Below are 110,901 nucleotides of genomic sequence, written 5' to 3'. Positions count from 1 at the left end.
CAGGACCAGCGCGCCCTCACGCGAGATCGGCGCAAACAATCCGCCGGCGGCAAGCTTCGGCGCACGGAAGGCGAAGAGCGACAGCGCACCGCCGATGAAGAGGAGGAGAATGCAGAGAATGAAGATGCCCCGCGTCGGGTCGCTGGCAAAGGAATGAACCGAGGTCAACACGCCGGAACGCACGAGGAAAGTGCCGAGCAGCGACAGGGAGAAGGTCAGGATCGCCAACAAGACTGTCCAGATCTTCAGCGCATCGCGCTTTTCCATGACCAGTGCGGAATGCAGCAGCGCCGTGCCGGCAAGCCAGGGCATGAAGGAGGCATTCTCCACCGGATCCCAGAACCACCAGCCGCCCCAGCCGAGCTCGTAATAGGCCCAATAGGAGCCCATGGCGATGCCGAGCGTCAGGAAGCTCCAGGCAGCCAGTGTCCAGGGCCGGACCCAGCGCGCCCAGGCGGCATCGATGCGGCCCTCCAGCAGGGCTGCAACGGCGAAGGAGAAACAGACGGAAAAGCCGACATAGCCGAGATAGAGCAACGGCGGATGGATCGCGAGACCGATATCCTGCAGGACGGGGTTGAGGTCCTTGCCCTCGGCCGGCGCCGGATCAAGCCGGATGAAAGGATTGGAGGTGAGCAGGATGAAGATCAGGAAGGCCGACGAGATCCAGGATTGCACGGCAAGGACATTGGCGCGCAGCACATCGGGCAGATTGCGGCCGAACAATGCGACGAGTGCGCTGAACAGCGACAGGATCAACAGCCAGAGCATCATCGATCCCTCGTGATTGCCCCACACCCCGGAGATCTTGAAAATCAGCGGCATCAGCGAATGGGAATTGGCCCAGACGTTCAGCACGGAGAAATCGGAAGCCACATAGGCGTAGGTCAGGACGCCGAAGGAAAAAGCAACGAGCACGAACGTGACGACGGAACCGACCGGCGCGATATCCATCATCGACACATCGCCGCGCCGCGCGCCGATCACCGGCAGGATGGAGACGATGAGCGCAGTCGCCAGCGCCAGCACCAGGGCATAATGTCCGAGCTCGATGATCATTGGGTCGCCTCCTCGCCTTTCCAGACGCCATCCGCCTTCAGCTTGTCGGCAACCTGTTTGGGCATGTAACGCTCATCATGCTTGGCCAGCACGCTGTCCGCAACGAAGACGTCGCTGCCCGGCTCGAATTTGCCCTCGGTCACGACACCCTGTCCCTCGCGGAAGAGATCCGGCAGGAGGCCGTCATATCTAACCTTGATCGTATCAGTGCCGTCGGTCACGGAGAATTGCACCTGCGTGCCCTGGCCGCGCTGGACGGAACCTTGGCCGACGAGGCCGCCCAGGCGGATCAGCGTTCCGGCGTTGACCGGGGTCTTGGCGAGATCCCCCGGCATGTAGAAATAGGCGACCGACTGACTGAAGGCGAAGAGGACGAGAAGTACGGCAGCGGCGATGAACCCCATGCCGCCGGCGATGACAGCCAGCCGTTTCTGTTTGCGGGTCATTGCTGCGTCCCCTCCGTCGGCAGTCCCAATTCTTTTGCCAGCGCCAGGAGCTGTTGCCCCTCCCCGCCATCCGCAGGGAACGCTGTAAGGCCGCGCTTCAGCGCATCCAAGGCACGATCCCGGTCGTTCAGCACGACATAGGAGCGGATCAATCGTATCCAGCCTTCGAAATTCTTCGGATCTTCCTTGAGCTTGGCATCGAGGCTGTCGACCATGCCGCGGATCATCTGCTGGCGATCACCGCTGTTCAAGGTGTTCGCCGCGGCGACCTCCTCGGCTGTCGGGTTACCAGGCGCATCGGCGTTTGCAGACGCCACCGGCTGGCCGCCGTTCTTGACGATATGCTGGTCGACGGCCGCAAGCCACGGCGCATCCGGCGGCGATTGTTTCGCCAGAGCCTCGAAGGCGGTTTTCGCGTCCGCCGCCTTGCCTTCCTGCTCCAATGCCAGCGCCAGATAGAAGAGCGTTCGTGGATTGGCGGCATCGAGCGCCCGCGATTGCTGCAGCACGCTGCGCGCATCCGCGGTCACGACGCCATCAGCCTTGACCACCAATACCTCGCCCAGATCGCCGAGCCGCGCGGCGGTCGGCCCCAGCAGGCGGATGGTGTTGCGATAGGCGAGCTCGGCATCGCCGATGCGGTTGGTCTTGAAGTAGATCGGCGCCAAGACCTCCCAGCCCTTGCCGTCATCCGGGTTCCTGGCGAGATGCTGCTCGATCTTGACGATCGAGATGGCAAGATCGTTTCCTGGTTTTTCGAGCCGCGCTTCCAGCGGCTGCGACGGCAGCCCGGGATCGCCATTGGCAAGATAAAGACAGAGCCCGACGACGGGAAGCATGACGACGATGAAGGCCTGGGAAAAGCGATAGCTGCCACGCTGAGACGATTTGGCTTCACTCGCCTCCTCCTTGGAAGCGGCGATGAGGCGTCGGCCGATTTCCGCGCGGGCGTAGCCGGCCTCTTCCGCGGAGATCAGCCCGCCGGCAAGATCGCGATCCAGTTCACGAAGCTGATCGCGGTAGACCTCGGCCTCTCCCGAACGACGGTCACTAGCCTCCTTTGCACCACGCAGAAGAGGGTGAAGCAACACAGCGCCGACAACAGCCGTCAGAACGGCCACGAGAATCCAGAACAGCATAGACGCCCAATACTTTAACGGGGCGCTTATTCCAACCGCGAAAGCCCCGTTGACGAAGATTTGAGGCGTTTGGCCGCGCTTATTATACTTTCGCCCCAGCGGGGAAAGGTGCCCGAAGGGCGAATGAGGGGGTAAGGAGCGAAGCGACGAGGCCAATCCCAACCGGTACAACGCCGTCTCACCCGGCGCTTTGGCGCCACCCTCTCCCCCATGGGGCGAGGGTTAAGAATATCTCAGTTGAGTGGCGACCAGGTACCATCGTCATTGCGACAAGCGGCGCCCCTTGCCAGGGTCGGCTTGCCGTCGACCGTGACCGTGTGCGTGTATTGCCGGCAATTCTGCGAGCCAACCTGATAGGGCGCGGCAGCCACCACTTCACCACTGGCATCCCTGCCCTTCCAGACCACGGACTGGCCGAGCGGCGAGCTTTCCAGAGCCCGATATTCCGCCTCCAGCGCCCGCTGTCTGTCACTGTCGCTGAGCTTGATGCCGGTTCGTCCGACAATGCCGCCTTCAAGCGCGGTAATAAACGTCGCCGAGGCCGGCGGCTTGGCAGAGGAAAACAGACTCACACCGCTGCCCTTGCTGCTCGTGGTCGAGCAACCAGAAAGCGCAATTGCTGCGAGGAGGGAGGGAACAATCAAGAAAAAGGTACGAAGCTTCATACAACCGAACCAGTATCAACAAGCAAACCATAGGTACTGCGATGCGGTATCATCATGACCCACAACTTCTTTCTGTCATCATGCCGTGCATCACGCAACATCCTTCGTCAGGCCAGGCAGAATTAGGCTGGCGCGAAGGCCACCCCAGGCACCGCGAGAGAGCTCCAGCCGCCCCTGATATTCGTTGGTGATCTCGCTGACGATTGATAGCCCGAGACCGGTGCCCGGCTTGCTCTCGTCCAGCCTGCGCCCACGCTTCATCGCCTCGCGGATCTGATCCGGCTCGAGGCCGGGTCCATCGTCCTCGACCACCAGTTCCACCCAATGACGCCGCACAGGATCGATGCCCTTGATTTCCGGCGGCGCCTCGCTCGCGGAAAGACGCACCTTGTGCTCGGCAAAGCGGGCAGCATTTTCCAGAAGGTTGCCGACCGTCTCCTCCAGATCCTGCTGCTCCATGGCAAGGGCAAGATTGGGAGCAACTGACAGTTCGAACTCCTTGTCCGCATTAAGCCGCCGCATGACACGGACAAGCCGCTCCAGCGCCGGTTCCGCCTCGGTTCGGGCGAGCACGGATTCGCGCTGCGCCGCGATACGGGCACGGTTGAGATAGGATTGCACCTGCACCTGCATAGCCTCGGCCTGGTTCTTCACCAGATCGCCGTGCGAGCGCTCCAGCACGCGGGATTCGTTGAGCAGGACCGCGATCGGCGTCTTCAGCGAATGGGCGAGATTGCCGACCTGCATGCGGGCACGCTCGACGATGCGCCTGTTGCTTTCGATCAGCGCGTTGACTTCGTTGGCGAGCGGCAGGATCTCGCGCGGGAAATCGCCCTGCAATCGCTCGCTTTCGCCGGCACGGATGCGCTCCAGCGCCGCGCGGGCCTTATCGAGCGGCTTCAAGCCGTAGAGAATGGCGAGCGCGTTGACGATGAGGCTGCCGACGCCGAAGCCGACGAGCGCAAAATAGAGGCTGTGGGAGAAATTGCGGACATCGTCCTCCACCACGGCGACATTGCCGGTAACCCGGAAGCGCGCGGCGCGGCCGTCCGTATCGAGCACCACCTCCGTTTCGGCCACCTGCACGCGGTTTCCGAAGGCATCGGTGACGATGTAATAACGCTCGTAGTTCTTGTCGAAAGGCGCCTCTAGCACCGATAGCACCGGCAGGTTCGACGCACCGAGCGACGGCGAGACCAACGGCGTCGCCGTATAGGTGCCGAGAGGCTCGACCATCCAGTACCAACCCGTCTTCGGCTGGGCGAAACGAAGGTCGCCGAGCTGCGGGCTGCCGCTCAGCGCACCCTGGTCGCCGATCGTCACGGAGTTGATGACGTTATAGAGCTGCGCTCGCAACAGATCCTGGAAGCCGCGCTCGGCGCTCTTGCGGTAGATGTTGGATATGACAAGGCCGATCACCACCAGCGCCACGGCGGACCAGAGTGTGGTCAACAGCAGGACGCGAGCGGTGAGTGACTTAATTCGCATTGGTCGGCGCTTGGATGCGGTAACCGAGGCCGCGGACCGTCTCGATCAGGTCAACACCCATCTTCTTGCGCAGGCGGCCAACGAAAACCTCGATCGTATTGGAATCGCGATCGAAATCCTGATCGTACATATGCTCGACCAGCTCGGTGCGCGAGACGACTTCGCCCTTGTGATGCATGAGATAGGCAAGCAACCGGTATTCATGGGAGGTGAGCTTGAGCGGCTTGCCGTCCACCGTCGCCTTCGAGCTCTTGGTGTCAAGCCGCACCGGACCGCAGATGATCTCCGAAGAGGCATGGCCGGCGGCGCGGCGGATCAAGGCGCGGATGCGGGCGAGCACTTCCTCGACATGGAAGGGCTTGGCGACATAATCGTCGGCGCCGGCATCGATGCCGGCCACCTTGTCGCTCCAGCGGTCGCGTGCGGTCAGGATGAGCACGGGCGTGGCCCGCCCGGCGCCACGCCATTTCTCCAGCACGGTGATGCCATCCACCTCCGGCAAACCAATGTCGAGAATGATGGCGTCATAGGGTTCGGTCTCGCCCAGGAAATGGCCTTCCTCACCGTCAAAGGCCGTATCGACCACGTAGCCTGCCTCTTTCAAGGCCTCGGCGAGCTGGCGATTCAGGTTGATATCGTCTTCGACTATGAGAATGCGCATGTTGGACCCAATTTCCCCGGTTCGAGAAACAGTACTGTAAATCGAGCTACAGTGGAATCATGGAAACGATAAGATTTTGCGTGAGATTCAAGGCTTTAGAACGTCCGCTGCGCGTTATGACCCAAGATGCTCATGCTTCACATCGGCACCTTCATCGTCACCTTGCGCGGACGCTGCCCGTTGCCCTGCACGAGAACGGTGATGACACAGCTATCGCCAGACGGCTGCGCGGAAAGGAGCTGCCCACCCGTCTTTTCAACGACAGCGGCCGCAGCCTCGCTGCAATCGCTGTTGGCGCGGGCCACCAGGGTCGACGTCGGCGCCGGCAAAACAGCCGAGCCGGCCAAGACGACCGCCGCTGCTGCTATGCTTAAAAATGAGGCCATGCTTCAGACTTCCCACAGGGACATTAACTTGAGCAAATATGTACCCAAACACGTCTGAATGGCAAATGAATGGGCGGTAATTTTCCGCTCGCAGGACGTGCAGCAGGCTCAAAGTTGAATTTAACTATTTGAATTTATTATGTACGAAATGCCAAAGCGGCGGCGAAGGCAGTCTATCGAACGCTATCGATGCCAATTTCCTATCTATGTTCGTCATGCCGCATGTATTCCGTTCGCGGCAGCATGCATAAACCGAAGACTCAGGCATTTTTAATCATTCTTGATTATCATTGACTCATAAGCGCGTCATGATCGATCGCGCATGCTTGGCCAATCCAATCGGCCCTCAAGTGTTTTACGAACGTAAAACACCAAGTCTTCCTTGAGTCTTTTGAATCACTTGAGGGCGCTTCTTCTGAAGTCGAGTCCGGAACCTCAGACGTTGATTCAAGGATCTCTCGCAATGAATCCGCTCGTCGACACTCCGATTCCGTTCGAGCGCTCAATCGCTTGAAATGACTGGCGATGGAAGCTCTCGCCAGAGCTTCATCTAGAACGGCTCGCGGACCGCAACCGTCGTCTCGTAATCGGCAGCAATCCGCATCTCCCGCAGCGGGCGAACGCGATCGATGGAGCGCTGATAATTCGGATGCGCCTTGTAGGCGGCGAGCGCGGCCTCGTCATCGAACTCGCCATAGACGACGATATCGACGTCGGTGCCGAGCTGATCGGTTTTTACATTCGTGCCGATCTCCAGCAGGCGCGCATGCGGGATGGCGGTCAGGATCGACAGGCCGGAGCGAACGTCCTCAAGATTGGCGCGATCGGGAACGGTGAAGAAGACGATATGACGGATCACGCGACGGCTCCCTGTGCATGTGCGAAGGCACCGCGCGATATCATGCGCGCGGAATCAATTCAATGAATCGGCCGCTCACCCATGAGACCGTTTCGTCGCAGGCAACCATTTTCCGCATTGCAGCCAGGCGTGATATTGTTGCCCCCATGACAGACGAGGATCTCATTGCCCTTGCTCTCGGGCTGCCGGAGGCGGCGGAAGGCTCGCATTTCGGAATCCGTGACTTTCGGGTACGGAGCAAGATCTTCATGACTCTTCCAGGCCCCGATTTCTGCGTGGTCAAGCTGACGCCCGATCAGCAGCAGATGGCGCTGGCCACCTTGCCACAGCATGTCGCGGCCGTGCCTGGTGGCTGGGGGCTCAAGGGATCGACGCGGCTTCTCCACCATGGCGCAGATCGCGAGACGATAGAGGCGCTCGTGCGGCAGGCATGGCGAAACGTGGCGCCGAAATCTATGGTTTTGCCGGAGGGTTAGGCTCCATGTGGTCTTCCACGGTCAACGGCCAGTCGACGACATAATCCTCGAAATCGTCGAGCTCGACATCGTTCTCGCTGATCGTGCGTCCCCGCGCGGAGACGCCGGCGATATGAACCGTTTCCGGATCGCCCGATATCAACGGGTGCCACCAATAGAGGTCACGGCCTTCATCGACGAGACGATAGGCGCAGGTGGGCGGCAGCCATGCCAGCTCCGGTACCTTTTCCGGCGTCAGCTGCACGCAATCGGGCACGAAATCCCAGCGGTTCGGATAGCTGGTGCATTGACAGCTTTCGCCATCCATCAGCTTGCAGCGGACCGACGTGAAGTAGACGTCGCCGCTATCCCAGTCCTCCAGCTTGTTGAGACAACAGAGGCCGCAGCCGTCGCAAAGGCTTTCCCATTCCGGCGTGCTCATCTCCGCCAGCGCCTTGCTTTTCCAGAAAGGTATCTCGTCCATCCTCATCATCCTCGCCGCCCAGGCAGGAAATACGGGCCGCGGCATGCGTGTCTCTTGTTCTTTTCTCTAAATCAACCAATTATTCAATTCGCCATTCTATGAGATAATGGGCTTTGCGTGTGCCACAAGGAGACACGCAGCAGTATTGTGGTCGGGAAGTAGCGCGTGGAAGACCCATCCAATCCAGAAAACGGGCCGAAGACGGAGCCCGGGACGCAACAGGAGAGCGGAGCCGAAAGGCCACCGCGCCGGAAGCGCTATTTCTTTCTGCGTATCGATTCATGGATCGACTCCACCTTGTGGAATGCCGGTTTCCGCCTTGCCGAAGCCTGGGAAGATATCACGATTTTCTTCCGACGCTTCCGCGTGCGCGGCTGGAAGCGCATCGTTTTCGAACTGCTCGGCGAAGGCCTGACGCTCGGCGCGGCCGGCTCCGTCGTCATGCTGATGCTCGCCATGCCGGCTTTCGACGCCACGCAGGGCGACTGGCGCAACCGCGGCAACTTCGCCGTCACCTTCCTCGACCGCTACGGCAACGTCATCGGCCATCGCGGCATCATTCACGAGAATTCCGTTCCCGTAGACCAGCTGCCGGACTATTTCATCAAGGCGGTGCTTGCGACGGAGGACCGGCGTTTCTTCGACCATTTCGGCATCGACGTGATCGGCCTGTTCCGCGCGGTGACCGTCAATGCGCAGGCCGGCGGCGTCGTCCAGGGCGGCTCGACGCTGACGCAGCAGCTTGCCAAGAACATCTTCCTCAACAACGAGCGCTCCATCGACCGCAAGATCAAGGAGGCCTTTTTGGCGATCTGGCTGGAAGCCAATCTCTCCAAGAAGGAGATCCTCAGCCTCTATCTCGACCGCACTTATATGGGCGGCGGCACTTTCGGCGCGGCAGCGGCAGCGCAATTCTATTTCGGCAAGAGCATCACTGACGTCAATCTGGCGGAGGCCGCGATGCTCGCTGGCCTGTTCAAGGCACCGGCGAAATATGCGCCGCACGTCAATCTACCGGCCGCGCGCGCCCGTGCCAACGATGTGCTGTCCAACCTTGTGCAGAGCGGATTGATGACCGAGGGCCAGGTGATCGCCGCACGGCGCAATCCCGCCTCCATCGTCGACCGCGCCCAGATCGACTCTCCGGACTATTTCCTCGACTGGTCCTTCGATGAAGTGCAGCGGCTTGCCACGCGTTTTCCGGAACGCTCGCTGATCGTCCGCACGACTATCGACATGGGGCTGCAGAAGGCGGCGGAGGATTCGATCCAGTCCAGCCTGATGGAATATGGCGAGCGCTACCATGCCAAGCAGGGCGCCAGCGTTCTCATCGAAAGCGGCGGCGCGGTCCGCGCCATGGTCGGCGGCAGCGACTACGGCGAAAGCCAGTTCAACCGCGCGACCAGGGCGCTGCGCCAGCCAGGCTCCTCGTTCAAGATCTACACCTACTCCGTGGCGATGGAGAACGGCATGACGCCGACATCCACCATCGTCGACGCACCGATCACCTGGGGCAACTGGAGCCCGCACAACTACGAGAACCGCTATGAAGGCAAGGTGACGCTGACGCAGGCGATCACGCAGTCGATCAACACGGTTCCGGTGCGTTTGGCCAAGGAGAAGTTCGGCATTCAGCCCATTCGCGACATGGCCAAGGCCTTGGGCGTGGAGACGCCGATCCGCAACGACAAGACCATTCCGATCGGCACATCGGAAGTGACCGTGCTCGACCAGGCCACGGCCTATGCGGTTTTCCCGGCCGATGGCATGCAGTCGCGGCGTCACGGCATCGAACAGATCACCGGCTATGACGGCAAGGTGATTTATGATTTCAGTCGCGACGAGCCGCCCGCCAAGCGCGTCCTCAGCGAAAAAGCCACCTCCTACATGAACCAGATGCTGACACAGGTTCCGGTGATCGGCACCGGCCGCAAGGCAGCGCTGGACAACGGCATCGTCATCGGCGGCAAGACCGGCACAACTCAAGCCTATCGCGACGCCTGGTTCATCGGCTTTACCGGCAACTATACCTGCGCCGTCTGGTTCGGCAACGACGACTATACCTCGACCAACAACATGACGGGCGGCACGCTGCCGGCCATGACCTTCAAGAAGATCATGGACTATGCGAACCAGGGTGTCGTGCTGAAACCAATTCCAGGCATCAGCAATCCGTTCCCGGCGCAGAAGCCGCAGACGGTGGCGGCTAAGAAGCCGGCGAGCACGACGGATGGCGGCCTGCCGCCACTCATTAGACCACGCTCGCTGTCGGTGGATTCCACGAAGATCCTTCGCGATATCGGTGAAAGGCTGAAGACGGCGCCGGCGCTCGAAGCGCAGAAGTTGGCCGCCGCGGAATAGCGACGTCGGGAGAAAGGGTAACGAGGCCCGCGATCGGCCTCCGCTCTTTTGGGCTTTCCACCGAAAAGATACAGGAAAACATCTGAACTCGACATCCCAGCTGCGGGAGCAAGCAACCCCGGCAGATGCTCGCATTCACGAGGCTCCTTCCCGCATTTTTGCCCATCCGTGATATCGACCCAACGCCGCCCGACGACGCCCGCCCTTCCCCCTACCGTCAGAATCAGGAATAAATCGACACTGATTTGTCACGAGGACGATCCCAGGGTGTTCCGAGTTCCCCTTCTTGTTGCGCTTTCACTGCTGATCGCCTTCGGCGGCGGGATCGTGTTCACGCTTTTTGCGCTGGATGTGACCTCCGGTTTCGGTGCGATCAAGCTAGGCGTCTGGCAGGCGTTTCCGGAAATGCAAACGGCCGATGCCGATCCCTATGCCAAGTCACATCGCGCCCGCGCGGGCCGATTGCTCTATGGCACGGCGGAGGGGTTGGTGTTCACCGCTTCCGACGATAGTGCAGGCGGGCGGCTGACGACAAGTTGCAGCTATCGTATCAGCGGCCAGACGCCGCCGGCGCGGCTCTGGACGCTTTTCATCGCGGGCAATGACGGCGAACCGCTGGCCGGGCCTGCGGGACGACCGTCGACGATCAATTCCTGGGTCGTGCTGCGCAATCCGGATTCAAGCTTCGACATTACCATTTCGCCCGATGCCCATGCAGGCAACTGGCTCGCGCTACCCGCCGCCGGCAATTTTCGGCTGGTGTGGACGCTGCTGGATTCGCCTGCGGCCAGCAATTCCGGGCTGATCGATCTGACCATGCCGAAACTCGAAAAGATCGGATGCGGCCATGTTTAGGTTCGTTTTCGCTGTTCTGACCGGCCTATTCGGCGCAGCGCTGCTGCATCTCGTCATCATTCTGTCGCTGCCGCATTTCTCCGATCGCGACGCCTATACCCGCGTCTCCGACGAGGGCGACGAGAACCATTTCTACATGCTCGACGACAAGGATGACGATGCGGGGCTTTCCAATACCGACCCCTATATCCGGACCGCGGTTTGCGCATTCGACATCGAAGACAAGCCGGTACACCTGACCGCCAAAGGCAAGGTACCCTTCTGGTCGCTAGCCGTCTACGACGCGGCATCCAACGAGGTGTTCAGCATGAGTGACCGCACGTCCGTCGGCGGTACGCTCGATTTGCTTTTGGCATCTCCCATACAGCTCACGGGTATCCGAAAGGCCCTGCCGCCGTCTCTTGCGCAATCGATCCTCGTGGAAGTGCCGCGCACCGAAGGCTATGCGGTTCTGCATACGATGGCGCCGCAAGCCAGCTTCGACGATGCGGCCCGTGACTTCCTGTCGGAAGCCGGCTGTGACGAATTCAATGACAACTGAGAATGGGCCAGAACAAAGTTTGAGCCCAAGGCTCGCGGGACAATCGCTGCGATCTGCGGGCTGCGTACCGCAGCGAAAATGTGTTGTCGCGATGCCGATGCCACCGCGACGGTCCATGTGATGGGCAGCTACTTGCTTTTTGCCCGCTTGCCCCCCGCCCCCGGGCGGTCGGTTGCGGTGTCCAGATGCTCGTAGCGAACACCGGTAAACAGCAATATTTTTGCTTCCACCGGCTCCTTTTGAGCGCGTGGCGGCATTCGCGATCGCCGCTCCGAAAGAGATATGATCTTTGCCATTCTCGTCTCCATTTGCGTCTCGAGACGGATGAACTTGCGACTGATTTCACCCTGCCCGTCCTCAAAACGGGCTAGCGCTTCCTCCGATCCCAGCCCCATGCTTTGGGCCAAGACGAAGACATTCACGCCTTCTCACGGTATTTACTGGACACCGTGGCATGGGCACCGATTGCGGCTCCCATGCTAACTTTATTGACGACCGCATTCTGCAAATCACTGCTTTTGGCCGAATTCAGACATGGCGCGGTTAACAGAATGCTAATCATCGTCGCACTTCACCCTTGGCACGAGCCGTCATGCCCTAATAACGCTGTGAAGGCAGGATTAGTTTCACCAGCCGACGAAAAATCACCGGAATCGATTTGGCTATGAAGCCCTGTAATATCATATTCTTAAGTGAATGATTGGCGCCGCCCGCGAATAGACAATCGACCATCGCGTTGCAAAAAAGCGTCACACAAATATTATTTGCGCTCACAAAAAATTAACGTATTGTCAAAGCGAAAACTGAGGGCGATGCAATGCATGCGACGGGCAATTCCGTCTTCTTACCTGAGGATGTCATGGTCCTGCGCGGTGCGCTCGATACATGGTGCACGGAGAAGCGGATCGATATCACAAGTGCTGAAGCCCAGCTCGCGGCCTCCGCTGCCATTGGACTATTTCAGTCCGGCTACAATACCTCCGAAAAGCTGCTCGCCGCGCTGCGTGAGCAGAGAGGCATCTAGGCACCTTCTCCCCAACTAGACTGTCTTCCCAACTAGACTGTGATCGAAGCGAAACGCGCGGCTTCAGGCAAGCCTGCAATGCTTTATGGCGACATGCCAAGCCAAACCCCTATAGGTTGAGCCGTCACATCAATGCCTCGCTGCGAATGCGTTTCGCAGCAGGCTGATCGCCCTTGGCTGCGGCTTATCCGGCATAAATCCCGCCGATATCCTCGCGCAAGCTTAACGCGCAATTTTTATTGGCATTTTAATAAAGTTTTCATCAACCATTAACCCTGCCGGCCTTAGTCTTCTGTGAAAGCCAGACAAGGACGACCGTGTCCACACCCGTTTCGACAATCGCCGCCAAAGCCGTTCCCAACGGTAAAAGGGCGATCCGGCACGACCGGAAAGAGGCGCGGTGGGGTACAGGTCCGACAATCCGGCTCCCAGCGTTTTTGTTCTGCGTATCAGTATGGGTGTTGGCGTGCGTGACCGGTTTCGAGACCTTGAAGAGCCTGCGACAGTCCGCAAGAAGGACGTGGTTCTAATGGCGACGATCACCAGCTTCGAAGGCATGAACCATCCGTCGAAATCGGAACTCCGCCAGTTTGCCGAACTCTTCACGCCGGTTTTCCAGGCGTCGTCCGATGAGGCAAAGCGCCAGGCCGTCGCCGCCCTTTCCCAATGTCCGACAGTGCCTCAGGCCGTTGCCCTGTTCATCGGTTGCCAGCCGATCGCGATCGCCGCTCCGTTCCTCACCAGCTCGCAGGCGATTGATGACGATACGCTGATCACCATCGCCCGCACGCAAGGGGCAGCGCATGCGCGGGCAATCGTCCGCCGTCCGTCCCTATCTCCCAAGGTCATCGACGCGCTTGTCGGCCTGCACCAGGCCGAGCCCGATCGCGGCATGACGACAGCGGACGCCCCGGCAAGGGAAGCATCGCCGAAGACCGGCCCGACGGAATCCGAACGGCTGTCGCGCGAAGAAGCATTGCGCCAGCAAATCAAGCAGGCCGCGCGTCATCTGGCCCGCGACGATCAGGATCGCCTCGGTTTGCGCAGCCTCAGCGAAACGCAGGAAGCCCTGCTCGTGCGCTTCGCGCGAGAACGCGATGCACTGCAATTTGCCGCCACATTGGCCGATGCGCTCTCCTCCAGCCATTGGCTCACCGAGCGCATCTTGATCGATACATCAGGCCAGCAGCTGGCGGTGACGCTGGTCAGCCTCGGCATGGGCCTCGCCGACGCAGTCTATTCGCTTGAGCGCTTCTACCCGCATCTTGCGGAGCGGCATGGCAGCGTCAGCCGCGCATGGCTGGTTCTGGATGGCATCGATACCGAGGAAAGCCAGGCAAGAGTGGATGCATGGCGCCGCGCCGACAGCTACACCTATCTGCCCCAGGGCAATCCGGCCCCTCGCCCCGCGGAACCGCTCATCGGCGCCAGGTCCGGTGCGATCCGGGAGCTGCGCGTGGTCGGCCGGCGATAGCGGCCATCAATCCAGAGGATTGGGACGTTGGTCAACGAGCGGGACGATATCGGCGATATCGTCGGTCTCCAGCTCGATGATCCATAGATCCGGATCGAATTTCAGTTCGCGCTCGAGGGTCTGGCGAATCTCGGCGGCTTCCTTGCGTTCGATGCGGATCTCGAACAGGCGGGAGCCGCTCTCCTCATCGTCAAAGAAGCTCTGCGGTGCCGGGGCATAGAGGGTCTCCGATCCGTCGCGGAACCGTTGGCGGATGAAGATCGCTCCGGCCTGCTCCTCGCCCTTCCGCTCGACGGCGGCAAAATCGCCCCGGGCGAACAGACGCCGGGTCAAGGCGGACACAAAGATGTCGCTGCGCAATCTCATGGCCGAGCTATAACGAGGAGCGGCCGGCGAAGCAATTGAACCCGCGGACTAAAGCGCGCCAATATCCTGCAGCTTCTTCAGGACGGCCACGTTCGGCTCGCCGGTTTCCGGCAGGCGATAATGCTTCTGGAACCGGCGGATGGCCGCCTTGGTCTGCTCGCCGGCGACGCCATCGATGCTGACATTGCTGTAGGCGATGTTGCTCAGACCCTTCTGGATCTGCATCACCATGTTGACCTTGTCGACCGCATCGCTCGGCGCGACCTTTGCAGCGACTGCTCCGGTCTTCATGTTCTTCTCGGCGTTCTGGATGGCGGCGGCAACCGGGTCGATGGCTTGCGCGGTGGCGGACACGTTGACGGGGCGATCCGCAGGAACAGCGGCAACGCTCGTCTTGCTAGCAGGCACCGTTCCGGCATTGCTCGCCTTCAGCGCGGCCAGGAGCTCAGGTGTGGGCGCGCCCGTCTGAGCCATGCCGGACGCCTCCTGGAAGAACAGAATGGCTGCTGTCGTGCGTGATCCGGTAACGCCGTCGGCTGCGCCATCATAGAGACCATGACGGATGAGTTCGGCCTGGACGTCGGCAACCAGCTTCGATGGGGCGGCGGCCGGCGCTTGCCCGGCGGCCGGGCTCGCCGCCTGACCGGCTGCGGCAGAAGGCGTGGAACCGGTTGTGGAACCCTGTCGCTCGATGCGGAACGTCGTGACATTACCGGCATCAGCCTGCTGCGCATGCAGGAACGACTTGCGGCCGGGGATCTGATAGGGAGCGCCAGGATCGCGCGTACGCAGCAAGGGCGACGGATGCGCGCCTGGCTGATACCAAAGCGCATTGGCGGTTACAAAGCCGAAAACCCCGAGGAAAAGAGCAACGCCGCCGACGATTGCTGGATGCTTGCCGACCGCGCCGCCGACAAGGCCGGCGAGAGCGCCCGCGCCGCGCAGCCCAAGGCCGCCCAACGCGGCACCGCCGCGCAGGCCGAGGCTGCCCACGGCAACCGCTCCACGAGAAGCGAAGCCGGGCTGCTTGCGCTTGCCCTTGCCTCTTCCCTTAGGCGATTTTCGCTTTTGCGGGGCCATTCATCTCTTCCTCGTTTCGCCTTTCACTCATCTCCATACTATGTTTCAGGCGCGGCGGAAAATCGACAGGGCGATTGGCATCCACAGACTGTTGTGCCGTCAAGGTGCCCGAACCGTCGAACGGAATAAGGATCGTGATCACCGTGCCCTCGCCTGGTGCGCTGGCGATCGAGAAACTTCCGCCGTGCAACGCCACCAGCCCCTTGACCAGCGACAGGCCGAGACCGGTGCCGGCATAGCGGCGCGTATAGTCGTTCTGGATCTGCACGAAGGGCTGTCCGAGCGAAGCCAACCGCTCGTTTGCGATGCCGATACCGGTATCGCCGACCGAGAGCTTCAGCATCCCGTCAGCCAATGCCGCATCGACGGTGACGGCGCCGCCCGCATCGGTGAACTTGATCGCATTGCCGACGAGATTGATGAGGATCTGCTGGAGAGCACGCTGGTCGGCAACGATCTCGCCGAGGCCGCGCTGAACGCGGCTCGTCAAGGTCAGCCCCTTTTCCTTCGCCTGCAGCGCCAACATGGCTTCGCATGCGGCAATGGAGTCCTCGATCGGGAAGGACTCGAGCAGAAGCTCATAGCGCCCGGCCTCGATCTTGCTCATGTCGAGCATGGTATTGACCACGGACAACAAGTGCGCGCCGGACTGGCGGATCAGGCCGACATATTCCCGCTGGCGATTGTTCTCCAGCTTGCCGAAATATTCGCCGCCGAGAATATCGGAAAAGCCGAGGATCGCATTGAGCGGCGTGCGCAGCTCGTGGCTGACGGCAGCAAGGAAGCTCGACTTGGCGTCATTGGCCGATTGCGCCTCCGCGGTCTTGCGCGCGGCATCCTCGCGAAGCTGCTGGTCCTGCGAGATATCCCGCAGCTGACCAACGATCGCCGTCAATCGGCCTTCGCCGTCGCGTCGTGCCGTCAGCTCCATGCGGACATGGACGAACTGCTCATCCCCACCCATGACGGTCGAGCGTTCCAGACGCAGGTCCACGCCGAATGCATCACGACCCTGACGCAGCACATCGACCGCCTGCAGAAAGAGGATCCGGTCTGAGACATGGATCTGCTCGATGAAGCCGCGACCGGTCGGGTCTCGCATCCAGCTCAGGAATTCCGCGCGATCGCGGCCGCCAAGGGTGGTCACGTTGCCTTGTGGATCCAGCAGAAGCACGAGGCCGAAAGCGGCTTCCAGCATTAAGTCATGATGCTCGACGATGACGGCCTCGGTGGTTTGGGGATCAGGTCTCTGGCGCGACAGCGCGATGCTGCCGACGGCCGAAAACAGGAAAGCGGCGCAAACGGTGGCGACGCCGGCGGGCAGTGCCACGGCCGGGCTGGTGACAAATGAAAGCCCGATGGGAACCGCAAAGAGTGCCACGGATGAGGCAAGCGCAAGCCGGCGCAGGATCGCCAGTTCCTGCCCACGGACTTCGCCATTCCCGCTCGTCCGGGAGAGCCAGCTTCCGCCCACCCGGTCTACGAAGGCTCCAGCCCCGACAGTCATGTTACTCAATACGCGCACACTACAACCCGTCAAAACGGTCACTTATTGGACCTCACAATAGGCTCTGGCGACTTAAGGAAAGAATAAAGGAAAGCCCCGCCGACCGGCCGAAAAAGCGCCAAGATCCCGTTTTGACGCAGAATGCGGGACCTTTGTTTTTTGTGGTTAACAGCGGGTAAGCAACGGATTTTATTTAGATTTCCGCCGCGCGTTAACTTTTGCGGCAGGGCCTGTGCCCGCAAAGCCCTGCATATCAGGCGGATAGGGCGAGACATGCTTAACAGCAATCGCTACAATTTGATCTAAATGCGGTTCGAATTTAGAAAGCTAAAATTTGAATCAAATTAGCCGAAAATGCCGCTGAGTTTTGAAAAGTGATGTTGTCCTCTGCCGGATAGGTTCGAACCACATCGGACAGACAAGTCCGAATCGGCGACCGAGCCGGATGACAGAGAAGGTGGGCAAGGAAATGTGGTTTCTGATTAGAACAGGGTTCTGGTTCTCGCTGGTTCTCATGTTCCTGCCGATCTTTGCGAAGCCCGAAGGCGACCCCCGCCCGGCGGGAGAGCCGACCGTGCAGGTCTCCGACGCGCTTTCGGCCGCCACCGGCGTCGTCCAATATGTCGGCGCGATGTGCTCCGAGAAGCCGGAAGTCTGCATGAAGGGCGGCGAGACGCTGACGGCGCTCGGCTATCAGGCTCGCGATGGCGCACGCGTCGCCTACGATCTGCTCGGCCGTCACTTCAAGGATCAGGCCTCGGGGACGCCTGCCGACAATACGGCAGCGCGCGCAGGCCAGGAACAGGCCGCCGCCATCACACAGCCGATGCCCGTCAAGCGCGTCATCGGCACCGAAACCGCCGACGTCTTGATCACCGGCACCGTCAAGCTGCCCTCTTCCGTGCCACTGCCGATGCCGCGTCCGCGAACCTGACACCTTTTCTTTGGCCCACCTTGCGCGCCGCAGGCCTCGACAGGCCAGCGGCGTTCTTTTTATCCGCGGGTTCAAATCACCCGTCGTTTCGCCTATATCCAAAGTCGATGGATAAATTGGATCGATATGATGGCAACGCTTGACAAGATCATCGAGGACTTTTCCTTCCTGGACGACTGGGAGGATCGCTACCGCTACGTGATCGAGCTCGGCAAGGCGCTGCCCGATCTACCGGAGGATAAACGGACGCTGGAAAACAAGGTGCAGGGCTGCGCCAGCCAAGTCTGGCTCGTCACGCATGCGTCCGGCGATCCTGAAAATCCGATCCTGACGTTCGAAGGAGATTCCGACGCACATATCGTGCGCGGACTGGTGGCGATCGTGCTTGCAACCTATTCCGGCAAACCGGCGTCCGAAATCGCCGCGCTCGATGCGCTCGATGTCTTCGGCAAGATCGACCTCGTCGAGCATCTCTCCTCGCAGCGCGCTAATGGACTGCGCTCCATGATCAAGCGCATCCGCGAAGAAGCCCGCGTGAGAGCCGCAGCATAGGCTCGGCTAGCGTCACGATGATAGACAAAACCCGGCTCGCAAGCCGGGTTTTTCTGTAGACCAGCTAGGGCGGTTACGCGTCTCACGGAATCGCCTAACCGCTCTATGTTATTGTTCTTGCGCAATTCCGGACGGAAAACCACTACGCACTTTTCCTGAAATCGCTCCCGGGCGCTTAACGAGTGCCGCGCTTGCGACGCTGGCCGAGACCCATTTCCTTCGCAAGCCGTGAACGTGCTTCCGCGTAGGCTGGCGCCACCATCGGGTAGTCTGCCGCCAGATCCCATTTCTCGCGATATTCTTCAGGCGAGAGACCATGATGGGTCATCAGGTGACGCTTCAGCGACTTGAAGCTGCCGCCGCATTCCAAACAAGTGATTTGATCATCCTGTACAGATTTGCGAACGGATACGGCCGGCTTCTGCTTTTCAACCACGGTAACGGCAGGAGCCGGAGCCGAGGTGCTGCTCAAGGCGGAATGTACGTCGGAAATCAGATTCGGAAGGTCGCTGACCGGGACGACATGGTTGCTGACATAAGCCGCGACTATATCGGCTGTCAGCTCAACCAGTAACTCGTGCCCATTGCCAAGGGCCGTATCTGTCATTTTGTTCTCCTGTTCATCGGCTTGCCTGCTGGCCGCGCCTCCATTGAGCGCGCAAGGCACAGCATTGCTGTATGATCCGCGCGGAGCCCCGGAAATCATGTCGATTCCAAGTCTCGTTGCGCCGGGCAATCCGCGCAAACGTATTGCCCGCATTCGTAGCAGCCTCCAGCAAAAAGCGGTGCTTTACGCCACGTTTCTTATCGCGTGAAATCCACCCCTAGACCTCATGCGACGAAAACCGCTTCTATACCGTCTGATGTCAGAATTAGTGATTACGGAAAATGATCCCCAATCGTTAACCGGAAGAAAGCTTTGTTCAGCTTTGCTCCAAAGAAAGATCAAAGCATCGAGAACTTACACCCGGCCGAGACTAACTCAACATCAAAACTCTACTTGAATCTGAATTAGCACTCTTTACCCAAATGTCCAGTTTTTAATCCCATCATTTCTTCTCAAAAATCTCATCTATTAAAAATAGATAACTAAAGAGGCGAACATGTATTGCTTTTCCGACAATCTTTGCGTTTGTTAGCCCCTTGTTTTGGACAGGCGCTTCGGCATTTGTCCCGTCAACAGTTCGTCTCGCACCGAGGGCAACGTCAACCGATGGCCGGCCTTATGTGCCGCGCGTGCAAGAAGATGCGCCGAAATCGGCGCAGTCAGCACGAAGAAGACGAAACCTGCCAAGGCTCGGGCCAATATCGATAAGTCCTGCGAATGAATACCGACTGCAAGTAGTAAAAGACCGGAACCAACAGTTCCGGCCTTCGAAGCGGCATGCATGCGGCTGTAGAGATCGGGTAGACGAACGATGCCGATCGCTGCGACCAGCGAGAATAATGCGCCTGTCAACAGCAGAGCAGCAACAATGACAGCCCAGAACAACTCCACTAGCGCCCTCCCTTCTGCCGCCGACTATTCTTGCGGGTTTTCTTGCCCTGCTGCGCGTTGCCACTGTCCCGCGCCACGTGAGGTTGCTCCGGTGCCTTGGACTGCCCGTGCGTGAGGATGAAACGGGCAAAGGCAACGGTAGCAAGAAAACCGACAAGGCCAAGCGAAATGGCAATATCGATATAGAGCGTGAAGCCGGTCTTGATGGCGATGACGGCGATGAAGCCGATGGCGACCGCCACCAGCATGTCGAGCGCCAGAACCCGATCCGGCAATGTCGGGCCGGCAACCACGCGATAGACGGTCAGCAAAAAGGCGATGCTCAGAATGCCGAGCGCTATCATAGCGGCGGCCGAAACGATGGATGCGGCGATCATCGGAAAGCCTCCATGATCCGACGCTCGAAGCCCTCGGCAATGCTCCGCCTGATGGCGTCCGGATCGGAACAGTCGAGCGCATGCACGTAGAGGATCTTCCGGTCATCGGAAACATCGACGGAAAGGGTGCCCGGTGTCAACGTGATGAGATTGGCAAGCAGCGTGATTTCGAAATCGCGGTCGACGGTTAATGGAAAGGCGAAAATCCCCGGCTTCACATCCATCCTCGGGCTCATGACAGCCACGGCGACGGCCCAGGCGGATTTGGCAAGCTCACACAGGAACAATAGCAACAGCGCGAGTATTCGGCGAACGCGACCGAGGTAAAGGACGCCGCCATAGGATGACCGCACGATCCCAAGCACAACAGCCGCGAGTAGAAAGCCGAACACCAAATTCATGAAGGAGGCGCTGCCGGTGACGGCGGCCCAGACGATGGCAAGCAGCAGGTTGAAGACGAACAGGATCATTGCACGCCCCCCGCAGCAGGAAAGACAGAGTGCAGATAGGCGGATGGCTCTTCAAGGCCTGCCGCGGCGCGCTGCGTCAAATGCAAAAGGCGCTCTGGGAAAAGGCCGAAACCGACGACCAGCGCGGCAAGCGCGAGAAGCGGCAGACCGGCCTGCCATCTGATCGGCTCCACGGCCACAGCGCCTCCCTCACTTCCCGGGCGCCAGTACGCCAGCAGGAAGACCCGGCCGAAGGCGATCGTCGTGAGGAAACCGACCAGCAGGATCGCGGCCGCCAGCCACCAGGCGCCAGTTGCAAGCGCCGCCTTCACCAGGACGACCTTGGGCCAGAAGCCGGAAAAAGGCGGCAGGCCGCTGACGGCGAAGAACAGCACCAGCGAAAGGCCGGCGAACCAACCGCTCCGCCGGTAAAGCCCACCGAGCGAAGTCAGGGAAAAGCTGCCGCCGAGCCGGGCAACCTGGCCTGCCAGCAGGTAGAGTGCCGTCATCAGCACCATCGAGTGCAGCGCGTAGAAGATCGTCCCGCTGAGACCATCGGCGCTGCCGAGTGCCACGCCCGCCAGCATCGTGCCGATGCCCGATATGACCATGTAGCCAAGCATGCGCCGAATATCATTTTCGCCGAGCGCACCCAGCACCCCGACAAGCATCGTCGCGATGGCAACAACGGTGATGACCGGGCCGAGCTCGGCGCGCTCAACCGGCAGCAACATGACGAGAACTCTGATGAGAGCATAGACGCCGACCTTGGTGAGCAGGCCGGCGAACAGCGCCGAAACGGTGATGCGCGGCGTATGATAGGAGGCGGGAAGCCAGAAATTGACGGGGAAGGCAGCCGCCTTCATGCCGAAGGCGAGCAGGAACAGGCCAGCCAGCGTCATCAACGGCGCGGTGTTGTCGCCGGCCCTCGCCTTCATCGCGATGTCGGCCATGTTGAGCGTGCCGAAGATGGCATAGAGATAGCCGACGGACACCAGAAACAGCGTGGTGGCGATGAGGTTCAGGACGGCATATTTCAACGCGCCGTCGATCTGCTCCCGCTCCGAGCCGAGGATCAGCAGGCCGAAAGACGAAATCAGCAGCACCTCGAACCAGACGTAGAGATTGAAGACGTCGCCGGTCAGGAAAGCGCCGCTGACGCCGGCAAGCAGCAGCAGCAGGAATGGGAAAAAGCCGTAGCGGCGCCCGCTGGTGACAATCTCGCCGAGCGAATAGATGCCGCCCGCGAGCGCGACGACCGCCGCCGTCAGGGCCATGATCGCGCCGAGAAGATCGACGCTGAAGGCGATGCCGAACGGCGGCAGCCATCGGCCCATCACCATCGTCACCGGCCCATCGCTGGCGACCCTGTAAAGCAAGGCGGCATCCACCAGCACCAGCAGCACTAGGCCGGGAATGGCGATCCAGGCGTGCCATTCGGTGCGGTTGCGCAACATCAGAAGTATCGCACCAAGGCTGATGCACAGCGCCACCGGCAGGATCACCAGCCAATGCCCGAGCGGCACCGGCGCCGCCACCAGCGCGGCGGAGAGATCGACAGCGGCGTCGGCTGGTCCTGCCATATCGCTAGTACCCCAAAGGCGGCAGCGGCCGCTCGTCCGGTTCGGCCACCAGCATCTCGCCGGTATTGTCCGTCTTGAGGTCCTGATAGGCTCGGTAGGTCAGGACAAGCAGAAAGGCGAGAAACGAAAATGAGATGACGATCGCCGTCAGGATTAGCGCCTGCGGCAGCGGGTTGGCAGCAGCCAGATCGAGCGTAGTCGCACCTCGCGGGATGATGGGCGGCACGTCGGGGGTTACCCGGCCGGCGGTAAAGAGCAAGAGGTTGACGGCATTGCCCAGGATCGCGATGCCGAGCATGATGCGGATCGAGAATTTCGACAGCATCAGATAGATTGCGGCCGCAAAGAACAGGCCGACCAAAGCGGAGAAGACGACCTCCATCAATCCACCTCCCGCTCTTCGAGCGCGAGCGCGATCGAGGTGATGGCACCGACGACGACCAGATAGACGCCAATATCGAAGAGCATGACAGTGGAAAGCGGCACTTCGACGCCGAACAGATGCGGATAGATCCACAGCCCGGTCATGAACGGCACACCGGAGAAGACGGACAGGAAACCGGCGACGGTCGCCGCCAGCAGGCCGAAGCCGGCAATCGCCAGCGGATGAAACATGATCGCGCGCCGCACCGCCGTCACGCCGCAGGCAATGCCATAGATCGCCAGGGCAGAGGCGGCGATCAGGCCGCCGATGAAGCCGCCGCCGGGCTCGTTATGGCCGCGCAGCAGGACAAAAACGGAAAAGAGCAGCATCAGTGCCGTGAGAAACGGCGCGGCGGTGCGGAAGATCAGCGTGTTCATGAACGCCCAGCCTCCAACTTTTCCTCCAGATCAGGATCGTTGGCCGCAAGCTTACGTTCGCCGCCTGCCCGGATGCGGATCAGCGCCAAGATCGCAAGCCCGGTAATGGCCACAACGGCGATCTCGCCGAGCGTGTCCGTGCCGCGGAAATCGACGATGATCACATTGACGACATTGTCGCCATGGGCAATCAGCTTCGAATAATGATTGAAGAAGGCCGTCAGCGTCAGGTCGAAGGGTGTCTGCGTCGCCTTCAGCAACAGGAGGCCGAAGCCGACACCGCAAGCAATCGCAAGCGCGGCATGGGCGACCATTTTCAACGGTGGACGGCGATCGGAGGAAGACAGACGCAACCGCGTCATCACCATGGCAAGGATCACGACGGAAAGGGTCTCGACCATGAACTGCGTGAACGACAGGTCCGGCGCGCCGAACAGCAGGAAGATGACGGCCACGGCAAAACCCTGAATGCCGAGCGAAACGATGGCGGTCAGCCGGTCGCGCGCAAGGACGACAGCAGCAAGCCCGATAACGGCGATGAGGAAGATCGTCGCCTCATGCCACTGCAAATTCGGCCATGCGGGGATTGCCGGCAGTTCGCCATGGATGACGAGCGGGATCAACAGCGTGGCTGCAAGGCAGGCAAAGGTTACGGTGACATAGATTTCCAGGCGGCCGGGCTGCAAGAAGCGAGAGATGACGTGCGACAACCGCACCAGGCCGGAAATGAAGCCATCGAAGCCGCGATCCGGCCCCGGGCCGAGAGCCCGTAAGACGACCGACATGAGAAAGCGGGCGCGATCGAGCTTCCAATAGACAAGGATGCCGAGAAGAACGGTCACGACCGAGAGTGCCAGGGGCAGACCGACATGCGGGATGAGCGAGACCGAGATCTGCAATCCCTTGCCGCTGACGGCACTGGCCATCGGTGACGAGACATAGGCATGCCATAGACCCGAGAGCAGAGCCGAAGCGAGACCGAGCAAGGCAAGCACTACCGGTCCGAGCCAGAGCAATGGAGGTGCTTCATGCGGATGCTGCGGCGTCTCGGTCATCGGTCCCAGGAAGGGCTTCAGCGCCACGGCAAAGGCGATGGCAAACATCAGCGCGTTGCCGGCAACGGCGACGATCGTCAGAATGATCGCGCCCGGCGAAGCTTGCGCCAATGCCGCATAGATCTCCTCCTTGGCGAGGAACCCGAAGGCGGGCGGCAGGCCGCCCATCGAGATGGCGGCGATCAAGGCGGCGGCGAAGGTCAGCGGCATAGCGGAGCGCAGACCGCCCAGGCGCGTGATATCTCGCGTTCCCGTCTCGTGGTCGACGATGCCGGCGATCATGAACAGAGCGCCCTTGAACAGCGAATGCGCCACCAGATAGAGCACGGCGGCTTCGATGGCATAGTCCGTGCCGAAGCCGGTGAGCAATACCAGCAGTCCAAGCGAGGAAACCGTCGTATAGGCGAGCTTCAGCTTCAGATCGGTCTGCCGTATGGCGAGCAAGGTTCCGACCAGCAGCGTCGCAGCGCCGAAAACCGGGAGGATCGTCTGCCAGGCCATCGTCCCACCCATGGCCGGATTGAGCCGCATCAGCAGATAGACGCCCGCCTTCACCATGGTGGCGGAGTGCAGATAGGCCGATACGGGTGTCGGCGCTTCCATGGCGTTCGGCAGCCAGAAATGAAACGGAAACTGCGCCGATTTGGTGAAGGCGCCGCCGAGCACCAGGATCAGGGCTGCAAGATAGAGCGGGCTTGCGCGCAGTGTATCGCCGGCTTTCAGCAGGTCGGACATGGCGGCGATGCCGGTGATCTGCCAGATCAGCAGCAGGCCCGCGAGCAACAGCAGCCCTCCGCCGCCGGTGACCACCAGTGCCTGCAGCGCCGCCCGGCGCGACGCCTCCCGCTGATGGTCGAACCCGATCAGCAGGAAGGAGGTGATGGAGGTCAATTCCCAGAAGACGAACAAGGTGAGGAAACTATCCGAAACGACAAGCCCGAGCATAGAGCCCATGAACAGGAAGATGAAGGAGAAGAAGCGCCCGAGATCAGCATGCCCCTTGAGATAACCACCTGAATAGAGAACGATCAGCGTGCCGATGCCGGTGATGAGCAAGGCGAAGGTCAGCGACAGGCCATCGAGCAGCCATGAAAAGCGCAAACCGAGGCTCGGCACCCAATCGAAACCGTCCCGGATGACCTGTCCTGAGGCAATGTCGGGGAGAAACCTCGTAAAATGAAGAAAGGCCAGCGCAGGAAGCAGCGCCAACGGCCAAGCCGCATGGTGACCAAACCGCCGAACGATGACGGGCGCGATCAGCGCACCGAAAAAGGGCAGACATAGAGCCAGGAATGTCAGGCCCGCGAAACCGGCCATGTCCTCTCCCTGCTGAACACCAATGCGGAATCCGGCAAGGCCGGAGCTAGGTTGCAGGGATAGGCGAAAGGCGAGACCGTCTCAAGTCCTGCGGGAATAAAACCGGGATTAAACCACTGAAATCGGCTTTAGACAGGAACAGCCTATAAGGTTGAGGGATGCGCACCATGTCTCCGATGGCGATCGTTTCACCGCTTCACGACTTAGAAGTCCGGCACAAATGGCTGCAGTGCCGAATAAGCCGCTAAACGTGCATGGCTCGCAATGAAGCCGTAACGAATTTAAGCTAATTTACTCTTATTCTTAGAATCGCTATGGAATTTCTGCTGAAAAATGCGCTATTCTTGATCGGTTTGCAGATCCAGCCTCCCGGAAACCGCAATGCTTGCGCGCCTGACCGCCCTTCTGCTTCTTTCCCCTGCGTCGGCCTTTGCCGCCGACTGGTGGTCCTATGACAATACGGGCTTCGGCTATGCGATCGAGTTGCCGTCGGAATTCCATCTCTCGGCGCCATCAGACGATGCCAACCGCCTTTCCCTGTCGCCGGCGGATCGATCTGCCATGCTGCAGGTTTTCAGCACCATCATCCCCAATGGCGACTTCTCGACGGAAGCGAATGTGCGCGTGGCGCTCGCCAAGGATCAAGGCTGGAAGATTTCCTACTCCAAATCGAACTCGCGCGGCATCAGCTTCTCCGGCACGAAGCAGGGTCGCATCGTCTATGTGCGCGGCGTAGCCCTCTGCAACGGCGGAGCGGCCTTTTTCCAGATGGATTATTCGAAGGCGGACATGCAGCGCTACGACGCCATGGTCATGCGCCTGGCGCGGAGCCTGCACCCCACGAAGAAATGCACGCCGACGGCCCAGGTCGTCAAAAGTTTTCCGGTGACAGGCTGAAGCATGTCAGCACCGCCGAATAGTGCACGGCGGCGGCGGCAATGACAAAGCCATGCCAGATGGCGTTCTGGAAGCGCAGCTTTTCCCAGACGTGAAAGATGACGCCGAGCGAGTAGATCACCCCGCCGATGACGATGAGGAGCATCGAAGGAAACGGGATATAGGTCGAGACCGGCTTGGCCACGATCACGCCGCTCCAGCCCATGGCGAGATAAAGCAGGATCGCCAGCCGATCGTAACGCCCCGGAAAGAAGCATTTCAGCACGATGCCGAAGGCCGCGAAAGCCCAGACTGCGATCAGCATGGCAAGCAGCAGCGGATCCTCCGCGCCGCGTTCGAGAAAGGGTGTATAGGTGGCGGCAATCAGCACATAGATGAAGGAATGATCGAAACGCCGCAGGAACCATTTGGTCCGCGATACGGGCCAGACATTGTAGGCGAAGGACATCCCCAATGTCAGCACGAGGCCGAGGCTATAGATCCAGGCGGCAGCGATCTCACCATGGGAGCTCCAGACGGTCGCGTAGAAGATCAGCACGGTTGCGCCGATCAGCGCAAAGACCACACCGACGCCGTTGACAATGCTGTCGGCGATCACTTCATATCGATCGTAAGCCCAGCGAATGCCTCTATATTCGGCCATCTGTTCGCGTTCCAATTCCGTAACAGCCCGATCCTTGCACCTCACCGAAGTGGAAGCAACCGCACCAAACGGGCATCTCAATAAATCTTCGTGAACGCATGGAGCATCTCGTCAACAGTGAGCGAACGCTCAATCCGCAATTTCTGGCCTTCTGTGAACAATCGAAATCCGCCATATAGGATGGTAAGTACAGTGGGCCAGAGGACATCGAAGAGGCATATCAACCGGCGAAAAATCTCCCGCCCACCGCTGACGGTTTCCTGCCGTCCACGCCGGTTGCCCTTTCCAGAACATCGAGGTTGGAATAACCCATGACCGAAACCGCCCCCTCCTATGCACTGACGCGCCCTGCCTATGTCGGCCAATCGCATCTCGTGGTCACCGACCTGCCGCTGGTGTCGCGTTTCTATCAGGACATGCTCGGCCTGAAGGTGATCGAGAAGACGGCGAGTGGCGAAGTCCTGGGTGTTGCCGGCCAACCTCTCCTGACCCTGACCACGGATCGCGCCGCCGTGCGCGCGCCGCAAACGGCGGCTGGCCTGTTTCACACCGCCTTCCTGATGCCCAGCCGTGCCGAACTCGCCCGCTGGCTTCGTCATGCCGCGCACAACAACGTCGTGCTCGAAGGCGCGTCCGACCACATCGTCAGCGAAGCCATCTATCTGTCGGACCCGGAAGGCAACGGCATAGAGATCTATGCCGATCGGCCGCACGAGCAGTGGACGTTCCACAGCGACGGCACGGTCGAAATGGCAACACTCCGGCTCGACTTGCAGCAGCTCTATGAAAGCGCTCCACAGGACCGCTGGGATGGTATGGCGGCAGGTTCCGCCATCGGCCACATCCACCTGCAGGTCGGCGACGTCGCGGAGGCGAACGCCTTCTATCGCGACGTTCTCGGCATGAAGGTCATGGCCGCGCGCTATCCCGGTGCGACCTTCCTTGCGACCGGCGGCTACCACCATCATCTCGGCGCCAACACCTGGAACAGCCGCGGCGCGGGCGTTCGCTCCGAACATATGACCGGCCTTTCGGACTACACCCTGCGCTTCAACGACAAGGCCTCGCTCGATAAGGCTGTCGCCGCTCTCGACCAGCACGAGATCAAGACCGAGAAACGCGACGGCGGCGTTTCGCTTCGGGATCCCTGGGGCATCGGGCTGAACTTGGTCGCGTAATTTGCCCGGCTCACCAAGCACGACAAGGCCCGTTCCGGAACCGGAGCGGGCCTTTCGCGTTTGAGTGGTAAGGCGATCGTGCCTACGGGGATTTGATGGGATGGAGATCGATAAAATCGCCGGCAGGCAGGCAGGCGGAGCGGCGGCGCAGGAAAGCGGCTCCGGCGCGGGGCGCGACCCATCCCAGGGATATGGCAACGAAGCCGACGCTGCCGAACTGGTGGATTATCCAACAAATGGCAAACTTCATGTCGCCGCCTCATGGGCGACCATAGGCATCTTCCTCATCCTGGCGCTCGCAGGCGTCTATATGATGTCGATGATCCTCATTCCGGTGACGCTCGCCGTCGTGGTCGGCATGATCCTTGGTCTCGCGGCGGAGAAACTGAGCAGGCTCGGCGTGCCCCGTGTCCTCAACGCAGTTCTCCTGTCGTCGGCGGTGGCGCTGGCCATCGTCCTCGTCGTCAACGCGCTCGCCGGGCCGCTGGCAACGCTGGCTCAGGAGGCCCCCGATTTCTTTCAGCGAACCTCCGATAGGCTGATGCCCTATCTCGACCGCTTCAAATGGCTGCATATTTCTCCGGAGACCTTTCAGAGCGGTCCGATGTCCATCAGCACGCTGCTGGAAAACAGCGGCAATGTCCTGCATCTTCTCTCCAGCAATCTCACACCGGCCATCGTTCAAATACTGATCTTCTTTGCTGCGCTCCTGTTGTTTCTCGCCGGCCGGGTCACCCTGCGCAAAACGATCATCATGACCTTTTCCAACAGGGCGTCGAGGCTGACGGCAATCCGCATCATCAATGCGGTGGAGCGGGTGCTCGGCTATTATTTCGCCACGGCCTCGCTGATCTATGCCGGCATCGGTGTTGCCATGACTATTATCGCCTATGTCGGCGGCATGAGCGTGCCGGTGCTCTGGGGCGTGTTTGCCTTCCTGTCGAGTTTCATCCCTTTCCTCGGCGTCACGACGATGACGATTGCGCTGGCGATCGCCGGCATCATCACGCAATCGGACATCATCTTCGCTCTTGCGCCGGCGGTTGCCTTCTTCGCCGTGCATCTTGCGGTGGAGAACCTGGTGTTTCCCGCGGTCATGGGCCGCCAATGGGAGCTCAACCCCTTTGTCGTCTTCCTCGCCATTATCTTCTGGACATGGATGTGGGGGGCCATCGGCGCCATGCTGGCGCTGCCGCTATCGTTGATCGTCATGACCGTCGTCGACGAACTCTTCATCGAGGAAAAGTCCCAGCCGCAATTGCCAGGCTGAGACAAACCGAGGCTTACGCCATCAGTTCGTCGTGCCGTCGTCACCCTTTTCGGGGATATCCTGCAGGCGGACGAACTGCACGCCCTTGGCCTTCAGCGCCAGGATGCTTGCCGCCACGCCCTCTCCCGCCGCATGCGTCGGCTGGTTGATGTGGGAAATGATGACATCGCCATCCTTGGCGGAGGCATATTGCTTTTCCACCATCTTGGCCGGCAGCAGCGAGCCGCTGTCACCGTTCACGGAATATCCGGCGATGCGATAGCCCATGCCGCGAATCTCCATGATGGCCGTAGGTGTGTATTTCGCGGTCGCGCCGCGGAACCAGTGCGGCTGCTGAATGCCGGCCGTAATCATGGCGTCGGCTCCGCCCTTCACTTCCTGCGCCACCGCCTGCGGCGAACCGGCAGCGGGGATGCCGTAGACCTTGGTCGGAACATCGACGGCCGGAATATGGTTCTGCCCGTGATTTTCCAGCTCGAAAAGATCGGGATGGGCCAGGAAGACGGCAAGCGAATCGGGGTTGGTGCGCAGCCAGCGCGCGGTGACGAAGATGGTCGCCGGAATATGCTGGTCGACCAGGGTGCTGAGAATGCGCGGATCGGTCTTGCCCATGCAGGCATCGAACGTCAGCGCGATGCGCGGCGCGCCCTTGCCTGCTCGATTGACGTGCAGATGCGGCTCGACGAGCTTGACATTCGAGGCAGGAGCCTTGGGCGGTAGCTCAGGCCAGCCGGCGGGCTGTTGCGTCGGCTGAGCAGCCAAGGCCATCGGAGCGACGGTGACAAGGAATGCGGACGTCAACAAAAAACGGTTCATTGGGCAGCCACCGAGCGGATCGAGCAAATGAAATCTGGCGGAAGAGGCATGTGATTGCCATAGGTTTTCCGCCGTGACGTTCGCCTTCATCCGGCAACACGCCGGAAATATGGCAAGCGGACGGCAAACGTGCCCACTTCGCATCACAAATGCCGTGACCTGCAAAGCATCGAGGTCCGGGCTTCAACCTGGCCGCGTCTATGCTACGATTGATATGAGGCCGCTGCAGCATTATCTGCGTATTTTTCCGTGCTCCCAAAGAGAGACATGCATGAGTCGCGATCCCTATGAAGTTCTGGGCGTAAAACGGGACGCCCCGCAAAAGGATATTCAAAGCGCCTATCGCAAGCTTGCCAAGAAGCTGCACCCCGACCTCAACCCCGGCGACAAACAAGCCGAGGACAAGTTCAAGGAGGTCTCGGCAGCCTATGGCATTGTCGGCGATGAGGAGAAGCGCGCGCGTTTCGACCGCGGCGAGATCGACAGCAGCGGTGCCGAGAAGCCGCCGCGCAGCTATTACCGCGACTATGCTGCCAATGAAGGCCAGCGCGGTCCCTATCAAAATGCCAGCGGATTTGCCGATTTCGGCGATGCCGACGACATGTTTTCCAACTTCTTCTCGCGGCGCAGCCGAGGCCAATCCCAAATGCAGGGTCAAGATCGTCACTATTCCATGGAGGTCGACTTTCTTGATGCCATCAACGGCGCGAAGAAGCAGATCAGCTTGCCCGAGGGGCCGGCCCTCGACGTCCAGATACCGCCGGGCACCCGCGACGGACAGACGCTGCGCCTGAAGGGCAAGGGCGATCCCGGCTTTAACGGCGGCAAGCCTGGAGATGCGCTGATTGCGGTGCATGTGCGCCCGCACCGGTTCTACACCCGCGACGGAGACGACATCCGGCTGGAACTGCCGATTTCGCTGACCGAGGCGGTGCTCGGCGGCAAGATCCGGGTCCCCACGCCGGCTGGCGCCGTCACCGTGACGCTGCAGCCGAACTCCAATACCGGCAAGGTGCTGCGGCTGAAAGGCAAGGGCGCACCGGTACGCGGCAAGGAGAACGGCGACGCCTATGTCTCCTTGAAGGTCGTCCTTCCGGATGCGTCAGATTCCGAGCTCACGCGTTTCGTCTCCGAATGGGAGGCCGGCAAGACGCAAGATCCCAGAAAGAACATGGGAGAATAAGCGATGAAAGAGAACGAGTTTCGACTGCACCTCGAAATCGAGACCACGGTGCTGGAAGTCTGGATCTCGCAAGGTTGGCTGGTACCGGAAATCACGGATCAGGGCCGGAATTTCCGCGAGGCCGACATCGCGCGCGGCCAGCTTATTCTCGACCTAAGCAATGCCATGGGCCTCAACGAACCCGGTGTCGATGTCGTCATGGATCTGGTGGATCAGCTTCACAGCCTCCGGGCAACGCTGCGCGACCTGACGGATGCCGTCCGTCGCCAGCCTTCCGATGTGCAGGAGCACATCCTGTCGGAGCTCACGCGCGTGGAAGTGCAAAAGCGGAGATAGAGCCTTTCCAAGCACGTCATGGAAAGGCTGCAGGCGCCTAGTCGTAAAGATAGTGCTGCTGCCAGCTGTCGCGCGGCACCTTATCGCCGATCTGGTAGCTCAGGTCCCGAACATGAATGTGCTGCGGGCCGGTGACGCAGTTATACGAGAGATGATACCAGTCGCCCTTGCTGCGGAAGACAGCTCCGGGCGCATTCATCGAATCCGGGTTCATGGCGGGATCACCGAACGTGTAGGCGATCACCTTGTCCGGCTTGAAACCCGTCTTTTCCGTGCCAATCCGCTTCATGGCCTCCGCGTCGCATGCCTGCTCCATCCGCTCGGAGGGATCAAGCTTTTCCAACTCCTTCTTCATGGTCGCGTCAACAGCGAAGGCAGAGTTAGCGAAAGAAGCCAAAGGAATAAGGATGGCAAAGAGTTTCAGCATGATGACCGGTCCCTTGCATTGTTCTGAATTTGATTGCGTCCGCTCCAGCGGGGAAGGCGGTTCAACCGCCCTTATGTCGACGCATTGTATGCCGACTTCGGTAAAGAATGTGGTCTCATCAAGGCAGCCCCCCAATCGGGTTTCCCACAAGCCACCTGTTCGATAGAGACTAATATCGGCGACTTGCATGAAACTTGAGGGGATACTTGCCTATTGAACCTCATGCAGCCGCCCTCTATTTCTCTCTTCTCCTCGTATCCGACTTTCACACCAGAGAAAGCGCTCCCGTGTCAGTTTTCAAGAACCTCCCCACCCCGCCTGCCGCCCCGAAAAAGCCCATTACGGATACGCGTCATGGCATCAGCCGCAGCGACGACTATGCATGGCTGCGCGCCGACAATTGGCAGGCGATGTTCAAGGATCCCTCGATCCTGGCCCCGGAAATCCGCGCGCATCTCGAAGCAGAAAACGCCTACATGAATGCCGCGATGGCCGACACAAAGGAGCTGCAGAAGGTTCTCTTCGGCGAGATGAAGGGCCGCATCAAGGAGGATGACAGTTCCGTGCCGGTCAAGGACGGTCCCTATTCCTATGGCACGCTCTTCGTCACCGGCGGCGAGCAGCCGCATTATTTCCGCGAGACCCGCGACGGCGGCGACCGCAAGCTTTTGTTGAACGGCGACAAGGAGAATGAAGGAAAGTCCTATTTCCGCCTTTCCGGCCTCGATCACTCTACCGACCATAGCCGCGGCATCTGGGGCTATGACGACAAGGGCTCTGAATATTTCACGCTGAAGGTCCGCGATCTCGAGACCGGCGAGGACCTTGCCGACGTGCTCGAGAACACCGGCGGCGGCGGCGTCTGGGCGCCCGACGGCAAGAGCTTCTTCTACACGCTGCAGGACGAGAACCATCGCCCTTCGAAGATCTTCCATCACATCGTCGGCACGCCGCAATCCGACGACCGGCTCGTCTATGAAGAGGAAGACGCGGGCTTCTTCATGGGCGTCGGCGGCTCTCTGCTCGACGATTACATCTTCATCGACATCCACGACCACGAGACCAGCGAATACCGCATCATCCCGACCTCGGACCTCAACGCAGAGCCGAAGCTGGTGGCGGAGCGCGAGACGGGGATCGAATATGAGATGACGGAAGGCGGAGACGTTTTCTACGTCCTCACCAATGACGGCGATGCCAAGGATTTCAAGATCATGGAGACGCCGGCCGACAGACCGGGCAAGGAAAACTGGCGCGAAGTGGTGGCCCACAAGTCGGGCACGCTGATCCTCAACCACATGGCCTATGCCCGCCATCTCATCTGGCTGGAGCGCAAGGACGGCCTGCCGCGCATCATCATTCGCGACCGCCGCAGCGGCGAGGAACATTCCATCGCCTTCGAGGAGGAAGCCTATTCGCTCGGCCTGCAGGGGGCCGCGGAATACGATACGGATGTCATCCGCTTCTCCTATTCCTCGATGACGACGCCGAGCCAGCTCTACGACTACAACATGGTGACGCGCGAGCGCACCCTGCTGAAGACGCAGGAGGTTCCCTCGGGCCACAATCCGGCCGATTACGTCACCCGCCGCGTCTTCGCGCCCGCCTGGGACGGCGAAACGGTGCCGGTGACACTGCTTTATCGCAAGGATACGCCGCTCGACGGCTCAGCACCCTGCCTGCTCTATGGCTACGGCGCCTATGGCATTGCCATTCCGGCCGGTTTCAACACCAATTGCCTGTCGCTCGCGGATCGTGGCTTCGTCTATGCCATCGCCCATATCCGCGGCGGCAAGGACAAGGGCTTTGCCTGGTACGAAGACGGCAAGATGGCGAAGAAGACCAATACGTTCAAGGATTTCATCGCCGCGGCCGACTATTTGAATGAGCAGAAGTTCACCTCTTACGCGAAGATCATCGCCGAAGGCGGATCGGCCGGCGGCATGCTCATGGGTGCGGTCGCCAACATGGCGCCTGAGAAATTCGCCGGGCTCATCGCCGCCGTCCCCTTCGTCGACGTGCTCAACACCATGCTCGACGACACCTTGCCGTTGACGCCGCCGGAATGGCCCGAATGGGGCAACCCTATCGACAGCAAAGAAGAGTACGAGCAGATTGCCGCCTATAGTCCCTACGACAATGTCGGGGAAAAGCCGTATCCGCCCCTCCTTGCTCTCGGGGGCCTCACCGACCCCCGCGTCACCTATTGGGAGCCGGCAAAGTGGGTCGCCAGGCTGCGCGACAAGACGACGGGCGAAGCGCCGATCCTCTTGAAGACGAACATGGATGCCGGCCACGGCGGCGCCTCCGGCCGTTTCCAGCGCCTGGAGGAAGTGGCGTTCGAATATTCCTTCGCCATCAAGGTCGCCGGCAAGATGTAGGCAGAAGCCCGGGAGGAAAGGATGACCGTCTTTGTCGCCCTGCTGCGTGCCGTCAATGTCGGCGGCACCGGCACATTGTCGATGGTGGACCTGAAGGCGCTGTGCGAAGAAGCCGGCTTTCGGGACGTCAAGACCTATATCCAGAGCGGCAATGTGCTCTTTCGCTCCGAAGACGATGAGGCCAAGGTGCAGGCAAGCCTAGAGGAGGCGCTGGAACGCAAGATGGGCAAATCGCCCGGCGTGATCCTGCGCAGTCGGCAGGCACTGGAGGCCGCTGCAGAAGGTTCGCCCTTCCCGCACGCCAAGCCGAACTATTTGCTCGTCACCTTCCTTCCGGAGACAGCACCGAAGGATGCTCTGGACAAGCTCGTCGCCCCAGGTGGCGAAGAGGTGCAGGTCGCCGGCAAGGAGATCTATGTCCACTACCCCGACGGCTCGGGACGTTCGAAGCTGAAGCTGCCTGCGCTCAAGGCAGGAACATCGAGAAATCTCAACACGGTGAAGAAACTGGCTGACATGGCGCGGGAGCTTGAAGAAGACAAAGGTTGACGACGAGATGGCGTGCGGTCGATTGCGACCAGTGTCTTGCGCCTCCTGCTCCCTGGCCCTACTTTAGAGGTATGAGCTCTCCCCTTTCCGAAATACGGGCACATCAGGCCCTGCCGATTCCGTTCGACAACAGCTATGCGCGCCTGCCGCCACAGTTTTTCGCGGATCAGGCGCCGACACCTGTTGCCGCGCCAAGGCTGATCAAGTTCAACGAGGCGCTGGCACGGGAACTTGGGCTAGACGCGGATGCGCTCGAACGCGATGGCGCGGCGATCTTTTCCGGAAACGAACTTCTGCCGGGGTCGCAGCCGATCGCCATGGCCTATGCCGGCCACCAGTTCGGCAATTTCGTGCCGCAGCTCGGCGACGGCCGCGCGATCCTTCTCGGCGAAGTGAAGGATCGCAACGGCAGACGTCGCGACATTCAGCTCAAGGGTTCTGGCCCGACGCCGTTTTCGCGGCGCGGTGATGGCCGTGCGGCGCTTGGCCCTGTTCTGCGCGAATATATCGTCAGTGAAGCCATGCATGCCCTCGGCATTCCGACGACTCGGGCGCTTGCGGCGGTCACCACGGGAGAGCCGGTCTACCGCGAGGAGGTACTGCCCGGCGCGATCTTCACGCGTATCGCGGCAAGCCATATCCGTGTCGGCACCTTCCAGTTCTTCGCTGCGCGCGGCGATACGGACAGCGTGCGGACACTGGCGGATCATGTCATTGCCCGGCATTATCCGGAGATCAGGGACCGAACGAACCCTTATCTCGCTCTGCTGGAAGCTGTGACCGAGCGGCAGGCGGCACTGATCGCTCGCTGGCTGCATGTCGGCTTCATTCATGGCGTCATGAACACCGACAATATGACCGTTTCAGGCGAGACAATCGATTTCGGCCCATGCGCCTTCATGGATGCCTACGATCCGGCAACCGTCTTTTCCTCGATCGACCGCAACGGCCGCTATGCCTATACCAACCAGCCGGCAATCGGCCAGTGGAACCTCGCACGCCTCGGCGAAACGCTGATCCCGCTGATCGACCCGTCCGTCGATACGGCGATCGACCTGGCGAATACCATTATCAAAGCCTATGGCGAGCGCTTCCAGGCCTATTGGCTCTCCGGCATGCGCGCCAAGATCGGCCTGGCAAACGAGGAAGATGGCGATCTCGAATTGATCCAGTCGCTGCTGGCGACCATGCAACAGCAGAGCGCGGATTTCACGCTCGCTTTCCGCCGCCTTGCGGCCCTTGTCGCGGATGAAGATGTCACGGATTTCGCCGCCACCTTCCAGGATCCGCAATCCATCGCGCCGTGGCTTCAACGCTGGCGAGAGCGGCTCGGCCGCGATCCCCGGACGGCAGCAGCGCGCGGCCAAGCGATGCGAAAGGTCAATCCGGCCTTCATTCCGCGCAACCACCGAATCGAGCAGGCGATCCAGGCGGCGGTTGAGGACGACGATTTCTCCCTGTTCGAAGCGCTGCTGACGGTGCTCGCTAAACCCTATGAGGACCAGCCTGCCTTTGCGCCCTACGCCGAGCCGCCCTTGCCGGCGGAACGGGTGCTGCAGACCTTCTGCGGCACCTGAGAGGCCCGGCGCATAAGCTCCGGACAGGCTTGCGGAGTCATCGTCCCGTCAACCCATAGGGAGATATGACGATGAAAGTGCATCATAGCACCCAGAATTATTTCAGCACCCCGATACGCAGCCAGCAGGATGCGGACTCCGACAGCAGCTCACCCTTTACCTTGCCCGACGATAGCAGCGAGCAGGAAACGCAGGCACCGTCCGTCGCATCCAGCGGCGTCCCCTCCTCCATTTCATCCGGCTTCTGGCTCAGCCAGATCGGTTCGACGACGTCCTCGGCGACCGATGACGCCACCGAGGAAGACAGCGCCGGCACAGCGAGCGACAGCAGCTCGACGTCATCGAGCGATCAATCCAGCCAGGACATTCTGGACGAATTTGCCAAATGGGCGAACATGTCGCCGGCGGACAAGATCCGGGCGCAATATCTGGAAGAGAACAATCTGACGGAAGATTCCTTCAAGGCCCTGCCTTCCGATGAGCAGAAGGCCATCAACGACCAGATCGCCGCCGAGATCAAGCAGAAGCTCGGCACCGACGAGAATGACGCAGACAAGGAAACGGACAGCGCAGCCGCCGCATTGTCCATCGCCTGAACATGTTGCGAAACCACATGAAGACGATAGGATCCTGATTCACATCACGATCGTATCGTCTTGTTTTGTCTGGGGTATTTCCTGCTATTGCCCCACCATTCCGGTGACGATCTTGCCGACGTCGGCGAAGACGGCCTCGATATCCTTCGCAGGCGCAGTCCCCTCGGCGACGAAAGTCGTGACCAGGATCGGGCCGCGATCCGGCGGCCAGATGACGGCGATATCGGCAAAGGAGCCGTTGTTGCCGGTGCCGGTCTTGTCACCGACCTTCCACTCCTTCGGCAAGCCGGCGCGCAGACGATTATCGCCGGTGGTGTTGCCGACCAACCAGTTGATCAATTGATCGCGCGATGTTTCCGACAGCGTATTGCCGAGCGTCAGGAGCCCGATGGTATCCAGCATAGCATCCGGCGTCGTCGTGTCGCGCGGATCGTCCTTGATCGCCTGATTGACATCGGGCTCATTGCGGTCGAGGCGGGTTTCCGTGTCGCCGGTGGTGCGCAGCCAGGATGTCAGCGCCGCGGGACCACCGAAGCTCTGGAGCAGCAGATTGCCGGCGGTGTTGTCGCTCAACATGACGGCGGCGCCGCAGAGTTCGGCGATGGTCATGCCGTCGGTGCCGGCATGCTTTTCGGTTTCCGGCGAATAGGTCACCACGGCGTCCTTGCCGTAGGTGACACGACGGTCGAGCTTTTCGACACCCTGATCGACCCGCGCCAGCACGAAGCCGACGGCAAGCGCCTTGTAGGTGCTGCACAGGGGAAACCGCTCTTCCTCGCGATGGCCGAGGGAAATGTTGGTTTCCGTATCCAGCACGGAGACGCCGAGCCGGCCGCCGGTCTTCTTTTCCAGATCCGCCAGCTGCTTGTCGACATCATCAGTCAGCTGCGAATTGTCCTGCGCCCCGCTGTCACTGTCCATGCCCTGCCCGCTGTCCGGCGTCGCGGGATTGTCCTGAGCGGCGGGCGCCTGTGGCGAGGTGCCGGCATCCTGGGCGAAGAGCACATTCGGACCGAATGTCAGTGCGGGCAGCAACAGCGCCGAGCCTGCCACGAGGCGGCGGCGGGTAAGCAATATGGGCATGCGAAAGCCTCCAGCGGAATCGGGCAGATTTTGGGCTATGCGAGGAATATGGCAAGCCTCTGACCGGCCCGATTGCTACCGGATTCTATGCCGCCTTGTCGACAGTCACTTCGACGGTAACGTGGGAAAGCTCATGAATATCGGCAAGTCGAGCCTTGTAGAAGGCCGGATCGCGCGACACGGGCGTTGCCACCGCGACGATCGCCGCGTGATGTCCAGGCCCAACCTGCCAGACATGAAGATCGGTGATGCGATCCTCGCCCGTTTCGATCGCCTCGCGAATCTCGTCCGGCAGGTCCTCGCCGGCCGGAATGAAATCGAGCAGAATGGCGCCGGATGCGCGCAGCAGGCTCCACGACCATTGCAGGATCACCAGGCCACCGACGATACCCATCAGCGGATCGAGGAAGGTCCAGCCGAACCGGCTGCCGAGTGACAAGGCAATGATGGCCAAAACGGATGTCATCGCATCGGCGATCACATGGATATAGGCCGAGCGCAGATTGTTGTCCTTGCCGCCATGGGCGTGATCGTGGTCGTGATGATGGTCATGGGAGTGGCCATGGTGATGATCGTGATCGTCGCGCAGAAGCCATGCGCTGACGATATTGACAACGAGGCCGACCGCGGCGATGGCGATCGCCTCGCGGAAATTGATGGCCACCGGATTGAAGAGCCGCAGCAGGCTCTCCCAACCCATCAGCAGCGCGATCAGCGCAAGCACGATGGCGCTGGCGAAGCCTGCGAGATCGCCGAGCTTGCCCGTGCCGAAGGTGAAGCGGGCATTATGCGCATGCCGGCGTGCATAGAGATAGGCAAGCGCCGAAATCAGCATGGCGCTGGCATGCGTCGACATATGCCAGCCATCGGCCATCAGCGCCATGGATCCATAGAGGCTGCCCGCAGCGATCTCGACGACCATCATGACGGCCGTCAGCGCGATGACGAGCCAGATGCGACGCTCGTTGCGTTGATGATCCGAGCCGAGAAAGACGTGGCTGTGGCCAGCATCGGAGGAAATACTCATGACATCATTCTCCTGTTGAACGTCCCGAAGCCTCTGATCAGCGCAGATAGGTCTTCAGCACATCGGACATTTCATCGACCGCCTGACGGCGGGCCTGCTCGTTCTCGGCATTGAGCACGTGCTCGTGCAGATGATCTTCCAAAATTTCGCCGGTCAGTCCCGTCAGGGCGCCGCGGATGGAGGCTAGGAGCTGCAGCACCTCCCCGCACGGCCGCTCGGCCTCAAGCGCTCGCTCGACCGCTTCCATCTGCCCCTTGAGGCGGCGAATGCGAGACAGGAGCTTGGCTTGCTGGCGAATGGTATGGGACATCTAGACCTCGATATATAATATAGAGGGGTATACTATTATTAACGCCGCAATGGAAGCCCGCCCCTTGCAAATCTCATGAGTAGCCGCATATATATTGCTCTAGAGACTAGAGGTATCGGAGGGTAAGAAATGTTGTCGATCGGCGACTTGTCCAAGCGTACCGGCGTCAAAGTGCCGACCATCCGCTATTACGAGCAGATGGGATTGATATCGGAACCCGACCGCAGCGAGGGCAACCAGCGGCGCTATTCCAAGGCCGATCTGGAGCGTCTGGCGTTCATTCGCCATGGCCGAGACCTCGGTCTGACGATCGACGCGATCAAGGAGCTGATCTCGCTCAGCCAGCATCCGGACCGCCCCTGCGTGGGTGCCGACCGCATCGCCCGCGAACATCTGGACGATGTGCGCGTCAAGATCGCGCAGCTGAAGAGGCTGGAGCACGAGCTCGAGCGTATCGTGTCGCATTGCGATGGCCACAGCATCGAAGACTGCTATGTGATCCGGGCACTGTCGGACCACGGACTATGCGAAGCGGAGCATTGAGGCGCCCCATTGACAAATACGCTGAACCGGATCATCTATGCGCCCATGATCAAGCACGCGCTCCACAATCGCTCGTATTTTTGGCTGTACCTGTAAAGGGCGGCCAAGACAGATCATTTTGTCAACAAGCCGCCGTCAGGCGGCTTTGTTGTATCGGCAGCGTCCTGACGGCTCATTGAAAAAACAAGGACGCAAATGCCATGCTAGACGATAGCGACATCTCACTTCTACGCCCACCGGTTCTGACCATCCGCAATGCGCACCCACGCGACCTGCCGGAGCTGAACGACATGATCCGGCTGCTGGCAGCCCATCACGGCGACCCTTCCGGCGCGACCCCCGAGCAGCTCGAGCGCGATCTTTTCGGCCCGATGCCGTGGATCACGGCGCTGGTGGCTGAAGGCGAGAACGGGCTGATCGGCTACGCCATCCTCGTGCCGCTCTACAAGGCGCAGGAAGGACAGCGGGGCATGGACCTGCATCATCTCTTCGTGCGTGACGGCCATCGCGGCCATGGGATCGGGCAGCATCTCGTCGACCGCGCCCGTGAAGTGGCCCGCAAGTCCGGCTGCAGCTTCCTTTCTGTGGGAGCCGCGACCGGTAACGTCCAGGCCCATCGCTTCTACGAAAATATGGATTTCAAGGCGCGCCCGGTCACCGGCATGCGCTACCTGCAGGCACTGGCCTGATGCCGGCCTTTACCCGGGATCGCCGTTGAACGCACTGAAATCAGCGATCGATGGCGATCCCGCGCCCGGCAAAGAACCTGTCGAACGTCTCCAGCGGCATTCCCACATTCTCGCGCGTTGCAGCGATATGGCCTGATGGATTGTGGAAGCGGATCAGGTCTCCTTCGAGCGCCGTCACCAGCACGAGATGGCCGCCCTTCGCCGGCGGCACGGTGTCCTGCCAGCGGATGGAATGGTGGACAGAGGCGATGAAGAACTGCGATTGCGTGAGGATATCGCCGATCTCCGCGACCGGAATTCCGGTGACGACCCTGGCATTCAGGCCGAAACGATCCCTGACGAAGGGAACGAACGGCGCATAGATCAGCCCCTTGATCCTGCCGTCCTGCTCCTCGACATAACCGCCGTGATCCTTGCATCCCATGGCCAGATCCATGATCGGGACTGTTTTGCCAGTGCGGGCGGCAAGAACCATCTTCAGGCAGGCCATGCCGCAGAGATTGCCGGCCCAGCGGGCATAGTCCTCGACATTGCGGGCTCCCGAAGACGCCCAAAGTGGGTCTTTCAGCAAGGCCGCTTGCGCGCCTTCAGCCACCACGGCCAGCGTCATATCAGGCGTTTCCCACTGGCTGAAATAGGGAACTTTATGCTTCACCGCTGCGTCCACGATCGCCCAATCCCGTTGCTGCACGCCAAACTCGTTGCGCTGTAAAGTTCAATGAAAATACGCTAGAAAAAAGGCCGTCCGGCTTCGATCTGCAACTGGGGGTACGCCTTGGAACAGCGGTTCACATTCGATGGCGTCGCCAGCTTGTATGGCAGCGCTCGCCCCATCTATCCCGAAGCGCTCTTCGATGGTGTCATCGCCTTCGCGAGTCTCAGCGACACCGATGCGGTCCTTGAAATCGGCTGCGGCACAGGACAGGCAACGCAAGGGTTTGCGCGCCGAGGTCTTTCCGTTCTCGCGCTTGATCCGGGCGAAGAATTGATCGCGGTCGCCAGGAAGAACCTTGAGGGCTTCCCAAAGGTCCGCTTCGCGCAGACTACCTTCGAGGCATGGCCGAGCGAGCCGGGAGCGTTCAAGCTTGTGGCGGCAGCGCAATCGCTCCACTGGGTTTCGCCGGAATTGCGCTTTGCCAAGACGGCCGCCCAACTTGCGCCTGATGGCACGCTCGCTGTTTTCGGCAACGTGCCGATGCCACCAGAGTCACCGCTCGCCGAACAATTTGCTGATATCTACGCCCGTCTTGCACCGCAGCTTTCCGGCCCTCCGGCGGAGGCATGGTATCTGCCGGACGGTCCATTCGCGGAATTGCTGCGCCAATCCGAATATTTCGAAGCGCCGGCACAGCATTGCTATCGCTGGAGCCGGAAGCATACCGCGCAAAGCTATACCGACCTGCTGCGCACGCTGTCAGGCTATCGGCTTTTACCGCCGGAGGAACGGGAAGCGCTTCTTTCCGCCATTGCAGATACCATCAATGCCCATGGCGGCGAATTCGAGTTGCGATACGAAACGCATCTTTATCTCGCCCGGCGCTCGGGCGTGGTCTAACAATCCCTTCGCCTTACCGGGACGGCAACGCCTTCAAATAGGCGGCGATTGCCTCACGATCGGCGGCCGGCAAATGGGCGATGTTCTGCTGGACTTCGGCCATGGAGCCGCCGGCGGAATCATAGTCGGGCGTGAAGCCGGTTTCCAGATAGTTAGCGATATCGCCGGCGCTCCAGCTGCCGATCGCCTTGGAGCCGGGGGTTATGTCCGGAATCCGCCCTTTGCCCTCGGGATTGGGCGCTCCGGCCAGCCATTGACCGCTCACGAAGCCGCCGAGACTATCGCGTGGCGTGTGACATTCGCCGCAATGGCCCGGCCCTTCCACAAGATACTGCCCGCGTTTGATCTTATCATCGGCATTGGCGAGGACGATGCGCGGCTGGTCGTTGAAATAGAGGAATTTCCAACCGCCAAGCGCCAGCCTGATATCGAAGGGAAACGGCAGCTCATGTGGCGGCGCGACATTGTCGCTCTTCGGTAGGGTCTTTAAGAAGCCCCAGAGATCGTTGATGTCCTTGTCGCTCATGCGGGTATAGGAGCCATAGGGAAATGACGGGTAGAGATGCTCGCCGTTCTTGCCGACGCCCCGTTTCATGGCATTGCCGAAATCGGCGAGCGTCCAGCTGCCAAGCCCGGCCTTCTCGTCAGGCGAAATATTCGGCACATGGAAGGTGCCGAAGGGGCTGGTGAGCGCCAGACCACCTGACAGTACCAACTTGGCGTCTCCCTGGGCGCCGGGCGCCGCATGACAGCTCGTGCAGCCGCCGGCCCAGAACACCATCTCGCCGTTCTTGACATCGGGGTCACCGAGATTGGACCAATGGCTTGCCGGCAGGGGCGACGGCGCAGTCACAAAATAGAATGCACCAAAGCCGAGAATGATCACCCCGAAGAGGCAAAGCAGCCACCGGACAAACCGCGCCATCATGTCTACCCCCTTAGCCTGACTCTAAAACTACAGGACTCCGCACCGGCGGCAAGGCCGGTGCGGATGCCAAAACCAATTTTCAGACGAGGCTGACCTACCGCTTAGTCTTTCTTGACGCGGTAGGCCTGATGACAGGCGCCACAGCTGCCGCCCAAGGTCTTCAGCGTTCCGCCGACACCGGCCTGGTCAGCCGGGAGCTGGGCCAGCGCCGTCTCGGCATCGCTGGAAAGCTTGGCGGCCTTGGCCTTGAAGTCATCGAGATTGTCCCAGATCTTCGGGTTGACCTCGGCATCCGTCTTGTCGCTCTGCGGGCCGAACTGATCCGGAAACGCCTTTGCCGTCTCAGCGATCGTCGTCAGCGAGGCCTTGACGATGTCGGCATCATAGGGCTTGTCGCCCTTGGCAATCGCTCCGAGAGCGCCCGCCGCGCCGCCGATCTTCTTCATCATCCCGATGCGGGAATCATGCGTGCCGTCGGCTGCAACGACCGAACCCAGGGCGATGCCGGCCAAAGCCGTTGCCGCCACAATCACTTTCCATTTCATTTCGTTCTCCTACCTCTCCACGGATAATAAAGACCGCATGCGCGGCCGGCGCATTGCGAGTGACATGTTTGCCGGTTTCCGCTCCGGCAATGAAGTCACAAAGTGGTGAGAACCCAGCAAAATCAGTGTCATGTTCCTGACACACTGGCCTTGCCGCTCCCAACGTCAACCCATCCTCAGCCCTTCCCAGACGGCGAATGCCGAGACCGCGACAAGGAGCAACCCGGCGGCGCGGCCGGCAAAGGCGGTCGCGCGGGGATTGGCGACCAGCAGATTACGGCTGCGCCCGGCAGTGACGGCAAGCCCGCCATAGACGGCAAATTGCGTGACTATGGTCATGGCTCCCATGATGACGGCCTGTATCCACATCGGGCCGTAATCCGGCTTCAGAAACTGCGGATACACGGCAAAGATGAAGAGATAGGCCTTCGGATTGATCAGGCAAGTCACCGCTCCCTGGCGGAAAGCCTTCCAGGCGGAGCGGCTGCCGGCCGGCCCTTCATGCCCGACGGTGATGGAACTGCGCATCAGCGTGACCCCGATGAAAGCCATATAGGCGCCGCCGGCAATGAGCAGCGGATTGAAAAGAATGGGCACGAAATGCATCAGCAGGCCGATACCGAGAGCGCCGTTCAGCGAATGCAGCACGCCGCCGAGCATGATGCCGCCGGTGGCAGCCAATCCGCGATTGCTGCCGCCGGTCAATGAGTTGGCAAGGACGAACAGCATGTCCATGCCCGGCACGATGATGATGCCGAAGAGAAGAAGAAAGAAGAGCCAGAGATTTTCAGCGTAACCCATGTCAGTTGCCTATCCTCCTCCGCCCGAATCCGGCAGAGGAAATTGTTGATTTTCAATTCGATAGGCAGTCTTATAGATCAGGCCAACTGACGGGGTGTTGTCAGTAGTCTTCAAGTTAAGAGGATGAAATGCGCAAGGCGTCGCGCTTGTTCGAGATCATTCAGATCCTGCGGCTGGCCAAGAGGACGGTGACAGCAGCCGATATTGCGGAACGGCTGGAGGTGACCGTTCGCTCCGTCTATCGCGATATCGCAGCACTGCAGGCGATGCGGGTTCCGATCGAGGGCGAACGCGGCATCGGCTATATCCTGCGTCCCGGCTTCGACCTGCCGCCGCTGATGTTTTCGATCGAGGAAATGGAGGCGATCGTCTTGTCGTTGGCGCTGCTGGAGCGCACCGGCGATGATGAACTGAAGCAGGCGGCCAAGCGTGTCAGTGCCAAGATTGCCGGCGCCGTGCCGCCGCCATTGCGCCAAACCTTCGAAGCCAATGCGCTGCATGCCTGGGGTTTTGCCGCGCCATCAGCCTCGGCCATCGATCTGGCGCTCGTGCGCCGCGCCATTCGTGACGAGGAGAAGCTGGATCTCGCCTATCGCGACGAACTCGGCCGCGCCACCGAGCGCATCATCCGGCCGATCGCGCTGATCTACTATGCCGAAACAGCCAACATCGTCGCCTGGTGCGAGCTGCGCCAGGCGATCCGCAACTTCCGCAGCGATAGGATTGAGAGCTGCGAGGCGACCGGACGATCGTTCAAGGGCGAAGGCGACGGCCTGCGGCAGATGTGGGTGAACGGCTGGCAGGTGAATGCACAAGCCGGCGCCGGCTAGTCCCGCTCGGCATGCATAAGACCCACTGACCGTCCGAGCTGGCGAACCATGAAGTCTGGTGCGACACGGCTCATCAATTTCAGGATGTTGGCAAGGCCGGGGCGAATTTCCAGCCTGTCTTTCTTCAGGCCAGCGATTGCATGGCGGACCAAGGTCTTGAGAGGCATCGGCGTGACACCGCCGGTATCCTGCGCGGTGAAATCGCCGTGAAAGAGCGGCGTTTCCGTACCCGGCGGCGCCAACTCTATGACTTTGATATTGGTGTTCTTCAGCTGCAGGCGCAACGATTGCGTGAAGGAATGGATCGCCGCTTTCGTTGCACTATAGATCGGCGAAATCGGCAGCGGCACGAAAGCGAGCCCTGACGAGACATTGACGATGGCGGCGCTGCTCTTGGTCTTCAGATGCGGCAGGAACTGCATGACCATGCGGATCGATCCGCTGAGGTTGATGTCAATTTCTCTGACAATGTCGGAAAGATCGCTCTCATGGGTCTGGAGATTGATCTTGCGCATGATGCCGGCATTGTTGATCAGCATGTTCAGCTCCGGAAATTCTCCGACGACCTGCTGATAGAGGCTGGCGATTGCCGAGAGATCGCTGACATCGCTCCGTATGGTGTGGACATCGGGCAACTTCTGTCGTGTGGCGTCTAGATTGGCTTGGTCGCGGCCGGTGACGATAACCTTGTTGCCGAGTTTCGAGAGCTCGGCCGCAAGTTCGTAGCCGATGCCGCTGGTGCCGCCGGTGATCAGGACCGTGTTGCCGTGGAGTTTCATAGTCCGCATCCCTGGGTCAAGCAGCCATCGATCAAATTGGAAATCAACAATCAAACCACCATGCCGCCGGAGACCTCGATGCGCTGGCCATTGACCCAGCGATTATCCTCCGACAGCAGCGAGGCGATCATCGGGCCGATGTCATCGGGCACGCCGGCCCGGCCGAGTGCCGTCATGGACGCAACCATCTTGTTGACTTCGGGATTGTCGCGGACGATGCCGCCGCTGAAATCTGTCTGGATCGCACCCGGCGCCACCGTGTTGACGGCGATGCCACGAGAGCCGAGCTCCTTGGCCAGATATCGCGTGAGAACTTCGACCGCTCCCTTCATCGCCGCATAGGCCGACGAGCCCGGGTTGCTGAAGCGGGCAAGGCCGGAGGAGATGTTGACGATGCGGCCGCCATCCTGAATGAGAGGCAGCAGCTTCTGCGTCAGAAAATAGACGCCCTTGAAATGGACGTTGTAGAGCTTGTCGAACTCGGCCTCCGTCGTTTCCGCAAAAGACGCGTGATAGGACGTGCCGGCATTGTTGACGAGAAAATCGAAACGGTCCCGCCCCCAGATCTGGCGCAGCGCTTGGCCGATGGCCGCGATGAAATCATCAAACGTGGCGACGTTTCCGGCATCGAGCCGCAGTGCCACGGCCTTCTGTCCGAGCGCCTCGATCTCGGTCACAGCGCTATCGGCTTCTGCCTTATTTGAGTTGTAGGTCAGGATGACATCGACACCACGGCGGGCGAGATGAATGGCCGTGTTTCGGCCGAGACCGCGGCTGCCGCCTGTGATGATTGCGATCTTTGCCTTTGATTTATCGATATTTTCAGTCGTCATTTGCCGTACTCCAGGGAATGCTTGATGACGGAAGCCTACGCCCGTCGAGCCATTTCCTTGAATGCCGGAACTCTCGAATTTCTTGCCTATTCCTCCAACCACCTTGTCGGGCGGCATCCCCCTGCTATGATGATAGCATGGCACCCTGCCCCGGAGACCGCCGATGTCGTCAGCCCTTAGAGATGCGATCACGCAATTCATCGAAGCCAGCGATCACGGCGACAGCGGGATATTTCCGACCGGCATCGACGGCCTGCACATCATGCGCTCGACAGAGCTGAGAATGCCGCATGCGATGATCTACAGGCCGGCGCTCTGTGTCATCGTCCAGGGTGCCAAGCAATTGATGCTGCACGACAGGGTGATCGACTATTCAGAGATGCAGGCCCTCGTCATCAGCATCGAGCTGCCCGCATCCGGCCGGGTGGTCCAGGCAAGCGTGGAGAAGCCCTATATCGCCATCTCCATCGAATTCGATGTCGGCATGATGCGCGAGGTGATGGAGCAGCTCGACACGCCGCCGAAACCGACGGGCGGTGCCGGTCTCGGCATTTTTGTCGAGGATCTCAGCCAATCGCTTGCCGATTGCCTGGTGCGATTGACCAGGCTACTCGCGACCCCAAAGGCCATCCCGGTGCTCTATCCGGCGATCATGCGGGAAATCTGCTTCTGGCTACTCACCGGCCCCAACGGCGGCGAGGTCTGCAAGCTGGGGCTTCCGGACAGCCAGACGCGCCGCATTGCCGACGCCATCCGCCTGCTGCGTGACAATTTCGCCGAGCCGGTGCGCATCGAGCAGCTTGCCGCCGCGGCGCGCATGAGCCCCTCCTCGTTCCATCAGCATTTCAAGACGCTGACCTCGATGACGCCGCTGCAATATCAGAAGCAGATGCGGCTGCTCGAAGCCCGCCGCCTGATGGTCGCCGGTCACGCCAATGTGGAGAGCGCCGCCTATCGGGTCGGCTACGAAAGCGCATCGCAATTCAGCCGTGAATATACCCGCATGTTCGGCACACCGCCGAAGCGGGATGTGGCAGAGATGCGGATGGCGGCGGAGTGAACGTCAGCTCAACGCCAACCTTCTGTTTGTCTCGCGTCCAAACCCGGCAACATCAAGCCGATCCTCATAAACCGAGACGATCGCATAGGCATTGCTGTCTTCGGTATCGACCATGCCTTTGAAATTGACGAAGTAAGTTCCGTCGACGGCGCCGAAATTGCCGGCGTGATTGTGGCCGTTGAGATAGGCGACGACATGATCGTGTTCGGCAAGCAGCGCCAGCATGCGGTCGCTGTCGAGCGCGTTATGCGAATCGTCCGGGAAGATCGGGTAGTGGTTCATGACGATGACCTTCTCGCCCGCCGTCTTCGCCTCCTGCAGCCTGGCCGCAAGCCAGGCATATTGGGTACTGCCGATGGCGGCATTCCAGCGTTGGCCGTTCGACGCCCCCGAAGTCTCCAGCGCCTTCATCAGCGCCTTCGCCTCATCTCGGCGCGGATCGCCTTCCGGCGGCGCAAAGACGCTGATCTCGTTGCCGTCGAGCGCGATGAAGCGATAGCCCGCATGGCCGAAATCGTAATAGGCCGACGGCATGCCGACGCGCTGGGGAACAGCCTTCAGATGCTCAGGCGCTATGGCGAAATCGTGATTGCCGAGCAGGAAGTGCTTTGGGTGTCGCAAGGTCTCGTAAACGGGCAGAATCGCGTCGAAGCTCTTCCATTCACGATCGATGATATCGCCGAGGGTCACGACGAAGGCGAGCTCGTGTCGGTTGAATTCCTCTATCGCCTCGCGAAGTTTGGCAAGGCTGTTGGACGGATAGCGATTGAGGGTCAGGTTTGGCTCCAGATCGGCATATTGCGGATCTGCGACGACACCGAAGCGGAAGAGCGGTGTGGACGACATGCAGCCTCCTTGGGCCGGCAAAGCGGTACGCGAACAACATCATTATTGACGATCGGCGGATAAGAAAACACCCGGCGCCAAGACGACGCCGGGTGTGAAAGCCAGCCAATATGGCGAAGCTTATTTCGTTGCGGCTTCGTAGCGCTCCAGGACGTAGTCCCAGTTGATCAGGCTGTCGATGAAGGCTTCGAGATACTTCGGGCGCAGGTTGCGGTAGTCGATGTAGTAGGAGTGCTCCCATACGTCGACGCCGAGGATCGGGTTGGCGCCATGAACGAGCGGGTTTTCGCCGTTCGGGGTCTTGGAGATTTCGAGCTTGCCGTTCTTGACGGAAACCCAGGCCCAGCCCGAACCGAACTGCGTGGCGCCGGCAGCGGCGAAATCGGCCTTGAACTTGTCGTAGCCACCGAGATCCGATGCGAAGGCTGCTTCGAGCTTGCCCGGCAGCTTGTTGCCGCCGCCGCCCTTCTTCATCCACTTCCAGAAATGGATGTGGTTGTAGTGCTGGGCAGCATTGTTGAAGAGGCCGGCATTGGCGCCGAAGGACTTCTTCACGATCTCTTCGAGCGAGAGATCCGAAAGGCCGGCTTCAGCGGCGAGCTTGTTGCCGTTATCGACATAGGCCTTGTGGTGCTTGTCGTGGTGATACTCGAGGGTCTCACGCGACATGAAGGGCGAAAGGGCTTCGTAATCATAGGGAAGTTCAGGCAATTCGAAAGCCATGGTCATATCTCCTCTTGGCAAAAAATTGCGTCGGCAGGTGATGCGGAACATAGGAGCCGTCACCTGGAAGAGCAACCGGCGAGATGCCAAAAAAGTTGCATGCTGGAGGAAAATTTACCTGTCTTTCAGTCGTATACCACTTGCGCCGATCAAGCCGGCATGGACGGGTGTCGCATTTAAATGCGGCATTCGACGACCTATTCGCTCTTTCAGCCAAGACTGGTCTTATTTAAGCCTCAATCATCCTGTAGTTGCAACGTATCGTTTTGGGTGGCTTGGCTCTTCGCGGCGTCAGAGTTCTCGACCCGCCGATCTCCTCAACCGTATGGTCTGAATATGGATGGCACAGCTGCCATCATTTGACCATGCCAGGCCCGGGGAGACAGCATGTTCAATGGTATCGTCAAGAATTTCGACCTGGAAAAGGGCTACGGCTTCATTCAGCCGACCGACGGCAGCGTCGCTATTTTCGTTCACGCGAAAACAGTGGTGAAATCCGGCCTGGAGACCCTCAAGAAAGGTCAGAAGCTGATTTTCGAAATCGAGCAGGACGGCATGGGCCGCAGCTCGGTTTCCAAACTCAGATTGGCATGATTTGAACGGAATGCGGCGCTGACCACGGATGTACTGGCAGCCCGCGATCACTCCGTTCAATCAAGCCACGGTGTTCGGCAAGCGGCATCTCCGCCGTCTTGCCGGACATGCATTTCCCGATAGACGACATTCGCGCGAGAGCGCCATGATAACAAGGCCATGCAACAGAGGTGGCCGGAAAGAAGAAGTGTACCGTGCCCATCCACCGTTTCCCCATCGGCCAGATCGTTCGACTCAAGAGCCGGAAAGGCCTTTCCCCGAAAGCGGCGGACATTTACCGGATCACGGCTTTTCTTCCGGCGAGGGACAATTCCCCGCAATACCGGATGCGCAATGACGACGTCGCCCAGGAACGTGTAACGCAGGAAGTCGATATCGAACCGATCGCGCCCGTTGCGGACGCCGAATAGCGCACGCCAAGGCGTCAGGCTGCTCTCAGGTTGAAGCCGCACGGCCATGATCTGCGACATGACACGCGTCGACAACGAGATCGTCAGAGGCTAGCTTCGGCGAATCCCGACCGTGTCGAGTGGCCTCAGCGAGACAAATTCCGTGAAAATAGCCTGCCTGCACACAGCCGACAGCAATATCCCGATCTATGAGGATGCAGCAAGGCAGCTTGGCCTTCCGGCTGGCGCCCTTCATCACCATGTCCGCGCCGATCTCCTCTTGACTGCCGAGCGGCTGGGAGGGCTGACGAGCGATATCGTGATGGAGACGACTGATGTCCTGCAGCGCCTTGCACAGGATGCGGATGCTGTCGTGCTCAATTGCTCCACTCTCGGCCCGGCGGCATCGCAAGCAACTGCAGACGCGGCGGTCCCGATCATCAGAGCCGATGGCGTCCTTGCTGAAGAGGCCGTCAAGGCAGGTGGCAAGGTGATCGTGCTCTGCACTGTCGAGACGACGATCGCTCCAACAACCAACCTGTTCGAGGCGGCGGCCAAGGCGACAGGCGCTGCGATCGAGGTTCGATTGATCCCCGGCGCATGGGCATTGTTCCGGGCGGGTGACCAGCCCGCCTATCTGGCATCTATCGCCAAGGCGGTGGAGGCAGCCCATGACGAAGGCTCCGTCACGGTGGTTTTCGCGCAGGCCTCCATGACCGACGCCGCGCAATTGCTCCCCGAAAATTCCGCCCACCCCATGAGTGGCCCTTCGACCGCTCTGGCGGCAGCCATGTCGAAGGTTGCCGCTGTCTGATCGCGGCTAGACGTTGCGCCCGAAATAGACGTTCACTTCGGCGATCCTGTCGCCGGCAAAGCGGATCAGCTCGACATTGCGAAAACTGTTTCCGTCCATCTTCTCGGCACGATAGCTGACGATCACGTCGTCGCCGTCGGGCACCAGATGTTCGATGTGAATGTCGCGAAACACCTTCTCCTTCGGCCAGCAATGCTCGAAGTACCGTTGCCGGTCGATGTGATCGTCGCGCGGGCTGGAAAAGGTGAAATCGGGGGCCAGCATCGGATCGACGATATCGGGATGCTGCGCCACATAGGCGATGAACAGGCGCCGCACCGTATCGCAGCGGACAGTTTCAAGAGAACTCATGATGCGTCTCCTCTCTAGGGCAGGCGGCCAACCTCGATTCTTGCCGGCCGGTCGAAAACTGATTGCAAAACGCAATCAGTTTATAACATGCGCCAAGCGAACCGACAAGGCACTTTGCGGGCTTGGCATCGTCACCCGTGTGGTCCAAACTTGACGACACCCCCTCATCAGCAGGAAGCCATCGTCGTGTCCGAGGCTCACAATCAGATATTGGAAAAGTTGCGCCGCCTGGCGGCCAAGGACAATCGTCCCGCCGCGATGCCGGTCGGCGCAAACAGCTACTCCACGCTCTTCACCTTCGTCACGCGCGAACGCGAGCGCATTGCCGGCTCAGCCTTTTCCCAGCTCTCGATCGTTGCCATCCTCGAAGGCTCCAAGGAGATCCTGAGCATGGGAAGGCATCGGCGCTTTGCCGCCGGCACGGTGATCGTGCTGCCCGCCGGTTGGAGCGGCGATGTCGTCAACGATCCGGATCCGCAGAGCGGCATCTATCGGGCGATCTTCATCACCTTTCCCGATGAACTCGCGCGCCGCGCCGCCAGGGCCTTTCCGCCCGTCCACGTCGCCTCGCAGATCGACCTGCCACTGGACCCGCTGCTGGCTACTGCCGTCCAGCATGCCGGCGAAGGTATCGCCGCTGGCGGCCTGCCGACCGCCCTGATCGAGCATCGCCTGCTGGAAGTGCTCATGGTGCTCGGCATGCGCGGCGCCCTGCCGGGCTCGCCGGAAACGACCGCTGAGGCGGTGCGTGCGCTGGTGCGCTGGCAGCCGGACCATCCCTGGACGGCAGATCTCATCGCCGCCGAACTCGGCACGAGCAATGCAACACTGCGCCGCCGCCTGTCGCGGGAGGGTGCGTCGCTGCGCGACGTGCTGGCGAGCGAGCGTGTTGCCTTGGCCACGACGCTGCTTGCCGAAGACGGGCTGTCGCTGCGCGAGGCGGCCCTTGCGACAGGCTATCGCTCCCCTCGCCGCTTCGCCGACCGGCTGCGCAGCGCGTGAGCGTTTCTGGCCGCATATTGAGCGTTTTCGTGCGCCAGCGCTCGGGACGGATTTGCTAGACCTTGCCCTCGAAAGCTCGCATGGGCCGAAACGCGAAAGGGCAACACCATGAAAAACAGTCTCACCCTCATCACCGCCATTGTCATCGCGGCAGCCGCCACGCCGGCCCTATCGGCCGATCTCAAGGTGACGATCGAAAAGAGCAACGGCCGGATGTTGTTGCCGGAGAATGCCTCCTGCATTTCGACACCGAACGACAAATCGGCTCCCGGTCCGAACAAGAGCCTTCCCCTGTCATGGTCGAAGGGGCCGAAAGGCACGCGCTCCTATGCCGTGACCATGGTCGATCCGGATGTGCCGACCGACTTCTCGCTGTTCAACAAGGACGACAAGATCATCCCGAAAGACTTCACGCGGATGGAATTCGTCCATTGGGTTCTCGCCGATATTCCCGCCTCCCGCACGGTGCTTGCCGAAGGCGCCGATGGCGACGGTCCCTCGGCGAGCGGCCTGCCGCTCGAGCGCACGGACCATGGGCGGCGCGGCCAGAACGGCGCCGGCGGCGGCAACTTGAAGGACGGGCCGCACGGGGGTTATATGGGCGCATGCCCGCCCTGGAACGACGAGCGTGTGCACAGCTATCATGTCACCGTCTACGCGCTGGATGTCGACCGACTGAACCTTCCTGACCTGTTCACCCGCACCGACCTGCTCGCCGCCGCGAAGGGTCATATCCTGGCGTCAGGCAGCCGGGAACTGTTTTACACATTGAATGCAAAGGCCAAGAAATGACCGAGACGAGATGGGATGCAGCAGCACCTGCTGAGCCGGAAACCGCTCATTGGATGCGGAACCTGATTATCTGCCTCGTCGGCTCCTTCACGACCATCGTGGCGATGACGCTGCTGCTTCCCTTCCTGCCGATCTATGTCGAGGAGCTCGGTATCACCGACAAGGCGGCCATCGTGCAATGGTCCGGCATCGCCTATGGCGCCACCTTCTTCGCGGCCGCCTTCGTCGCGCCGCTCTGGGGGCGTCTCGGCGATATCTATGGCCGCAAGCTGATGCTGGTGCGCGCCAGCCTCGGCATGACAGTCGCTATCTCGCTGATGGGCATGGCGGGCAATGTCTGGCAATTGGTGGCGCTGCGCCTGTTCACCGGCCTTGCCGGCGGCTACGCCTCGGGCTCCATGGTGCTGGTGGCGACCCAGACGCCGAAGCTCCGCTCGGCCTGGGCGCTCGGCATGCTCTCCTCCGGCATCATGGCAGGCAACCTCGTGGGACCGCTGATCGGCGGCGCACTGCCGCCGCTAATCGGCATCCGCGGCACCTTCCTGCTCGCCGGCGGCGTGATCTTCTTCACCTTCCTGGCGACGACCTTCCTCATCAAGGAGGAGAAATCGGCGGCGCGGAAGAAAGCGGCGAAAGCCAGCGGCGGCTGGGCGTCCATTCCGGACAAGCGCCCGGTTATCGCCATGCTGTCGATCGGCCTGCTGCTGATGCTGGCCAACATGTCGATCGAGCCGATCATAACAGTCTATGTCGCGCAGTTCGTCGCCGATGCGAATGTGACAATGGTATCCGGCGTTGTCATGGCCGTCGCGGCGCTGGGCAGCATCCTGTCGGCCTCATGGCTCGGCAAGCTCGCTGACCGCATCGGCCATTGGACCGTGATCATGGCGGCCCTGGCGGTCGCGGCACTGCTGCTGATCCCGCAGGCCTTCGTGACCTCGGCCTGGCAATTGATTGCTCTGCGCTTCCTGATGGGGGTGGCGCTTGGCGGGCTCCTGCCCTGCATCACCGCCGTCATTCGCCACAATGTGCCGGATGCGGCGGCCGGCAGCATCCTCGGCCTAGCCACATCGTCGCAATTCGTCGGCCAGGTGGTAGGTCCCGTCATGGGCGGTTTCGTCGGCGGCCATATCGGAATGCGCGCAGTGTTTCTCGGAACCTGCGTGCTGCTGGCGATCGGGGCAATTTATTGCTGGTGGGTCAGCCCCCGGAAAGAGGCGGAGTAATCCCGTCAGCGAAAATCATTCGCCGTCAGGATGTAGAGACGCCGCCGGGCATAGCCATAGGCTTTCGCTGCGGCCTTCTGGACCACGTCGCGTCCGGCATCGAAGGCAGCGAGATAGCCGGCCTCGGTGCTGGCACCCGGGAAGACATCCGCCTCGACGAGAAACGGGACCTCGAACATGCCGTCATGACCGGTGAAACGGATGCGCCGTGCCGAGGCATCGTAACTGCGGCTGCGGTTGGGAAAGCTCAGGCTCATCGTCGACTACCTCTTAATAACATTGACCCGTCGGCCTTCGGGCCGACGGCTTCGATCGCTTCCGATATCACCAGGTCAATCCGAACAGCGTCGAATAGATGATGAATGCAATCGCCAACACGACACAGAGCTGAAGAAAAACCCTGTAATAGTCGAAGAGATAGACAGACGCAGGAAGAGAGATTTTCATGGCGGCCTCCTTAGTGGTTTTGCCGACCAAGTTCACTTTACCACAATAGCAATCGCTGCGGGATTAATTCTCAATATTTCTTAGATCGCGATTTATTCTTTAGCGCCTTGTCGTCTATGTTTGTTCCGATCCGAAAGCGCATCGATTATTCCTGACGAATGATCCGGCGGAAGGCGGCTCCGCCGAACTCTGCGCTTCACCCAGGCTCAGCGCTTTGTTATCGCACTCATTCTTCGCTGGCGCTGCGTCCGTGCGCCCAATCCATGTAGAGTTCCAGAGCCTTGCGGGCCAAAGGTCCCTGCTGGAATTCGCGATCGTCCAGGCGGTTGACCGAAACGACCTTGGAATAGTTGCCCGTCGTGAAGATCTCGTCGGCGGCCATGAACTGTTCGACGGACAAGGTCTCCTCGCGCACGTCGAAACCCTCCTGGCGCAGCAGGCCGATGACGCGGGCACGGGTGATGCCGGCGAGGAAGGTGCGGTTGGCGACCGGTGTATAGACAACACCGTCCTTGACCATGAACACGTTGGAAGAGGCGGTCTCGGCGACATTGCCGTTCATGTCGCGCACGAGCGCATTGTCGAAGCCGCGCTTCCTTGCTTCTAGGATCATGCGGCCGCTGTTCGGATAGAGCGAGCCCGCCTTGGCGTCGGTCATCGCCGTTTCCGGCGACGGACGACGGAAAGGCGACACCGTTAGCGTGACGCCGCCGCTGCCGCCGAGCGGCGCTTCGAACAGGCAGAGTGCGAAACGGGTCGATTCCGGATCGACGGCGACCACGCTGCCTGCGGAGCCATGCTCGCCCCAATACATCGGCTTGATGTAGATCGGCGTCTTGCCGTCGAATTTCTTGATGCCTTCCCAGGCAAGAGCCTCGATTTCCTCTGATGTCTTGATCGGCTTCAGCCCCATGGCCACAGCCGAGCGGTTGATGCGCTGGCAATGAAGATCGAGATCGGGGGCGATGCCGTCGAACCAGCGTGCGCCATCGAACACGGTCGAGGCAAGCCACATGGCATGCGAGGTCGGCCCGATCAGCGGCGGATTGCCGGTGAGCCATTCTCCTTCGACATGGGTCCAGGTGGTGGTGCGTGGCGATGTATCGACGGCCATGGTGGTTTCCTCTCTAAAGTGCGAAAAGCAAATAGTCGCACAATCCCAGGGTCAAGCAGAAACTGCACGGCAGAATCCATTTGCAACAAAGCGCCTGATACCGCATTCATAGCGCAATTTTCATGCGCCGAAACAACAGCTTGACGAATAGGTTCATCAGGAAAAATGATGGCCTGCATCGACCGTCAGGAAAAGCGAGAACTCCCATGAGAGCCATGTATTACGAGTCCTTCGAGGCGATGCCCGAGATCCGCACCCTGCCGGACCCGACGCCGGGCGAGGACGGCGTCGTGATCGCGGTCGGCGCGAGCGGGCTCTGCCGCAGCGACTGGCATGGCTGGATGGGCCATGATCCGGATATCAGGCTGCCGCATGTGCCGGGGCACGAGCTTGCCGGCAAGGTCGTGGCGACCGGCCGAGGCGTGGTCCGTTTCAAGGTCGGCGATCGTGTTACCGTTCCCTTCGTGTCCGGCTGCGGCCATTGCGCCGAATGCCATTCCGGCAACCAGCAGGTCTGCCCCAACCAGTTCCAGCCCGGCTTCACGCACTGGGGCTCCTTTGCCGAATATGTGGCGATCGACTATGCGGATACCAATCTCGTTCATTTGCCCGAGACGGTGGATGACGCGACAGCGGCGAGCCTTGGCTGCCGTTTCGCCACCTCGTTCCGCGCCGTCGCCGACCAGGCGAAAACCCGTCCCGGCGAATGGATTGCCGTGCACGGCTGCGGCGGCGTCGGCCTCTCCGCGATCATGATCGCCAGCGCGCTCGGTGCAAACGCCATCGCCATCGATATTTCAGACGAGAAATTGGCTTTCGCCCGCGAATGCGGTGCTGTCGCGACGATCAACGCGGCAAGCGTCGCCGATGTCGCGGAAGCGGTGCGCGAGATTACCAAGGGCGGCGCGCATGTGTCGATCGATGCGCTCGGCCACCCAGTAACCTGTTTCAACTCCATCAAGAACCTGCGCCGGCGCGGCCGGCATGTGCAGGTCGGCCTGATGCTCGGCGAGCATGCGACGCCACAGATCCCGATGGCGCAGGTCATCGGTCATGAGCTGGAAATCTACGGCAGCCACGGCATGCAGGCCTGGCGCTACGATGCCATGCTCGACATGCTTGCGGCCGGAAAGATCGCACCGCAAAAGCTGATCGGACGCAGAATAACTCTGGAGGAGGCCGTTCCGGCACTGACGATGCTGGACAAGGCCGAAGGCACGGGGATCAGCGTCATCACACAATTTTAAGCCTCGCTCCGAGGGCAAGACGGACTGCCGTCAACCTTTCAGAGCGGTCGAAACGATGGGCAAAAAAAGCATTTTCGAAAAAATGTCATGCAACTTGGGTAGATTGATCCGCCCAATGCCCTTGCGCAAATGCGATTTCGTGTCCAGATAGCAGGCCATGCCCGATAGCGAGCCTTATAGTTCTTGTCCCAGGAAAGCCGACCCGCTTGGTCTGAGCGATCCGGATAGCGACGGCTGTACTAGCCGCGCTTCAGCATTGGCGCGCGGCATATCATCCGAAAAACTGAAGGAAAGAATTGGCAGGCCCATCATGGCCGGCGCCAAGCTTAGGAATTAATGATCTTCGACTGGCTATCCGACCCATCCGCCTGGATCGGGCTTGCTACCCTGATCGTTCTCGAGATCGTTCTCGGCATCGACAATCTCGTTTTCATCGCCATCCTTGCCGACAAGCTGCCGCCGCACCAGCGCGATGCGGCGCGCATGATCGGTCTGGCGCTGGCTCTTATCATACGCCTGGCGCTGCTCGCCTCCATTGCCTGGGTCGTGACGCTGACGGCGCCGCTGATCTCGGTCTGGGGCTTCGGCCTGTCCGGTCGCGACATCATCCTGATCGTCGGCGGCCTGTTCCTGCTGTTCAAGGGCACGATGGAACTGCACGAGCGGCTGGAAGGGCAAGAGGCGCAGGGGGAAAAGAAGGTCGTTCATGCCGTCTTCTGGCAGGTGATCGTCCAGATTGTCGTGCTCGATGCGATCTTCTCGCTCGACAGCGTCATTACCGCCGTCGGCATGGTGCAGGAACTCTCGGTGATGATGGTTGCCGTGATCGTTGCCGTCGGCGTCATGCTGTTCCTGTCGAAGCCGCTGATGGCCTTCGTCTCGAAACATCCGACCGTGGTCATCCTCTGCCTTGGCTTCCTGATGATGATCGGCTTTTCGCTTGTTGTCGAAGGCTTCGGCTTCCATGTGCCGAAGGGCTATCTCTATGCGGCAATCGGCTTCTCGATCATCATCGAGGCCCTGAACCAGCTCGCCCGGCACAACAAGGAGCGGCTGATCACACCAACCAACATTCGCAACCGCACCGCCGACGCCGTTCTTGGCCTGCTCGGCGCGAAACGGCCGCAGGGCACGCTCGGCGAAGCAAGCGAGCGGACAGCCGAAAAGCTGGTGACCGAGGAAGTGTTCTCGACGGAGGAAAAGGACATGATCCATGGCGTGCTGACGCTTGCAGATCGCTCGGCCCGCTCGATCATGACGCCACGCACCGATATTGTCTGTCTCGACCTCGACAAGCCGCGTGAGGAGCAGCAGCGTCGCGTCATCGAGATCGGCCATTCGCGCTTTCCGGTCGTCCGCGGCAGCTTCGACAATTTTATCGGCATCGCCAGCGCGCGCGACGTCATGCGCGATCTGCTGCAGGACGGCGAGATCGATATTAAGCGCTCCATCCGTCAGCCGCTCGCCGTACATGAAAGCATCAATGTGTTGAAGCTGATGGAGCGGCTGCGCCAGTCCAACCAGGCGATGGCGCTGGTTCTCGACGAGTATGGCGAGATCGAAGGACTGGTGACGACCACCGACCTCTTCGAAGCGATCGCGGGCGAATTCCCCGACGAGGACAACGAGCCGCTGACCATCGACAAGGGCGAGGACGGATCGCTGACCGTCGACGGCTGGATCGACATTCGCCACCTCTCGAAGCTGGTCGGCATCGACCTTATCGACGAGGCCGATCGCTATTCGACGCTTGCCGGTTTCATTCTCTGGGGCCTTGGCCATTTGCCGCACGAGGGCGAGAGCTTCAACTCTGGCCGACTCGCCTTCGAAGTGGTCAAACTCAATGGTCGAAATATCGACAAAGTCCGGATTCAACCGATGGAATATGCAATCTAGGAAGAGGATACGCTCATGGCATGGTCTGCCGGCCAATATGTGAAATTCGAGGATGAACGCACGCGTCCCGCGCGCGATCTCCTGGCGCAGGTGCCTCTGGAGCGCATCGAACGAGCCATCGATCTCGGTTGCGGCCCCGCAAATTCGACGGAATTGATTGTCGAGCGTTACGGAGCCGCCGGTGTCACCGGTCTCGACAGCGATGAGAACATGCTGGAAGCGGCGCGCAAGCGCATGCCCGGCACGACTTTCGTCAAGGCCGATCTCGCGACCTGGCGCCCCGAGACACCCGTCGATTTGCTCTTTGCCAACGCCGTCTTTCAGTGGCTGCCCGATCATCTCGAGATTTTCGATCATCTGATGGACGGGCTGAAGCCCGGTGGCGTGCTTGCCATCCAGATGCCCGATAATCTCACCGAGCTTAGCCATCTGATGATGGAGGAAACCGCAAAGAACGGCCCCTGGAGCGACGCCTTTGCCAAGAAGAGCGTGCGCCGCAATCCCCTTCCCACGCCTTCGGTCTATTATAACAGGCTGATCGGCAAGTCGGCGCGCGTCGATATCTGGCATACCAACTACAATCACGCGCTGGAGAATGCTGCTGCCATCGTCGAGTGGGTCAAGGGCACGGGCCTGCGGCCCTATCTCGATCATGCCGGCGCCGAGCACCGGGATGCCTTCACGGCCGAGTATCTGAAGCACATCGAAAAGGCCTATCCGCCGCTTGTGGACGGCAAGGTGCTGTTGCGCTTCCCGCGGCTGTTTCTGGTGGCGGTGAAAAAGTAGACTTCCAACCTTGCGACTTGAATGCGGTCCGGTGCCGATTATACTGGATCGCACTCGCATCGAGGATCGGACATGCCCAAACAAGCCGTATTTGAGATCAGCCTCGACCCTGAACTTCACGCCGAGTTCCTGGCTGCGGCAGAGTCCGCACACAGGCCAGCGGCAGAGATCGTCAGCGAACTTCTTCGAGATTACGTCGGCAGGCAGCACGACGAGCCTGCATATGAAGCGTTTCTTCGAGAAAAAGTGAAAATCGCTCGAGCATCAATGCGGGCCGGCCAAGGCCGCTCGAATGAAGAGGTAGAAGCCACCTTTTCCACTCTTCGCAACCAGCTCAGAAGCGGATCTCGATGAGGGTCATCTGGACTCCGCAGGCAGAACTGGATCGTCTCGACATTTTTCAATACATCATAAACGATAACCAAGCCGCAGCGTTGCGCATGGATGAATTGTTCAGCCACGCTGGGGAACGGTTGGGCCGAATACCCCAAATGGGCCGTGCGGGCGTAATCGAGGGAACGCGCGAATATGTCGTCCATCGGAATTATCGACTCGTCTACGAAATTGCAGGCGATGAAATCTGGATACTCGCGTTGGTGCACACAGCCCGCCAATGGCCGCCGAAAGACCCTGCTTGATCCCATCGACAACCGACGCCAGCCCGCGCTAGAACAGCGGCAGCCAACGCAAAAACTGCTACAGGTCTGAGGAGATACCCCCATGTCATCCAGAAACCCGATGTTCATCCGCTTGGCCGAGGTACACGCATGAGCACCCCCGACGTCGCACCGGCACCGCCGCTGACCTTCGTGATCTTCGGCGCCGCCGGCGATCTCACCCGGCGGCTGCTCATCCCGACTTTGATCAACATGACCCGCAGCGGCCTCGTCGGAGAGGATCTGCGTATCCTCGGCATCGGCATCGAAGCCGGCGGCGTCGACATGTTGCTGGAGCGGCTGGAATCCTTTCTGAAAACCTCCGGCGACATGGAGGACTCGGAACGGAAGGCGGCATGGCAGAGCCTGCGCAAGCGCATCAGCTATATCTCCGGCGACTTCACCCAGAATGCCGTCTACAAAGAAATCGCAGAGCATCTCGCCCATGCGCCGAGCGCCAATGCAGCCTTCTATTTCGCCGTGCCGCCGCAGTTCTTTGGCGACATCGCCGAAAAGCTTTCCGAAAACGGATTGACCAACGAGGCAACCGGCGCATTCCGCCGCATCGCGATCGAAAAGCCCTTCGGCCATGATCTCGCCTCGGCGCAAGCGCTGAACGCGCGGCTGCTGAACCATGTGGCGGAAAGCCAGATCTATCGCATCGACCATTTCCTCGGCAAGGAAACGGTGCAGAACATCATGACGACGCGCTTCGCGAACATGATGATCGAGGCGCTCTGGAACAACAATTATATCGATCATGTCCAGATCACCGCGGCGGAAGTTGTCGATGTCGGCACGCGCGGCAAATTCTACGACGCGACCGGCGCATTGCGCGACATGGTGCCCAACCATCTCTTCCAGCTTCTGGCGATGGTGGCGATGGAGCCGCCGAACAGCTTCGACGCGGAAGCGATCCGCAACGAAAAAGGCAAGGTCCTGAAGGCTCTACGCCTTTATTCGCATGAGGATGCGGCCAAAAACGGCGTGCGCGGTGCTTATGCCGCCGGTCCGATCGCCGGTAGGGATCTGCCAGCCTTCACAGAGACCGCCGATGTTGCGCCCGACAGCCACACCGAAACCTTCGTGGCGCTGAAGCTCCTGGTCGACACCTGGCGCTGGGCGGGCGTTCCTTTCTACCTGCGCACCGGCAAGGCGATGAAGGCACGCGATACGGAGGTGGTCATCACCTTCCGTCAGGTGCCCTTCGCACAATTCCCCCGCCATGGCTCGCGTCCCGAACTGCCGCCGAACAAGCTGATCATCCAGGTGCAGCCCGACGAAGGGCTGGACATGGAAATCTCGATCAAATCGCCGGGACTTGTCTTGAAAACAGCGCCGGTTTCGCTCGATTTCCGCTATGCCGACCGTTTCGACATCGGCAAGCAGACGGGCTACGAAAGCCTGTTCTACGAGCTTTTCGTCGGCGACCAGACGCTGTTCCAGCGCGCCGATGGCATCGAAGCCGGCTGGGCGGCCGTGCAGCCCTTCCTCGATCTCTGGGCCGAGGGCGGCAAGCCCGATCCCTACGCCCCCGGCAGCATGGGCCCGGCCTGCGCCGATGAACTCATCGGACGCGACGGCCGCTCCTGGCATCAGCCGGACGATAAACCGGGTAGCAAGACGGTTTGAATGTGCACGGGCCGGTATCGATGGATGCCGGCCCGGCCGATCTACTCATTATTCGGCCAAGCCGTATAAAATCCGCTCTGCGCGATGCGATTCCAGCACCGCGGCGAAGAAGCGGTCCTGTTCCGGGTCGTCGGCAAGTGCATTGATCGTGAAGCCCGCTTCATGGCGCGTGGCCTGGCCGCCCATGTATCCGCCACGCTCGATCCAGAGGCTCGGATAGTCCTGGCTTTGCCGGCAGGAATTGGAAGAGCTGACCGCATAGAGATATTGCCTGCCATAGGCCTGCATCAATGCGGGGATGGTGTGCGTCTCGTTCTTGTCGCGGCCTTGTCCATCGGCACAGGCGGAATGAAAGACCAGCTCGACACGTCCCTCATATTCCCGCCAAACCTCGGGATAGCTCCAATCGCGGCAAATGAGGAAGCCGCAGGCAACGCCGTCAATGTCGAGAACGAGCTGCCGACGGCCCAGTTCGAAAGCGCGCAAATCATTGGCCGAGCAACAACGCTTGTCATAGCGGCCGACGAGATTGCCATCGCGATCCACGACATAGACGGAGTTGAATTTCCGCCCGATGGCCTCGTCACGGTGCACGCAGCCGGCCACGATCCAAACGCGATGCGCACGCGCGGCCGATCGGACCGATTCCAGTGCTTCTTGAAGGGCCGCCCAGTCGAAGCCGGTCCAATCAGGCCAATTGGCAGAGCCATAGCCGGACAAAGCGCATTCCGGGAAATGCGCGACATCCGCGCCGGCTTTCGCGGCCGCTTCTATCAGAGACAGAATCTGCGTCGTATTCGCTGCGATATCATGGCTGACGGGGATCTGGCACGTCGCCACCCGCAGCCGCTCCGGCGCCCCGACAGCCGACGGCCGCTTGTGCCAAGTATAGGCGCCATCCCATTTCGCCATGCCAACACCTCCCCGCCTCCGACTCGCTCAGGCTGACAGCTTAGCAGACTGAGGAATGGCAGGGAGCCGAGCACTTGTCTGTTTGGCGCTAGGCTTCGTATCCAAGTTGAACACCGAGCCCGCGACCCATGAAAGGGCGATCGGCCGGACCGCCCTGGCCATGTCCCACGCTCCATTGCGCCGGCCAGACCATATGTTCGAGGCCGGTTGCGGAGGCTCCATGGAACGAGCTCCATCGATGATCGCCGTGCATGCGATAGAGCATGCCGCCCGGTCCCATGCCGGCATGCAAGGCGATGTCGATATCGAAAGGCTGGCCGGGGACAAGATCGGGGCCGAACCAATAATGCGGGCTGCGACCGGGTTTGCGGCCGAGGATCAGGGTCAAGGTCTGATGCGGGCCGCGCAGGCCGAGCCACAATGGGGCGATGGTTTGAGGATCGAAGGCGGAGAAGAGCGTTTGCGCCGGTGCATGCGCCTTGTCCGCCATGAGCCCGGTAGTCCGCAGTTCGACGATGTTGTGTGAGCCTCTGGAGCCACTGAAGCCGGCCACATGCAATCCGGGCGGCAGGTTCCGCCAATATCCGGCTGGTTTGAAAGGCCATTGCAGCTGCTCGCGAACCGCGCCCTCGGTATCCAGCACCTGATAGCGAAACCCGTCCGCATCAAGTGCAGCCTGGATGCAATGCAGATATTCCACGTCCTCCGGCATCCGATGGGCGGTGCCTGCCCCTGCCGTGCAGAGCTGCAGGACGCCGCGATGCACCTGGACGTCGAAGACGAGCATATGGCTGCAGACATAGGCCAGCACATCGGCTTCCACGAGAATATCCCAGAATCGCCCGGCATATTCGGGACCGATTTCGCGTTGGTAGGCACCGGAAAAGCCGTTGACCGGGAAGACCGGATGATGGCCGAGGACGATCTTGTACCTGATGTCGGCATGCTTCCTCAGCGTCGCCTCGAGCCATTCCGTCTCGACATGTCCCTCGCCGCCGAGGCCGGTCCATAGCGTATGGACGAAGACCAGTAGAAGATCGCCGCGGCGGACCCAATAGGACAATCCCTCCTGCCCCGGCGGCCCGTTTTCCGGCAACTGCAGCACCTCGCGGAACACCCGCTCGCTCATGTCGTCATAGGTCGTGTGGTTGCCGGTGGTGTGCCAAAGCGGCGTCGCCTGCCGGTCGAGCCATGCCATTTCATGATCGAGCCAATGCCGCCATTGCGCCCGAAGCACTTCCGGATCGGCCGTCAGTCCGATGATCTCGTCGCCCGGAAACAGAATGAATTCCGGCGGCGGATCGAGCCGGCGCAAGACTGCGTTGACGGCAGCAAAGGTCCCTTCATGCAGGGCGCCCGGAACGCCGGAGCAGGAATCGCCGTACAGGACGAAACGATGACCCGGCCCCCTCGGCAAAAGGGAGGGAATAGCACTGACGGACATGAGGCGACCTCCCCAAAAGCCACGGCCCTCGCCTCACAAGGGATGGCGAAGGCCGGAAGACATGAAGATTAGACTATCGCTTGCTTGCAGCGCCCGCAAAAGTCGAGGCGCACCGCTGGCTGCCGGCCTCTCCGAGCTTTCCGGAAAGGCCTTACCTACCTCAGAGGAACTGGTGCAAGCCCGGAACGGAGTCGACGACCTGGTCGACCACTTCGTCGCCGGCATGCTGGCGGGCGGTTGCGATCGTTTCCTTGGCGAGCGAGGTAATCTCGCCCATGCTGAGGCCGCTGCTCATCAACTGCTGGCCGAGCGCCATGAGGCCGCCACCGCCGCCAACGGCACTAAGGAGGCCACCGAGCAGGCCACCGCCGGACGTTTCTTCGCCGTTATACTGCGCAACGAGATCAGAAGCGCCGGGGATCGATTCGATCATCTTGGTGACGGGGCCATCGGGAGCCTCGCGTTGCAGAAAGCCGAGGATCATGCCAACGGCCTTCTCTGCGAGATCAGGAGCAATGCCGGCTTTGGTTGCGATCTGATCAATAACTTCGTTCACTTTGGCCTCCTGCCTTTTCGACGTTAACGTCAACGTAACTGAACGGGGCAACCGACACAAGCCGCGCCGGACCTCGTTATACTACCAGAAGCATAACCGTGACGCGAATGGTTGTCCCCGTTCAAGTCAGTTCTTATAACAGTGTCAGGACAAATCGATGAACGGCCCTGGCAACCCTTAAACGTTGCTGTGCCGCCGCCCAGAGGGAGACGACACCATGCCGCAGCAGGACGGACAGATTTTCGTCGGCGCCAGCCGCAATCCGGATGAAAGCATCAACAAGGACGAATTTCTGACGCTGAAATTCGGCAATCGCCACGGCCTCGTCACCGGTGCGACAGGCACCGGCAAGACCGTGACGCTGCAGGTGCTGGCGGAAGGATTTTCCAAGGCCGGCGTGCCTGTGTTCTGCGCCGACATCAAGGGCGACCTCTCCGGCATTGCGGTCAAGGGCGAGGCCAAGGATTTCCTGCTGAAGCGAGCCGAGGAGATCGGCCTGTCCCCTTATGAATTCGATCAGTTCCCGGTCATCTTCTGGGATCTCTACGGCGAGAAGGGCCACCGCGTGCGCACGACCATCGCCGAGATGGGTCCACTGCTGCTTGCGCGCCTGATGGACGCTTCGGAGGCGCAGGAGGGCGTGCTCAACATCGCCTTCAAGATCGCCGATGAAAATGGCCTGGCGCTGCTCGACCTCAAGGATTTCCAGGCGCTGCTGAACTACATGGGCGAAAACGCCAGCGAGCTTTCCAGCAAATACGGCCTGATCTCAAAATCGTCAGTCGGCTCGCTCCAGCGATCGCTTCTCGTGCTGGAACAGCAGGGAGCTGAGAACTTCTTCGGCGAACCGGCGCTGAAAATTTCCGACATCATGCGCGTCAGCAACGACGGCTACGGGCAGGTCTCGGTGCTGGCTGCCGACAAGCTGATGATGAACCCGCGCCTCTATGCCACCTTCCTGCTCTGGCTGCTGTCGGAGCTCTTCGAGGAACTGCCTGAGGTCGGCGATCCGGAAAAGCCGAAGCTCGTCTTCTTCTTCGATGAGGCGCATCTGCTCTTCAACGACGCGCCCAAGGTGCTGATCGAGCGTGTCGAGCAGGTGGTGCGCCTGATCCGCTCCAAGGGCGTCGGCGTCTATTTCGTGACGCAGAACCCGCTCGATGTGCCGGAAACGGTGCTGGCGCAGCTCGGCAACCGTGTGCAGCATGCGCTGCGCGCCTATTCGCCGCGTGAGCAGAAAGCCGTGCAGACCGCAGCCTCGACATTCCGGCCCAATCCCGCCTTCGACTGCGCCGAGGTCATCACCATGCTCGGCACGGGCGAAGCGCTGGTTTCGATGCTCGAGGGCAAGGGTGCCCCGTCGATCGTCGAGCGCACGCTGATCCGCCCGCCATCCGGCCGCATCGGCCCGGTGAGCGATGCCGAGCGTCAGGCAATCATCCATGCGAGCCCGGTCGCCGGCCTCTACGACCAGACGATCGATCGCGAATCCGCCTATGAAATCCTGACCGAACGTGCCCGCAAGGCAGCCGTGCCGCAGAGCGATAGCGCAGGCGATGGCTGGACACTCCCCGGCTTCGGCGGAGACAGCAATAAGCCGGCAGGCCGCGGCCGCTCCGGCTATCAGCGCGAGACGATCCTGGAAGCAACGATGAAAAGCATGGCGCGTACGGTCGCGACGCAAGTCGGCCGCGCTCTGGTCCGGGGGATTCTGGGAAGCTTGAAGCGGTAGATCGACACCTCCCCCTTGAGGTGGGAGGTCGCGGCAAAGCCGCGGGTGGGGGTGACATGCCGCAAACTTGGAGATCACCCCACCCCGGCCTTTGGGCCGACCCTCCCCCTCAAGGGGAGGGTAGAGATCACCGTATCGGCGCGACCAGGGAGAAAAACGCTCCCTGCGGGTCGGTGGCCTGGACGATCCAGCTACCGCCGGGAACCTCCATCGGGCCGTTGACGATCACGCCGCCGCCCTCGCTGATACGCGTGATCGCCGCATCGATCGCCGGCACATTGATGTAGAAATTCCAGGCCGGCACCGGCATTTCCGCCGGCTTGGTCATGATGCCGCCGAAGTCCCGATCACCGATCTTGAAGATCTTGTACGTGCCCATCGGGCCCATGTCGAAGTCGGAGCTCGATTCCCAGCCGAACATCTCGCAATAGAAATCGAAGGCCTTCTGGCCGTCGCCGGCATAAAGTTCATGCCAGCCGATATAGCCGGCAGCGGCAGGCTCCGACGGACCCCAATCCTGCCCGGGCAGTGGCGTGAAGATGCAGAAAGCGGCTCCATAGGGATCGGCCACCACGGCGAACCGGCCGATGCCCGGAATATCCGTCGGCTCGCGGTAGACCTTGCCGCCCTTCGCGCTGATGGTCTTGGCGGCCTCATCGACGTTAGGCACGCCGATATAGCCGGTCCAGCAGGGGGGCGTCCCCATGGCCTTCGCCTCTTCAGGCAGCACCATCAATCCGGCGACGGGACCCGCACCGGCGCTGAACAGCGTGTAGGCCATGCCGACATCCGGCATGCCGGCGTCCTCCGCGTCCCAGCCGACAACCTTGCGGTAGAAAGCCTCTGCCGCCGCCATGTCGGTGGTCATCAGTTCGTACCAGACAAAATATCCCTTCTCAGCCATCGAATCTCTCCCAGTTCGTTTGTGGCATTCATCCGGCTCGACTTAAGCCGGTTGTCAGCGCGAGCACATCATCGCCGATGAAAGTGACGGCCGAACGATGAAAGATCAATCGACTCGTTCATTTCCCGGCAAGCAAGCGCTACGTCTTACCTAAGTACAAAACACAATATTTCGAGCCCTGTTCCCATGGAATGAACAAATATCATAGTCCTGGTGTGTTTCAGTGGCAGGAATGCGCCTTGGCGGCATCCTCATATTCGTCGTGACGACGAACGAAATTCATCGTGCTGCTTTCGTTGCGCCCCTTGGGTGCGCGATCAAGGATCATCAGCGTGCCGATCAACTCTTCCGGGCCGCGGGCATAGCTTGAATAGGTATGGAAGATATTACCAACCTCGTCCTTATAGAAAGCGCTGAGACCAGGCAGCTCGTCATTGCCTTCAGCCGAATCCATGGGCGTGAAATTGTAGAAGACCGTGTCGCCGGCGAGCTGCTCCTTCGAGAAGGAGACATGATAATCGAAGTTGAAGTCGTTGGCGAAGGACGACACCCAGGGGAAGTTCCAGCCCATCCGTTTTTTGTAGGCCTCCACCTTGTCGATCGGGGCACGGGAAACGACGACCAATGTAACGTCATGATGGTTGAGATGCGCAAGCGTTCCATCGAGATGATCCGCAAGGAAGGAGCAGCCGGGGCATCCAGCCTCCCAATCCGGGCCGAGCATGAAGTGATAGACGATCAGCTGGCTGCGGCCATCAAAGAGATCGGCAAGCGATTTCCTGCCGGTCGGCGTATCAAAAACATAGTCCTTGTCGACCTTCACCCAAGGCAAGGCCATGCGCTCAGCATTGATGCGATCGCGCAGATGCGTTGCCTCCTTCTCGCTGGCAAGCAATTGACGGCGGGCCTCCAGCCATACGTCTCGGGAAACGACCTGGTTCATTGTTCGCGCCCTCCTCCGGCGTTTTCCAGTTCCAAATCTTGACAAATATATTGATATCAATATTAATGAATCATGTCAAACGCGATCGAAATTCCCTTTGAAACTACCCTGTTGGTGCGTGACACCTGCCTTTGCCTGCATGTCCAGCGTGCGGCGCGAGCTCTGGCGCGACGTTTCGACGAGGCGCTGCGGCCGCTCGGGCTCACCAACGGGCAGTTTTCCCTGATGATGTCCTTGAACAGGCCGGAGCCCGCGCCCATGGGGCCGGTCGCGACACTGCTTGCAATAGATCAGACGACGTTGACGGCGGCCTTGAAGCCGCTGGAGCGGCGCGGATGGGTGAATATCATGCCCAATCCGAGGGATCGCCGCGCCCGCCTGCTCAGCCTCACACCATCAGGCAGGGCGATGCTCGCGGCCGCCGTGCCGATCTGGAAGGTAACGCATGCGGCCTTGGAAGAGCGCCTGCCCGATGGCAATGGCGACCGATTGCGGCGCGACCTGGCGGTGTTGCTCTGAGCCGCTATCCCGCCAGGCGGGGATCGCTGCCAAAATCCTTCCGTTCGAAGCCGATACGGCGCCTGGGAAATTCGCAAAGCGCCTGAACACCGGCTCGCGACAGCCTGATGCGCCAGGTCTGTCGTTCCACAGGTTCGCGCGCCGCGAAGGCCTTGGCGGTTAGAAGCGCTATGTTTCTGCCGCCTTGCGGATCCCGGACCGAGCGATAGAGGATCGCCTCGATGCCCCCTGCCCGCGCTGCCTCGGCAAGCGATTGGCATGCCTCGTAATTGACCGGATCGGTCCATTGCTGCCGGTCGCGATCCAACGGCGGCCTTGTCAGATCGATCGCCTCCTTCGTCGCGATGGCCGCGGCAAAGGCGGTATATTCCGCAGCATTGGTGGGCAGCGGCGTGTCCGGCGAATCGCGGAAGAAGAGCAGCCGATAGAAGCTCATTTCCGCCAAGGCCGTCTCCACCTGTTCGGAGGCGTAGAAAACACCGAGCGTGCGGCCGGCACGGCGGAAGCGGGAACCGTGCGGATAGATCGCGCCATAGCGAAAGGGCGTGGCGAGCAGATAGTCGAGCCCGGCACATTCCGGCGGCAGGACTGGCTTGCTTTCTTCCAGAAGATTTTCGAGAAGCGCCTGCTCTTCCAGCGTATCGACCAGTTTCAGCGTCGAGACCTGATGCTGCGATTCCACCAGCCGCCAATAACGGCCGGAAATTGCCCCCGCCTCAGATGAGAGCGCGGCGGGCGTCCAGATAGGCAAGGACATCGGTCAAACCAGAAATGGAGGTGATCTTATCTTGCGGCGCGGCGCCAAGGGCGAGATTGCCGTTGCGCAGCCATTGGCGCGCCACCACCTCATCGCCACCCACAATGGCATCGAGCGAGCGAAAGAGGCGAACGAAAAGCACGGCAAGCTCGAATGGCTTGCTGTCACGCTCGAGAAGATGATCCTGCCGCTTCATGCGCGAGACGGTCGCCTCGGAAACGCCGATCACAGCAGCCAGTATGCGCGCATTCAAACCCAGCCGCTCGGCGGCATTGACAACCGCCTTGGTGATAACAACAGCCTCACCAGGCGCTGCATGACCTATTATTTGAGCTTTCGTCATCGCCTTATCCTTTCCTGAGAAAAGATATAGCATATTTCTTGCAAAAGAAAAGGAGCGGCAGGCAAAAAGCTCGCCGCTCCCAATTTTGCTTTGTCCGCCTTTCACGCGACCGCGTGAGAGGATTTCGTTTTAGGCGACCGTGACCGGCACTTCGGTCGACGTGCGCATGGCATGGCTATAGGGGCAGACGATGTGGGCGGCGGCGGCGAGCTTCTCAGCCTCGGCCTTGTCCATGCCGGGAATGTGAACCGACAGAGCTACCTCGATGCCGAAGCCGCCGCCGTCTGCGCGCGGGCCGATGCCGACAGTTGCGGTCACCTTTGCGTCTTCCGGAATCTTGACCTTCTGCTGGCCTGCTACAAATTTCAAAGCGCCGAGGAAGCAGGCGGAATAGCCGGCCGCAAAGAGCTGCTCGGGATTGGTGCCGGTAGCGCCATCGCCGCCGAGTTCCTTCGGCACAGTCAGCGTGACGTCGAGGACGCCGTTTTCGGAAACAGCGTGGCCAGCGCGGCCACCGGTGGCGGAAGCTTTGGTGGTGTAGAGAATAGGCATGTCATGTCTCCTTCGGGTTGGATGTCGATTGTATATATCACGATTTAATCGTGCGCAACATATATTTTTGCAATTTGATTTTGCAAAGTGAATTTGTGACAATGCACCCAACAAGAAAATGGCGGAGCAGCAATGACGGACAAGGCAAATGGGCACAGCATGATCCCCGATGAGGAAAAGCGGCTTGAAAGGCAGCTTTGCTTTGCCGTCTACAGCGCCGCACATGCCTTCAACCGTGCTTACAAACCGATCCTCGATCGCGTCGGCCTCACCTATCCGCAATATCTCGTCATGCTCGTGCTGTGGGAAAAGGGCTGCCTGTCGGTCAAGACCATCGGCGAGAAGCTGGATCTTGATTCCGGCACGCTGTCGCCCCTGTTGAAGCGACTGGAACAGGCTGGCCTGATCAGCCGCACGCGCGACCCGAAGGACGAGCGGCAAGTGATCATTGCGCTGACGGAGAAGGGAACCGGCATGAAATGCCAGGTCGGCGCGATCATGGACGCCATCGGCCAAGCCACCGGCTGCGACATGACCGAAATCGCCAATCTGCGCGACCGGCTACAGCAATTGAAGACCAATCTGACCGCCGAGTGAGCGGCCACTGCCTTAGGTCATCTCGCCCGCCCATTCGGTAGGACAGAGAGGGCAACGAAGGACGCCCGCATTCGTGGCGTCCTTATTACCACAAAGACCCGATGTTAAGACGTCACCAGGATCGGCGCGCGTTCCGGCACGCGATCATAGAGATCGATGACGTCCTGGTTCAGCAGACGGACACAGCCGGAGGAAACGGCCTTGCCGATGGAGCGCCAGTCCGGGTTGCCGTGCAGGCGATAAAGCGAATCCTGCTTGTCTTCGAAGATATAGAGGGCGCGCGCGCCGAGCGGGTTCTTCAGGCCCGGATCCATGCCGCCATTGGCGATGGAGAACTTGACGAGCTCCGGCTGGCGGGCGACCATTTCGTCCGGCGGGTTCCAGCGCGGCCATTTCTTGCGCCACTGGATGATACCGCGGCCTTGCCAGGCAAAACCCTCGCGACCGACGCCGATCCCGTAGCGCATCGCCGTGCCGCCCTGCTCAGTGACATAGAGCATGCGCTGGGTGGTGTTGACGATCACGCTACCCGGGGCCTCGCCTGTGGGATCGACGACGCGCTGGCGATAAAAGCGCGGATCGATCTGCTGGTAGGGAATCGCCGGGAGATGGAAGCCGCCATCGTCCATGGCCGCATAGATCACGGCCGGATCCGGTTGCTCACCGTCATAGCTGGAGAACCAGGTACGGAACGGCCTGGGCGAGCCGGTATATTGCACCGGGCTGACGACAGGGCCGTTGTCGATGGTGGAGGCGCAGCCGGCAAGCGTCGAAACAGCGCCGATGCCAGCAAGGGCGAGGAAATTACGTCGGGAAAAGGATGAAGGCAGGCTCATGTCGACAGCATCGTTCCTATTGAAGGGAAGCAAGAACCCGCAACAAAAAGCTGATTCGGCTACCCTGAGGTTCGCAGAGACAGGAGCAAAACTAAAGAGCGCAGCCGAGCACGGCTATCGCACTTATGCAACATCACGAAAATTTGTGGTAAATTACCACTACAAAACGACGATTTCCGCTTTGTCGGGCACGCGGTTGTACAAATCCATCACGTCCTGGTTGAGCATGCGCACGCAGCCGGAGGATGCTGCCTTGCCGATCGACTGCCAATCAGGCGTGCCGTGGACCCGATAAAGCGTGTCTCTGCCGTTCTGATAGATGTAGAGCGCACGTGCGCCGAGCGGATTGGTCGGGCCTGGATTCATGCCGCCGCGCTCGGCCGAAAGTGGCCTCATCTGCGGTTCGCGGGCGACCATCTCGGCGGGCGGCGTCCAGCGCGGCCATTTCTGCTTCCACTGGATCACGCCCTTGCCATGCCAGGCGTATCCCGCAGCACCTAGACCGACGCCATAGCGCATGGCCTTGCCGCCCGGCTCGATGAAATAGAGAAAATGGTTTCTTGTATCGACGACGATCGTGCCCGGCCGCTCGTTGGTCTGGTAATCCACTTCCTGTCGCAGGAAGCGCGGATCGATGCGCTTGTAGGGGATGGCCGGCAGCGTGAAATCGTCCTCGTCTCGCTGCGCATACATGGCCTGATGCACCGGATTGAAGGTCGGCAGGCCATAGGTCTGATGGAATTGCGTGCGGAAAAGATCGCGCGATTGCGGCACGGGCTGTATCGGCAGGCGCTTCACCCTCTGCGGATCGATGCCTTCGGGCCGATAGAAGACGGGTGACGTTTCCTGCACGAACCGATCAGGATCGGTCGCACCCGTATCGGGAATGATGCTGCAGGCGGACAATGTCGCCAAAGCGGTAGCGGCAAGCAGGTGGCGGGAAACGGGCAGCAGATCGGCCATCATCGAAAACCAGTTGGAACACACGTCGGGTCGGCGGCATGATGACCGGCGCGGCTGGAGCGAGGCTGGCGTCGAGGGCGAAGATATTGCGCGGATTGACCAAACTCCTGTTTTCCCTCGCGACATCATGGGCTAGACCATTGCGAGACGGAGGACGGCATGAATATCGACAGTCTCGACCCGAACATCTTCGCCGGAGCCGATCGCAAGGCGTGGCTCAAGCTGGTGGAACGGGCGCTGAAGGGCAAGGATTTCCAGGAAACGCTGGTCTCGCAAACCGATGACGGCATCGCGATCGAACCACTCTACGAGCGCCGCCGTGATTGCGCGCCGCTATTGCGCGGACGAGCCGATCTCCCCTGGACGGTCACCCAGCGACTGGACGATCCCGACATGGATCGTGCCCTGCAACAGCTCGATGACGATCTTGCCAACGGTGCAAGCGGGATTTGCCTCGTCTCCAAAACCTCCGCCTCAGGCGTCGGCACCGGAATCGACACGGAGACGCCGGCGCTCGCCAACCGGCTTGCCTCGGTGATGCCGGGCAAAAATATCTCGCTGCGCCTCGATGGCTTCACTCCCGACACCGCGGAGACGCTGATCGCTGCCTTGAGAGACAACCCGCCCGCGGCGCTGCATCTTGGCCTTGACGCTTTCTCGATGGGCGACAAACGTGCCGACATAGGAAGAGACATTTGCCGTTTGTCCGAACAGACGCTGCCCGGCACCATCGTCAATGCAGATGGCCGCGCCGTCCACAATGCCGGCGGAACCGAGGCGCAGGAGCTCGCGGTCATGGCGGCAAGCGTCGCAGGCCATCTGCGATTGCTGGATGAGGTGAGACTTTCGCCGGAGGCCGTTCTGGCCGCAACAAGTCTCTGCCTTTCAGCCGACCAGAACCAATTCACGACCATGGCCAAGGTCCGTGCCGCGCGATTGATCTTTAACCGCATCGCCGAGGCCTGCGGCGTTTCCGATCCGAAGCCCGCGCATCTGTTCGTCGAGACGAGCTATCGCATGCTCACAACGCTCGATCCGGAGATCAACACGCTCCGCAACACAATAGCGGTCTTTGCAGCGGGCACCGGCGGCGCCGACGAAATCGCCGTGCTGCCGCACAGCCTGACGCATGGCATCCCCGATCCGCTGGCGCGGCGCCTGGCGCGCAACACGCAGACGATCCTGATCGCCGAAAGCCACCTCGACCACGTCACCGATCCCGCCGCCGGCGCCGGCGGCATCGAGGCGCTGACGGACGCCCTCGCCGAAAAAGCATGGGAGATCTTTGCCGGCATCGAGCGCGACGGCGGATTGGCGAACGTCATCGCCAGCGGCCGACTGGCGGCGATGGTTGCCGAGGCGCGCGCAAGCCGCATCGCTAAGCCCATCGTCGGAACCACATTGTTTGCGATGAGGACGGAACGGCCGATTGCGATCTTGGGGCCGTTAGGCGCGCTCGTGGGTGGTATGGGCTTGATGCCGATACGGCTGGATGAGGGAGTGGGGGCATGAGAACGACCACCGAATTCGTTGCAGCTGCACACCCCCCTCTGTCACTTCGTGACATCTTCCCCACAAGGGGGGAGATCATCTGGAGTTTGCCTCTTCCCCCGACAGGATCAGCCGCTTTGGTCTCAACAGATTCGATATTTGTTCGGGGCAGAAATGCGCCGCGAATTAACGATCTCCCCCCTTGTGGGGAAGATGCCGCGAAAGCGACAGAGGGGGGTCACGCAGGCTTGGCATCCCCGGAGGTACCGGCTCAATGACCCGGATTCCCAACTTCGCCAATATTCCCTGGACAAAGCCGCAAACCAAGACACGCACGACAAGCGCGCCGGCTTGGAACACTCCCGAAGGTATTGCCGTCAAGCGCAGCTACGGCGAGAGCGACCTCGCCGGCTTGCATTTCCTCAATACCCATCCCGGCGCGGCGCCTTTCCTGCGCGGGCCCTATCCGACCATGTATGTCCAGCAGCCCTGGACCATCCGGCAGTATGCGGGCTTTTCCACGGCCGAGGAATCCAATGCCTTCTATCGTCGCAACCTGGCGGCGGGACAGAAGGGCCTCTCCATCGCCTTTGATCTTGCCACCCATCGCGGCTATGACAGTGATCATCCGCGTGTGGCAGGCGATGTCGGCATGGCAGGCGTCGCGATCGATTCCATCCTCGACATGCGCCAGCTCTTCGACGGCATACCGCTCGACGAGATGAGCGTCTCCATGACCATGAACGGCGCTGTGCTACCGGTCATGGCGCTCTATATCGTCGCGGCGGAGGAGCAGGGCGTTTCCGAGGACAAGCTGTCCGGCACGATCCAGAACGATATCCTCAAGGAGTTCATGGTCCGCAACACCTATATCTATCCGCCGCAGCCTTCGATGCGGATCGTTTCGGATATTTTCAGCTATACCAGCCAGCGCATGCCGAAGTTCAACTCGATCTCGATTTCCGGCTATCACATGCAGGAAGCCGGTGCGAGCGCGGATCTGGAGCTCGCCTATACGATCGCCGACGGCATAGAATATGCGCGAGCCGGGGTCGCTGCCGGGATGGATATCGACAGCTTCGCACCCCGCCTCTCCTTCTTCTGGGCTGTTGGCATGAACTTCTTCATGGAAGTGGCCAAGATGCGCGCGGGACGGTTGATCTGGGCCGCGCTGATGCAGAAGAATTTCGCACCGAAGGACCAGAAATCCCTGGCGCTCAGGACGCACAGCCAGACCTCCGGCTGGTCGCTGACGGCGCAGGACCCGATGAACAACATCATCCGCACCATGGTCGAGGCCATGGCGGCGACGCAGGGGCATACGCAGTCGCTCCACACCAACTCCTTCGACGAGGCGCTGGCGCTGCCGACCGATCATTCGGCCCGCATTGCCCGCAACACGCAGATCCTGCTGCAGAAGGAATCCGGCACATCAGGCATCATCGACCCGTGGGGCGGTTCGGCCTATGTTGAGCGGCTGACCCATGACCTTGCAGCCCGGGCCCTTGCCCATATCGAGGAGGTAGAGGCGCTCGGCGGCATGGCGAAGGCGATCGAGAAGGGAATTCCGAAGCTCAGGATCGAAGAGGCCGCCGCCCGCACGCAGGCGCGCATCGACAGCGGCCATCAAATCCTCGTCGGCATCAATTTTTCGAAGCCGGAAAAGGACATCGAAGTCGATGTGCTGAAGGTGGACAATTCCGAGGTCCGCGCCCGGCAGCTCTCGAAACTGCAGCAATTGAAGGGCACGCGCGAGACGACCGCCGTGGAAACGGCCTTGGATGCTCTGGCAGACGCCGCGCGCAACGGCACCGGCAATCTGCTCGACTTCGCCGTCAAGGCGGCGCGGGCGAGAGCGACAGTCGGCGAAATCTCGCTGGCACTGGAAAAGGCCTATGGCCGGCACGTCGCCGAGATCAGGACCATCTCGGGCGTCTATCGCCAGGAAGTCGGCGATGCCGACCCCTCCTTCAACAAGGCCGTCGCCAAGGTCGAAGCCTTCCGCAAGGCGCGCGGCGAAAAACCCCGCATCCTCATCGCCAAGATGGGCCAGGACGGTCACGATCGCGGCCAGAAGGTCATCGCGACAGCTTTTGCCGATCTCGGCTTCGATGTCATCGTCGGCGCGATGTTCCAGACGCCGGAGGAAGTGGCCGATGTCGCCGTCCGCGAGGGCGTGGACATCCTCGGCGCATCATCACTTGCCGCAGGCCATTTGACGTTGGTGCCGGAGCTGAAGGAAGCGCTCGCCCGCCGTCATGCCGGCAACGTCCTGATCGCCGTCGGCGGCGTCATCCCGCCCCAGGATTTCGCAGCGCTGGAGGCCGCCGGCGCTTCCGCGATCTTCCCGCCCGGAACCGTGATCGCGGAAGCGGCGACGGCACTGATCGAAAGACTGATGGCGTAAGCGCTGCGCACTTTTCCTGGAATTGCTCTTAGGCGGCCACGTTCTTGAAGAACTGAATGCTTTGCTCGATCTCGCCCGGCAGCGCGGAGTTGTGGCTGCCCGGCATCGTCGCCATGTCCATCTTCACGCCGCTGGCTGTCGCTCGCTTCGCGAGCAGAGCCAGCCGCGAATCGAAGTGGGCCTCTTCGGTACCGTGGAACAGCTTCATCGGGCACTTGAAGCTGTGCGCGTAGCAGAGTGGCGAGCGCATCTCGTATTCGCGCGGGTTCTTGGTATTGAAGCGGATATCCTGCGGATAGCGGCTGAAGAAGGCGTAGGCATCCGGATTGCCTGATATCGGCGCGGCCGCGCGGAAGCGCCTGGTCGACATGGCAGCGAGCATCGTCAGCGTACCCCCGACGCTATGTCCAGCCAGGAACATGCGATGCGGGTCGACGCCGGGCAGATGCCTGAGCCGGTTGGACGCGGCCAGCACATCCGAGACCTCGTCATAAAAGCCGGAGAAATTGCCCTTCTGGCCGTTCTCACCGCGCATCGAGGGGATCATGACGACGTAGCCGGCCTCGATATAAGGCTTCATCAGCTGCCAATGACCCTGGCCGATGGCGTTGCCGCCATGCAGGAAAAGCACCGCCGGTTTCGGCTTGGGCGTGCGCGTGTAGCGGGAAACCCAGGCCACGAGCTCCAACTCGCTGCCGACGCCGCTGCGATAGAAAAGCTGGTCGGCGGTCGATGGCGTCACCAGCGGTTCATATATGTCGGGAGCGGGTCCTTTGCTCATCAGGTCCGTGCGGAACAGATGGCGTTCCTTGGCGTAGTCGCCCGATAGCAGCGGCGGTGCATCCGCCGCCTTTTCATCGGCCTTGCCGACGGCGCTCTTGCCATCGGCAGGCTTGGCCCCGGTCGTGCTGTCATCGGCGGCTCGAACGATGTTGGGTGCGAAAAGCACAGCGGCGAGGCCGGCAAGAACGCCGCGGCGATTGGGACGGAATGTGTTGTCGTCAGACATGGTCATAGGCTCTGTCCAATTATCCCGGCGCAGTTCGAAATTGCACGGGTTGAAAGGCAAGGCCAACTCACATTGTGGTGAGGAATCGCCCTCACCTATTCATCAACAGCGGGAGCCTTCGCGTCAATCAGCGCGACCAAACTTTCCAGCCGATCCGCCTCGTAGGGCGGTTTGTCGGGCCGAAGCCGGGCGATGCGGGGAAAACGCATCGCAACACCTGACTTATGACGGGTGGAGCGGTTTATCCCCTCGAAGGCGACTTCGAGAACGAAACCGAAATCACGGTCGGCGCGCACCGCCCGCACCGGACCGAAGCGGTCGACCGTGTTGTCGCGCACGAATTTGTCGAGCACTTCCAGCTCGGCATCGGTGAAACCGAAATAGGCTTTGCCGACAGGCACCAGTTGCTCGCCCTCCGGCGTCATCGACCAGACGCCAAAGGTGAAATCGGAATAATAGCTGGAACGCTTGCCATGGCCGCGCTGCGCGTACATCAGCACGGTATCGACATTGTAGGGATCGCGCTTCCACTTGAACCAGGGTCCCTTGGCCCGTCCGGCAAGATAGGCGCTGTCGCGACGCTTGATCATCACGCCTTCGATCACCGGATCGGGCGGCGAGGAGCGCAGCCGCTCCAGTTCCTCCCAGGAGGTGAAATCGACGAGGGGCGAAAGATCGAAGCGGTCATGGGGTGCCGCCTCGACGATTTCGGTCAGCCGCTCGCGCCGATCGAGAAAGCCGCGACCGCGCACATCCTCCGCGCCGTCGAACAGCAGATCATAGGCGCGGATGAAGGCGGGATATTCCTCCAGCATCTTCGCCGTCACCGTCTTGCGGTTGAGGCGTTGCTGCAGGTCTGAAAAGCTGCGCGTCGGGTTGTTGGAGCGCACCGTGCCGCCGATCAGCAGCTCGCCATCCATGACGCCTTCGAAGCTCATCGCATCGACGATATCGGGAAAGGCGCCGGAGATATCGTCGCCGGAGCGGGAATAAAGCTTGCTCGTGGGCCCGGCGCGCGAAAGCTGGACGCGGATGCCATCCCATTTCCATTCGGCCGCGAAGTCTTTCGGGTCGAGCCCATCAAGATCGCCTGCCTCGACCGGATTGGCGAGCATGACGGAATGGAAGATCGCCGGCGTCGCCAGCACCGGCCGCTCCCCCCGCCCCTCAAGCCATCGGAACAGGCTCTCATAGGGTGGCTGCAGACCATGCCACAGCGTTTCGATTTCGGTCACGTCCTTGCCGCTCAGTTCGGCCAGCGCCTGCTTGGCGAGCCGGGCCGATACGCCGATGCGCAAGGCGCCAGTGGCGAGCTTCAGGAAGGCGAAACGGCCCGACGTATCAAGCCGATCAAGCAGGTCGCGGACAAAGCTGCGCACCTCGGTACGCCCCAGCGCATTCATGCTGCGGACGACCTCGCCGAGCCTGGGCTGCTCGCCAGCCGGGCGGACGATGTCGCTTTCCCTATCCCAGACCAGCGAGATGGTCTCGGCGAGATCGCCGACATAGTCGTAGGAATAGCGGAACAGCACGTCGTCCATGCGCTCCAAAACGAGTTCGCGCAGCATCGCGGGCTTGACATTGCGCACATCGAGCGTGCCGGCGATGGCGGCAAGACCATAACCGCGATCGGGGTCCGGCGTATCGCGGAAATAATCGGTCAGCAGCTTCAGCTTGCCATTGCGGCTCGGCGTCAGCACCAGGCGGTCGAGAAGATCGGCAAAGGCTTTCATCAATCGCCCTCGTCTTCATAGCCGATGAGGTGCAGGGGCTTCGCGGCGACCCCCTGCAGCTCGCACCAGCGCACCAGCGCCTCCTCGCGGCCGTGGGTGACCCAGACCTCGCCCGGCTTCAATTCGGAAATCGTCTCGGTCAGCTCCGGCCAGTCGCAATGGTCCGATATGACCAGCGGCAGCTCGACGCCAAGCTGTTTGGCGCGCTGGCGCACCAGCATCCAGCCGGAGGCAAAGGCCGGCAGCGGATCATGAAACCGCCTTGCCCAGCGATCGGAAAAAGCCGAAGGCGGGCCGACGACGACGGCGCCCTGGAAGATCGACTGATCGCGGCTTTCCACCGTTGCCGGCCGCAATTCGCCAAGCGCGATGCCCTGGCTGATGTAGTAATCGCACAGGGTCTCGAGCGCGCCGTGAATATAGATCGGCTTGTCGTAGCCGGCATCGCGCAACAGCCGGATGACGCGCTGTGCCTTTCCGAGCGCATAGGCGCCGATCAGATGGGTGCGCTCCGGGAATTGGCGAAGGGAAGCCAGAAATTTCTGTGTCTCCGCCATCGGATCGGGATGGTGGAACACCGGCAGCCCGAAGGTAGCCTCGGTGATGAAGACATCGCAGGGAACAGGCACATAGGCGGCGCAGGTCGGATCCGGCCGGCGCTTGTAATCCCCAGAGACGACGATCCGCAGCCCGTCCTTTTCCACGGCGATCTGCGCCGAGCCGAGAACATGACCGGCCGGATGGAAGTGCACCTTAACCTCGTTGATCACCACTTCCTCGCCGAAGCCAACCGCCTGTTCCGATCCGGCAAAGCCGGTGCCGTAACGAATACGCATGATATCCAGGGTCTGGCGCGTGGCGAGCACATGGGTATGGCCGGAGCGGGCATGGTCGGAATGGCCATGCGTGACCAGCGCCCGTTCGACCGGCTGCACGGGGTCGATATAGAAGCCGCCGATCGGACAGAACAATCCCTCGGGCGCTGGATAAAGCAGTTGTTCTGGTCTCATGGATGAAAGGATAGCGTGATTTGCGCGATTATGTAGCGATGACATCAGCTTTTTGATCGAATTTGCCATCATGCTGTCGATCGGGCAGATCGAAGACCAGCACATCCTCGCTGTAAGGTTTCGCCTTCGCAACGACGACGCCGTTCGGATCGACGATCGCTGAGCTGCCATAGCTCAGCCAACCATCGTCATTGCTGCCGACGACGTCGGCCGACATGACCCAACATCCCGAATGCTTGGCGCATATTTGCAGGCTCGATATGGCCGGTTTATGCCACATCTCCGCCTTGTGCGGGCGAAGCATCAGGTTGACGGGATTGCAGATGAGGCCGGCACCCTTTCTGGCAAGCCGGGATGCCGTGTAGGGATATCTGAGATCCGCGCAGATATTGATGCCGAAGCGCCAATCGTCCAGCGTCCAGATAGGAAAATCCGTTCCTGGCGTGCAGCCGCTTTCGAGGGGATGCGCCTTGGCATAGACCCCGATTATCTGGCCTGCTCTTACGACGATTGCGCTGTTGTAGATCGCCTCCCCTCGCCGCTCGAAAAGCCCGATGATCGCGGTCGTCCTTGCCGACCCGCAGCGGCCGACCAAGGCATTCAGGGTGGGATCATCGAGAGAGAGGGCGCGCCGCCTGGCAATTGCCTTGTTGTAGCTGTGTCCCTGAAGGTAGCATTCGGGGAAAAGGGCAAGGTCGATGCCTTGTGCTTCCGCCCATGCCAGATCGCGCGCCAAAACTTCCGCCGCCTGCCCGACGGCGTCGAAGAGTGCCATACGTTGAAAGGCTGCGATCCGCATGCCGGAGAGTTAGCATGTGCCGCGAGTCGCCCATAGCGCGAACCGATCGAATTCCAGCCATCGTCCGAGCCGGATCGGTAAACGAAACAATAAGCGCAGGCCCGACGCGCAAGATGAAAGCTTCCAAGTCGCCGATTCTGCGCTGCTTACGTGCCAAAACGAGACAGATGCGCGTGGCATGATTTCTGCTTACAGAGTGTTGTTTCGGGAGTTCGCAATGATCCAGCGCCGCGCCTTCATCGCCTCTGTGGCCGCTTCTGCCGCCGCCGGCCTGTTTGCGCCCCGTATCTTCGCTGCCCCACTTGCGAAGATGAACGGCGCCGAGCTGCGCGGCCCGATCGACGCTATTGCCTACAAGGCGACACCGGGCACCAGCGATATCAAGAGCGGCAAGCTGCAGGCGATGATCGACAATGCCGCGCGCAACAACATGCCTCTCCTCCTGCCGCCGGGCAACTACACCGTCTCGAACCTGACGCTGCCTGATAATACCCGCATCACCGGCGTGCCCGGCGCCACACGCCTCGTCTATGGTGGTGACGGCCACCTGATGAACGTCGACAAGGCCAGGCACATCGAGCTGTCCGGCATCGTGTTCGATGGCGGCAATCGCTGGCTTGCCGATTATGCCGGCGGTCTCCTGCAATTCACCGGCGTCGACGAGGTGCTGATCGACAATTGCTTGATTGCCGGCAGCCGCAAGCATGCGCTGCAACTGGAGCGCTGCGGCGGCCGGATCGAGCGCAGCCGCATATCAGGGGCCGCCGAGGCCGGCATCTATTCCGTCCAATCGGCCGGATTGACGGTAACTGGCAATAGCGTCGAGGATTGCGGCAATGGCGGTATCCTCATCCATCGCTGGGAGAAGGCCGAGGATGGCAGCAGCGTCACCGACAACCGCATAGCCCGCATCGGCGCCAATAGCGGCGGCACCGGCCAGAACGGCAATGGCATCAACGTTTTCCGCGCAGACGGCGTGCTGGTTTCCGGCAACCGTATTGCCGATAGCGCCTTCACCGCGATCCGTGCCAATTCAGCATCGAACGTCCAGATATCGGGCAATCAATGCCTGCGCTCCGGCGAGACGGCGATCTTCTGCGAATTCGAATTCGAAGGCGCCGTCATCAACAACAACCTGATCGACGGCGCGGCAAACGGCATTGCTGTTGCCAATTTCGACAAGGGCGGCCGGCTCGCCACCGTGACGGGCAATATCGTCCGCAACCTGTCGCTAACGGCCCCTTACGCTCAGGAAAGCGGCTTCGGCATCGGGATATCAGCCGAGGCCGACACGCTGGTTGCCGATAACATCATCGAGAACGCACCGCTCTGGGGCCTGAAGCTCGGCTGGGGGCCCTATCTTCGCAACGTGGTCGCCACGGGCAACATCATCCGCCATGCCGGCATCGGCTGCGTCGTATCGGTGGCGGATGGCGCCGGCTCGGCGCTCATCTCAGACAATCTCTTCCAGGAGATGGAGAAAGGCGCGATCATGGGCTTTCGCTGGGACAAGCCAGCTTCCGGCGACCTGGCGGCGGGAAACAGCGAGTTCCCGCAACTGACCATCGAGCGTAACAGGGTCGTCTAGGCCTCTCGCCAGTTCGGCGGTCGCTTTTCGAAGAAGGCAGTCACACCCTCTTTCGCCTCCTCGCTTTCCCACGCATCCGCCAGCTGCTCGACAACGTGATCGATCATGCCATCGGTGATCGGCCTGCCGACCGAGCGAGCCAGCGCCTTGGCACGGGCTGCAGCTTGCGGGGAAGCGGCGAGGAAATGGCGGACTTCCGCCCCGACGGCTTCGTCCAGCGACTCCTCGGGGACGACACGGGAAAGCAGGCCGGCGGCATGCGCCTGCCAGGCATCGATGATCTTGCCCGAGAGGAAGAGCGGACGGGCATTTGCCTCGCCGATGCGGGCAACAACATAGGGGCTGATGGTGGCGGGGATGATGCCGAGGCGCACCTCCGTCAGACCGAAGCGTGCCGTGGACGCGGCAATCACCATGTCACAAACGCTGAGGATGCCGATGCCGCCACCGAAGGCATTGCCGTGAACGCGGGCGACCAGCGGCTTGGGCAATTCGTTCAATGCTTTGAAAAGCATAGCCAGCCGGCGGGCTTCAACCATGCGCCCGGCGCGCGTTGCGTCGAATTGGGCGCGCATCCAGCCGAGATCGCCGCCGGCGCAAAAGCTTGCCCCCTCGCCTGCAAGCACGACGACCCGGACAGTTTTGTCATGGCCGAGATCATGGATTGCAGCGGTCAAGTCATCGATCATCTCTGCCGACAGGGCGTTGTGCTTTTCCGGGCGCGCCAGCGTCAGCTGGGCGACACCACGCTCATCGACGAGGACATGGATCGTTTTCGATATCATGCGGCACTCCTCAGGCTTCGTGCGAAAGCGGCGGCACGGGCGAGCTTCTCTTCGTCAAGGCCAGTCCGGAAGCCGCGCGAAACCAGATAGTCATGCACGGCCACCGTATCGACATTGCCTTTTGCGCCGGGTGCGAAGGGGCAGCCGCCGAGGCCGCCGGCGGCCGCATCGAACACCCGCAGGCCACGCTCCAAGGCGACGGCGATATTGTCGAGCGCTCGCCCGGACGTGTCATGAAAATGGCCAGCCAGCGCGGTGACAGGAAGCTCGCCCAGAACCGCCGCAAGCATCCTGTCGACAGCCTCCGGCGTGCCCCTGCCGATCGTATCGCCGAGGCTGATTTCATAGCAGCCCAGCGCCCGCAATTGCCAGGCAACATCGGCAACCTTCTCCGGCGGCACCCGCCCTTCATAGGGGCATTCGACGACACAGCTGACATAGCCGCGCAGCGGAACGCCGTGATCGCGGCTCGCTGCCGCCACCAGCCGGAAACGCTCGATGCTCTCGGCTATGGAGCAATTGATATTGCGCATGGAGAATGTTTCGGACGCGGACGCGAAGATCGCCACTTCGCCGGCACCGGCCGCAAGGGCCGCCTCGAAACCCTGCATGTTCGGTGTCAGCGCCGCATAGCGCACACCTGGTCTGCGCTCTATCCCGGCCATGACGGTGGCGGCATCGGCAAGCTGCGGCACCCATTTCGGGCTGACGAAGCTGGTGACCTCGATGCGCTCGAAACCGCAATCGGAGAGCAGGTTCACCAACTCGATCTTGCTTGCCGTATCGATCGGCTGCTTTTCGTTCTGCAGGCCGTCACGCGGTGCCATCTCGACTATCGTGACATGGTTGGAGAGTTCCTCAATCATGCCGTATCCTCCGGGCGGAGCAGCAGAAGCACGGCGCTCTCGCTTGTCTGATCGCCCTCGCCGATATGCAGGCTCTCCACGACGCCGTCGCGCATCGCCGTCAGCGTCAGCTCCATCTTCATGGCTTCCATCACGATCAGCGCCTGCCCCTTCGCTACCGCATCGCCTTCCCGCACGCGGACGATCTTGACGAGGCCCGGCATCGGGGCAATCAGCCGATCGCCGCCGGCGGCCGCCTCTTCCGCACCGTCCAACGGATCGGGACGATGGAAATGATGCGTGCGTCCATCGAGGAACAGCGTCATGCCATTCAACGCTTCGAAGATATCAACACTCGATTGCCGGCTGTCGATCTCGACACGGCAGGCGCCACCACCATTTGCCAGGAGACGGACCGGAATGGTGCGATCATCGAAAGCGACGTTGAAAAATTGCCCACCTTTTGCGATCACGCGGCAATTCGTCTGCCCGCTGCCGAAATGCAGCGTGACGGGCCGGCTCATTTCGCCCCAGAGCTGCCAGGCGCCGAGCGCGCGCCAGGGATCACTTCCATCGGGCCGGGCAAAGCCGCCTGCCTCGACAATGGCTGCGATAGCGAGCGCCGCATCGTCAGGCTGTTGCGCCGATGTCAGGGCCTCTGCTTCCCGATCAATCAGCCCCGTATCCGGATGACCGGCGAAGAAATCCGGCTGGCGGCTGAGGCGGATGAGGAAATCGAGATTGGTGGTGGTTCCCGCCACCTGCGTCTGCTCCAAAGCCCTCGTCAGCCTGGCAAGCGCAGCCGGACGATCCGGCGCGTGGACCGTCAGCTTGGCGATCAGCGGATCGTAGTGCGGCGTGATGCTATCCCCCTCGCGCACGCCCGCATCGAGGCGGACATCGCCTTCGGGAAAGCGGAGATGCGACAGCGTGCCGGTTGCCGGCAGGAAGCCACGCGACGGGTCTTCGATGTAGATGCGCGCTTCGAAGGCCCAACCGTTTATGCTGAGTTCGTCCTGCGTCTTCGGCAACGGCTCGCCGCTCGCAACACGCAACTGCCATTCCACCAGATCGACGCCGGCGATCGCCTCAGTGACGGGATGCTCGACTTGCAGGCGGGTATTCATTTCCATGAAGAAGAAGCGATCCGGAGACAGTCCGTCGGAGACATCTGCGATGAACTCCACCGTGCCGGCGCCACGATAGTCGATAGCCCTTGCCGCCCGCACCGCCGCCTCGCCCATGGCGCTACGCATCTCCTGCGTCATGCCGGGCGCCGGCGCCTCCTCGATCACCTTCTGGTGCCGGCGCTGCAGCGAGCAATCGCGTTCGAAGAGATGCACGACGTTGCCCTGGCTATCCCCGAAAACCTGGATTTCGATGTGGCGGGGCTGTAGCAGATATTTCTCGATCAGCACGGCCTCATCGCCGAAGGCCGATTTCGCCTCGCGCCGCGCCGCTTCCAATGCATCCGGAAAATCCCCCGGCCGGTCGACGCGGCGCATGCCCTTGCCGCCGCCGCCCGCCCGCGCCTTGATCAGCACCGGAAAACCGATCCCATCAGCCTGCTCGGCCAGAAAGCCCGGCTCCTGCATCTCGCCATGATAGCCGGGAACGACCGGCACGCCGGCCCGCTCCATCAGTGCCTTGGCCGCATCCTTGAGACCCATGGCCCGGATCGAGGCCGGCGACGGGCCGATGAAGACCAGACCAGCCTTCTCCACCGCATCGGCAAAATCGGCATTCTCCGAGAGGAAGCCGTAGCCGGGGTGAATGGCTTCCGCGCCGGCCCGCTCGGCGGCGGCAATGATCTTCTCCTTCGAAAGATAGCTTTCGCCGGCGGCGGCCGCGCCGATATGGATGGCCTCATCGGCCAGCCCCACATGCATCGCGCCGATATCCGCATCCGAATAGACGGCGACCGTGCGAACGCCCAGGCGCCTTGCCGTGCGGATGATCCGGCAGGCGATTTCCCCGCGATTGGCGATCAGTATCTTCGAAAACATCGACAGTCCCTATTGCGCGGCGATAACCTCGATTTCGAGCAGCCAGGCCGTATCGAAAATACCTGCTATCACCACCGTCATGGCCGGCGTGAGCGAACCCAGATATTCACTGCGGATCTCGCGGTTCTGCATCGTGTGATGACGGTCGGCAAGAAAGGTCGTCACCTTGACGATATCGGCCTTGCCCATGCCGGCCGCTTTCAACTGGGCATCGATATTAAGCCAGACCTGGCGGGCCTGGGCCTGGAATCCCTCGGGAAGCGTATCGTCGGCATTCGTCGGAATCTGGCCGCTGATGAACAGCAGTTTCTCGAAATTCTCGAGCTTTACCGCCTGGGCATAGCCGCCGCGCGGCTGCGGCGCGTTCTTGGCATTGATGGCATCGCGTTTCATCTCAATCTCCTTACATCCTGAACAAGCCGAAGCGTGTGTCTTCGATCGGCGCATTGAGCGCGGCCGAAAGCGACAGCGCCAAGACATCGCGGCTCTTGCGCGGATCGATGATGCCGTCGTCCCAAAGTCGGGCCGAGGCATAGAGTGGATGGCTCTGGGTTTCGAACATCTTCAGCGTCGGCGCCTTGAAGGCAGCCTCGTCCTCTTTCGTCCAGGGCTTGCCGGCACGGGCCAGCGCCTCGCCGCGCACCGTTGCAAGCACACCGGCCGCCTGCTCGCCGCCCATCACGGAGATGCGGCTGTTGGGCCAGGTCCAGAGGAAGCGCGGCGAACAGGCACGGCCAGCCATGCCGTAATTGCCGGCGCCGAAGGAGCCGCCGATCAGCATGGTGATCTTCGGCACTTTCGTTGTCGCTACCGCCGTCACCAGCTTGGCACCGTTCTTGGCGATGCCCTCCGTCTCGTATTTTCTGCCGACCATGAAGCCGGTGATGTTCTGCAGGAAGACCAGCGGGATCTTGCGCTGCGAGCAAAGCTCGACGAAATGCGCGCCCTTCAGCGCCGATTCCGAAAACAGCACGCCATTGTTGGCGATAATGCCGACGGGAATGCCGTGGACATGGGCAAAGCCGCAGACCAGCGTCGCACCGTAGCGCGCCTTGAACTCATCGAAGCGCGAGCCGTCGACGATGCGGGCGATCACCTCGCGGACGTCATAGGGCGTGCGCGGATCGGAGGGGACGATGCCGAGGATTTCCTCCGCATCGTAAAGCGGCGGCTCAGGCGCAAGCAGCTCGACGGTGACAGGCTTGCGGCGATTAAGATTGGCGACCGCCTGCCGGGCAAGAGCAAGCGCATGCGCGTCGTCGCGCGCCAGGTGGTCGGCAACGCCGGAAAGGCGCGTGTGGACATCGCCGCCGCCGAGATCTTCGGCCGAAACAACCTCGCCGGTCGCTGCCTTGACCAAGGGCGGGCCGGCGAGAAAGATCGTGCCCTGCCCTTCGACGATGATGGCCTCGTCGGACATGGCGGGCACATAGGCGCCGCCTGCCGTGCAGGAACCCATGACCACGGCGATCTGCGGAATGCCGGCCGCCGACATATTGGCCTGATTGTAGAAGATGCGGCCGAAATGATCGCGATCGGGAAAGACCTCATCCTGGTTCGGCAGATTGGCGCCGCCGGAATCGACCAGATAGAGGCAGGGCAGATCGTTTTCCGCCGCGATCTCCTGCGCTCGCAGATGTTTCTTCACCGTGACGGGATAATAAGTGCCGCCTTTGACCGTCGCATCGTTGCAGACGATCATGCAATCGCGGCCGGAGACCCGGCCGATGCCGGCGATCAGGCCGGCTCCCGGTGCGTCGCCGCCATAGAGGCCATGGGCTGCCGTCGTGCCGATCTCCAGAAACGGTGTTGCGGGATCGATCAGTCCCATCACCCGGTCGCGCGGCAGCATCTTGCCCCGGCTGACATGACGCTCACGCGCCGGCGCCCCGCCGCCTTCCGCCGCCTGCAGGGCTGCAGCTTCCGCCACGCCGATCGCCTCCAGCATGGCGGCACGATTGTCCCTGAAGCGATCCGTATGCGTCGATATCTCTGATTTCAGGACGGTCATGCGGCTTCACCGTTAATGGGAATGGAATTGCGCAATCAGGCAGTTTCGGCAAACAATTCGCGGCCAATCAGCATGCGCCGGATTTCGGAGGTGCCTGCGCCAATCTCGTAGAGTTTGGCGTCGCGCAGCAGCCGGCCGGCCGGATAGTCGTTGGTATAGCCATTGCCGCCGAGTGCCTGGATGCATTCGAGCGCCAAGGCCGTCGCCTTTTCGGCGGAGTAAAGAATACAGCCGGCCGCATCCTTGCGGGTCGTCTCGCCGCGATCGCAGGCGGCGGCGACCGCATAGACATAGGCGCGGGCGGCATTCATCGTCACATACATGTCGGCAAGCTTGCCCTGCATGAGCTGGAACTCGCCGATCGACTGGCCGAACTGCTTGCGCTCATGCAGGTAAGGCAGCACGACGTCCATGCAAGCCGCCATGATGCCGACGGGGCCGCCTGATAGTACGACGCGCTCATAATCGAGGCCCGACATCAGCACGCGAGCGCCGCCATCGACCTGGCCGAGCACATTTTCCTCGGGCACTTCACAATCGAGAAAGATCAGCTCCGAGGTATTCGAGCCGCGCATGCCGAGCTTATCGAGCTTCTGGCCGACGGAGAAACCAGCAAAGCCCTTCTCGACGATGAAGGCAGTGATCCCGCGCGGTCCGGCATCTGGCGAGGTCTTGGCATAGACGACGAGGACATCGGCGTCCGGGCCGTTGGTGATCCACATCTTGGTGCCATTCAGCACGTAGCCGCGCCCGCGCTTTTCGGCATGCAGCTTCATCGACACCACGTCCGATCCCGAGCCAGGCTCGGACATGGCAAGCGCGCCGACATGCTCGCCGGAAACCAACTTCGGCAGGTAGCGCTCCTTTTGCTCCGTCGTGCCGTTGCGGTGGATCTGGTTGACGCAGAGATTGGAATGGGCGCCATAACTCAAGCCGACGGAGGCGGAGGCGCGGCTGATCTCTTCCATGGCAACGGTATGCGCGAGATAGCCGAGGCCGGCGCCGCCATAGGCGTCATCGACGGTAATGCCGAGCAGGCCTAGTTCGCCCATCTCCCGCCACAAATGCGTCGGGAAACTGTTGTTGCGATCGATCTCGTCGGCAAACGGTGCAATGCGGCGGTCGGCAAAGCGGCGCACCTGGTCGCGCAGCGCGTCGATCTCCTCGCCAAGCGCGAAGTTCAATCCCCCTTCAAACATCCGGCTTCTCCTCCCCTACTTCCCAAACGCATCTATGGATATGTCTGCTTCATATCCGCCCGGAAGCCGTCAGGCCGCGTCGGCCGGAACATGCTGCTTCTCCCGCGGCGCCTCATAGGCCTTCAGCTTGTCGACAATCCTGGCCATGATCTTTCGGGCAGCCTCCTCCTTGACCGGGCCGAAGCCTCTTATCTCATCGAACAATGAGAGGATGGCAAGGGCTTCCGCCTCATTGTCGTGATTGAGGCCCGCAAGCACACGCCCGGCGATCCCCTCATATTCGGCAATCAGGCGGCGCTCCAGCCGGCGCTCCGCCATGTAGCCGAAGGGGTCGAGGGCCGTGCCGCGCAGGCGTTTCATCGGCGCAAGCATGCGCAGCAGCGGCAGAATCCAGGCACCGAATTCGCGCTTCTTCGGCCGGCCGTTCGGATCCTTGCCGCCAAGGATAGGCGGGGCGAGATTGAGGGCCAGCTTGAAATCGCCTTCCATCTCGTCGCGAAGATGCGCTTCAAAGGCAGGATCGGTCAGAAGCCGCGCCACCTCGTATTCGTCCTTATAGGCGAGCACCCGCGCATAGGTGACGGCAACGGCGAAGGGCACCTTGTCCGAAAGGCGCTCCCTTGCGGCCAGGGCGTTGGCGCGGGCGACGAACGCGGCATAGCGATCGGCAAGCGCAGCATTCTGATAGGCCATCAGATGCGCCTTGCGGTGCTTGATGAGTTCATCCAGGCTCATGTCCGCCAGCGTCTTGCCAGTCTCCGGCTCGGCCATCATGTCGTGTACCGATTGCGGATCATGGGCGAGAAGCCTGCCCCAATGGAAGGCAGCGAGGCTGGCCTTGACGGCGACGCCGTTGAGCTCGATCGCCTTTTCGATCGCTTCGAGCGACAACGGCAACAAGCCGCGCTGCCAGGCAAAGCCGGTCAGCATGATATTGGTCGACATGGCGTCGCCGGTGACCTCGGTGGCAACATGGCCGAAATCGAGGAAGACGGATTTATCGCTCACGGTCTTGGCGATCGCATGCTGCACCGAGCCGACCTTGAAATCGAAATCGCGGTTGCGGACGAAATCGGCGACCGGCATCAGGCCGGTATTGACGATGGCCGTGGTGCGCATCGAAGAGCAGAGCGTGATCGCATCCTTGGACGCGCCGACCACTTCGTCGGCTGATAACAGCAGATCGGCGCCGCCATTGACGATACGCGACGAGGTGACATCAGCCTGGTTGAGACCGATACGCAGATGGCTCATGACAGCGCCGCCCTTTTGCGCGAGGCCGGCCATGTCGAGGATCATCGGCACCTTGCCATCGAGATGGGCGGCCATGCCGAGAATGGCGCCGATGGTCAGGATGCCGGTGCCGCCGACGCCAGCAATGGCGATATTCCACGGCCGTTCGCCGATGACGGGGATCTCCGGCATCGGCACTTCAACATCCGCATGTTCCAGCGCCTTCCGCTTGCGGCGTTTGCCGCCATGGACCGTCACGAAGGAAGGGCAGAAGCCTTTGACGCAGGAGAAGTCCTTGTTGCAGCTCGACTGGTTGATCTGGCGCTTGCGGCCGAACTCCGTCTCCAGCGGCTCGACGGAAATGCAGTTGGATTGCACCGAGCAATCGCCGCAGCCCTCGCAAACGGCCGGATTGATGAAGACGCGCTTGGCCGGATCCTCCATCAGGCCGCGACTGCGGCGGCGGCGCTTTTCCGCCGCACAGGTCTGGACATAGACGATCGCCGAACAGCCCTGCGTCTCGCGCAGCGTCAGCATCACCTGATCGATATGGTCGCGGTGCAATACCTTGACGCCAGGCGCGAGCTCGGAGGCACGATAGACGCCGGGATTGTCGGAGAGCAGGTAGATCGGCGTGACGCCCTCGTTATGCAGCTGCTTCGTCACCAGCTCCGGCGTCAGATAGCCGTCGATCTGCTGTCCGCCGGTCATCGCGACAGCGTCGTTATAGAGCAGCTTGTAGGTGACGTTGACCTTGGCGGAGACGGACTGGCGGATGGCGAGAATGCCGGAGTGGAAATAGGTGCCGTCGCCGAGATTGACGAACATGTGCTTTTCGTCGGTGTAGCGGGCAATCGCCGTCCAGGGCACGCCCTCGCCGCCCATCTGGGTGAAGGTCTCGGTGTTGCGGTCCATCCAGGTGACCATGTAGTGGCAACCGATGCCGGCGATGGCGCGGCTGCCCTCGGGAACACGGGTGGACGTATTGTGCGGACAGCCGGAGCAGAAGAACGGTGTGCGATTCACCGGCGCGACATGGCTGCGGCTGATCTGGCCGCGCTCGGCGAGATAGGCGAGCTTGGCAGCGATGCGGTCGTGCAACGACGGATCGAGATCGAGCTTGACGATGCGCCCCGCGATGGCTCTGGCGACAGCACCTACGGTCAGTGCGGCCGAAAGGCTGAGATAGGGTTTGTCGTGTTCGTCGAACTTGCCGACGATGCGGGGGCGGACATCGGCGCGCCAGTTGAAGAGCTGCTGCTTGATCTGATTTTCGATGATCTCGCGCCGTTCCTCGACGACAAGCACCTCGTCCAGCCCCTCGGAAAAATGCCGCACGGCCTCCGGCTCCAGCGGCCAGGGCATGCGGACCTTGAGGATGCGCAGGCCGATCGCGGCCATTTCCTTCGGGCCGATCTCCAGCTCGCGCAGCGCCTGCAGCACATCCTCATAGGCCTTGCCCGAGGAGATAATACCGAACCGGGCATTGGGCACGTCATGGGTCACTTCATCGACGCGATTGGCGCGGGCAAAGGCGATGGCGGCATAGGCCTTGTAGGTCTGCAGACGATCGTCCTGCACCAGAGGCGGATCGGGCCAGCGAAGGTTGAGGCCGCCGGGCGGCAGCTCGAAATCGGTCGGCAGCACGAATTGCCGCCTTTCGCTCGATAGATCGACGGCAGCCGTCGTCTCGACGGTGTCGGCGATGAACTTCATGCCGACCCAGCAGCCGGAATAGCGTGACATGGCGATGCCGAGCAGGCCGTATTCGAGGAATTCGTGAATGGATGAGGGATAGAGGACCGGAATGACGGCCGACATGAAATCATGGTCGGTCTGGTGCGGAATGGTGGAGGACTTGGCGGAATGGTCGTCGCCGGCAAAGCAGAGGACGCCGCCGTGCTTCGATGTGCCGGCAGCGTTGGCATGTTTCAGCACGTCGCCGGAGCGGTCGACGCCGGGGCCTTTGCCGTACCAGATGCCGAGCACGCCATCCTTGCGCGCACCAGGCGATAGGCCGACCTGCTGCGTGCCCCAGACGGCGGTGGCCGCAAGATCTTCATTGATGCCGGGCTGAAAGGTAACGTCGTGGGCGTCCAGGTAAGTCTTGGCTTTCAGGAGCTGCTGGTCGTAACCGCCGAGGGGCGAGCCGCGATAGCCTGAAATGAAGGCTGCCGTATTGAGACCGGCGGCGTGGTCACGCCGCATCTGGGTCATGGGCAGTCGCACCAGCGTCTGCAGGCCGGTCATGAAAACCCGGCCGTCCTCTGCGGTATATTTGTCGTCTAGCGATACGCTGGTTGCAAGCATCTGCTCTCCTCCCGAGATCGCAGTCACCGATTGCGCATATGCGTTTTCACCGAATGCCTCCTACCGCATCCAATGAAACCACGACTCGAATGTAACATGCACGGTCACTAATTTCCGAACGAAGGCTGGGCATCGGCAGCATGATTTGCAAAGATTTCGGGCGGCTTGCGGATATTTTCGTGCTTGTCTCCGGCGCCCACCATCCGCCCTCGCCCTTCGAGGCTCCGGCTTGCAGCCTCCGCACCTCAGGGTGAGGGCTGGTCCTTCGCAGCTAGCCTCCAACATCACCCTGCCTTTTCACTGCAAGCCGTAAGGCTAGCCCCGCCTCATCCTGAGGTGCATTTCGGAGCACAGCGCAGAAATGCCTCGAAGGACGGGGCGGCCCCGACACCCCCCATCCATCACAAGCTTTGATCCGGATATCAGCGGATACCCCTTCCTTTCGCCAGTACCCGCCAATAACCTCGCTCGACTCAAAAACTCGGGAGAACGACATGCTGACGATCTATGGCGTCTATCGCTCGCGTGCATCGCGCAACTACTGGATGGCTAGGGAGATCGGCATCGAGTTCAACTCCGTGCCGGTCATCCAGGCTGGCCGTGTCGCCAATCCGCTTGCCGCCGATGCCCCGATCAACACGATGTCGCCGGAGTTTCTGGCCGTCAATCCGATGGGCATGATCCCCTGCATCAAGGACGGCGACCTCATCATGCATGAATCGCTTGCCATCAACCTCTATCTCGCCCGCAAATATGGCGGCCCGCTCGCCGGCAAGACGGTCGAAGAGGAAGGCATGATGTCGATGTGGACCATGTGGGCCGCGACCGAAGTCGAGCCCTACAGCGTCGCGATCGTCCGCATCTATGACAATGCCCAGGAGAATAGCGAGCCCGGTAAGGCCGGTATCGCGGTTGCCTGCCGCTCGCTGAAAAAGCCGCTGGATGTGCTGGAAAAGCACCTGCAAAATCAGGATTACCTCGTCGGAAACCGCTTCACTGCCGCCGATCTCAACCTGGCGGAAGTGCTGCGCTATGCGCAGACGGAACAGGAACTCTTCGACAACAATCCGCAGGTGAAAGCCTGGATCGAACGCTGCCAGTCACGCGACGGCTACAAGGCCATGCAGGCGTCACGCGGCAAGGAGCCGGTCTGATATTCCAGCTATTGGAAGAGACGCATGCTCTCTTCCATCTCCTCGCGGATCCAGGCCTTGAAGGCAGTGACCTTCTTCGCCTCGCGCGCACCTTCGGCGGTGATGAAATAATGGCCGAAGCCGGTTCTGGCGCGGATGCCGAAGGGGTCGACGAGGCACTTTTGCTCCAGCGCATAGGCTGCCAGCGTCTGCCAGGCGAGCATCGCACCCTGCCCCGCCATGGCAGCATCGAGGCAGAGCGACGCGTCGTTGAAGACGTGCCGCTCTTCCATGCAGCGGCCGGAGAGCCCAGCCTCGCGAAGCCAGACATCCCATTTGAACATCGCGTGTCCGTCGATGACTACGGGCACTTTCAACAGGTCGGCGGGTTCGCGAAGCGTCGCGGCGATCTGCGGCGTGACGACCGGAAAGATTTCCTGCGCCAGCAGCAGCTCGGACTTGACGCCCGACCAATGCCCGCTGCCGACCCGGATGCCGATATCGACATCCGACGTTGCGGGGTTGACCAGCTGTGTGGTGGCATCGATACGCAGGCGGATATCCGGATGGCGGCTGGCGAAGCGATCAAGCCGGTATACCAACCAACGAGCAGCGAAAACCGGCGCAACTGAAATTGTCAGAATATTGTCGTCCCTGTGCTGCGCAAGGGCGACTGCGGCCGACAGCGCCTGAAATCCCTCCCGAAGCCGCGCCAGCACCGAAGTCCCTGTCTCCGTGGTCGTCATGCCCTTGGGTGCGCGCTCGAACAGCGGCCGGCCCAGCTGCGCCTCGGCCTTGATGACCTGTTGGCTGACGGCGCCGATCGTGACCCCGAGCTCATCAGCGGCGGCTTGCAAGGAGCCAAGCCTGCCGACCGCCTCGACGGCGCGAAGACCATTCAGATGAACGCTGTTGAGATTCTTCATATAGAATATCTATATCAGCATCTCGTCATTCTCAATTGCATAAAGCGGGCATAGGCGCGATTATTGCAGCATGGAATTGAAAACTGCCGCCGCCCGCCCGGCTGATGCCCTCATGGTTGCATCGATGCGGAGATCCAAGGAGGCATGACATGTCTATATTGAAGCTTTTCTTCAGTCACTTGCTGGATGAGGATCGCAAACCGGAAGACGATCCGCTGCAACACCCAACGCTTGCGGCCATGTCGCTCGAGGAGTTGGCCGATCTGCCGCTGATGCCGGAAAATCTGGGGCGTCCTATGGACAAACGGATCATTCAGCCGGAAGAATGCGCGTAAGAGAGACTCTATATCCCCGGCACGAGCATGACCTCACCTGTCGACATGGATAGCATCGCTGCCCGCCTGCAGCAGCTCGTCGCGCGGGCGCAGCTGCCGGGCGTCGAACCTGGTGCGCATTATGGCCTGCCCGCCTTCAAAGTTGGCGGCAAAGCATTCGTCACGGTCAAGAACAACGAGACCGTCGTGCTGGCCATCCCCATCGACCGCAAGGAGCAATTGATGGAGATGGCGCCGGAGATTTATTTTCAGACCGATCACTATGTCGGCTGGCCGTCCCTGCCCCTGCGCATTACCGCGATCGGCGACGAGGAACTGCAGCAGCGCTTGATCGAGGCGTGGCAGTACCGCGCCCCGAAGAAGCTTCTGGCGGCATTCCGCCAGATGTGATCAGCCCTGCTCGACGGCAAGCGCCTTCCGAACGGCTGGGCGCTCAAGCATGCGGGCATAATGAGCGCTGACCTTCGCGAAACGATCGCGATCGACGCCGTCGCCGGGCAACCAGTTTTCCATGGTGAAGAGATAGCCGTCGGCGACCGTATACTGCTCGCCCATGACCCAAGGACCCTTCAGCATCTTGTCTTCGATCAATGCAAAGCTTTCGGCCATGGTCTGCGGCACTTTTGCCTTCATCGTCTCGATTGCTGCCGCATCGTCGGTCCAGCGATAGCCGCGCCCCTTGTGCGAATGGTTCACATGGACGGTGGAGGCGATATAGCTGTTGAAGGCCTGCATCTCAGCGAATTCAAAGGGATCGTCGAGCGGCGCAAGTTTTGCCGCGGGCGCGATCTGGGCGATATAGGTCATGATCGCAATATTTTCCGTAATGACGCCCTTGTCGGTCACCAGCGCCGGAACCCGTCCCTTGGGGTTGATGGCGAGATATTCCGGCTGGCGCTGATCGCCGTTGGCAAGGATGAGGCGCCGGGGCTCATAGGCAAGACCCGACTCTTCCAGGGCAATCAAACTGGCGAGCGCGCAGCTTCCGGGTGCAAAATAGAGTGTCAGCATATTCTCTTCCTCGGTTCGACTCCGCGGAAAGCTAAAGGCAACCGGGCAAATACGGAAGTGGCTGGCGTTGATAGCCGCTACAAAAGGTTTTGATCGATCAAGCTGGCATGCCCATCCCCATGACATCGGATCACGAGGATGGGCGGCCGGCGATCAGGTGCAGCCGGGCACGTCTTCCAGCTTGAACCAGACGGGAATGCCGCGCTCGCGGGCGATGCGAACATCATTGTCGGCGCCCTTGGAATCGCCCGGCAATCTCAAAACGCCCTCGCAAAGCTGCAACAGGCGACCGGCAGTCGGATGGAAGATCTCCTCATAGAGGTCGTCGCCGATGCTCTTGCCGCCGGCGCCATGCCAGACCGGCAAGGCAACCCACTCGCCGATGACAGGCAGATGTCCGGCCTTGAACAGAGCATAGGACGGTGCTTCCAGCCGCTTGAGATTCTCGGCCATTTTCGCGGGATCATCCCCGGTGCCGGAGCGATACGGCCCGGCGATCAGGATCAACATGTCACATCTCCTTTTTCCTCCTGCTCACTGCAGGAATTTGCACGAATATGCGCATATTTTCTTGAATGTCGAATCGATTCTGATATATTCACGAAAATTCATGAATTATCGTGCGGAAACAGACATGCTGACCAGCCAGAGAAAAGCCCTCATTCTCGATATTCTGCGCCGTGACGGCCAAGTCATCGCCAAGGTGCTGGCCGATGATCTCGGCCTCTCCGAGGACACGATCCGCAGGGACCTGCGGGAAATGGCTGGGGAAAAACTGCTGAAGCGGGTGCATGGCGGCGCGCTGCCGCTCTCGCCCGACCTGCCGGACTTCTCGGCCCGGCAAAGCGTTTCTTCGGATGAGAAACGTCGGCTCGGCGCCTATGCGGCCAAGATGGTTCGTCCGGGCCAGACCGTGTTTCTCGATGGCGGCACCACCAACGCCGAGATTGTCCGCCACCTTCCGAAGGATCTCGCCGTCACCATCGTCACCCACAGCCCGACCATCGCCGGCGAGCTGGAACATCATCCCGCCGCCGATGTGATCCTGATCGGTGGCAAGCTCTACAAGCATTCGATGGTAGCGACGGGCGCGGTGGCCATGGCGGCGATCGCTTCGATAAGGCCTGACATGTTCTTTCTCGGCGTCACCGCCATCCATCCCGCTCGCGGATTCTCGACCGGTGACTTCGAGGAGGCCGCCATCAAGCGGCATATCGCGCAATGTTCGGCGGAAACCTATGTGCTGGCAACGCGCGAGAAGCTGGACGCGGCCTCCCCTTGCCAAATCCTGCCGATGACGGGCGTCTCCGGGTTAATCGTAGCGTCCGATGTCCCCGAGGAATGCCTGGCGCCCTATCGCGATGCGGAGGTTTCTCTCTTGATGGCGTGATGAAAGTGCCACCATTCAACGGCCGGAAAAAATGCGGCATTGGAAATTGCTTCGCAATGATCATGATCCGGCCGAAGATTGATCCTATGCCGGCCGGGTATCGGTGCGTTTCATGACGGCCGCCGATCAGGCCGACCAAGAACGTCCCATAGGGGTCACGATCGCATATGAACGAACGCCGAATTCACCAGCTCTTCGAAATCAGCGTCCTGTTGAAGGGAGCACATGCACTGATCGAATGTATCGGCGGCATCGTCCTTGCGCTCGTCAGCACCGAGTCGATCCTTCGGCTGGCGAACAGGATCACACAGCCTGAACTCCTCAACGATCCGAAGGACTTCATTGCGACGCACCTACTCGCCTGGGCGCAGGATTTCTCCGTCGGCACCAAGAACTTCTATGCCTATTACCTATTGAGCCACGGGTTGGTGAAGGTATTGCTCGTCATCGGCTTGCTCAGAGGCAAGATGTGGGCCTACCCGGCATCGCTGGTGGCTTTGGCGCTTTTCATTGCCTACCAGCTCTATCGCTTCACCGACACGCACGGCATAGGGCTCATCATCCTCACCGTCTTCGACCTGGTGGTCATGGTTCTCATCTGGCAGGAATACAGGGTCGTGCGGCAACACATGCCGGCCGAATAGAACGAAAATCGAGCGAAATCGGCTGGGGAATACTACGCCGTCAAAGCCGCCGCCGGCCTGATATTCCCGACATGGATGCCGTTCCAATTCTTGAACGCCCTATTGGCCATGGCCATGAGGCCGGCATGAACTTCGCCATCCTTTTCGAAGAAGCGGGCAAGCGCCGTCGTCACCATCACTTCAGCCGCGCGACTATTGCCATCATCGCATTTGACTGAGATGGCGACGCCCTGCTCGGGGATCGCGGCACAAAAGACACCTTCGGCGCCGGTCTTGGCAAAAATGCGGCCAGGGGCGATCTGCATCAGCTTCGTGCAGGCGCGGTCGGTGCCGGCGACGTAGAACGGCTCGGCCATGCAGGCCTCGAACAGCCGGCGTGACGCCTTGGCGCGCAACGGCTCCAGGCCGACGCCGGTCGCCATCCTGGCAAAGCCGTGCGCGAGCCCCTTGAGCGGCACTGCATAAGTCGGGATCGAGCAGCCGTCCGTGCCGCAATTGTCATGGCCGAGAACCGCCCCGGTCAGGCTTTGCATCGTATCGCGGATCTGCTGTTGCAGCGGATGGTCGTAGCCGACATAGCCTCTGGGATCGATATCCTGATGACAGCAGGCGCAGACGAAGCCCGCGTGCTTGCCCGAGCAGTTGTTGTGCAGCGCCGTCGGCTTGTCGATGGTGCGGGCCTGATGGATTGTTGTCTTCAGATCGGAAGACCAATGCGCGCCGCATTCGAGCGTGCCGACATCGCGACCGGCGCGGGCGAGCATGGATGCGGCGAGCGCGACATGCTCATCCTCGCCATTGTGGGAGGAACAGGCGAGCGCCAGCTCCCTGTTGCCGAAACCATATGCATCGGCGGCACCGCTTTCGACCAGCGGCAAAGCCTGCATCGCCTTGCAGGCGGAGCGCGGAAACACGCCCCGTTCGATATCGCCGACCGAAAAGACCAGCTTCCCCTCTCCGTCGACCGCAACGACGGAGCCGCGATGGCGGCTTTCGACCAGGGCACCACGGGTGACTTCGACGCAGACGGGATTGGACATGACGGGATGCAGCCTCTGATTTGCTAGTTGGCCAGTGATAGCCGCTGCACCCCGGATTGCCAATCTCCGATGACATCGACCGCCCTCAAAAAGGCCGCAGCCGAGACGGCTCCGATCCTTTCGTCGCGACAGCAGGTCCGATGCCGCGGTCGGATCAAATTCAGAACTCAATCAGCGATCAATTCATTTTCCAAGTTATAACTTGTTTTAATTTGGTGGTCATGCAATTTTCCAATTTATAACTTGGAAAATAATCATCCACTAGGGAAAATGCCGAGGATCAACGATGTCGAGCATCGAAAACACCGTGCCACCCGAACCCGCCTCCCTCTTCACACTGTTCTCGCCAAGGCTCCTGCCCGCGACGCTGATGCTCGGCGGTGGCGTCACGCTCTACGCCGTCGAATCCTACATCACCGCGACTATCGCCCCCTCGATCGTTCGGGATATTGGCGGCCTCGAATTGTTCTCCTGGATGACGACGCTCTTCGTCGCCGCCGGCGTGCTAGGGTCGATCACCGTTGCAATCCGGCCGCGGGGCATGGGTTTGCGCAGCGTCTATGTTGCGGCAGCGCTCACCTTCGGCGCAGGAAGCCTGATTTGCGCCGCCGCGCCGTCAATGCCGGCGCTGTTGGTCGGCCGCGCCGTGCAGGGCTATGGAGCCGGCATGCTGTCCGGCCTGGCTTACGCTTTCATTCGTTTCGTCTATCCCCCACCCTTATGGCGTAAAGCCTCCACGCTCTATGCTGCCATCTGGGGCGTGGCGACGGTACTCGGGCCAACGCTTGGCGGCATCTTCGCCGGCGGAGGCGCCTGGCGCGAGGCCTTCATCATCCTTGTGCCGCTGACCGTCGTGATGACCCTTTCGGCGCGGTGGCTGCTGCCAAGCGTCGCCGACGACCGGGCGGACGGCAAGACGCCGCTTATCCAGATTGTGCTTCTGCTTGCCGCCGTCCTGCTGGTCAGCATCGCGGGCACGAGTGAGCATGGATCCTATAAAATCGTGTTGATCGCCGTTTCGATCCTGCTCGTGACGGCGATGGTATTGATCGAGCGCAAGAGCGATACACGGCTGCTTCCATATGGCACCGTCATGCTCGCCAACCCGATCTCGCGGCTCTATCTGACGATGTTCACACTCATGCTGGTGCTGACGAGCGACATCTACATCCCCTATTTCCTGCAGACGCTGCATGGCGTTACGCCCTTGGTCTCGGGCTATCTCGTTGCGCTGGTGGCGCTCGGCTGGACGATCGGGGCTTTCTTCAGCGCCTCGTTTTCGGGCAGGCAGGCGGCCGTCGCCATCGTAACCGGCTGTATCCTTGAAACAGCCGCCACCGCATCCTTGATCCCGTTCATGGCGACCACTGCTTCCTTCGGCGATCTTCTACAGCTCGCGCCCGCCGTCGTCGCCATGTTCCTTATGGGCTTCAGCGTCGGCCTCGGCTGGGCGCATCTCGTCACCAGGATCATCGGCATCGCCAGGCGCACCGAGCAGGACAAGGCATCGGCAGCGATCTCGATGGTCCAGTCGCTCGGCGGCGCATTCGGTGCGGCGCTCGCCGGCGTCATCGTCAACGGCGCGGGACTGACCCATCCGGGCGGCATAGCCGGAAGCCTGTCGGCGGCGACCTGGCTCTACGCGCTGATGGCGCTGCCCGGCCTGATCGCCATCGCCATGTCCGTCACGATCAAGCCAGCTTCAGCATGATCTTGCCGATGTGGTTGCTGGTCTCCAGCAGCCGGTGCGCCTCGATCACATCGTCAAAGGCAAATACCCGATGAATGACGGGGGCAATCGTGCCCTCGTCCAGCAGCGGCCAGACCTGGGAGACAAGGTCGTCGCGGATGGCCCGCTTTTCCTCTGCCGTGCGCGGGCGCATGGTCGACCCGGTCACCGTCAGGCGCTTGACCATGATCGGCTGCAGATTGACCTTGTCAGCCACGGCGCCGCCGAGGAAGGCGATGATCGAGAGGCAGCCGTCGCGGGCGAGCGACGCCAGATTCTTCTCCAGATAGGCAGCCCCGATCATGTCGAGGATGATATCGACGCCATGGGCCGTTTCCGCGTTGATGACCTCGGCGAAATCTTCCTGCCTGTAATTGATGGCCCGCTTCGCGCCGAGCTTCTCGCACGCCTCGCACTTTTCTTTCGATCCGGCCGTCGTGTAGACCGTCGCGCCGAAAGCGCGAGCAAGCTGGATCGCCGTCGTGCCGATGCCGCTGGAGCCGCCATGGATCAGCACGCTTTCGCCTTCGGTAAGGCCGGCCATCTGGAAGAGATTGGCCCATACGGTGAAGAAGGTTTCGGGGACCGCCGCGGCGCGCACGGCATCATAGCCATTCGGAAACCGCAGTGCCTGACCGGCCGGCAGCACGCAATATTCAGCATAGCCGCCGCCATTGGCGAGGCCACAGACGTTGTTGCCGATGGCGAACTCCTTGACGCCGGGGGCGACGTCGACGACCTCGCCGGCTATTTCGAGACCCAGTATTGGGCTGGCATCCTTCGGGGGCGGATATGTGCCCTGCCGCTGCGCCACATCAGGCCGGTTGACGCCGGCAGCTTCGACACGCACGAGGATCTCGCCCGCTTTCAGAGCCGGCAGAGGCTTCCGGGCAATGATCATGACCTCGGGTCCGCCGAAAGACGGCAGATCCACGAAACGCATTTCAGACGGCAAGGGCATGGCACATTCTCCTCTCCAGTAAAGCAGTGGAGATAGTTTAGCGCAGGACGCTTGAAAAGGAGCGAATGTGGGAGGGCGTCAATTCGTCTCGGCCAGACTGAGCAATGCGACGCCGGCGGCGCTCTCCTTTGCCTTCGTCTTGATGCCTGCGATGGAGGTGCTGACGCGGTTGATATTGTCGATCACCAAACCTTCGGGCAGTTGCAGGATGCCGATGGAGCAGCGCATCAGCGGGAACTCGGCCTCGACGCCGCTACGGTCATGACCGCGAATGCGGCCGGCCGCCCGGTCCTCGGCCGAATAGAGATCGAGAACATCGGCATGAAAATCGGCAAGCAGCCGGTCCAGGATTTCGCGAAGCTCTTCCCTGCTCCAGCCGGTGACGCCGATGAAGAAATCGTCGCCGCCGACATGGCCGAGAAAATTGCGCTCGGCGAAGAAATAGCGGCGCATCAGCGCCGCGAACAGCGAGATGGCATGATCGCCGAGATGAAAGCCGTAGGCATCGTTGAACGGCTTGAAATTGTCGAAATCGCAATAGCAGAAGTGCCTGACCTCATCACCGTCGCGGCCGGCACCCTGCATGAAATCGTGGATCGCCCGATTGCCAGGCAGGCCGGTCAGCGGATTCTGATCCTGGGCGATCTTGAGCTGTTTCTCGTTGATGACCTTGATCAGCGACGCTGCCGAAACAATGCCGGCATAATGCGTGCCCTCGGTGACGATCAGGCAATCGCTGCTTTCCATATTGGCGAAGATCGCCATCAGCGTATCGGCATCGGAATCGAGGCCGACGATCGGCGCCATCTCGACGAAATGCGAGATCGAGCGCTCGTAGACCTTGTTCTTCAGGAGATCGCGGCCGAAGGGCTGATAGATGTATTCCTTGAGCTGGTATTCATGGATGATGCCGCGCGGCTCGTCATTGGCGTTCACGACAGGGAAATAGGCCCGGCGCGGATTGCGGCGAAAGAGCTCGAAGACGCTGTCGATGCTGTCGCTCTCGCGAATGGTCGGCAGCACCTCGATCTGCTTGCGGATGAGAATTTCATCCAGGGACTGGCTGTTGCGCATCGTTTTGCCAAGGTCCTGCAAATGCGGGAAGCTCTGTTTCAGTTCATTGACCAAAACCGTCGGGCGAGCAATGAACCAACCCTGGACGAGATCCACCCCGAATTCGCGGCAGGTCAGGAACTCCGCCTCGGTTTCGATGCCTTCGGCAATGACGCGCGTACCGAGGACATAGGCGATATTGACGAGGTTTCTGAGAATGTGGCGCTTGCGGACGCTGCGATCGATATCGACGATGAGATGCCGGTCGATCTTCAGGTAATCGACGGGATAATCGGACAGAAGCTTCATTTCGCCGTGGCCGACGCCGAAATCGTCGATAGCCAGCTTGAAGCCCGCATTGCGCATCCGGGCAACCAGATCACGGAACTCGGGCACGCTCGTATTGTCGAAGCGCTCGGAAAACTCGAAGCAGACGGAGGAAGGGGCGACACCCGCCTTTCTCATATGCTGCAGCAAGCCGTCGACCAGCGCGACGCCCTGCGGGATCAACCGGACATCGAGATTGAGGAAAAGAGTGGCGGCAACGGCATTGGGCAGGGTAGCGAATTTCGCCAGTGCGCGGCTTGTGACCATCTGTTCCAGCCCGAAAAGCTGGCCGGTGCGCTCGGCTTCGTCGAGTATATCGACCGGGCTGTCGAAACCGATGCGCTCCTGTCCGCGCATCAGGGATTCATAGCCGAAAACAGTGCCGGTGCCGGCCTCCACGATCGGCTGGAATGCATTTTCGATAACGAGTTTGGCGAGAGTGACAATCTGGTCGCTGGCATACCGGCGCAATACGCCCGCCTCGACTGCGGCAGTCAGGGACATGCCCATCTCCACTTGCGGATTCTTGATCTAATTATTTGAGTAAAACTTTGGATTTACCGCGTTTACAACCCAAGATGCGCCATAAGGCGTCAACGAAACCTTTCCCCTCCGTGAAAGTTTCGTGAATGGTAAAGGTATATTAACCATCCATTCAGCGGCCACGACCAAGGGATCGGCGACGATCCTCCGATATTGCGGGTGGCCTTGCGGCTCAGTTGTGCCGGCGTCTCTCCGCCTCGTAGTCGGCGAACATATCAGCAACGCAACGGCTGCTTTTTACCGCCGTTTCCAGATCGTTGGCTGCTTGCGGCACATCGCAAATGTCGCCGCGCTTGCGCGCGGCATCCCACATGCGAAGGGCCTCCCGCACGACTTCACTGCTCGAGGCGTAGGTGCCGGTGTCGACTGCGGCACGAATGCCTGCGGCCTGAAGCGGAGAGATGGAAACCGTTACCATCGGCATGATATTCCTCCCTTGACGTTGTTACGCATAATTTTCCGCTGGAGACATAGTGCGGCTTTAATCGGTGCCTTTGAGGCATGTCCTTCAGACATGCGTGCTCCAGATAATGGCACCGTCGTTACATCGGTTCGACGCCGCTCCGCCCTACACGGCAGAAGGCAGAGAGTAACGCTGCTCACGCTCCTTGTCAAAAAGTAGTAGTTCGTTACTCCTTAGGAAGCAGCTTATCGCCTGAGGAAGAGGCCGAAGGCCACCAGCGTCCAGCCCTGGAAAATCAGATCAAACGCCAGGAAGAGACCGAGAATCCACAGGCTGTTGACCGGCCAACCAAGCGCGATGGCGATGCCGGCGATGGCGGTTGCGACGCCGCTGATGACGATCCAGAACCAACCGCTCTCGGGCTTCACCTTGCGGCCGACCCAGACACGAAATGTGCCGGCGATGAGCAGCGCGATGGCGAGGAACAGGGTCAATGCCTCGGAGGCCAGCAATGGATTGGCAAAGGCAAGGACGCCGGCAAGCGTATAAAGCAGACCGCTGAGCACCCAGAACAGGATATGCTCCCAACCCCGTACCTGAAAGGCATGGGCCAGATGCACGATGCCACCGATCAGCATCAGCATGCCGACATAGAACACCGAGGCCACGGTAGCGATAAAAAGATTGCCGAGTGCGATGCCGCCGCAAATCAGCAGCAGCATGCCGAGGCCAACGAACCAGCCCCATTTGTCGCGCATTGCAGATGGGGGAACTTCACTAGGAATATCGACCATGAACGTACCTCCTCCTGCAAGGAAGTATGGCACAGAAATGCGTCCCGGAAAGGGGCTGCGGATTTTTCGACGCGGCTCGGTCGGGTAAGTGATTTTTTTGTTGATTGATCAGTCAATCAAAAATACACTCACTCCAAGCCTTCAGGAGTGACGCATGCCGAAAGTCGGAATGGAACCGGTGCGCCGCAAGGCGCTTGTGGATGCGGCGATGCGCGTCATCGGCGATCACGGCTCGCTGACCGTCACCATGTCTGAAATCGCCAAGCAGGCGGGCGTTTCCCCTGCTCTTGCGCATCACTATTTCGGCAGCAAGGAACAGTTGCTGATCGAAACCGTCCGCGCTCATCTACAGCGCCTGCGCGACAGCGTCGTGACGGCGCTCCGGGCCGCGAGGACACCCCGAGAGAAGCTGTCGGCCGTCATTCGCGTCAGTTTCCAGGCGGATCAGTTCGCACCGGAAACGATCGCCGCCTGGCTCGCCTTCTATGCCGAGGCGCAACGCTCCGAGGAAACGCGCCGCTTTCTCGTCATCTATGCGCGCCGGCTGCATTCGAACCTGGTGGCAAATCTGAAGCCCCTGTGCCCAGCCGAGGACGCGGAGCGTATCGCCGAAGGTGCCGCTGCCATGATCGACGGGCTTTACATCCGCCAGAGCCTGCGATCCGCTCCGATCAGCATCGAGGCGTCGATCGCGCTGACCGAGGATTATCTGACGACCTACCTCAATGCGCTGAAAGGCTGAAGAGCATGTTGACCGTATGGGGCCGCAAATCATCATCCAACGTGCAGGCGCTGATGTGGTGCATCGGCGAGCTCGACCTTGCCTATGAACGCATCGACGCCGGCTTCAAATATGGCATCAACGATACCCCGGAATTTCTGGCGATGAATCCGAACGGCACCGTTCCGGTGCTGCGCGAGGATGATGGCGAGCCGCTCTGGGAAACAGGCGCCATCATCCGCTATCTCGCCGCTCAACATGGCGATGAGGCCTTCTGGCCGAAAGACGCGCGACGCCGCGCCCACATCGACAAATGGGCTGAGTGGGCCAAGCTTAACATCACGCTGAATTTCACCGGCCCGGTGTTCTGGCGCGTGGTGCGCACTGCACTGGCTCTGCAAGACCAACAAGCCATTGCGGCGGCGCTGACTGCGCTCGGCGCGAAACTCGACATCGCCGAAAAGCAGCTCGAGCGGCATCGCTTCCTTGCGGGCGATGACCTGACGCCGGCCGACATACAATTCGGCCATGTGCTCTATCGCTATTTCGACATCGATATCCCGCGCCCCTCCCTTCCGCGGCTGGAGCGCTATTACGGAAACCTGACCGAACGACCTGCCTTCCGGGAGCATGTCATGGTGTCTTACGAAGAACTGAGGGTTCTATGATGCGCGCACAACCGAAAGCCTCGCATTTCATCGACGGCGAATATGTCGAAGACACAGACGGCACCGTCATCGAAAGCATCTATCCCGCCACCGGTGAAGTGATCGCACGGCTGCACGCGGCAACGCCTGATATCGTCGAGAGGGCCATTGCCAGCGCCAAGCGGGCGCAGCCGGAATGGGCTGCCATGAGCCCGACGGCGCGCGGCCGTATCCTGAAGCGTGCCGCCGACATCATGCGCGAGCGCAACCGCGAGCTTTCGGAATTGGAAACGCTCGACACGGGCAAGCCGATCCAGGAAACGATCGTCGCCGACCCGACCTCCGGCGCCGACAGCTTCGAATTCTTCGGCGGTGTCGCGGCAGCCGGCCTCAACGGCTCCTACATCCCGCTCGGCGGCGATTTCGCCTATACGAAGCGCGTGCCGCTCGGCGTCTGCGTCGGCATCGGCGCCTGGAACTATCCGCAGCAGATCGCCTGCTGGAAGGGGGCGCCAGCCCTGGTGGCGGGCAACGCCATGGTGTTCAAGCCTTCGGAAAACACGCCGCTCGGCGCGCTGAAGATCGCCGAGATCCTCATCGAGGCCGGTCTTCCCAAGGGGCTCTACAACGTCATCCAGGGCGACCGCGAAACGGGCCCGTTGCTCATCAACCATCCCGACGTCGCGAAGGTCTCCCTGACCGGCTCGGTGCCGACGGGCCGCAAGGTCGCCGCCGCGGCTGCCGGCAACCTCAAGCACGTCACCATGGAGCTTGGCGGCAAGTCGCCGCTGATCGTCTTCGAGGATGCCGACATCGACAGCGCCATCGGCGGCGCCATGCTCGGCAATTTCTATTCGACCGGCCAGGTATGCTCGAACGGCACGCGCGTTTTCGTCAACCGAAAGATCAAATCCGAATTCCTGAAGCGGCTGAAGACCCGCACCGAGGCCATGCTGATCGGCGACCCGATGGACGAGGCGACCCAGATCGGCCCGATGGTCTCCTGGGCGCAGCGCGAGAAGGTGCTTGCCTATATCGAGCAGGGCAAGGCGGAAGATGCTACGCTGGTGGCCGGCGGCGGCATTCCGAACAATGTCTCCGGCGAAGGCTATTACATTCAGCCCACCGTCTTCGCCGACGTCACCGACGACATGACCATCGCCCGCGAGGAGATCTTCGGGCCGGTCATGTGCGTTCTCGATTTCGATGACGAGGCTGAGGTCATCGCCCGCGCCAATGCCACCGAATTCGGCCTTTCCGGCGGCGTCTTCACCGCCGATCTTACCCGCGCCCACCGCGTCGTCGACCGGCTCGAAGCCGGCACGCTGTGGATCAACACCTACAATCTCGCGCCGGTGGAAATTCCCTTCGGCGGTTCCAAGCAATCCGGTTTCGGCCGCGAGAATTCGCTGGCCGCGCTGGAGCATTATTCGGAATTGAAGACGGTTTATGTCGGCATGGGGCCGGTGCAGGCGCCTTATTAAAGTAACCTCGGGGCTCGCCCTCGCCCTTCGAGGCCGCCTGTGGCAGCACCTCAGGGTGAGGTCGAGAACGACCAACCACAAGCGCAGACGATGATCCGCCTCATCCTGAGGTGCCCGCCGAAGGCGGGCCTCGAAGGATCGGGGCGGCCACAGGGAGATAGACATGGAACAGGCAGATTTCGTCATCGTCGGCTCGGGTTCGGCCGGCTCCGCCATGGCCTACCGCCTATCGGAGGATGGCAAGCATTCGGTCATCGTCCTTGAATTCGGCGGCAGCGACTTCGGGCCTTTCATCCAGATGCCGGCGGCCCTTGCCTGGCCGATGAGTATGGACCGCTACAATTGGGGCTATCTTTCCGAGCCCGAACCGCAGCTCAACAACCGGCGCATTACAGCACCGCGCGGCAAGGTGATCGGCGGGTCCTCCTCGATCAACGGCATGGTCTATGTGCGCGGCCATGCGGAAGATTTCAATCGCTGGGAAGAACTTGGAGCGCAGGGCTGGGCCTATGCCGACGTGCTGCCCTATTTCAAGCGGATGGAACACTCGCACGGCGGCGAGGAAGGCTGGCGCGGCACCGATGGGCCGCTGCATGTGCGGCGCGGTGACGCCCGCAATCCGCTGTTCCATGCCTTCATCGAAGCCGGCAAGCAGGCGGGTTTCGAGGCGACGGAAGATTATAACGGCGGCAAGCAGGAAGGCTTCGGCCTGATGGAGCAGACGACCTGGATGGGCCGGCGCTGGTCGGCGGCCACAGCCTATCTCAAGCCGGCTCTCAAGCGGCCGAATGTCGAACTCATTCGCTGCTTTGCCCGCAAGATCGTCATCGAAAACGGCCGTGCAACCGGCGTCGAAGTGGAGCGCGGCGGCAAGATCGAAGTCATCAAGGCGAATCGCGAGGTGATCATTTCGGCCTCTTCGTTCAATTCGCCGAAGCTGCTGATGCTCTCGGGCATCGGACCGGCACAGCACCTGCGCGACATGGGCATAGAGGTGAAGGTCGACCGACCGGGCGTCGGCGCCAATCTTCAGGACCACATGGAATTCTATTTCCAGCAGACCAGCCTGAAGCCAGTTTCGCTCTATTCCTGGCTGCCCTGGTACATGCAGGGGATCGTCGGCGCGCAATGGATGTTCTTCAAATCAGGCCTCGGTACCTCGAACCAGTTCGAAGCCTGCGCCTTCCTGCGCTCGGCACCCGGCGTCAAGCAGCCCGACATCCAGTATCACTTCCTGCCCGTTGCCATCAGCTACGACGGCAAGGCGGCCGCCAAGAGCCACGGCTTCCAGGCGCATGTCGGCTACAACCTGTCGAAGTCGCGCGGCGCAGTCACCTTGCGCTCGTCCGATCCGAAGGCCGATCCTGTGATCCGCTTCAACTACATGAGCCATCCGGAAGACTGGGAAAAGTTCCGGCATTGCGTGCGCCTTACCCGCGAAATCTTCGGACAGAAGGCCTTCGACGACTACCGCGGCCCGGAAATCCAGCCGGGCCCGAATGTCCAGAC

118 protein-coding genes (2 of these 118 only partly in view) are annotated in these 110,901 nt (G+C 60.9%); 49 read left to right on the top strand and 69 right to left on the bottom strand.

What is annotated here, in order from left to right; genetic code table 11:
- The 8 genes from JTP94_RS09375 to JTP94_RS09340 form a co-directional block, all read right to left on the bottom strand.
- Window positions 1–1,059 carry the 5' portion of a heme lyase CcmF/NrfE family subunit gene (locus JTP94_RS09375; RefSeq protein ID WP_204850230.1) on the bottom strand. It extends 930 nt beyond the left edge of the window, so the window shows 1,059 of its 1,989 coding nt (coding positions 1–1,059); the start codon lies at window positions 1,057–1,059; its stop codon lies off the left edge, out of view.
- The gene (ccmE, locus tag JTP94_RS09370; RefSeq protein ID WP_204850229.1) at window positions 1,056–1,505 is read right to left on the bottom strand and encodes a cytochrome c maturation protein CcmE; all 450 of its coding nucleotides are present in this window, start codon (window positions 1,503–1,505) and stop codon (window positions 1,056–1,058) included. The genes JTP94_RS09375 and ccmE overlap by 4 nt, the downstream gene beginning before the upstream one ends.
- Entirely contained in the window at window positions 1,502–2,644 is a 1,143-nt protein-coding gene (ccmI, locus tag JTP94_RS09365; RefSeq protein WP_204850228.1) for a c-type cytochrome biogenesis protein CcmI, read from the bottom strand. The genes ccmE and ccmI overlap by 4 nt, the downstream gene beginning before the upstream one ends.
- A gap of 233 nt (window positions 2,645–2,877) precedes the next feature.
- Window positions 2,878–3,309 (bottom strand): hypothetical protein, encoded by a 432-nt coding sequence (locus JTP94_RS09360; RefSeq protein ID WP_204850227.1) that lies wholly within the window; start codon window positions 3,307–3,309, stop codon window positions 2,878–2,880.
- 90 nt (window positions 3,310–3,399) lie between these two features.
- A complete protein-coding gene (locus JTP94_RS09355; RefSeq protein ID WP_204850226.1) occupies window positions 3,400–4,797 on the bottom strand; it encodes a HAMP domain-containing sensor histidine kinase in 1,398 nt (465 codons plus the stop codon).
- Window positions 4,787–5,458 (bottom strand): response regulator transcription factor, encoded by a 672-nt coding sequence (locus JTP94_RS09350; RefSeq protein ID WP_204850225.1) that lies wholly within the window; start codon window positions 5,456–5,458, stop codon window positions 4,787–4,789. The genes JTP94_RS09355 and JTP94_RS09350 overlap by 11 nt, the downstream gene beginning before the upstream one ends.
- A gap of 137 nt (window positions 5,459–5,595) precedes the next feature.
- On the bottom strand, window positions 5,596–5,844 hold the full coding sequence (locus JTP94_RS09345; RefSeq protein WP_034507944.1) for a hypothetical protein: 249 nt from the start codon (window positions 5,842–5,844) through the stop codon (window positions 5,596–5,598).
- Window positions 5,845–6,394: 550 nt separating this feature from the next.
- Window positions 6,395–6,703 carry a Dabb family protein gene (locus JTP94_RS09340; RefSeq protein ID WP_204850224.1) on the bottom strand — a complete coding sequence of 103 codons (309 nt, stop codon included), beginning with the start codon at window positions 6,701–6,703 and terminating at the stop codon, window positions 6,395–6,397.
- A gap of 146 nt (window positions 6,704–6,849) precedes the next feature.
- On the opposite strand from JTP94_RS09340, the gene JTP94_RS09335 reads away from it, so the two are divergent.
- Window positions 6,850–7,179, top strand: a complete 330-nt coding sequence (locus tag JTP94_RS09335) for an MmcQ/YjbR family DNA-binding protein (protein ID WP_204850295.1) — start codon at window positions 6,850–6,852, stop codon at window positions 7,177–7,179.
- On the opposite strand, the gene JTP94_RS09330 is transcribed toward JTP94_RS09335, so the two are convergent.
- Entirely contained in the window at window positions 7,157–7,642 is a 486-nt protein-coding gene (locus JTP94_RS09330; protein ID WP_204850223.1) for a YcgN family cysteine cluster protein, read from the bottom strand. The two genes, JTP94_RS09335 and JTP94_RS09330, sit on opposite strands and share 23 nt — an antisense overlap.
- Window positions 7,643–7,807: 165 nt before the next feature.
- Between JTP94_RS09330 and JTP94_RS09325 the strand changes: the two genes are divergently transcribed.
- The 3 genes from JTP94_RS09325 (at window position 7,808) to JTP94_RS09315 (ending at window position 11,399) form a co-directional block, all read left to right on the top strand.
- Window positions 7,808–10,003 (top strand): transglycosylase domain-containing protein, encoded by a 2,196-nt coding sequence (locus tag JTP94_RS09325; RefSeq protein WP_204850222.1) that lies wholly within the window; start codon window positions 7,808–7,810, stop codon window positions 10,001–10,003.
- A gap of 267 nt (window positions 10,004–10,270) precedes the next feature.
- Window positions 10,271–10,858 carry a DUF1214 domain-containing protein gene (locus JTP94_RS09320; RefSeq protein ID WP_204850221.1) on the top strand — a complete coding sequence of 196 codons (588 nt, stop codon included), beginning with the start codon at window positions 10,271–10,273 and terminating at the stop codon, window positions 10,856–10,858.
- Complete coding sequence (locus JTP94_RS09315) at window positions 10,851–11,399, top strand: DUF1254 domain-containing protein (RefSeq protein ID WP_204850220.1); 549 nt, start codon at window positions 10,851–10,853, stop codon at window positions 11,397–11,399. The genes JTP94_RS09320 and JTP94_RS09315 overlap by 8 nt, the downstream gene beginning before the upstream one ends.
- Before the next feature lie 128 nt (window positions 11,400–11,527).
- On the opposite strand, the gene JTP94_RS09310 is transcribed toward JTP94_RS09315, so the two are convergent.
- Window positions 11,528–11,821: a hypothetical protein gene (locus JTP94_RS09310; protein WP_204850300.1), complete on the bottom strand. Its 294-nt coding sequence runs from the start codon at window positions 11,819–11,821 to the stop codon at window positions 11,528–11,530.
- Between the two features lie 395 nt (window positions 11,822–12,216).
- On the opposite strand from JTP94_RS09310, the gene JTP94_RS09305 reads away from it, so the two are divergent.
- Both JTP94_RS09305 and JTP94_RS09300 read left to right on the top strand, forming a co-directional pair.
- Window positions 12,217–12,423, top strand: coding sequence for a hypothetical protein (locus tag JTP94_RS09305; RefSeq protein ID WP_037193743.1), 207 nt, complete (start codon window positions 12,217–12,219; stop codon window positions 12,421–12,423).
- A 466-nt stretch (window positions 12,424–12,889) separates the two neighbouring features.
- Window positions 12,890–13,897 (top strand): DUF2336 domain-containing protein, encoded by a 1,008-nt coding sequence (locus JTP94_RS09300; RefSeq protein ID WP_204850219.1) that lies wholly within the window; start codon window positions 12,890–12,892, stop codon window positions 13,895–13,897.
- Window positions 13,898–13,903: 6 nt separating this feature from the next.
- On the opposite strand, the gene JTP94_RS09295 is transcribed toward JTP94_RS09300, so the two are convergent.
- From JTP94_RS09295 to JTP94_RS09285, 3 genes are read right to left on the bottom strand one after another with little or no spacing between them, the layout of a single operon-like run.
- Window positions 13,904–14,263, bottom strand: coding sequence for a DUF1491 family protein (locus tag JTP94_RS09295; protein ID WP_204850218.1), 360 nt, complete (start codon window positions 14,261–14,263; stop codon window positions 13,904–13,906).
- Between the two features lie 48 nt (window positions 14,264–14,311).
- Window positions 14,312–15,343, bottom strand: coding sequence for a peptidoglycan-binding domain-containing protein (locus JTP94_RS09290; RefSeq protein WP_204850217.1), 1,032 nt, complete (start codon window positions 15,341–15,343; stop codon window positions 14,312–14,314).
- Window positions 15,315–16,850: a HAMP domain-containing sensor histidine kinase gene (locus tag JTP94_RS09285; RefSeq protein ID WP_204850294.1), complete on the bottom strand. Its 1,536-nt coding sequence runs from the start codon at window positions 16,848–16,850 to the stop codon at window positions 15,315–15,317. The genes JTP94_RS09290 and JTP94_RS09285 overlap by 29 nt, the downstream gene beginning before the upstream one ends.
- 469 nt (window positions 16,851–17,319) lie before the next feature.
- On the opposite strand from JTP94_RS09285, the gene JTP94_RS09280 reads away from it, so the two are divergent.
- Window positions 17,320–17,784 (top strand): DUF5330 domain-containing protein, encoded by a 465-nt coding sequence (locus tag JTP94_RS09280; RefSeq protein WP_204850293.1) that lies wholly within the window; start codon window positions 17,320–17,322, stop codon window positions 17,782–17,784.
- 129 nt (window positions 17,785–17,913) lie between these two features.
- On the top strand, window positions 17,914–18,336 hold the full coding sequence (locus JTP94_RS09275; RefSeq protein ID WP_204850216.1) for a SufE family protein: 423 nt from the start codon (window positions 17,914–17,916) through the stop codon (window positions 18,334–18,336).
- Window positions 18,337–18,511: 175 nt separating this feature from the next.
- Here JTP94_RS09275 and JTP94_RS09270 read toward each other — a convergent pair whose 3' ends face one another.
- From JTP94_RS09270 to JTP94_RS09235, 8 genes are all read right to left on the bottom strand, one after another.
- Window positions 18,512–18,943 carry a MucR family transcriptional regulator gene (locus tag JTP94_RS09270; RefSeq protein ID WP_034507962.1) on the bottom strand — a complete coding sequence of 144 codons (432 nt, stop codon included), beginning with the start codon at window positions 18,941–18,943 and terminating at the stop codon, window positions 18,512–18,514.
- A 528-nt stretch (window positions 18,944–19,471) separates the two neighbouring features.
- Entirely contained in the window at window positions 19,472–19,834 is a 363-nt protein-coding gene (mnhG, locus tag JTP94_RS09265; RefSeq protein WP_204850215.1) for a monovalent cation/H(+) antiporter subunit G, read from the bottom strand.
- Window positions 19,834–20,211: a cation:proton antiporter gene (locus tag JTP94_RS09260; protein WP_204850214.1), complete on the bottom strand. Its 378-nt coding sequence runs from the start codon at window positions 20,209–20,211 to the stop codon at window positions 19,834–19,836. The genes mnhG and JTP94_RS09260 overlap by 1 nt, the downstream gene beginning before the upstream one ends.
- Entirely contained in the window at window positions 20,208–20,681 is a 474-nt protein-coding gene (locus tag JTP94_RS09255) for a Na+/H+ antiporter subunit E (RefSeq protein ID WP_204850213.1), read from the bottom strand. The genes JTP94_RS09260 and JTP94_RS09255 overlap by 4 nt, the downstream gene beginning before the upstream one ends.
- Window positions 20,678–22,243, bottom strand: a complete 1,566-nt coding sequence (locus JTP94_RS09250) for a Na+/H+ antiporter subunit D (protein ID WP_204850212.1) — start codon at window positions 22,241–22,243, stop codon at window positions 20,678–20,680. The genes JTP94_RS09255 and JTP94_RS09250 overlap by 4 nt, the downstream gene beginning before the upstream one ends.
- Window positions 22,244–22,247: 4 nt before the next feature.
- Complete coding sequence (locus JTP94_RS09245; protein WP_204850211.1) at window positions 22,248–22,625, bottom strand: Na+/H+ antiporter subunit C; 378 nt, start codon at window positions 22,623–22,625, stop codon at window positions 22,248–22,250.
- Window positions 22,625–23,044, bottom strand: a complete 420-nt coding sequence (locus tag JTP94_RS09240) for a Na+/H+ antiporter subunit B (protein ID WP_092572868.1) — start codon at window positions 23,042–23,044, stop codon at window positions 22,625–22,627. Before JTP94_RS09240 ends, JTP94_RS09245 begins: the two co-directional genes overlap by 1 nt.
- On the bottom strand, window positions 23,041–25,416 hold the full coding sequence (locus tag JTP94_RS09235) for a putative monovalent cation/H+ antiporter subunit A (protein WP_204850210.1): 2,376 nt from the start codon (window positions 25,414–25,416) through the stop codon (window positions 23,041–23,043). Before JTP94_RS09235 ends, JTP94_RS09240 begins: the two co-directional genes overlap by 4 nt.
- Window positions 25,417–25,797: 381 nt before the next feature.
- Here JTP94_RS09235 and JTP94_RS09230 point away from each other — a divergent pair, with 381 nt between their 5' ends.
- A complete protein-coding gene (locus JTP94_RS09230; protein ID WP_204850209.1) occupies window positions 25,798–26,313 on the top strand; it encodes a hypothetical protein in 516 nt (171 codons plus the stop codon).
- Here the strand turns inward: JTP94_RS09230 and trhA are convergent.
- Window positions 26,288–26,956, bottom strand: coding sequence for a PAQR family membrane homeostasis protein TrhA (gene trhA, locus JTP94_RS09225; protein WP_204850208.1), 669 nt, complete (start codon window positions 26,954–26,956; stop codon window positions 26,288–26,290). The genes JTP94_RS09230 and trhA overlap by 26 nt on opposite strands.
- 311 nt (window positions 26,957–27,267) lie before the next feature.
- Between trhA and JTP94_RS09220 the strand changes: the two genes are divergently transcribed.
- Together JTP94_RS09220 and JTP94_RS09215 are read left to right on the top strand one after the other, a co-directional pair.
- The gene (locus JTP94_RS09220; protein WP_204850207.1) at window positions 27,268–28,134 is read left to right on the top strand and encodes a VOC family protein; all 867 of its coding nucleotides are present in this window, start codon (window positions 27,268–27,270) and stop codon (window positions 28,132–28,134) included.
- Window positions 28,135–28,234: 100 nt separating this feature from the next.
- On the top strand, window positions 28,235–29,404 hold the full coding sequence (locus JTP94_RS09215; RefSeq protein ID WP_204850206.1) for an AI-2E family transporter: 1,170 nt from the start codon (window positions 28,235–28,237) through the stop codon (window positions 29,402–29,404).
- Between the two features lie 21 nt (window positions 29,405–29,425).
- Here the strand turns inward: JTP94_RS09215 and JTP94_RS09210 are convergent, their stop codons facing one another.
- On the bottom strand, window positions 29,426–30,172 hold the full coding sequence (locus JTP94_RS09210; protein WP_409456598.1) for a polysaccharide deacetylase family protein: 747 nt from the start codon (window positions 30,170–30,172) through the stop codon (window positions 29,426–29,428).
- A gap of 319 nt (window positions 30,173–30,491) precedes the next feature.
- Between JTP94_RS09210 and JTP94_RS09205 the strand changes: the two genes are divergently transcribed.
- On the top strand, window positions 30,492–31,403 hold the full coding sequence (locus JTP94_RS09205) for a DnaJ C-terminal domain-containing protein (protein ID WP_204850204.1): 912 nt from the start codon (window positions 30,492–30,494) through the stop codon (window positions 31,401–31,403).
- A gap of 3 nt (window positions 31,404–31,406) precedes the next feature.
- Window positions 31,407–31,739 carry a chaperone modulator CbpM gene (locus JTP94_RS09200; protein ID WP_034507985.1) on the top strand — a complete coding sequence of 111 codons (333 nt, stop codon included), beginning with the start codon at window positions 31,407–31,409 and terminating at the stop codon, window positions 31,737–31,739.
- 37 nt (window positions 31,740–31,776) lie between these two features.
- On the opposite strand, the gene JTP94_RS09195 is transcribed toward JTP94_RS09200, so the two are convergent.
- Window positions 31,777–32,166, bottom strand: coding sequence for a DUF930 domain-containing protein (locus JTP94_RS09195; RefSeq protein WP_034507986.1), 390 nt, complete (start codon window positions 32,164–32,166; stop codon window positions 31,777–31,779).
- Window positions 32,167–32,453: 287 nt separating this feature from the next.
- On the opposite strand from JTP94_RS09195, the gene JTP94_RS09190 reads away from it, so the two are divergent.
- From JTP94_RS09190 to JTP94_RS09175, 4 genes are all read left to right on the top strand, one after another.
- The gene (locus JTP94_RS09190) at window positions 32,454–34,547 is read left to right on the top strand and encodes a S9 family peptidase (protein ID WP_204850203.1); all 2,094 of its coding nucleotides are present in this window, start codon (window positions 32,454–32,456) and stop codon (window positions 34,545–34,547) included.
- A gap of 21 nt (window positions 34,548–34,568) precedes the next feature.
- Window positions 34,569–35,096, top strand: coding sequence for a DUF1697 domain-containing protein (locus JTP94_RS09185; protein ID WP_204850202.1), 528 nt, complete (start codon window positions 34,569–34,571; stop codon window positions 35,094–35,096).
- Window positions 35,097–35,167: 71 nt separating this feature from the next.
- Window positions 35,168–36,673, top strand: a complete 1,506-nt coding sequence (locus tag JTP94_RS09180) for a YdiU family protein (RefSeq protein WP_204850292.1) — start codon at window positions 35,168–35,170, stop codon at window positions 36,671–36,673.
- Between the two features lie 71 nt (window positions 36,674–36,744).
- Window positions 36,745–37,269 carry a hypothetical protein gene (locus JTP94_RS09175; protein ID WP_204850201.1) on the top strand — a complete coding sequence of 175 codons (525 nt, stop codon included), beginning with the start codon at window positions 36,745–36,747 and terminating at the stop codon, window positions 37,267–37,269.
- A gap of 84 nt (window positions 37,270–37,353) precedes the next feature.
- Here JTP94_RS09175 and bla read toward each other — a convergent pair whose 3' ends face one another.
- From bla to dmeR, 3 genes are all read right to left on the bottom strand, one after another.
- The gene (gene bla, locus JTP94_RS09170) at window positions 37,354–38,352 is read right to left on the bottom strand and encodes a class A beta-lactamase (protein WP_204850200.1); all 999 of its coding nucleotides are present in this window, start codon (window positions 38,350–38,352) and stop codon (window positions 37,354–37,356) included.
- An 85-nt stretch (window positions 38,353–38,437) separates the two neighbouring features.
- Window positions 38,438–39,379, bottom strand: coding sequence for a CDF family Co(II)/Ni(II) efflux transporter DmeF (gene dmeF, locus JTP94_RS09165; protein ID WP_204850199.1), 942 nt, complete (start codon window positions 39,377–39,379; stop codon window positions 38,438–38,440).
- Between the two features lie 37 nt (window positions 39,380–39,416).
- Window positions 39,417–39,689, bottom strand: coding sequence for a Ni(II)/Co(II)-sensing transcriptional repressor DmeR (dmeR, locus tag JTP94_RS09160; RefSeq protein WP_034508000.1), 273 nt, complete (start codon window positions 39,687–39,689; stop codon window positions 39,417–39,419).
- A 129-nt stretch (window positions 39,690–39,818) separates the two neighbouring features.
- On the opposite strand from dmeR, the gene JTP94_RS09155 reads away from it, so the two are divergent.
- Together JTP94_RS09155 and JTP94_RS09150 are read left to right on the top strand one after the other, a co-directional pair.
- Window positions 39,819–40,232, top strand: coding sequence for a helix-turn-helix domain-containing protein (locus tag JTP94_RS09155; protein WP_204850198.1), 414 nt, complete (start codon window positions 39,819–39,821; stop codon window positions 40,230–40,232).
- Between the two features lie 200 nt (window positions 40,233–40,432).
- Window positions 40,433–40,921: a GNAT family N-acetyltransferase gene (locus tag JTP94_RS09150; RefSeq protein ID WP_204850197.1), complete on the top strand. Its 489-nt coding sequence runs from the start codon at window positions 40,433–40,435 to the stop codon at window positions 40,919–40,921.
- 40 nt (window positions 40,922–40,961) lie between these two features.
- On the opposite strand, the gene JTP94_RS09145 is transcribed toward JTP94_RS09150, so the two are convergent.
- Window positions 40,962–41,612, bottom strand: coding sequence for a C39 family peptidase (locus JTP94_RS09145; protein ID WP_204850196.1), 651 nt, complete (start codon window positions 41,610–41,612; stop codon window positions 40,962–40,964).
- Window positions 41,613–41,696: 84 nt separating this feature from the next.
- On the opposite strand from JTP94_RS09145, the gene JTP94_RS09140 reads away from it, so the two are divergent.
- Window positions 41,697–42,476 (top strand): bifunctional 2-polyprenyl-6-hydroxyphenol methylase/3-demethylubiquinol 3-O-methyltransferase UbiG, encoded by a 780-nt coding sequence (locus JTP94_RS09140; protein ID WP_204850195.1) that lies wholly within the window; start codon window positions 41,697–41,699, stop codon window positions 42,474–42,476.
- A 13-nt stretch (window positions 42,477–42,489) separates the two neighbouring features.
- Here JTP94_RS09140 and JTP94_RS09135 read toward each other — a convergent pair whose 3' ends face one another.
- The 3 genes from JTP94_RS09135 to JTP94_RS09125 all read right to left on the bottom strand — a co-directional run bounded on the left by JTP94_RS09135 (window position 42,490) and on the right by JTP94_RS09125 (window position 44,750).
- A complete protein-coding gene (locus JTP94_RS09135; RefSeq protein WP_204850194.1) occupies window positions 42,490–43,404 on the bottom strand; it encodes a cytochrome c in 915 nt (304 codons plus the stop codon).
- A gap of 101 nt (window positions 43,405–43,505) precedes the next feature.
- A complete protein-coding gene (locus JTP94_RS09130; RefSeq protein ID WP_204850193.1) occupies window positions 43,506–43,949 on the bottom strand; it encodes a cytochrome c in 444 nt (147 codons plus the stop codon).
- Between the two features lie 165 nt (window positions 43,950–44,114).
- Window positions 44,115–44,750: a LysE family translocator gene (locus JTP94_RS09125; protein WP_204850192.1), complete on the bottom strand. Its 636-nt coding sequence runs from the start codon at window positions 44,748–44,750 to the stop codon at window positions 44,115–44,117.
- Between the two features lie 128 nt (window positions 44,751–44,878).
- On the opposite strand from JTP94_RS09125, the gene JTP94_RS09120 reads away from it, so the two are divergent.
- A complete protein-coding gene (locus JTP94_RS09120) occupies window positions 44,879–45,580 on the top strand; it encodes a YafY family protein (RefSeq protein ID WP_204850191.1) in 702 nt (233 codons plus the stop codon).
- Here JTP94_RS09120 and JTP94_RS09115 read toward each other — a convergent pair.
- Window positions 45,577–46,359 carry an SDR family oxidoreductase gene (locus tag JTP94_RS09115; RefSeq protein ID WP_204850190.1) on the bottom strand — a complete coding sequence of 261 codons (783 nt, stop codon included), beginning with the start codon at window positions 46,357–46,359 and terminating at the stop codon, window positions 45,577–45,579. The genes JTP94_RS09120 and JTP94_RS09115 overlap by 4 nt on opposite strands.
- A gap of 50 nt (window positions 46,360–46,409) precedes the next feature.
- A complete protein-coding gene (locus tag JTP94_RS09110; RefSeq protein ID WP_204850189.1) occupies window positions 46,410–47,192 on the bottom strand; it encodes an SDR family NAD(P)-dependent oxidoreductase in 783 nt (260 codons plus the stop codon).
- Window positions 47,193–47,355: 163 nt separating this feature from the next.
- Here JTP94_RS09110 and JTP94_RS09105 point away from each other — a divergent pair, with 163 nt between their 5' ends.
- Entirely contained in the window at window positions 47,356–48,252 is an 897-nt protein-coding gene (locus tag JTP94_RS09105; protein WP_204850188.1) for an AraC family transcriptional regulator, read from the top strand.
- A gap of 3 nt (window positions 48,253–48,255) precedes the next feature.
- On the opposite strand, the gene JTP94_RS09100 is transcribed toward JTP94_RS09105, so the two are convergent.
- A complete protein-coding gene (locus tag JTP94_RS09100; RefSeq protein ID WP_204850187.1) occupies window positions 48,256–49,098 on the bottom strand; it encodes a metallophosphoesterase in 843 nt (280 codons plus the stop codon).
- A 120-nt stretch (window positions 49,099–49,218) separates the two neighbouring features.
- Window positions 49,219–49,821 carry a superoxide dismutase gene (locus JTP94_RS09095; RefSeq protein WP_204850186.1) on the bottom strand — a complete coding sequence of 201 codons (603 nt, stop codon included), beginning with the start codon at window positions 49,819–49,821 and terminating at the stop codon, window positions 49,219–49,221.
- Window positions 49,822–50,208: 387 nt separating this feature from the next.
- Here JTP94_RS09095 and JTP94_RS09090 point away from each other — a divergent pair, with 387 nt between their 5' ends.
- Window positions 50,209–50,415, top strand: coding sequence for a cold-shock protein (locus JTP94_RS09090; protein ID WP_034508022.1), 207 nt, complete (start codon window positions 50,209–50,211; stop codon window positions 50,413–50,415).
- A 56-nt stretch (window positions 50,416–50,471) separates the two neighbouring features.
- Here JTP94_RS09090 and JTP94_RS36015 read toward each other — a convergent pair whose 3' ends face one another.
- Window positions 50,472–50,885, bottom strand: a complete 414-nt coding sequence (locus tag JTP94_RS36015; RefSeq protein ID WP_204850185.1) for a hypothetical protein — start codon at window positions 50,883–50,885, stop codon at window positions 50,472–50,474.
- A gap of 82 nt (window positions 50,886–50,967) precedes the next feature.
- On the opposite strand from JTP94_RS36015, the gene JTP94_RS09080 reads away from it, so the two are divergent.
- Window positions 50,968–51,618, top strand: a complete 651-nt coding sequence (locus JTP94_RS09080; RefSeq protein WP_204850184.1) for an aspartate/glutamate racemase family protein — start codon at window positions 50,968–50,970, stop codon at window positions 51,616–51,618.
- Between the two features lie 6 nt (window positions 51,619–51,624).
- On the opposite strand, the gene JTP94_RS09075 is transcribed toward JTP94_RS09080, so the two are convergent.
- Window positions 51,625–51,969: a nuclear transport factor 2 family protein gene (locus JTP94_RS09075; protein WP_204850183.1), complete on the bottom strand. Its 345-nt coding sequence runs from the start codon at window positions 51,967–51,969 to the stop codon at window positions 51,625–51,627.
- Between the two features lie 186 nt (window positions 51,970–52,155).
- On the opposite strand from JTP94_RS09075, the gene JTP94_RS09070 reads away from it, so the two are divergent.
- The 3 genes from JTP94_RS09070 to JTP94_RS09060 all read left to right on the top strand — a co-directional run bounded on the left by JTP94_RS09070 (window position 52,156) and on the right by JTP94_RS09060 (window position 54,989).
- Window positions 52,156–52,971 (top strand): helix-turn-helix domain-containing protein, encoded by an 816-nt coding sequence (locus tag JTP94_RS09070; protein WP_204850291.1) that lies wholly within the window; start codon window positions 52,156–52,158, stop codon window positions 52,969–52,971.
- Between the two features lie 108 nt (window positions 52,972–53,079).
- A complete protein-coding gene (locus JTP94_RS09065) occupies window positions 53,080–53,763 on the top strand; it encodes a YbhB/YbcL family Raf kinase inhibitor-like protein (protein WP_204850182.1) in 684 nt (227 codons plus the stop codon).
- A complete protein-coding gene (locus JTP94_RS09060; RefSeq protein ID WP_204850181.1) occupies window positions 53,760–54,989 on the top strand; it encodes an MFS transporter in 1,230 nt (409 codons plus the stop codon). The genes JTP94_RS09065 and JTP94_RS09060 overlap by 4 nt, the downstream gene beginning before the upstream one ends.
- Before the next feature lie 5 nt (window positions 54,990–54,994).
- Here the strand turns inward: JTP94_RS09060 and JTP94_RS09055 are convergent, their stop codons facing one another.
- From JTP94_RS09055 to JTP94_RS09050, 3 genes are all read right to left on the bottom strand, one after another.
- The gene (locus JTP94_RS09055; protein ID WP_034508033.1) at window positions 54,995–55,246 is read right to left on the bottom strand and encodes a DUF1488 family protein; all 252 of its coding nucleotides are present in this window, start codon (window positions 55,244–55,246) and stop codon (window positions 54,995–54,997) included.
- A 67-nt stretch (window positions 55,247–55,313) separates the two neighbouring features.
- Window positions 55,314–55,436: a hypothetical protein gene (locus tag JTP94_RS35750; RefSeq protein WP_271024474.1), complete on the bottom strand. Its 123-nt coding sequence runs from the start codon at window positions 55,434–55,436 to the stop codon at window positions 55,314–55,316.
- 226 nt (window positions 55,437–55,662) lie between these two features.
- On the bottom strand, window positions 55,663–56,550 hold the full coding sequence (locus JTP94_RS09050) for a branched-chain amino acid aminotransferase (RefSeq protein WP_204850180.1): 888 nt from the start codon (window positions 56,548–56,550) through the stop codon (window positions 55,663–55,665).
- A 206-nt stretch (window positions 56,551–56,756) separates the two neighbouring features.
- On the opposite strand from JTP94_RS09050, the gene JTP94_RS09045 reads away from it, so the two are divergent.
- From JTP94_RS09045 to zwf, 6 genes are all read left to right on the top strand, one after another.
- A complete protein-coding gene (locus JTP94_RS09045; protein WP_204850179.1) occupies window positions 56,757–57,797 on the top strand; it encodes a zinc-dependent alcohol dehydrogenase family protein in 1,041 nt (346 codons plus the stop codon).
- A 336-nt stretch (window positions 57,798–58,133) separates the two neighbouring features.
- The gene (locus JTP94_RS09040) at window positions 58,134–59,693 is read left to right on the top strand and encodes a TerC family protein (RefSeq protein WP_204850178.1); all 1,560 of its coding nucleotides are present in this window, start codon (window positions 58,134–58,136) and stop codon (window positions 59,691–59,693) included.
- Window positions 59,694–59,708: 15 nt separating this feature from the next.
- On the top strand, window positions 59,709–60,479 hold the full coding sequence (tam, locus tag JTP94_RS09035; protein ID WP_204850177.1) for a trans-aconitate 2-methyltransferase: 771 nt from the start codon (window positions 59,709–59,711) through the stop codon (window positions 60,477–60,479).
- A gap of 72 nt (window positions 60,480–60,551) precedes the next feature.
- The gene (locus tag JTP94_RS09030; protein ID WP_204850176.1) at window positions 60,552–60,833 is read left to right on the top strand and encodes an antitoxin of toxin-antitoxin stability system; all 282 of its coding nucleotides are present in this window, start codon (window positions 60,552–60,554) and stop codon (window positions 60,831–60,833) included.
- Window positions 60,830–61,117, top strand: coding sequence for a type II toxin-antitoxin system RelE/ParE family toxin (locus tag JTP94_RS09025; RefSeq protein WP_204850175.1), 288 nt, complete (start codon window positions 60,830–60,832; stop codon window positions 61,115–61,117). Before JTP94_RS09030 ends, JTP94_RS09025 begins: the two co-directional genes overlap by 4 nt.
- 129 nt (window positions 61,118–61,246) lie before the next feature.
- Window positions 61,247–62,767, top strand: coding sequence for a glucose-6-phosphate dehydrogenase (zwf, locus tag JTP94_RS09020; RefSeq protein WP_204850174.1), 1,521 nt, complete (start codon window positions 61,247–61,249; stop codon window positions 62,765–62,767).
- Window positions 62,768–62,815: 48 nt separating this feature from the next.
- Here the strand turns inward: zwf and JTP94_RS09015 are convergent, their stop codons facing one another.
- The 3 genes from JTP94_RS09015 to JTP94_RS09005 form a co-directional block, all read right to left on the bottom strand.
- On the bottom strand, window positions 62,816–63,679 hold the full coding sequence (locus tag JTP94_RS09015; protein ID WP_204850173.1) for a carbon-nitrogen hydrolase family protein: 864 nt from the start codon (window positions 63,677–63,679) through the stop codon (window positions 62,816–62,818).
- Window positions 63,680–63,767: 88 nt separating this feature from the next.
- Entirely contained in the window at window positions 63,768–65,123 is a 1,356-nt protein-coding gene (locus JTP94_RS09010) for a metallophosphoesterase (protein WP_204850172.1), read from the bottom strand.
- Between the two features lie 160 nt (window positions 65,124–65,283).
- Window positions 65,284–65,679 (bottom strand): hypothetical protein, encoded by a 396-nt coding sequence (locus JTP94_RS09005; RefSeq protein WP_204850171.1) that lies wholly within the window; start codon window positions 65,677–65,679, stop codon window positions 65,284–65,286.
- Between the two features lie 217 nt (window positions 65,680–65,896).
- Between JTP94_RS09005 and JTP94_RS09000 the strand changes: the two genes are divergently transcribed.
- Window positions 65,897–67,411 carry a helicase HerA-like C-terminal domain-containing protein gene (locus JTP94_RS09000; protein WP_204850170.1) on the top strand — a complete coding sequence of 505 codons (1,515 nt, stop codon included), beginning with the start codon at window positions 65,897–65,899 and terminating at the stop codon, window positions 67,409–67,411.
- A 127-nt stretch (window positions 67,412–67,538) separates the two neighbouring features.
- Here the strand turns inward: JTP94_RS09000 and JTP94_RS08995 are convergent, their stop codons facing one another.
- Window positions 67,539–68,315 carry a VOC family protein gene (locus JTP94_RS08995; RefSeq protein ID WP_204850169.1) on the bottom strand — a complete coding sequence of 259 codons (777 nt, stop codon included), beginning with the start codon at window positions 68,313–68,315 and terminating at the stop codon, window positions 67,539–67,541.
- Between the two features lie 220 nt (window positions 68,316–68,535).
- On the bottom strand, window positions 68,536–69,258 hold the full coding sequence (locus tag JTP94_RS08990; RefSeq protein WP_204850168.1) for a thioredoxin family protein: 723 nt from the start codon (window positions 69,256–69,258) through the stop codon (window positions 68,536–68,538).
- A 72-nt stretch (window positions 69,259–69,330) separates the two neighbouring features.
- Between JTP94_RS08990 and JTP94_RS08985 the strand changes: the two genes are divergently transcribed.
- On the top strand, window positions 69,331–69,777 hold the full coding sequence (locus JTP94_RS08985; protein ID WP_204850167.1) for a MarR family winged helix-turn-helix transcriptional regulator: 447 nt from the start codon (window positions 69,331–69,333) through the stop codon (window positions 69,775–69,777).
- A gap of 4 nt (window positions 69,778–69,781) precedes the next feature.
- Here JTP94_RS08985 and JTP94_RS08980 read toward each other — a convergent pair whose 3' ends face one another.
- The 3 genes from JTP94_RS08980 to JTP94_RS08970 all read right to left on the bottom strand — a co-directional run bounded on the left by JTP94_RS08980 (window position 69,782) and on the right by JTP94_RS08970 (window position 71,429).
- Window positions 69,782–70,534 (bottom strand): RES family NAD+ phosphorylase, encoded by a 753-nt coding sequence (locus JTP94_RS08980; protein WP_204850166.1) that lies wholly within the window; start codon window positions 70,532–70,534, stop codon window positions 69,782–69,784.
- Window positions 70,494–70,877: an MbcA/ParS/Xre antitoxin family protein gene (locus tag JTP94_RS08975; protein ID WP_204850165.1), complete on the bottom strand. Its 384-nt coding sequence runs from the start codon at window positions 70,875–70,877 to the stop codon at window positions 70,494–70,496. The genes JTP94_RS08980 and JTP94_RS08975 overlap by 41 nt, the downstream gene beginning before the upstream one ends.
- Before the next feature lie 129 nt (window positions 70,878–71,006).
- Entirely contained in the window at window positions 71,007–71,429 is a 423-nt protein-coding gene (locus JTP94_RS08970) for an organic hydroperoxide resistance protein (RefSeq protein WP_034508055.1), read from the bottom strand.
- 132 nt (window positions 71,430–71,561) lie between these two features.
- On the opposite strand from JTP94_RS08970, the gene JTP94_RS08965 reads away from it, so the two are divergent.
- Window positions 71,562–72,026, top strand: a complete 465-nt coding sequence (locus tag JTP94_RS08965; protein WP_204850164.1) for a MarR family winged helix-turn-helix transcriptional regulator — start codon at window positions 71,562–71,564, stop codon at window positions 72,024–72,026.
- A 104-nt stretch (window positions 72,027–72,130) separates the two neighbouring features.
- On the opposite strand, the gene JTP94_RS08960 is transcribed toward JTP94_RS08965, so the two are convergent.
- Both JTP94_RS08960 and JTP94_RS08955 read right to left on the bottom strand, forming a co-directional pair.
- A complete protein-coding gene (locus JTP94_RS08960; RefSeq protein ID WP_204850163.1) occupies window positions 72,131–72,862 on the bottom strand; it encodes a L,D-transpeptidase in 732 nt (243 codons plus the stop codon).
- 159 nt (window positions 72,863–73,021) lie between these two features.
- Complete coding sequence (locus JTP94_RS08955; protein WP_409456596.1) at window positions 73,022–73,825, bottom strand: L,D-transpeptidase; 804 nt, start codon at window positions 73,823–73,825, stop codon at window positions 73,022–73,024.
- Window positions 73,826–73,984: 159 nt separating this feature from the next.
- Between JTP94_RS08955 and JTP94_RS08950 the strand changes: the two genes are divergently transcribed.
- Window positions 73,985–75,337 carry a methylmalonyl-CoA mutase family protein gene (locus JTP94_RS08950; RefSeq protein ID WP_204850161.1) on the top strand — a complete coding sequence of 451 codons (1,353 nt, stop codon included), beginning with the start codon at window positions 73,985–73,987 and terminating at the stop codon, window positions 75,335–75,337.
- 253 nt (window positions 75,338–75,590) lie between these two features.
- A complete protein-coding gene (scpA, locus tag JTP94_RS08945) occupies window positions 75,591–77,723 on the top strand; it encodes a methylmalonyl-CoA mutase (protein ID WP_204850160.1) in 2,133 nt (710 codons plus the stop codon).
- A gap of 28 nt (window positions 77,724–77,751) precedes the next feature.
- On the opposite strand, the gene JTP94_RS08940 is transcribed toward scpA, so the two are convergent.
- From JTP94_RS08940 to JTP94_RS08925, 4 genes are all read right to left on the bottom strand, one after another.
- Entirely contained in the window at window positions 77,752–78,738 is a 987-nt protein-coding gene (locus JTP94_RS08940) for a S9 family peptidase (RefSeq protein ID WP_204850159.1), read from the bottom strand.
- An 89-nt stretch (window positions 78,739–78,827) separates the two neighbouring features.
- On the bottom strand, window positions 78,828–80,465 hold the full coding sequence (locus JTP94_RS08935) for a cisplatin damage response ATP-dependent DNA ligase (protein WP_204850158.1): 1,638 nt from the start codon (window positions 80,463–80,465) through the stop codon (window positions 78,828–78,830).
- Entirely contained in the window at window positions 80,465–81,475 is a 1,011-nt protein-coding gene (locus tag JTP94_RS08930) for a ligase-associated DNA damage response exonuclease (RefSeq protein ID WP_204850157.1), read from the bottom strand. Before JTP94_RS08930 ends, JTP94_RS08935 begins: the two co-directional genes overlap by 1 nt.
- 28 nt (window positions 81,476–81,503) lie before the next feature.
- A complete protein-coding gene (locus tag JTP94_RS08925) occupies window positions 81,504–82,250 on the bottom strand; it encodes a carbon-nitrogen hydrolase family protein (protein ID WP_246754731.1) in 747 nt (248 codons plus the stop codon).
- A 241-nt stretch (window positions 82,251–82,491) separates the two neighbouring features.
- Here JTP94_RS08925 and JTP94_RS08920 point away from each other — a divergent pair, with 241 nt between their 5' ends.
- On the top strand, window positions 82,492–83,862 hold the full coding sequence (locus tag JTP94_RS08920) for a TIGR03808 family TAT-translocated repetitive protein (RefSeq protein WP_204850155.1): 1,371 nt from the start codon (window positions 82,492–82,494) through the stop codon (window positions 83,860–83,862).
- Here the strand turns inward: JTP94_RS08920 and JTP94_RS08915 are convergent.
- The 7 genes from JTP94_RS08915 to JTP94_RS08885 form a co-directional block, all read right to left on the bottom strand.
- Complete coding sequence (locus JTP94_RS08915) at window positions 83,859–84,647, bottom strand: crotonase/enoyl-CoA hydratase family protein (protein WP_204850154.1); 789 nt, start codon at window positions 84,645–84,647, stop codon at window positions 83,859–83,861. The two genes, JTP94_RS08920 and JTP94_RS08915, sit on opposite strands and share 4 nt — an antisense overlap.
- Window positions 84,644–85,513 (bottom strand): hydroxymethylglutaryl-CoA lyase, encoded by an 870-nt coding sequence (locus JTP94_RS08910; RefSeq protein ID WP_204850153.1) that lies wholly within the window; start codon window positions 85,511–85,513, stop codon window positions 84,644–84,646. Before JTP94_RS08910 ends, JTP94_RS08915 begins: the two co-directional genes overlap by 4 nt.
- On the bottom strand, window positions 85,510–87,498 hold the full coding sequence (locus JTP94_RS08905) for an acetyl/propionyl/methylcrotonyl-CoA carboxylase subunit alpha (RefSeq protein ID WP_204850152.1): 1,989 nt from the start codon (window positions 87,496–87,498) through the stop codon (window positions 85,510–85,512). The genes JTP94_RS08910 and JTP94_RS08905 overlap by 4 nt, the downstream gene beginning before the upstream one ends.
- A 9-nt stretch (window positions 87,499–87,507) precedes the next feature.
- A complete protein-coding gene (locus JTP94_RS08900) occupies window positions 87,508–87,891 on the bottom strand; it encodes a RidA family protein (RefSeq protein ID WP_204850151.1) in 384 nt (127 codons plus the stop codon).
- A gap of 10 nt (window positions 87,892–87,901) precedes the next feature.
- On the bottom strand, window positions 87,902–89,509 hold the full coding sequence (locus JTP94_RS08895; protein ID WP_204850150.1) for a carboxyl transferase domain-containing protein: 1,608 nt from the start codon (window positions 89,507–89,509) through the stop codon (window positions 87,902–87,904).
- Window positions 89,510–89,544: 35 nt separating this feature from the next.
- Window positions 89,545–90,708: an isovaleryl-CoA dehydrogenase gene (locus tag JTP94_RS08890; protein ID WP_204850149.1), complete on the bottom strand. Its 1,164-nt coding sequence runs from the start codon at window positions 90,706–90,708 to the stop codon at window positions 89,545–89,547.
- A 69-nt stretch (window positions 90,709–90,777) separates the two neighbouring features.
- Window positions 90,778–94,251 (bottom strand): indolepyruvate ferredoxin oxidoreductase family protein, encoded by a 3,474-nt coding sequence (locus JTP94_RS08885; protein ID WP_204850148.1) that lies wholly within the window; start codon window positions 94,249–94,251, stop codon window positions 90,778–90,780.
- Window positions 94,252–94,745: 494 nt separating this feature from the next.
- Between JTP94_RS08885 and JTP94_RS08880 the strand changes: the two genes are divergently transcribed.
- Window positions 94,746–95,405 (top strand): glutathione S-transferase family protein, encoded by a 660-nt coding sequence (locus JTP94_RS08880; RefSeq protein ID WP_204850147.1) that lies wholly within the window; start codon window positions 94,746–94,748, stop codon window positions 95,403–95,405.
- Window positions 95,406–95,413: 8 nt separating this feature from the next.
- On the opposite strand, the gene JTP94_RS08875 is transcribed toward JTP94_RS08880, so the two are convergent.
- On the bottom strand, window positions 95,414–96,310 hold the full coding sequence (locus JTP94_RS08875) for a LysR substrate-binding domain-containing protein (protein ID WP_204850146.1): 897 nt from the start codon (window positions 96,308–96,310) through the stop codon (window positions 95,414–95,416).
- Window positions 96,311–96,459: 149 nt separating this feature from the next.
- Between JTP94_RS08875 and JTP94_RS08870 the strand changes: the two genes are divergently transcribed.
- Together JTP94_RS08870 and JTP94_RS08865 are read left to right on the top strand one after the other, a co-directional pair.
- Complete coding sequence (locus JTP94_RS08870; protein ID WP_204850145.1) at window positions 96,460–96,645, top strand: hypothetical protein; 186 nt, start codon at window positions 96,460–96,462, stop codon at window positions 96,643–96,645.
- 27 nt (window positions 96,646–96,672) lie between these two features.
- A complete protein-coding gene (locus JTP94_RS08865) occupies window positions 96,673–97,035 on the top strand; it encodes an MmcQ/YjbR family DNA-binding protein (protein WP_204850144.1) in 363 nt (120 codons plus the stop codon).
- On the opposite strand, the gene JTP94_RS08860 is transcribed toward JTP94_RS08865, so the two are convergent.
- Window positions 97,036–97,656 carry a glutathione S-transferase family protein gene (locus JTP94_RS08860; RefSeq protein ID WP_204850143.1) on the bottom strand — a complete coding sequence of 207 codons (621 nt, stop codon included), beginning with the start codon at window positions 97,654–97,656 and terminating at the stop codon, window positions 97,036–97,038. It abuts the gene before it with no gap.
- A 153-nt stretch (window positions 97,657–97,809) separates the two neighbouring features.
- On the bottom strand, window positions 97,810–98,166 hold the full coding sequence (locus JTP94_RS08855; protein ID WP_204850142.1) for a DUF4406 domain-containing protein: 357 nt from the start codon (window positions 98,164–98,166) through the stop codon (window positions 97,810–97,812).
- A 124-nt stretch (window positions 98,167–98,290) separates the two neighbouring features.
- Here JTP94_RS08855 and JTP94_RS08850 point away from each other — a divergent pair, with 124 nt between their 5' ends.
- Both JTP94_RS08850 and JTP94_RS08845 read left to right on the top strand, forming a co-directional pair.
- Window positions 98,291–99,046 carry a DeoR/GlpR family DNA-binding transcription regulator gene (locus tag JTP94_RS08850; protein WP_204850141.1) on the top strand — a complete coding sequence of 252 codons (756 nt, stop codon included), beginning with the start codon at window positions 98,291–98,293 and terminating at the stop codon, window positions 99,044–99,046.
- Between the two features lie 167 nt (window positions 99,047–99,213).
- Window positions 99,214–99,690, top strand: coding sequence for a DUF2127 domain-containing protein (locus JTP94_RS08845; RefSeq protein ID WP_204850140.1), 477 nt, complete (start codon window positions 99,214–99,216; stop codon window positions 99,688–99,690).
- A gap of 32 nt (window positions 99,691–99,722) precedes the next feature.
- On the opposite strand, the gene JTP94_RS08840 is transcribed toward JTP94_RS08845, so the two are convergent.
- The gene (locus JTP94_RS08840; RefSeq protein ID WP_204850139.1) at window positions 99,723–100,730 is read right to left on the bottom strand and encodes an asparaginase; all 1,008 of its coding nucleotides are present in this window, start codon (window positions 100,728–100,730) and stop codon (window positions 99,723–99,725) included.
- Between the two features lie 286 nt (window positions 100,731–101,016).
- Between JTP94_RS08840 and JTP94_RS08835 the strand changes: the two genes are divergently transcribed.
- Entirely contained in the window at window positions 101,017–102,441 is a 1,425-nt protein-coding gene (locus JTP94_RS08835) for an MFS transporter (protein ID WP_204850138.1), read from the top strand.
- Here the strand turns inward: JTP94_RS08835 and JTP94_RS08830 are convergent.
- The 4 genes from JTP94_RS08830 to JTP94_RS08815 all read right to left on the bottom strand — a co-directional run bounded on the left by JTP94_RS08830 (window position 102,422) and on the right by JTP94_RS08815 (window position 106,540).
- Window positions 102,422–103,420, bottom strand: coding sequence for an NAD(P)H-quinone oxidoreductase (locus JTP94_RS08830; protein WP_204850137.1), 999 nt, complete (start codon window positions 103,418–103,420; stop codon window positions 102,422–102,424). The two genes, JTP94_RS08835 and JTP94_RS08830, sit on opposite strands and share 20 nt — an antisense overlap.
- Window positions 103,421–103,498: 78 nt before the next feature.
- A complete protein-coding gene (locus JTP94_RS08825; protein WP_204850136.1) occupies window positions 103,499–105,304 on the bottom strand; it encodes a GGDEF domain-containing protein in 1,806 nt (601 codons plus the stop codon).
- 211 nt (window positions 105,305–105,515) lie between these two features.
- Window positions 105,516–105,767: an amino acid ABC transporter gene (locus tag JTP94_RS08820; protein ID WP_204850135.1), complete on the bottom strand. Its 252-nt coding sequence runs from the start codon at window positions 105,765–105,767 to the stop codon at window positions 105,516–105,518.
- A 224-nt stretch (window positions 105,768–105,991) separates the two neighbouring features.
- Window positions 105,992–106,540, bottom strand: coding sequence for an HdeD family acid-resistance protein (locus JTP94_RS08815; protein WP_204850134.1), 549 nt, complete (start codon window positions 106,538–106,540; stop codon window positions 105,992–105,994).
- A gap of 154 nt (window positions 106,541–106,694) precedes the next feature.
- On the opposite strand from JTP94_RS08815, the gene betI reads away from it, so the two are divergent.
- The 4 genes from betI to betA form a co-directional block, all read left to right on the top strand.
- Window positions 106,695–107,282 carry a transcriptional regulator BetI gene (gene betI, locus JTP94_RS08810; protein WP_113119244.1) on the top strand — a complete coding sequence of 196 codons (588 nt, stop codon included), beginning with the start codon at window positions 106,695–106,697 and terminating at the stop codon, window positions 107,280–107,282.
- Between the two features lie 5 nt (window positions 107,283–107,287).
- Window positions 107,288–107,929 (top strand): glutathione S-transferase family protein, encoded by a 642-nt coding sequence (locus tag JTP94_RS08805; RefSeq protein ID WP_204850133.1) that lies wholly within the window; start codon window positions 107,288–107,290, stop codon window positions 107,927–107,929.
- Window positions 107,929–109,392 (top strand): betaine-aldehyde dehydrogenase, encoded by a 1,464-nt coding sequence (gene betB, locus JTP94_RS08800; protein WP_204850290.1) that lies wholly within the window; start codon window positions 107,929–107,931, stop codon window positions 109,390–109,392. Before JTP94_RS08805 ends, betB begins: the two co-directional genes overlap by 1 nt.
- Before the next feature lie 163 nt (window positions 109,393–109,555).
- Window positions 109,556–110,901, top strand: partial view of a choline dehydrogenase gene (gene betA, locus JTP94_RS08795; RefSeq protein WP_204850132.1) — the 5' portion only. 307 nt of this gene lie beyond the right edge of the window; 1,346 of the gene's 1,653 nt are visible here — the first part of the coding sequence; it begins with the start codon at window positions 109,556–109,558; the stop codon falls past the right edge of the window.

This window comes from Martinezella lusitana (genome assembly GCF_016901135.1).
Lineage (GTDB): Bacteria > Pseudomonadota > Alphaproteobacteria > Rhizobiales > Rhizobiaceae > Rhizobium > Rhizobium lusitanum_D.
The sequence above is the reverse complement of the archived record's forward strand: the minus strand, read 5'-3'. Positions and strand labels throughout refer to the sequence as shown.

Coding starts and splice junctions, on each gene's coding strand:
- ccmE (WP_204850229.1), bottom strand. CDS start 1,505: ATGACCCGCAAACAGAAACGGCTGGCTGTCATCGCCGGCGGCATGGGG.
- ccmI (WP_204850228.1), bottom strand. CDS start 2,644: ATGCTGTTCTGGATTCTCGTGGCCGTTCTGACGGCTGTTGTCGGCGCT.
- JTP94_RS09360 (WP_204850227.1), bottom strand. CDS start 3,309: ATGAAGCTTCGTACCTTTTTCTTGATTGTTCCCTCCCTCCTCGCAGCA.
- JTP94_RS09355 (WP_204850226.1), bottom strand. CDS start 4,797: ATGCGAATTAAGTCACTCACCGCTCGCGTCCTGCTGTTGACCACACTC.
- JTP94_RS09350 (WP_204850225.1), bottom strand. CDS start 5,458: ATGCGCATTCTCATAGTCGAAGACGATATCAACCTGAATCGCCAGCTC.
- JTP94_RS09345 (WP_034507944.1), bottom strand. CDS start 5,844: ATGGCCTCATTTTTAAGCATAGCAGCAGCGGCGGTCGTCTTGGCCGGC.
- JTP94_RS09335 (WP_204850295.1), top strand. CDS start 6,850: ATGACAGACGAGGATCTCATTGCCCTTGCTCTCGGGCTGCCGGAGGCG.
- JTP94_RS09330 (WP_204850223.1), bottom strand. CDS start 7,642: ATGGACGAGATACCTTTCTGGAAAAGCAAGGCGCTGGCGGAGATGAGC.
- JTP94_RS09315 (WP_204850220.1), top strand. CDS start 10,851: ATGTTTAGGTTCGTTTTCGCTGTTCTGACCGGCCTATTCGGCGCAGCG.
- JTP94_RS09305 (WP_037193743.1), top strand. CDS start 12,217: ATGCATGCGACGGGCAATTCCGTCTTCTTACCTGAGGATGTCATGGTC.
- JTP94_RS09295 (WP_204850218.1), bottom strand. CDS start 14,263: ATGAGATTGCGCAGCGACATCTTTGTGTCCGCCTTGACCCGGCGTCTG.
- JTP94_RS09290 (WP_204850217.1), bottom strand. CDS start 15,343: ATGGCCCCGCAAAAGCGAAAATCGCCTAAGGGAAGAGGCAAGGGCAAG.
- JTP94_RS09285 (WP_204850294.1), bottom strand. CDS start 16,850: ATGACTGTCGGGGCTGGAGCCTTCGTAGACCGGGTGGGCGGAAGCTGG.
- JTP94_RS09280 (WP_204850293.1), top strand. CDS start 17,320: ATGTGGTTTCTGATTAGAACAGGGTTCTGGTTCTCGCTGGTTCTCATG.
- JTP94_RS09275 (WP_204850216.1), top strand. CDS start 17,914: ATGGCAACGCTTGACAAGATCATCGAGGACTTTTCCTTCCTGGACGAC.
- JTP94_RS09270 (WP_034507962.1), bottom strand. CDS start 18,943: ATGACAGATACGGCCCTTGGCAATGGGCACGAGTTACTGGTTGAGCTG.
- JTP94_RS09260 (WP_204850214.1), bottom strand. CDS start 20,211: ATGATCGCCGCATCCATCGTTTCGGCCGCCGCTATGATAGCGCTCGGC.
- JTP94_RS09255 (WP_204850213.1), bottom strand. CDS start 20,681: ATGATCCTGTTCGTCTTCAACCTGCTGCTTGCCATCGTCTGGGCCGCC.
- JTP94_RS09250 (WP_204850212.1), bottom strand. CDS start 22,243: ATGGCAGGACCAGCCGACGCCGCTGTCGATCTCTCCGCCGCGCTGGTG.
- JTP94_RS09245 (WP_204850211.1), bottom strand. CDS start 22,625: ATGGAGGTCGTCTTCTCCGCTTTGGTCGGCCTGTTCTTTGCGGCCGCA.
- JTP94_RS09240 (WP_092572868.1), bottom strand. CDS start 23,044: ATGAACACGCTGATCTTCCGCACCGCCGCGCCGTTTCTCACGGCACTG.
- JTP94_RS09235 (WP_204850210.1), bottom strand. CDS start 25,416: ATGGCCGGTTTCGCGGGCCTGACATTCCTGGCTCTATGTCTGCCCTTT.
- JTP94_RS09230 (WP_204850209.1), top strand. CDS start 25,798: ATGCTTGCGCGCCTGACCGCCCTTCTGCTTCTTTCCCCTGCGTCGGCC.
- trhA (WP_204850208.1), bottom strand. CDS start 26,956: ATGGCCGAATATAGAGGCATTCGCTGGGCTTACGATCGATATGAAGTG.
- JTP94_RS09220 (WP_204850207.1), top strand. CDS start 27,268: ATGACCGAAACCGCCCCCTCCTATGCACTGACGCGCCCTGCCTATGTC.
- JTP94_RS09215 (WP_204850206.1), top strand. CDS start 28,235: ATGGAGATCGATAAAATCGCCGGCAGGCAGGCAGGCGGAGCGGCGGCG.
- JTP94_RS09210 (WP_409456598.1), bottom strand. CDS start 30,172: ATGGCCTTGGCTGCTCAGCCGACGCAACAGCCCGCCGGCTGGCCTGAG.
- JTP94_RS09205 (WP_204850204.1), top strand. CDS start 30,492: ATGAGTCGCGATCCCTATGAAGTTCTGGGCGTAAAACGGGACGCCCCG.
- JTP94_RS09200 (WP_034507985.1), top strand. CDS start 31,407: ATGAAAGAGAACGAGTTTCGACTGCACCTCGAAATCGAGACCACGGTG.
- JTP94_RS09195 (WP_034507986.1), bottom strand. CDS start 32,166: ATGCTGAAACTCTTTGCCATCCTTATTCCTTTGGCTTCTTTCGCTAAC.
- JTP94_RS09185 (WP_204850202.1), top strand. CDS start 34,569: ATGACCGTCTTTGTCGCCCTGCTGCGTGCCGTCAATGTCGGCGGCACC.
- JTP94_RS09180 (WP_204850292.1), top strand. CDS start 35,168: ATGAGCTCTCCCCTTTCCGAAATACGGGCACATCAGGCCCTGCCGATT.
- JTP94_RS09175 (WP_204850201.1), top strand. CDS start 36,745: ATGAAAGTGCATCATAGCACCCAGAATTATTTCAGCACCCCGATACGC.
- bla (WP_204850200.1), bottom strand. CDS start 38,352: ATGCCCATATTGCTTACCCGCCGCCGCCTCGTGGCAGGCTCGGCGCTG.
- dmeF (WP_204850199.1), bottom strand. CDS start 39,379: ATGAGTATTTCCTCCGATGCTGGCCACAGCCACGTCTTTCTCGGCTCG.
- dmeR (WP_034508000.1), bottom strand. CDS start 39,689: ATGTCCCATACCATTCGCCAGCAAGCCAAGCTCCTGTCTCGCATTCGC.
- JTP94_RS09155 (WP_204850198.1), top strand. CDS start 39,819: ATGTTGTCGATCGGCGACTTGTCCAAGCGTACCGGCGTCAAAGTGCCG.
- JTP94_RS09150 (WP_204850197.1), top strand. CDS start 40,433: ATGCTAGACGATAGCGACATCTCACTTCTACGCCCACCGGTTCTGACC.
- JTP94_RS09135 (WP_204850194.1), bottom strand. CDS start 43,404: ATGATGGCGCGGTTTGTCCGGTGGCTGCTTTGCCTCTTCGGGGTGATC.
- JTP94_RS09130 (WP_204850193.1), bottom strand. CDS start 43,949: ATGAAATGGAAAGTGATTGTGGCGGCAACGGCTTTGGCCGGCATCGCC.
- JTP94_RS09125 (WP_204850192.1), bottom strand. CDS start 44,750: ATGGGTTACGCTGAAAATCTCTGGCTCTTCTTTCTTCTTCTCTTCGGC.
- JTP94_RS09120 (WP_204850191.1), top strand. CDS start 44,879: ATGCGCAAGGCGTCGCGCTTGTTCGAGATCATTCAGATCCTGCGGCTG.
- JTP94_RS09115 (WP_204850190.1), bottom strand. CDS start 46,359: ATGAAACTCCACGGCAACACGGTCCTGATCACCGGCGGCACCAGCGGC.
- JTP94_RS09110 (WP_204850189.1), bottom strand. CDS start 47,192: ATGACGACTGAAAATATCGATAAATCAAAGGCAAAGATCGCAATCATC.
- JTP94_RS09105 (WP_204850188.1), top strand. CDS start 47,356: ATGTCGTCAGCCCTTAGAGATGCGATCACGCAATTCATCGAAGCCAGC.
- JTP94_RS09100 (WP_204850187.1), bottom strand. CDS start 49,098: ATGTCGTCCACACCGCTCTTCCGCTTCGGTGTCGTCGCAGATCCGCAA.
- JTP94_RS09095 (WP_204850186.1), bottom strand. CDS start 49,821: ATGGCTTTCGAATTGCCTGAACTTCCCTATGATTACGAAGCCCTTTCG.
- JTP94_RS09090 (WP_034508022.1), top strand. CDS start 50,209: ATGTTCAATGGTATCGTCAAGAATTTCGACCTGGAAAAGGGCTACGGC.
- JTP94_RS36015 (WP_204850185.1), bottom strand. CDS start 50,885: ATGTCGCAGATCATGGCCGTGCGGCTTCAACCTGAGAGCAGCCTGACG.
- JTP94_RS09075 (WP_204850183.1), bottom strand. CDS start 51,969: ATGAGTTCTCTTGAAACTGTCCGCTGCGATACGGTGCGGCGCCTGTTC.
- JTP94_RS09065 (WP_204850182.1), top strand. CDS start 53,080: ATGAAAAACAGTCTCACCCTCATCACCGCCATTGTCATCGCGGCAGCC.
- JTP94_RS09060 (WP_204850181.1), top strand. CDS start 53,760: ATGACCGAGACGAGATGGGATGCAGCAGCACCTGCTGAGCCGGAAACC.
- JTP94_RS09055 (WP_034508033.1), bottom strand. CDS start 55,246: ATGAGCCTGAGCTTTCCCAACCGCAGCCGCAGTTACGATGCCTCGGCA.
- JTP94_RS35750 (WP_271024474.1), bottom strand. CDS start 55,436: ATGAAAATCTCTCTTCCTGCGTCTGTCTATCTCTTCGACTATTACAGG.
- JTP94_RS09050 (WP_204850180.1), bottom strand. CDS start 56,550: ATGGCCGTCGATACATCGCCACGCACCACCACCTGGACCCATGTCGAA.
- JTP94_RS09045 (WP_204850179.1), top strand. CDS start 56,757: ATGAGAGCCATGTATTACGAGTCCTTCGAGGCGATGCCCGAGATCCGC.
- JTP94_RS09040 (WP_204850178.1), top strand. CDS start 58,134: ATGATCTTCGACTGGCTATCCGACCCATCCGCCTGGATCGGGCTTGCT.
- tam (WP_204850177.1), top strand. CDS start 59,709: ATGGCATGGTCTGCCGGCCAATATGTGAAATTCGAGGATGAACGCACG.
- JTP94_RS09030 (WP_204850176.1), top strand. CDS start 60,552: ATGCCCAAACAAGCCGTATTTGAGATCAGCCTCGACCCTGAACTTCAC.
- JTP94_RS09025 (WP_204850175.1), top strand. CDS start 60,830: ATGAGGGTCATCTGGACTCCGCAGGCAGAACTGGATCGTCTCGACATT.
- zwf (WP_204850174.1), top strand. CDS start 61,247: ATGAGCACCCCCGACGTCGCACCGGCACCGCCGCTGACCTTCGTGATC.
- JTP94_RS09015 (WP_204850173.1), bottom strand. CDS start 63,679: ATGGCGAAATGGGATGGCGCCTATACTTGGCACAAGCGGCCGTCGGCT.
- JTP94_RS09010 (WP_204850172.1), bottom strand. CDS start 65,123: ATGTCCGTCAGTGCTATTCCCTCCCTTTTGCCGAGGGGGCCGGGTCAT.
- JTP94_RS09000 (WP_204850170.1), top strand. CDS start 65,897: ATGCCGCAGCAGGACGGACAGATTTTCGTCGGCGCCAGCCGCAATCCG.
- JTP94_RS08995 (WP_204850169.1), bottom strand. CDS start 68,315: ATGGCTGAGAAGGGATATTTTGTCTGGTACGAACTGATGACCACCGAC.
- JTP94_RS08990 (WP_204850168.1), bottom strand. CDS start 69,258: ATGAACCAGGTCGTTTCCCGAGACGTATGGCTGGAGGCCCGCCGTCAA.
- JTP94_RS08985 (WP_204850167.1), top strand. CDS start 69,331: ATGTCAAACGCGATCGAAATTCCCTTTGAAACTACCCTGTTGGTGCGT.
- JTP94_RS08980 (WP_204850166.1), bottom strand. CDS start 70,534: ATGTCCTTGCCTATCTGGACGCCCGCCGCGCTCTCATCTGAGGCGGGG.
- JTP94_RS08975 (WP_204850165.1), bottom strand. CDS start 70,877: ATGACGAAAGCTCAAATAATAGGTCATGCAGCGCCTGGTGAGGCTGTT.
- JTP94_RS08970 (WP_034508055.1), bottom strand. CDS start 71,429: ATGCCTATTCTCTACACCACCAAAGCTTCCGCCACCGGTGGCCGCGCT.
- JTP94_RS08965 (WP_204850164.1), top strand. CDS start 71,562: ATGACGGACAAGGCAAATGGGCACAGCATGATCCCCGATGAGGAAAAG.
- JTP94_RS08960 (WP_204850163.1), bottom strand. CDS start 72,862: ATGAGCCTGCCTTCATCCTTTTCCCGACGTAATTTCCTCGCCCTTGCT.
- JTP94_RS08955 (WP_409456596.1), bottom strand. CDS start 73,825: ATGGCCGATCTGCTGCCCGTTTCCCGCCACCTGCTTGCCGCTACCGCT.
- JTP94_RS08950 (WP_204850161.1), top strand. CDS start 73,985: ATGAATATCGACAGTCTCGACCCGAACATCTTCGCCGGAGCCGATCGC.
- scpA (WP_204850160.1), top strand. CDS start 75,591: ATGACCCGGATTCCCAACTTCGCCAATATTCCCTGGACAAAGCCGCAA.
- JTP94_RS08940 (WP_204850159.1), bottom strand. CDS start 78,738: ATGACCATGTCTGACGACAACACATTCCGTCCCAATCGCCGCGGCGTT.
- JTP94_RS08935 (WP_204850158.1), bottom strand. CDS start 80,465: ATGAAAGCCTTTGCCGATCTTCTCGACCGCCTGGTGCTGACGCCGAGC.
- JTP94_RS08930 (WP_204850157.1), bottom strand. CDS start 81,475: ATGAGACCAGAACAACTGCTTTATCCAGCGCCCGAGGGATTGTTCTGT.
- JTP94_RS08925 (WP_246754731.1), bottom strand. CDS start 82,250: ATGGCACTCTTCGACGCCGTCGGGCAGGCGGCGGAAGTTTTGGCGCGC.
- JTP94_RS08920 (WP_204850155.1), top strand. CDS start 82,492: ATGATCCAGCGCCGCGCCTTCATCGCCTCTGTGGCCGCTTCTGCCGCC.
- JTP94_RS08915 (WP_204850154.1), bottom strand. CDS start 84,647: ATGATATCGAAAACGATCCATGTCCTCGTCGATGAGCGTGGTGTCGCC.
- JTP94_RS08910 (WP_204850153.1), bottom strand. CDS start 85,513: ATGATTGAGGAACTCTCCAACCATGTCACGATAGTCGAGATGGCACCG.
- JTP94_RS08905 (WP_204850152.1), bottom strand. CDS start 87,498: ATGTTTTCGAAGATACTGATCGCCAATCGCGGGGAAATCGCCTGCCGG.
- JTP94_RS08900 (WP_204850151.1), bottom strand. CDS start 87,891: ATGAAACGCGATGCCATCAATGCCAAGAACGCGCCGCAGCCGCGCGGC.
- JTP94_RS08895 (WP_204850150.1), bottom strand. CDS start 89,509: ATGACCGTCCTGAAATCAGAGATATCGACGCATACGGATCGCTTCAGG.
- JTP94_RS08890 (WP_204850149.1), bottom strand. CDS start 90,708: ATGTTTGAAGGGGGATTGAACTTCGCGCTTGGCGAGGAGATCGACGCG.
- JTP94_RS08885 (WP_204850148.1), bottom strand. CDS start 94,251: ATGCTTGCAACCAGCGTATCGCTAGACGACAAATATACCGCAGAGGAC.
- JTP94_RS08880 (WP_204850147.1), top strand. CDS start 94,746: ATGCTGACGATCTATGGCGTCTATCGCTCGCGTGCATCGCGCAACTAC.
- JTP94_RS08875 (WP_204850146.1), bottom strand. CDS start 96,310: ATGAAGAATCTCAACAGCGTTCATCTGAATGGTCTTCGCGCCGTCGAG.
- JTP94_RS08870 (WP_204850145.1), top strand. CDS start 96,460: ATGTCTATATTGAAGCTTTTCTTCAGTCACTTGCTGGATGAGGATCGC.
- JTP94_RS08865 (WP_204850144.1), top strand. CDS start 96,673: ATGACCTCACCTGTCGACATGGATAGCATCGCTGCCCGCCTGCAGCAG.
- JTP94_RS08860 (WP_204850143.1), bottom strand. CDS start 97,656: ATGCTGACACTCTATTTTGCACCCGGAAGCTGCGCGCTCGCCAGTTTG.
- JTP94_RS08855 (WP_204850142.1), bottom strand. CDS start 98,166: ATGTTGATCCTGATCGCCGGGCCGTATCGCTCCGGCACCGGGGATGAT.
- JTP94_RS08850 (WP_204850141.1), top strand. CDS start 98,291: ATGCTGACCAGCCAGAGAAAAGCCCTCATTCTCGATATTCTGCGCCGT.
- JTP94_RS08845 (WP_204850140.1), top strand. CDS start 99,214: ATGAACGAACGCCGAATTCACCAGCTCTTCGAAATCAGCGTCCTGTTG.
- JTP94_RS08840 (WP_204850139.1), bottom strand. CDS start 100,730: ATGTCCAATCCCGTCTGCGTCGAAGTCACCCGTGGTGCCCTGGTCGAA.
- JTP94_RS08835 (WP_204850138.1), top strand. CDS start 101,017: ATGTCGAGCATCGAAAACACCGTGCCACCCGAACCCGCCTCCCTCTTC.
- JTP94_RS08830 (WP_204850137.1), bottom strand. CDS start 103,420: ATGCCCTTGCCGTCTGAAATGCGTTTCGTGGATCTGCCGTCTTTCGGC.
- JTP94_RS08825 (WP_204850136.1), bottom strand. CDS start 105,304: ATGTCCCTGACTGCCGCAGTCGAGGCGGGCGTATTGCGCCGGTATGCC.
- JTP94_RS08820 (WP_204850135.1), bottom strand. CDS start 105,767: ATGCCGATGGTAACGGTTTCCATCTCTCCGCTTCAGGCCGCAGGCATT.
- JTP94_RS08815 (WP_204850134.1), bottom strand. CDS start 106,540: ATGGTCGATATTCCTAGTGAAGTTCCCCCATCTGCAATGCGCGACAAA.
- betI (WP_113119244.1), top strand. CDS start 106,695: ATGCCGAAAGTCGGAATGGAACCGGTGCGCCGCAAGGCGCTTGTGGAT.
- JTP94_RS08805 (WP_204850133.1), top strand. CDS start 107,288: ATGTTGACCGTATGGGGCCGCAAATCATCATCCAACGTGCAGGCGCTG.
- betB (WP_204850290.1), top strand. CDS start 107,929: ATGCGCGCACAACCGAAAGCCTCGCATTTCATCGACGGCGAATATGTC.